Origin of the sequence: Erythrobacter sp. (assembly GCF_024305245.1) — a bacterium.
Classification (GTDB): domain Bacteria; phylum Pseudomonadota; class Alphaproteobacteria; order Sphingomonadales; family Sphingomonadaceae; genus Erythrobacter.
This window is the reverse complement of the sequence record NZ_JAMWYX010000002.1, coordinates 320264-401499: the sequence shown is the minus strand read 5'-3', so window position 1 is coordinate 401499 and position 81236 is coordinate 320264. Positions and strand designations below refer to the sequence as shown.

Genomic DNA, 81236 nt, shown 5'->3' with positions numbered 1-81236 from the left:
CTGGCGGAGGGGGGGGCGGCGGGGGTGGCGGAGGCGGCGGCGGTGCAGGCGTCGCGCAGGCAGCGAGCAGCGTCGCACCGGCGGCAACCGCCGTGATCACAAGGCCGAAGGGCGTGCGGCGCACACGCTCGTTCTGGCGCGCGGCGGATGCGGACGTCGATAAATGCTGCGGGGCCACGCTCATGGGTGCTTCAACCTCTCCTGCTGTTTCTGGCTGGACGATGATGCCCGGCTTCGCCTTGCTCCAGCCTGAAGCCGGAGGGATAGACGGGACGGTTAACAAAGCAAATGCCCGGAGCCTATGGAAAGGCCCCGGGCATTCGATATTTCAACACCTGAATCAGGCGAACCGTGTGACGGCTCTCCGATTACTCGCGGTTGCCGAGGAAGGTGAGCAGGAACTGGAACATGTTGATGAAATCCAGATACAGGCTCAACGCGCCCAGAACCACGGCCTTGCCTGCGAATTCGGTGCCGCGCAGATACTGGTATTCGGCCTTCAGACGCTGCGTATCATAGGCGGTCAGACCGGCGAAGATGAGCACGCCGATGAAGCTGATCGCATAATGGAACGCGGGCGACTGCAGGAACAGGTTCAGCACCATCGCGACGATCAGGCCGATCACGCCCATGATCAGGAAGCTGCCCATGCCGGACAGATCCTTCTTGGTGGTGTAGCCCCACAGCGACAGCCCCGCGAACGCCGCAGCGGTTGCAAAGAACGTCGTGGCGATCGAACCACCGGTGTAAACCAGGAACACCGACGACAGCGACAGACCCATCAGCGTGGCAAAGCCCCAGAACATCAGCTGCAGGGTGCCGGTGCTGAAGCGGTTGGCGCCGAAGCTCATCGCGAACACGATGGCGAGCGGCGACAGCGCCACGATCCAGCGCAGGATACCGCCGGTGAAGATCGCTTCCGCCGTACCGCTGGTGAACGCCAGTAGCGCGACGATGCCGGTCAGCAGCACGCCCGAAGACATGTAATTGTAAATCGAGAGCATGTGCTTGCGCAGACCCTCGTCATAACCGGCGACATCGCCACCGGCACGCGGCACCGAGCCGAAGCGCTGCGCATTGCGCGAAGTGTCATTCCAGTCAGCCATTGCGAAAACCCTTGATCCTTCAGTGAAGCGCGAAAGGCCGCGCTCTCCATGTTGGCGAATATCGGTGTTTCGCCCGCGCTTTTCAAGCGAAACCGGATTGCAAAGCGCGCAATTCGTTCAGCTTAACACCGGTTAATCTTACGCACCCTGCGAGAGTTCGGCGCCTTTATCGCGGGTGGCCCGCAGGGTCGCCACCAGCAACCGGTGCAGAGCCTGGTCTTTATCGAGCACATTCAAACCTTCGCGGGTCATCCCGCCCGGGCTCGCAACGCGGTCCGCCAGCGCGCCGGGGCCGGTATCCGATGCCGCTGCCAGCGATGATGCCCCGTCGACGGTTGCGAGCGCCAGCTGCTCTGCCGAGGCGCGGTCCAGACCCAATTCCTCGGCCGCTCCGGCCAGCGCATCAATGAAGCGGTAAACGAAGCCCGGCCCGGATCCGGCGAGCGCAGTGACCAGATCGAACCGGCTTTCATCGTCGAGCCAGATCGCGGTTCCCAGCTTGTCGTAAAGCGCCAGACAATCATCGCGCGCGCCCTCGTCCAACCCGGATTCGAGCAGGATGACGGGCGACTTGTTGATGCGCGCGGCAAGGTTGGGCATCACCCGCACATGGCCCTTGGCAGCGGGGAATACTTCGGCCAGCTGCGCGCAGGTGATCCCGGCCAGCAGCGAGCACACGGTCACGTCCCCGCCGGTAAGTTCCTGAAGACCGGGAGCCAGCTGGCGCAATTGCTGCGGCTTGAAGCCGAGCATCACTGCATCATGCGCGCCCGCCGCCGCAGCATCGGCCGCCTCGCGGTAGAGCGCCACACCTTCCGGAGCCTCCGGCAGCGCGGGATCGAGGATGGCAAAACGCGCCGGATCGACGCCTGCGGCCAACCACCCGGCGAGCATTGCCCCGCCCATATTGCCGCAACCGATGATGAGAAGCTGATTGATCATGAAATATTCCGTCCGGACTGAGCCTGTCGAAGCCCCGTCCTTCCTCGCGACCTGTGAAATTGGCGCAAAACATGGCCGCGATGGGATCGGGCCGGACGGGTGAGCGAATGTTGCCCTTAGCCTTTCAGGCCTCGCCCGCCGCGTCAACCATCGCTGCTTCCAGCGCGGCGCGCGGGCTCTTGTCGCCCCATAGCACGAACTGGAATGCGGGGTAGAAACGGTCGCACTCGTCGATCGCACATTCGACCAGCGCCTGCGCCATATCGAGCGTGAGCCGCCCGTCTTCGCTCAGCAATGCACCGTGACGATAGAGCAGCACGTCGCCGCTCGACCAGATATCGAAATGCCCCAGCCACATCTGTTCGTTGACGAGGCACAGCAGTTCATAGGCAGACGCGCGCTTGTCCTCGGTCACGCGGATATCGGGCAGGCACAGGAATTGCAGCACGCGGTCTTCGGCGCGCCAGATCGCGCGCAGCTGGTAATTGGCCCAGCTGCCCTGCACTTCGCCGCTCATCTCGTCGTCGGACACAAGCTCGCACGGCCAGCCGCGCGCTTCGAACAGCGCCGCCAGCATCTCCACCGGTGCCGCATCGTCCTGTTCGGAATAGTCCATCGAACGCGCCCTCATCGGGGGGTGAACCGGCAAAAGGGCCGGTTGGCGAGTGAAAGGTGCTGTGCTGCAATCATCGACGAACGAATGGACGTGCGAGGGGCGGCTTGGCAATGCGCGGCGTCGGGGCAGTTGGGGAGAACCTGCCTAGCTTGTTCAAAGCCTGTGCAAAGATTGTGGGGGAGAGCCGGAAAAAATCATTTAACCAGCTGTATTTCCTCGCCTTCAGGGCTGACATACAGGAAGGTTTCGAGCCCCTTCGCCTTAAGCTCGCGCACCAGTGCCTGCCCCTTATCGCGATTGTCGAGCGGTCCGGCGAGCAGGCGGTGCGCCTCGCCCCACGGGGTGGTGTGCGGCTTCAGCTTTGCCAGCAGATCACCGCCGCTGCGCGACAGGCGGCGCCAGTCATAACCGAGTGCGCCCGCATTCTTGCCGGTGGCAACCTGCACCCACACGCGGCTGGGATGCACCGGCTTGGGTGGCTCCTTGGGCTTGGGCGGCGGGGGCGGCGCTTCCCGCCGGATGGCGATCCGCGTGAGATCAACCGCGCCTGCGCCGACGCGCGCATCGGGCAAGGCATCGCCGCCGAAATCGGCAAAAGCGTCGGCGACTCGCGCGGGCTGCGGTGCGGGTTGCGCCGCGATCGGGGCGGACGGCGGAGGCGTTGCACCCGCCGTGACTGTCGCCACGACCGGCAGCGGCGCAGGCGCAGGCGCAGGAGAGGTTCCGGTTGCCGCAGCCGCAGCAGGTGTCACAGGCGCTACTGCCACAGACGTCGCGGGTGCTTGCGCGCGGGCGCCGAGCGGCGGTCCGGCCGGCTCCAGCCTGCTATCGACCTTCGATTCGACCGCAAAGCGCGCCAGCCGCGGATCCTCTCGGCCGATATCCGCAGCCCGCGGGAATATCCCGAGATTGGCCGCAGCGGCCTGCTGCGCCGGAGTAAGACGCGGCATGTAGGCAAGGTACGGCACGATCCGGCTGGACAGATCACGCGGCATCACCTGCTCCGCAATGGCTGTCGCACGATCCTGATCGCCGAGAATGGCGAGGCCGAAAGCGCGGGCGCGAAAGGCAGCCGTATCGCGTTTGTCGAGCAGAGGGCGCAGCGCCGCTTCGAAGCGGGCACGGTTGCCGGTGATGGCATGGCTCACCGCAAGGCGGCGACGGGCTTCGTCATTGCCGGGGTCAAGCTCGACCGCGCGGGTGTAGGCGGCCTGCGCGGACTGCTGGTCGCCCACAAGATCATAGGCCAGCGCCTGATCGCTCAGAACTTCGCGCATGGGAACGCCCGCCGCACGCGCGCGATCGAATTGCGGAATGGCCTCGCCCGGGCGACCCGAGACCAGATAAACCGACCCCAGTCCGAGCGCGACGCGCGGATGATTTGGGTCGATCTCCGCCGCACGGCCATAAAAGCCGACGGCCGCATCGACATCGCCGATGCCTAGCGCTGCAGTTCCCGCCTCCACCAGCGCATCGAGATCGCGGGGCGCTTTCGCAAGCGCAACGAGCGCGCGGTTGAGGCGCTGCACTTCCTCGCTCGGCAGCGGTTGCACAACCTCGCGCGAGACGACCTCCTGCGCGAGTGCGGCAACCGGCAACGCGCCGAGACAAGCTGCGGCACCCAGCGATAATCGAAGAGCATGAAAACGGTTCGTCACGCGGCGAGACCTAGCGTGATTGGGGTACTTTGCCAGCGAGCCGGGGGCGCGCGCGCGGCGAACGGCACCGCACGCGCGCCGGATGGCCTTATTGATTGCGATTGCGATCTAGGAAGCGCGGAATGCTCAGCGCGGGGCCATCCTCGCCATCATCCTCGTCCTCTTCATCGCGGCCAGTGCTGCGCGACAGGTTGGCCATGCGTTCGAACAGCGTGCTGCCGCCGGACGAACCGCCGCCGCTGCTGCTGCTGCTGCTGCTGTCGCCGTCGCCAGCAGCGCCGCCCAGCAGCGCGCGCCTGCGACCACCGCCAAGCCGCGCGGTCACCGGAAGATCATCGGCTGCGAGACGATCGGCACTTGAGAGCAGATCGTCCTGCGCAGATTCACCCTGCGGCTCTTGCTCCTCGGTATATTCGGCATAATCGCCGGTCAGGTCGAGCAGCGTGTCCTCTTCGCCTTCATCATCCCCGGCCATTGCCGTCTCCGGATCGGCTTCATCATCGTCGCTACGCAACCCGGCGAGCGGATCGACGATGCCGTCGACATCGTCGCCATCGTCGCCCATGTCGTCTCCTGCCTGCATGCCGGTAAGATCGAACGGCGCCGAACCGTCGGATTCCTCCTCGGCTGCGGGCTCTTCGGATGTCATGTCAGGCGGGGTAAGCGTGAAGCCGGCACTGGCCAGCGACGCAATCGGCGCAGGCGTTTCGGCCTCTTCCTCGGGCAGTTCGGTCAGCCCTTCATCTTCGGACAGTTCGAGCACCGGACGCTTGGGCGCGCGCGATGCGCCGAGCGAAACCGACGGCGAACGCTCGACATGGCCAGCGGCGCTCTGTTCGATCCCGGTGGCGACCACCGAAACGCGGATTTTCCCGTCGAGGTCGGGGTTGAAGGCGCTGCCCCAGATAATGTTGGCGTCTTCGTCCACCAGTTCGCGGATGTGGTTGGCGGCCTCGTCGACCTCGAGCAGGCGCATGTCCTCGCCGCCGATAATCGAGATGATGACGCCCTTGGCCCCGGCCATGCTGACTCCGTCGAGCAGCGGGTTGGCGATCGCCTGTTCGGCCGCCTGCAATGCGCGGTTCTCGCCCTCGCCCTCGCCGGTGCCCATCATCGCCTTGCCCATCTCGCTCATGACTGAGCGCACGTCGGCGAAGTCGAGATTGATCAGGCCCGGCATCACCATCAGATCGGTGATCGAGCGCACGCCCTGCTGCAGCACTTCGTCGGCAAGCTGGAACGCTTCCTTGAAGGTCGTTTCGGCCTTGGCGATCAGGAACAGGTTCTGGTTGGGAATGACGATCAGCGTATCGACGTGCTTCTGCAGCTCGTCGATCCCGGCCTCGGCAGCGCGCATCCGGCGCGTGCCTTCGAACAGGAACGGCTTGGTGACGACACCCACGGTCAGCACGCCCATGCGGCGCGCGGCTTCGGCGATAACGGGCGCGGCACCGGTGCCGGTGCCCCCGCCCATGCCTGCCGCGATGAAGCACATATTGACGCCTTCGAGCGCCTGTTCGACATCGGCCACGGTTTCTTCCGCTGCGGCCTTGCCCACTTCGGGCCGTGCGCCTGCGCCAAGGCCGCCGGTGATATCCGGCCCCAGCTGGATGCGCTTTTCGGCCGGCGAGGTGCTCAGCGCCTGCGCATCGGTGTTGGCGACGATGAACTCGACGCCCTCGATCTCGGCTGCGATCATGTTGGCGATGGCGTTGCCGCCCGCCCCGCCGATGCCGATCACGGTGATGCGCGGGCGCAGGTCGTCCGTTGCGGCAGGTCCGATATTGATGCTCATCAGCTTGTCCTCCAAAGCGGGAGTAGCGGAATTTTCATTCTCGTCCCGCCAACTTATCACCTCTGTGACATAATAATCGGTCACTTTTGATAGGTGGCGCGCCCTTATCCACAGGGCTCGCCCTCATCAGAAATTCTCCTTGAGCGCCCGCATCAGCCGCATGACCGGATCGAGCCACCCGTTTTGGCGCACCGTGCCGCGATATGCCGCAGCACGCCCGCCACCCACAGCGCGGATATCGACCGGGTCTTCCGCGGCATAAAGGCACAATCCGGCAAGCGTCGCAAAGCCCGGCGCATGGTGCGCTTCGGGCATGCCGACAAGCTGGGGCGGCCGTCCCAATCGCACCGGCTGACCGAGCGCGCCCTGCATGAAATCGGCCATACCGGCCAGTTCCGCCCCGCCGCCGGTGAGCACGACCTGCCCTGCCCGGCTGCCCGCAAATCCCATTTCCTTCAACGCCTTGCCGACATCCCCGGTCAGCACCGCAAGCTGCTGGGTGACGACCGAGATCAGCTCGGCGCGCACGATCCGGTTCTTGTCGTCGGCCCCGCGCGCGAGTGGCCCAGCAGCTGCGCCATCGGGTGCATCATTGGGCCCGTTGACCGGGATCAGTTCGCGATGATCGGCCGGGCTGGCGATTGCCGAACCTGCCACGCATTTTAACCGTTCGGCCTGCGAGCGGCGAATGCCGAACGCACTCGCGATAGCATCGGTGATGTCGGCCGATCCGATCGGCAGCGCCTTCAACCCAAGCAACATTCCGCCTGCGAACACTGCCACATTGGTGACATCCGCGCCGATTTCGACCAGCGCCACGCCCAGTTCGCGTTCTTCAAGGCTGAGGCAGGCATGGCCCGCTGCCAGCGGCGCGGCGACCACGCCTTCGACCATCAGGTGCGCATTCTGCACCGCTTCGGTCAGGTTCCGCACCGGCGCGCCGTCAGCCAGCATCACGTGAATATCGACGCCCAGCCGCTCGGCGTGCAGCCCGCGCGGATTGGCGATCCCGTGCGCGCCGTCGAGCGTATAATGCGCCGGCTGCGCATGCAGCACGGTGCGCCCGTCGGGCTGGATCATGTCTTGAGCGTGGACCAGCAGCTGCTCGACATCCTCGTCCTCGATCCGCCGTCCGCCGATCTCGATATCGACCGATACGACATTGCTGGCGAGCCCTGCCCCGGCGCAGGCGATCCACACGCTGCGCACCTGAATACCGGCGCTTTTCTCGGCACGTTCCACCGCATCGCGGATGGCGTGGCTGGCCGCCGCCATATCGGTGACATAGCCGCGTTTGATCCCGGCGCTGGCTCTGTGACCGGAGCCCATGACTTGCAATCCGCCGTTCTCGGTCTCGCCCATGACCATCGCCGAGATGCGGAACGACCCGATATTGACCGCCGCAAAGGTGCGGGCAAGGCGGCGTTGAGCGGTCGCGCGCGAGGCCATTACAGCGATCCTCCCGCAGCGGCGGCGACTTTGGGCCCCGCGCTCTCGCCGTCCGGCAGGCGCATGTAGAGGCGCGGCGGCGAACGCATGTCGAAGGACAGAACCTTGCCGCCGATCAGCCGGTTCTGCCCATCCAGACGGGCGAACCTGACCAGCGCGCCTGCTGCCTCCACCTCACCTTCGGGCAGGGCGAGCAATTGCCCGGTGCCGAAGGTCAGGTTCCAGCGCCGATTGCCGACCCATTCGGCCGCCTCGACCTGCGGCGCGAGTGCAGGCGCGGCTGCGAGCAATTGTTCGAGTTGTGCCGCCTGTTGGCCGGCACCCGGCCCCGCCAGCCGCAACATCCCCTTTGCCGTGCCGGGGGCGACCGTCTCCAGCTCGACCCCGCCCGCATCGATCAGCACCAGCCGATCGGGCTTTTCCAGTACCGCATGAGGCGTGCGCTCGACGATGTCGATCGCCAGCGTGTGAGGCAGCTGAACCGAAACCCGCGCATCCCTGACCCACGGCAGTTCGCCGATGAGCCGGTCGCGAACTGCCTGCGGCTCGATCTCCGGCATCGGACGGCCCAGCTGGTCGGAAATGAGCGCATAGACCTCGCCCTCGTCCATCCGGTTGGCGCCGGTCACGCGAAAGCCCCGGACCGCAAAGCCTGCGTCCGACGCCATCACCGCGACCTGGCGCTGCGCCAGCGCTGGCACGCCTGCAAGGTTGGCGATGATGATCCCGATCCCCACTACGCCGCCGATGATGATGGCGAGCCAGATACGGCTCCATTGTTCCTCGGTGAACGGGAGCAGCCCCATCAGCCAATCGATGAAGCCGCTGGCCTTGCCTTGCGCCTTGCGAGCGGTGACGGCGCGGCTCTGCGCCTTGGCAGCGCGGCGCACGCCGGTGGAGGCGTTACGCCGGATCTGTTGCGCCATGCTGCCCTCCCTTCTGCTTCTTGCCGTGCACCCGCAGCGCCTCGGCCACCAGCATTTCGACCAGATCGGCATAAGGAATACCGCAATGCGCCGCCTGCTCGGGCACGAGGCTGAGCGGGGTCATGCCCGGCTGGGTGTTGGTTTCCAGCACGAACAAGCCGTCCTCGCCCGCTTCGTCATCCCAGCGGAAATCGGTGCGGCTGGTGCCGTGGCAACCGAGCACCTGATGCGCCTTGACTGCATAGTGTTCGCACAAAGCGGTGATTTCCGGCGGGAGATCGGCGGGGAAGATGTGTTGGGTGCGGCCTTCGGTGTATTTGTGCTCGTAATCGTAAAAACCGTTCGCGATCACCAGTTCGGTCACGCCCAACGCGCGCGGGCCGTCGGAACCGTCGATCACGGCGGCAGTCAGTTCGCGGCCCTTGATGAAGGGTTCGGCGAGCAGTTCGGCAAATTCCTGCCACGGGCCTTTGGCATCGGACGAGATCGGGTTGCCGACATTGCTGCCTTCGGTGACAATGGCGACGCCCACGGACGATCCTTCATTGACGGGCTTCAGCACATAGGGGCGCGGCAGCGGGTCGCGTTCATACAGTTCCTCGCGCGTCACGATCCGCCCGCCGGGCATGGGGATGCCGTGGGGCACCAGCGCCTGCTTGGTCAGCTGTTTGTCTATCGCGATCACTGAGGTGGCCAAGCCTGAATGCGTGTAGGCCAGCCCCATCAGGTCGAGCATCCCCTGCACCGTCCCATCCTCACCCGGCACGCCGTGGAGCGCGTTGAACACGACATCGGGCTTGGCCTCCGCCAGCCGCAGAGCGACATCGCGCCCCATGTCGATCCGGGTGACGCGGTGGCCCTTGCTTTCCAGTGCATCCGCCACGCCTGTGCCGCTCGACAATGATACGGCGCGCTCGCTGGCCCAGCCGCCCATCAGGACAGCGACGTGGAGTTTGGGGAGGTTCATGAAGAATTCCGTTCCGCTTTCATCACGGCCGTCCCACCCGCTGGATTTCCCATTCGAGACTGACGCCCGAATGCGTATAGACTTTCTCGCGCACCAGTTCGCCCAGCCCTTCGATGTCGGCGCTGGTGGCATTGCCGGTATTGATCAGGAAATTGGTGTGCTTGTCGCTGACCTGTGCACCGCCCAGCGTGAGCCCCCGGCATCCGGCCTCGTCGACCAACTGCCACGCCTTGTGTCCGTCCGGATTCTTGAAGGTCGAACCGCCGGTCTTGGTGCGCAGCGGCTGGCTGGCTTCGCGCGCGGCGGCGATGCGGTCCATTTCGGCGCCGATTTCCGCCGGATCGCCCGAGTGGCCGCGAAACCGCGCGGAGACGACGATCGCGCCGTCAGGCAGGGCGGAGTGGCGGTAGGAATATTCGAGTTCGGCCGCGTTCAGCGTAATGAAGCTGCCATCGTGCAGGATCACTGCGCAACTGAGCAGCACATCGGCCACCTCGCGCCCATAGGCGCCGCCGTTCATGCGCACGAAACCGCCGACCGTGCCGGGAATACCGCGCAAAAACTCCAGCCCGGCGATGCCTGCATCGCGCGCGGTCGAGGCGACCAGAATGCCGCTCGCCCCGCCGCCGCAGGTCAGTTCGTTGTCGCCGGTGATCTCGACCCCGGCAAATGCCTTGCCCAGCCGCACCACCACGCCCGGCACGCCGCCATCTCGCACGATCATATTGGAGCCGAGGCCCAGCGCCATCACCGGGATTTCGCCGTCGAGCCGCTCGAGAAAGTGCCTGAGATCGTCCAGATCGGCCGGCTCGAACAGCCAATCGGCAGGCCCGCCGGTCTTGAACCAGGTATAGGGCGCGAGCGGCGCCTTGCAGGTGAGCTTGCCGCGAAGCCCTTCGAGGGGGATCGGCGCGGTCACGCCGCCCTCGACCGCGCAGGTCGGTGCCGCGCCGTGATCATATTCGTAACCGTCACCGGGTTGCACCATGCCCCTCATGCCCCGCGCTGCCCGGCAATCGCTTGCCCCAGCCCCGCAGCCCAGCGGGTGATATCGCCCGCGCCGAGGCACACCACCATGTCGCCTGCCGCCAACTCGCCCGCCAAAACTTCGGCCAGTTCGTCCGGCCCGGCGATCTCGCGCGCAGCACGGTGCCCACGCGCTCTCATGCCTGCGACCAGCGCCATGTGATCGACGCCCGCCAGCGGCTCCTCGCCCGCAGCATAGACCGGCGCGACATAGGCGATGTCGGCATCGTCGAAGCAGGATTGAAACGCGTCCATCAGGTCACTGAGGCGCGAATAGCGATGCGGCTGGGCGACGGCGATGACGCGGCCGTCGGTGCCTGCCACAGCCTCGCGCGCGGCGGACAGAACGGCGCGGATTTCGACCGGGTGATGGGCGTAATCGTCGATAATGGTCGCCGCGCCGCCGCCCACGGCGACGCTGCCGACCTTGGTAAACCGCCGCCGCACGCCGCCGAAACGGGCAAAGCCGGTGCGGATCACATCATCCGAACAGCCCATCTCCACTGCCACGGCAATTGCGGCGAGCGCGTTCTGAACATTGTGGCGACCCGGCATCGGCAGGTGCACGCCTTCGATCCGGCGATCCTCGGCACCGCGCTGGCGCACGATCACATCGAAGGTGTTGCCGCCGTCGAGACTGCGCACGTTGACCCCGCAAATATCGGCCTGCAGCGAGAAACCGTAAGTCACCACCTTGCGATCGCGCACTTCGCCGATCACCGCCTGCACCACCGGATGATCGACACACAATACCGCCGCGCCATAGAACGGAACATTGTGGATGAACTCCACGAACGCCCGCTTCACTCCGTCGAAATCGCCGTAGTGATCGAGATGCTCGGGGTCGATATTGGTGACCACCGCAATGGTGCCATCCAGCCGCAGGAAACTGCCGTCGCTCTCGTCGGCTTCGACCACCATCCAGTCCGAGTCGCCCAGCCGCGCGTTCGAGCCGTATTGTTCGATGATCCCGCCATTGATGACAGTCGGGTCGATCCCGCCCGCGTCTAGCAACGTCGCGATCATGCTGGTGGTGGTGGTCTTGCCGTGCGTTCCGGCCACCGCGACGGTGGATTTGAGCCGCATCAGTTCGGCCAGCATTTCGGCACGGCGGACCACGGGGATGCGGGCTTCCAGCGCGGCGGCGACTTCGGGATTGGTGCGGCGCACCGCAGTGGAGGTGACGACCACCGCGGCACCCTCCACATTCTCGCGCTCGTGGCCGATATGCACGGTGATCCCGCGCGCGCGCAGACGCTCGACGCTCGGGCTTTCGGCGATATCGCTGCCCTGCACGGTGTAGCCGAGATTGCGCATCACCTCGGCAATTCCGGACATGCCGATCCCGCCGATGCCGACGAAATGGATCGTGCCGATATCGGTGCCGACGCCCTTCATCTGTCTGCCCGATCTTTGGCGGCCTTGCGGGTCGATGGCTGCGGACGGGCGGCTGTCTGTGCCGCGCGCGGGGATGCCTCGCCGACGCGGATCACGTCCATCAGATCGATCCCGCTCATGCTTTCGACCAGATCGGCCAGATCCTTTGCCGCTTCGGGCCGGCCGCAGTTGAACGCGCCATGGGCCGCGTTGCCGAGGCTGCCGGGGTTCATCGCCATCGCCTGAATCTGCTTGGCCAGTTCTTTGGGCTGGAATGCGTCCTGACGGATCATCCGCGCCCCGCCCGCCTTCACCATCTCGCGGGTATTGGCCGCCTGATGATCGTCGGTCGCGATCGGCAGCGGCACAAGGATCGCCGGACGGCCCACCGCAGTCAGTTCCGCAATCGTCGAAGCGCCCGCACGGCCGATGAACAGGTGCGTGTCGGCCAGCCGTTCGTGCATATCCACGAAATAGGTGCCGAGTTCGGCGGGAATATCATGCTCGGCATAGCGCTTGCGCACCGCGTCGAGGTCTTCGGCGCGGCATTGCTGGGTCACCTGCAACCGCTGACGCAGTGCAGGCGGGAGCATGGCGAGCCCATCGGGCACCACTTCGGAAAGCACCCGCGCGCCCTGGCTGCCGCCGGTCACCAGCACGCGCAGCAGGCCCTCTTCGGTGAAAGCCGGAAAATCCGATGCGCGCAGGGCCAGCACATCTTCGCGCACCGGATTGCCGGTGAGGTGCACCTTGGGCGCGTGTTCGGGCTTCAGCCGGTCGACCTTGGCGTACGAGGTCGCGATGGCATCGACCTTTCCGGCCAGCAGCCGGTTGACCCGGCCCAGCACGGCGTTCTGTTCGTGAATGACACTGGGCAGGCCCGCCGACCTTGCAGCCAGCAGCGCGGGCAGAGCGGGATAGCCGCCAAAGCCGACGATAGCAGACGGCTCGAACGCCTCGAACAGCCGCAGCGCCATGCGCCGCCCTTCGAGCACCGCGGCAATGCCCTTGGGCCAGCCGAGCGGGTTCTTGCCGAACCGCCCGGCGGGCAGGACATGGGCGGTGAGATAATCGGGCTTGCCGGGGATGCCAGCCCCGCGCTCGTCGGTTATCAGCGCGACGTGATGGCCGCGCTCATGCAATTCCGCCGCCAGCGCAAAGGCCGGGATCAGGTGTCCACCGGTGCCGCCTGCGGCCAGCACGTAATGGCGTGAGGCTCCGGTTCTGGTCTCGCTGGTCATGCGCCGGTATCCTTGCGTTCGAGCAACTCGCGCAATCCGCCCGCCTCGCGTGCGAGGAAGGGATTGCGCCGCGTGATCGCCAGCAATAGCCCAAGCGTGAAGCACACCGCCAGTGTCGATGATCCGCCATAGGAAATCAGCGGCAAGGTCATCCCCTTGGACGGGAACAGTTTGAGGTTCACGAGGATGTTGATGAACGCCTGACCGCCGAACTGGGTAATCAGGCCGACGCCCGCCAGCAGTGCGAACAGATTATCCTCGCCCACCATCCGCATCAGCGCGCGGATCACCACCGCGCCATAGATCAGCACGATCAGCGCGCAGGCCAGCAGCCCGAATTCCTCGCCGATCACCGAAAAGATATAATCGGTGTGCGCTTCGGGCAGGTTCATCTTGCGGATGCCGAGCCACAGCCCGCTGCCCGTCCATCCGCCCGCCGTGAGCGTGCGCTGCGCCAGATCGACCTGATCGAAAGCGGTGCCGCCGCCCAGAAAGCTGTCGATACGGTGCCGCGCGTTGTCGTAGAACAGATAGGCCAGCGTCAGCGCGCCGATCCCGCCGCCGATCAGCACCGCGATGCGCTGCCACGCCACGCCGGCCAGCAGCACCATCACCAGCCAGATCCCGCCGAACAGGATGGCATCGCCAAGGTTCGGCTGCAGCATCAGCAACACTGCGACCAGCCCCATCAGGCCGGTAACGAAAACGATCACCGGCAGACTGGAATCGCGCAGTCGCCAGCTCAATATCCAGGCGCAGATAATCGCGAAGCCGGGCTTGAGGAATTCGGACGGCTGCAGCGACGTGCCGACATTGATCCAGCGCCGTGCGCCGTTCTTCTCCTCGCCGATGATCGGCACCACGAACAACAGCGCCAGCATGATCGCGCCGACCAGAATGCCGAGCCTGCGCGCCTGTTCGCGCGACAGGAACGACAGGCCCACCATCAGCGCCAAGCCCATCAGCTGGAACACAAGGTGCCGTTTGAAGAACATGAATTCATCCAGCGTGACCTTCGCGGTTGACAGCTGGTCTGCACTGGCGGGCGAGGCGGCAGCGACCGCGATCATGCCGATCGCCATCAGCAGCACGATCAGTCCGAGCATGACCCGGTCGACCTCGCGCCACCACACCCGCAGATTGTCACGCCAGCGGCGCTGCACAGTGGCAGGCGGAAGATAGCTGCCCGCGCTGCTTGCAGAGGGTGACGGAGCGGAATGCCAGGCCGACGTCATGGCAGGATGCTCCGCCCGTCGGGGCCGGTGTCGCAGCCGGTCATCGCGCCGACCATCTGGCGAAAATGGGTGCCGCGTTTCTCGTAGTCGCGGAACTGGTCGTAACTGGCGCAGGCGGGGGAAAGCAGCACCACATCGCCGGTGCGCGCTGCGGCAACCGCGCGGCGCACGGCTTCGCTGATGAGCTCGCAGCGTTCGACCTGCACGGCCCCCACCAGCAGATCGGCGAACATCGGGCCAGCCTCACCCACGGTATAGGCAGCGGCGACATTGCCCAAATGGTCGGCGCAGGCGCCCAGCCCGTCTTCCTTGGGCAAGCCGCCGCAGATCCAGTGAATACGCGGCGCGCCGTTGTTGATTGCCGGATCAGGCGGAAAAGCCGCCAGCGCCGGGGCGGCAGAGGCGGCGTTGGTCGCCTTGCTGTCGTTGATATAGGTCACGCCCTTGGCATCGCATACGCGTTCCATCCGGTGCGGCAGGCCGGGATAGGTGGCAAGCCCCTGCGCGATTTGTTCTTCCGACAGGCCGAACTGGCGGCAGATGGCAACCGCAATGGCGGCGTTCTGGGCATTGTGCGGCCCGGCAAGCGCGGGCGAGCGACCGTCGGCCAGCCCGGCGGCGGCGAGATCGGCGGTCTTCACCCGCACCAGCGGCTTGCCTTGGGCAGAGATCCGGTCGGCGATGGCCTGCGTCGGCGCGTCCTCGTCGCAGATCAGCGCGGTGCCGCTCGCCTGCATCTGGAACAACCGCTCTTTCGAGGCGGCATAGGTCTCGAAATCGGCGTAGCGATCCAGATGATCCGGGGTGATGTTGGTCAGCGCGGCAATATCGCAATCGAGCGTGAAGGTCAGGTCGACCTGAAAGCTCGATAACTCCAGCACGTAGACGCCGCCTTCCGGCAACGGCTCCTGCGCCAGGATCGGATCGCCGATATTGCCGCCCATCACGCTTGGCACACCGGCCTGCGTCAGGATGTGGTGGACCAGCGCGGTGGTGGTCGATTTGCCGTTGGTGCCGGTGATACCGACCACGCGGTGCGGCGGCAGGTCGGCGCGGGCGCAGGCGAACAGTTCAATATCCCCGATCACCGGCAGGCCGTAATGCCATGTATGCGGGCCGATGGGGTGGGTGTTGAGCGGCACGCCGGGCGACACGACCACGCCGGAAAATCCGGACAGATCGAGCTCCAGCGGATCGATCAACCGGCAGCGCCCTTCGAACGGTGCGCGCGCGACATCCTGCCTGTCCCATGCGATCACCTCGGCCCCACTTGCCAGCAGCGCCTCTGCCGCGGCCGCGCCGGAACGCGCCAGCCCCAGCACCGCGTAACCCTTACCGGCGAAGACGGAGGATGTGATCACGCCGCCCGCCCCTACCGCAGTTTCAGCGTCGACAGGCCGATCAGCGCCAGCACGATGGCGATGATCCAGAACCGGATCACGACCTTGCTCTCGCTCCAGCCCAATTGTTCGAAGTGATGGTGAATGGGCGCCATCTTGAACACCCGCCGGCCGGTGCGTTTGAACCAGAACACCTGCACGATCACCGATACCGCTTCGAGCACGAACAGCCCGCCGACGATCGCCAGCACCACTTCGTGATGGCTCGCAACCGCAATCGCGCCGAGTGCGCCGCCCAATGCCAGCGAGCCGGTATCGCCCATAAACACCGCAGCAGGCGGCGCGTTGAACCACAGGAAGGCGAGGCCCGCCCCCATGATCGCACCGCAGAAAATCGCCAACTCCCCCGCGCCGGGCACATGCGGAATACCAAGGTACGCGCTGAAATCAGCCCGCCCGACCAGATAGGCGATGATCGCGAAGGTGCCGGTGGCGATGATCACCGGCATGATCGCGAGGCCATCCAGCCCATCCGTCAGGTTCACCGCATTGCCCGCGCCGACGATCACGAAGGCGGCGAACACGTAATAGGCCGGGCCCAGCGGAATGCTCACACCCGTCAGAAAGGGAAGGTAGAGATTGGTGTTGATCTGGCTGACAATCAGCCACGCCGCCACGCCCGCCACGACGAATTCCAGCGCCAGCCGCACCCGTCCCGGCACGCCCGCATGGCTGTTCTTCGCGACCTTGTCGTAATCGTCGAGGAAACCGATGATCCCGAAGCCGATGGTCACGGCAAGGCAGGCCCACACGAAGGGATTGGAAAGGTCCATCCACAACAGCAGCGATGCTGTCAGCGCGGTCAGGATCATCAGCCCGCCCATGGTCGGCGTGCCGCGCTTGGCCAGATGGGTTTGCGGCCCGTCCTCGCGGATCGGCTGGCCCTTGCCCTGTCGCACGCGCAGCAGATTGATGAACCGCGGCCCGATCAGCAGCCCGATCAGCAATGCAGTCATCAGCGTCGCACCCGCACGGAAGGTCTGGTAGCGAACCAGATTCAAGGCTCCCTCGAAACCCAGCCATTCGGCAAGCAGATAGAGCATTCAGTCGTTCCTCGGCGCCCTTTGCATCGGGCCTGCGCCTCCCGCTGCGGTCCCGGCAGGGGCGTTTTCGGTAAAATGTGACACCAGCCTGCCCAGACCGACCGAATTCGAGCCCTTGACCAGCACCGCATCGCCCGGAGCAAGACCGAATTGCGCAAGCGCCGTGATGGCTTCGGCAGGTGTCCCGCAATGCGCGAAGGCGATGGGCTTGCCAAGCGGATCGCTGCCAGCTTTCCCCAGTTCCTCGGCGAGCGGAGTCATCTCTTCGCCCACCAAAATTGCATGGGCGACCCCTGCATCGGCGATTGGTTCGACCAGCTGGCGGTGAAAAGCGTCGGAAAAGTCGCCCAGCTCCTTCATGCTACCCAGCACCGCAAGGCGGCGGGTTGAGACTGTTTCCTTGAGCGCCTTGAGCGTCGCCCGCATCGATGCGGGGTTCGCGTTGTAACTTTCGTCGATCAGCAGCGCTTCTCCGCCCGGCACCGCGATAGTGTGGCGTGCGCCCCGGCCCTTCATGCCGCCGACCTCGGCCAGTGCGAGACCCGCGCTGGCGAGATCGCCGCCCGCCGCGCGCACGGCCGCCATCACGCCCAGCGAATTGACGATCCAGTGTTCGCCCGGCTCGGCAATGGTGTAGCAAATCCGCCGGTCGCCGAGATCAGCCGTCACCAGCGTGCCGCCACCAGCTGCAGGAATCGCGTCGAGCAGCCGGACATCGGCGTTCGCGCTGCGCCCGAAGGTGACGATCTCCGCCCCGCTCGCCTTGGCACGAGCGATCAGCCGATTGGCCCATTCGCTGTCTGCGGGAATGACTGCGGTGCCGCCGGGAACCAATCCGGTGAAGATCTGCGCCTTCTCGTCCGCAATCGCCTCGAGGCTGCCGAGGTTCTCGATATGCGCGGGCGCAATCGTCGTGATCAGCGCGACATGCGGGCGGACATGGGCGGCGAGCGGCGCGATTTCGCCCGCGTGATTCATCCCCATCTCGAACACCCCGAACTTCGCCCGCGCAGGCAGGCGCGCAAGGCTCAGCGGCACGCCGACATGGTTGTTGTAGCTGCGGACCGAACGATGCGCCGCGCCGCGACTGGCGCGGTCGAGGCAGGCGAAGATCGCCTCCTTCACCCCGGTCTTGCCGACCGAGCCGGTGATGCCGATGCAGACTGCGTGTGAGCGCTCACGCGCCGCACGCGCCAGATCGTGGAGCGCCTGCGTGGTATCGGCTACCAGCACGTGCGGATAGTCAACCGGACGATCGACGATTGCGGCAACCGCCCCTTTTACAAAGGCTTGGGCCACGAACTTGTGACCATCCATCGCCTCGCCCTTGAGCGCCACGAAGACATCGCCGGGCTTCACATCGCGCGAGTCCATTTCGACGTCTGCGGCCAGAAAATCATGGCTGGCAACGCCGCCCGTCGCGGCGGCAATCTCGGCCGAAGTCCACAAGGCCTGGCGCAACGCATCCCGCGGCATGACCGGCCACGCGCGCAGACGCGGGTGAGTGATCGGTTTCGGCACGTTCATGAATTCACGCTCCCCGCCCCGGCGCATTGGCGCGCGACGTCGACATCATCGAAAGCTTCGATCCGCATAGTCTCTCCTGCGCCGAAAATCTGTCCCTGTTCGTGCCCCTTACCGGCAATCAGCACGATATCCTTCGCGCCCGCTTCGGCGATGGCAGCGGCTATGGCTGCACGCCGGTCGCCGATTTCCTGCGCCGCTCCGCCCGCTCCGGCGAGAATTGCCGCGCGAATGCTCGCCGGGTCTTCGCTGCGGGGGTTATCGTCAGTAACGATGACCAGATCCGCCGCGCGCGCCGCAACCGCGCCCATCTCCGCGCGCTTGCCGGTGTCGCGGTCACCGCCCGCGCCGAACACCGCGATCAATTTTCCGCCCTCTGCCACGTGCGGGCGCAGTGCGGCAATCGCCGCCTCCAGCGCATCGGGGGTGTGGGCATAATCGACATAGGCGGGCGCGCCTGCGGCATTGAGCGCCGCACGCTCCAGCCGTCCGCGTACCGGTTGGAGCCGGGTAAGCGCATCGAATACCGCGCCTGCATCCGTCCCTGTCGACAGCGCCAGCCCGGCTGCCACCAGCGCATTGGCGGCCTGATAGGCGCCGATCAAAGGCAGGTTCACTGTGCGGGTCTGCCCGTCGTGTTCGACGGTCAGCGTCTGGCCGAGTTGGCCCGGCACACGCTCGATCAGGCGCAGAAAGGTGCCGCGTTCGCCCACGGTACGCACATCGAGCCCGCGCGCGGAAGCTTCGGCAATGGCGCGGGCCGTCCACTCGGAAGCCTCGCCCCCGTCCCAGATCACCGCCGGGCTACCGGGTTCGACCACTTCGGTGAACAGCCGCATCTTGGCGGCGAAATAAGCCTCCATCGTGCCGTGATAGTCGAGGTGGTCGCGGCTGAAATTGGTGAACGCGCTCGCGGCGACCGTCAGCCCCTCATTGCGATACTGCGACAGGCCGTGGCTCGATGCCTCATAGGCGACATGCGTCACGCCTTCACGCGCGAGGCCTGCCATGTTGGCGAGGAAGGTGACGATATCGGGGGTGGTCAGCCCGGTGGACACGGAGCCATCTGGCGTGGTGACGCCCAGCGTGCCGATGCTTGCCGCGCGCTCGCCCGCCATGCGCCAGATCTGGCGAGCCATTTCGGCGGTCGAGGTCTTGCCGTTGGTTCCAGTGACGGCGACGATGGTCCGCGGCACCGGGGCGAAGAACCCCGCCGCTGCTTGCGCGAATGCCTTGCGCGGGTTGGCGTCGGCGATGTGGAGCGCACCTTCGACCTTGGCCTCGGGCCGTGCGACAATCGCTATTGCGCCCGCGCTGATCGCAGCGGGGATGAAATTCTCGCCGTCGAACGTCGCGCCCTGAAACGCGCCGAATACCGTGCCCGGCGCGACCTTGCGGTGATCGATTGCAAAGCCGGTGACGCCGACATCGGATGCGCCGTCGCTGGCGAGCCCTGCGCGCTCCAGCAGATCGGCCAGACGCATCAGTGCTTGTCCACCAGATAGCGCAGATCGGAAATATCGACATCGCGGCGTTCGTCGGGCTGCACGCCCAGCATCGGGCCGATGCGCGGCACCAGCCGCCCCACCACCGGCGCGGAGGTGAAGGCCGCGGTACGCTGGAAGCTGCTGGCGACCGTGCCCTTCGGCTCGTCCACCACGATGACCACGACATAGCGCGGCGCATCGAGCGGGAAGGCAGCGGCGAAGGAGGAAATCAGCGAGGTCTTGGCATAGCCGCCGCCCGATGCCTTCTCCGCCGATCCGGTCTTGCCGCCGATCCGGTAACCCGGCGCATCGGCGCTGCGCCCGGTGCCGTAGAGCGAGATCATCCGCAGCATCTGCCGCATCCGCGATGAGGTTGATTCCTTGAACACCCGACGCCCGCGCGGGATATCCGCCGGATCAAGCTTCATCAGCGTCGAAGGCCGCCAGATCCCGCCATTCACCATCGCTGCATAGGCGGATGCCAGATGCAGCGGCGTGACCGCAAGGCCGTGACCATAGCTCACCGTCATGTTGGTGATACGGCTCCACTTGCCGCCGGGCCAGATCGGCTTGCCCCGCGCGGGCAGTTCGATGAACGGGCGGCTGTCCATACCCAGATCAATCATGGCGCGGCGCAGACGTTCCGGGCCGAGTTCGTCGGCCACCCGCGCAGTGACGGTGTTGGACGAATAGACCAGCGCCTGCGGCACGTTGAGCGTCGCGCCCTTGGGCTTCAGATCCTTGATCGTGCGCCGCCCGACCTGCACCGGCTCGGCGTTCCACGCCCGCCCCAGATCGCGCACCACGCCCGCATCCATCGCGGCGGCAACGCTCAGCGGCTTGAAGGTCGATCCGAGCTCGTAAACCCCGTTGGTGACGCGGTTGAATACGTTCTTGGCGCCGCTCGCACCGGCCACGTTGGGGTCGAATTCGGGCAGGGACGCCATCGCCATCACCTCGCCGCTATCGACATCGAGCACGATGCCCGCAGCGCCAATGGCGTTGGTTTCCAGCATCCCGCGCCGCAATTCATCCTCCAGCGCGCCCTGCACGCGGACGTCGATCGACAGCGCCACCGGGGTGCCGCGCAGGTCAGGATCGGTCAGATGCTCCTCCAGCACCTGCTCCATCCCCACTTTGCCGCCCTGCTCCTCGACCACATAGCCGAGCACATGCGCCGCCAGCGTGCCCTGCGGATAGTGACGATCGGTTTCGCGCGGGATTTCCAGCGCGATTTCGCCCAGCGCGAAAACCTTGTTGGCCTCTTCGGGCAGAATGCGGCGGCGCAGATAGCCCGACCGGCCCGAGGCGAGGCGTTCGGCCATGCGCGCTTCATTGATATCGGGGAAAATCGCCTTCAACTGGCGCGCGACTTCCTCCGGCGATCGCACCAGCGGCGACCCCTTGTCGCCCATCGCGGAAGGATCGAACCACAGCGCATAGGCGGGAAAGGCGCGCGCGAGCGGCACGCCATTGCGGTCGGTGATCTCGCCGCGCGGGGGCAGCAGCGCATCTTCGAGGCTGGTACGTTCGGGCGCCTGCCCGGCCAGCGCCAGCGATGCGATCCGCACCAGCGCGATCAGGGCAATCAGCACAAAACCGAGCGCCACCCACAGCACCCGGAACCGCGCGGTCCACAGCAGTTGTGCGCGCAGGTTGACGCGCTGGATCCGGCCTGCCGGGATGGAGGGGACTGCCGCCGGGGCAGCCATCACGCTCATTCTCCGATTCCCTTTGCGCTCATGCTTGCGGCGCGCTGCTGCGATGCGCTGAGCGTCTGCGCTTGCGCGGCGCGGATCGGGGAGGCATCGATCAGGAAGTCGCCGAAGGCTTCGGTAAAGACCTGCCCGGCATCCTTCTCGCTCGCCGCCGAAGCTAGTGTCACCGGCGCGCCCGACAAAGGCGAGCGCATCGGTTCGGCATCGGCAGACGCGATATCGCCATCAGCGGTCACATCGCTGCGCGCCAGACGGATCGGCGACGGCGCATCGGGGCCGCGCCGCTGGCCGAGGCTCGCCAACTGGCGTTCGCCATCGAGAAACTGGTCGGCGCGCGGCGCGCCATAACCGAACTCGACCGCGTTCCACACGGCGAGCTGCCGCTGGCTGGCGCGCGTTTCGAACTCGGTTTCGAGCAGCAGGTTTTCGCGTTCGAGCGACAATATCTGGCGTTCTGCCAGCAGCACTTCGCTCTTCACCGCATGCACCTTGAAGCTGAGGATCACGACGAGGGCGAAGCATATCGCCAACACCGCCACCCAACCCAGGGATCGCGCCTGAGTGCCGGTCATCATCATGCTGCGATGCTCCTTGCCGGGGCGCCGGTGCGGATCGCATGGCGCAAGGTGGATGAACGGGCGCGCGGGTTGCGCTGGATTTCCGCATCGCCGGGACGAATGCCCTTGGAGACGCGAAGGAAGGTCGGCGCGGGGCCGGGAATCTCGCCGGGCAGATGGCGCGAAATGGCGCGGCCCGCGCCGCTCGCTTCGCGCAGGAAGTGCTTGACGATCCGGTCTTCGAGGCTGTGGAAACTCACCACCGCCAGCACCCCGCCTTCGCCCAGCAGCGCCTCGGCGGCGGCAAGCCCGGCTTCCAGCTCGCCCAGCTCGTCGTTCACGTGGATTCGCACCGCCTGAAACGTGCGAGTGGCGGGATCTTTCTTGTCGTGCGGCTTGTGGCCCAATGCGCGGCGCACCACGCGGGCGAGTTCGCCGGTGGTCGTCAACGGGCGCGCGGCGACGATGGCGCGTGCGACCCGGCGCGACTGGCGTTCCTCGCCATAGCGATAGATCACGTTGGCGATCGCTTCTTCGTCAGCGGTGTTGAGGAAATCGGCGGCACTTTCGCCCGCCTGGCTCATCCGCATGTCGAGCGGACCGTCATGCATGAAGGCAAAGCCGCGGTCGCCTTGGTCGAGCTGCATCGAGGACACGCCGATATCCATCACCACTGCATCGACCTGTGTGATGCCGAGCGCGGCCAGTTCGGCCTTCATCGCGGAGAACCGTGCCGGGTGGAGCGCAAGGCGGCCTTCATATTGCGCCACCATTTCCTGACCTGCGGCGATTGCATCGGGGTCGCGGTCGAAGGCGTGGACGCTCGCGCCCGCCTCCAGCAGGGCAGCGGTGTAGCCGCCCGCACCGAAGGTCGCATCGATAATGGTCATGCCCGGACGCGGAGCGATGGCCGCAACCACTTCATCCAGCAGCACGGGGATATGGGGTGCATCAACCATCACGCAGCCCCCTTCTTCGCGGCCGCGACCAGCTTTGCACAGCTAGCCTGCGCGCTCTTCCAGCCTGTATCCATCCGGCCGAGTTCTTCGGGGTTCCAGACGAAGAAGAAATCGCCCGCGCCCTGAAAATACAGCCCCTCGCCCACCTTGCCGAGATCGCGCAGGTGTTCGGGCATGACGAACCGCCCGCTGTCGTCGAACGGCAGCTGTTCGAAGCCGAACAATTGCTGGGCGCGCACTTCGCGGTCGAAATCATGGCTGCCGAGGCGGATTGCGCGCTCTTCTTCATTGTCGAGTTGGGCGTGCAGTTTGGCGATGCGCGACAGGCCGAAGCCGACGAGGCAATCGAAACGGTCATGGGCGGCGAGGCACAGGATGCGGTTGCCTTCGGAGCTTTCCTTCACCGCTTTACGGAACGCGGGCGGCAGGACAAAGCGGCCCTTATCGCCGGCGGGCGAAAAGGCTTGGCCACTATATCCTCCAAAAGCCGACACCCGACGCGATCCCCTCTTACCCCGTTGTGGCCTGCCCCGTTAAGGGAACCGGCCGTAATCCAGACACGCCCTCCCCGTCGCCGCGAGCAGGCAAGCGGCGGCACCGCGCCGACCCCACCAGCCGAACGCGTTGCAAACAGGCATGTTTGATGGACCGTGGTAATATCTGGGAAGCAGGCGGGATGAAAGGGATTTTTACGGGAAATCACGGGAAAACTAGTTATCACGCTGATTTTATTCCCTTCCTCTTGTCCAACAGCCCACTGCTCAGTGGATACTTGCCGAACGGCATCGCGCGAATCCGGCCCTGATCCACCCGTTTTCCGCGATTTTCCGTAGTGTTTCCCGCCCGAGTCCCCCGCCGAGTCCCGGCTGTCCCGCGATTTCCCCGATCGCCCCTATTCGAAGGCGGCGGCCAGCAATCCGGCGAGGGTTTGTCCGTTCTCGCCCGCCAGTTCGGGATGTTCGAACAGCGCGGCATCGGCGATCAGAGTGACCCTGCCCTTGCCCACCCGGCACGCCGCCGCCGCGCCTTCTGCTGCCAGCGTGCAATCGGCTGCGGCGGGATCGGTCACAGCGATACGGCCCGGCAGCGCCAGCGGCAGTGCGGCTCCGCCGAGCGACGCATCGGCCACCGCCAGCGCCTGCCGCTCGTCAAAGCTGACCGCCAGCCCCCAGCGTTCGACCACCGGCGGGATCAGCGCGGTTTCGACCGGGCGGCGCGGATCGCCCAGCGGCAAGTCGTAATCCCCGGTCGTTGCCGGATCGAGCACCAGCAACAGGCTTCCCCCGCCCCGCACCCATGCGTCGAGCGCGACATTATCGCCGGGCGAAAGCCCGCGCGGCTGGATCACCGCCAACCGGTCAAGATCCGCCAGCGGGTCGGTTTCGGGCGTGTCGGGGGATAGCGCGGGAATGGGGGTCAGCGTGTCGAGCGGCACCGGCCGATAGCGTGTCTCGATCGCGCGGCGCTGCCACGGCGGGGCGGCCCGATCAGCGGCAATGTCAGCGATATCGGCATCCGCCGGCCAGTAGAGCGGCAGACTGCTCATCAGCCCCAGCGGCGGACGCGCATCACTGGCAGGTTCCGGGCTGGCCGGTTCCAGATTGGCAGGTTCCGTCGGGGCGGCGCTGCAGGCGGCCAGCGCCAGCACTGCGCCGACCAGCGAGGCGATGGTTCTATTGCGGATCTGGCGCATTATCCGGCGCAGGGGCTGGCGGCGGCAAGTCGAGCGGGATCGCCGGCGTGGGGCTCGGCTCGACCGCGATGTCCGGCACAACACCGGCATCGGCCAGCGGATTGGCGCGCGACGGTTCAGGCGTCGGCTCGGTGGTGGGCGCGGCTTCGGGGACGGCGGCTTGCTCGGTAAAATCGGCCTGACTGCCGATGATGCTGGCTAGACCGACCAGCAGCAGCATGGCGGCGATGCCGAACACCCCGATCTGCAATCGCTGGATCGCTTCCTGACGATTTACGCTGGCCGGAGTGGCAGGCTCTGGCTCGGCCACCGGATCGAGCGCGCCCGAGGGCTGATTGCGCCCGGCCGGGAAAAGACTGCGCTGGGTCATGCTACGCAGCCTAGCCAGCAGCGGCGCGCGTGTCACGCCTCGTCTCCGGGCCGCGGTTCGAGCCAGTCGAACACCGGCAGTTCCTTGGCGGCGAGCCATTCGGCGTTGTAAAGCGTCGAAAGATAGCGGAAGCCGGTGTCGCACAGGATCGTGACGACCTGCGGATTGTCGCGCCCCTCGGCCACCAGTTCGCGGCCCAGTTCCACCGCGCCCGCGACATTGATGCCTGACGAGAGACCAAGGCACAGACCTTCTTCCTTCAGCAAGCGCGCCACCCACATCAGTCCTTCTTCGTCGCCGATGCGGTATTGCGTGTCGATCGGTGCACCTTCGAGGTTGGCGGTGATGCGTCCCTGCCCGATCCCCTCGGCGACCGAGGAGCCTTCGGCCTTCAACTCGCCGTGGGCGTAGTAATTATACAGCGCCGCGCCGTGCGGATCGGTCAGCGCGATGCGGATGTTCTCGTCCATTGCTTTCAGGCCAAGGCCCACCCCGGCAATCGTTCCGCCGGTGCCCGCCGCGCAGGTGAAGCCATCGACGCGCCCGCCCAGTTGCTCCCAGATTTCGGGCGCAGTGCCTTCGATATGGGCGCGGCGGTTGGCGATGTTGTCGAACTGGTTGGCCCAGACCGCGCCGGGGGTTTCCTCGGCCAGACGGCGCGAGGTGTGGACGAAATGGCCGGGGTTGGCGAACTTGGTCGGCGGTACCAGCACCAGCTGCGCGCCCAGCGCCCGCAACGTGTCCATCTTTTCCTTGGACTGGTTGTCGGGCATGACGATGATCGTCTTGTACCCCTTGGCATTGGCGACCAGCGCGACCCCGATCCCGGTGTTGCCTGCCGTCCCTTCGACCACGGTGCCGCCCGGCAGCAGCTCCCCGCGTGCCTCGGCATCGCGGATGATCCACAGCGCGGCGCGGTCTTTGACTGAGGAGCCGGGGTTGGCGAATTCGCACTTGCCGTAGATGTCGCAGCCCGCCGCTTCGCTGGGGCCAGCGAGCCGGACAATCGGGGTATTGCCGATCAGTGCGAGTGTATCGGCAAAAGGCTTGGTGATGTTCATGGCAAGGGAATTAGGCGCTCATGCGGCAGGCTGCAACGCTCAAGTCCCGGCGTCACGAAGCCAGCGCGAGCAGAACCTCGACTTCGCTGCCCTCGGCGATCCGTTCCGCCTTGCGCACCGCTGCCTTCAGCGGCAGCAGCCAGCCGCCTGCCTGTTTCGAGGGAAACAGCGATGTGCGCCATGTCGTGTCGCCGATCGTCGCCTCGACATAGACCGATCCCCACGCTGCTGCGTTGGTGGCATGGGCGCGGATCGCCTGAGCCGTCGCTCCGTCGATGGTCAGGAAATACCAGCTGCCCTTGGCCGGAGCGCCAGCGCTGCCCTGCCACAGCCAAACCGGCCCGCGCACAGGCCACGGCCCCGCAGAGCCGCTCGGCATATGCCCCAATTCGTCGCGCAGAAAACGGGCCAGGTCATCGTGCACCGGCCTGTTTCCCGCGCCGGACGATCAATCTTCCGGAGCGATGGTGATGTGGAGCCCGTCGAGCGCGGCGGTCAGCGGAACCTGACACGACAGGCGCGAAGTGGGTTCACGATGATCGGAGGATTCGAGCAGATCGTCCTCGTCCTCGCTCATTTTCGGCAGCTTGTCGACAAAGGCCGGATCGACATGCACGTGACACGTCGCGCACGAACAGCACCCGCCGCACAGCGCCAGCAGTTCGTCGAACCCGTTGTCGCGGATCGCTTCCATCACGGTCAGGCCTTCATCGACGCTGATCTCGCTGGTTTCGCCTTCGCGATTGGTGACGACCAGTCTGGGCATGGGCTACGTGTCCTTTTCGGCTATTGGGCGCAATCGGATGCGCTGGGAGAGTGCAACCGCGGCTGCTAAGGCACTCTGCGGATCAAGGCAAGTTAAGGAAAGTGACAGTGGGGCTGACGGCGGAAAAATTGCGTGAAGACCTCGATGCGCTGGCGCTGCGCGAACCGCAGTTGGCCAGCGCGCTGGACCGCGTCGGCTATCCCGATGCGCGGATTCGTGCGCCCGGTTTCGAAACGCTGCTGCGCACCATTGTCGGCCAGCAGGTCTCGGTCGCTTCGGCGGCATCGGTGTGGACCAAGCTGGAGGCGGAACTCGGCCCGGATTTTGCCCCCGCTGACTTGCTGGCGCGCGATTATGATGCCCTGCGCGCCTGCGGATTATCGCGCCAGAAACAGGGCTATGCGCGATCCCTGTGCGAATTGATGATCGCAGGCGAACTCGATTTCGACAATCTGCCCGCCGATGACGAGGAAGCGATTGCCCTGCTCACCCTGATCAAGGGCATCGGGCGCTGGTCGGCAGAGATTTACCTGCTGTTCGCTGAAGGCCGCCCCGATATCTGGCCCGCCGGAGACCTCGCCGTGCAGGAAGGCGTCAAACGCCTGCTCGATCTCGAAGAACGTCCGGCTGAAAAAACCACCCGCAAGCTGGCCGAGCCGTGGTCGCCGCAGCGCGGGGCGATGGCGATCTTCACGTGGCATTTTTACGCCAATCCGGCGCTTTGATCCGACAGGCTGCTTGCACCCGCCCCGCCGGTGTCTTATCTGCATAACACAGAAAAAGACATGCACCGGAGAGGAGAGACTCCATGCCCCGTCCCACACGTTTCGCCCGCCTGCTGGCCTGCGGCGCTGCTGCCGCTGCGCTGATGCTGCCGGGCCTGACCTTCGCCGAACCTTCCCCTGCCATCACCGCCGGAGCCGCAATGACCACGCAAGCCCAATCCGCCCCCCTGATCCCGCGCGATGCACTGTTCGGAAATCCCACCCGCGCGGCAGGCCAGATCAGCCCGGACGGTCAATGGTTGAGCTGGCTCGCCCCCAAGGACGGCGTGCTCAACATCTGGGTCGCGCCTGCCGACAACCCCGATGCCGCCCGCGCCATGACCAACGCAACCGACCGCCCGATCCGCCAGCATTTCTGGTCGCCGGATTCGCGCGCGGTAATGTACATTCAGGACAAGGGCGGGGACGAGAATTTCCTGCTCTACCGCGTCGATGTGACCAGCGGCGCGGAAACGACCGTGACCCCGTTCGAAAACACCCGCGTGCAGCTGGTCGGCGGCTCGACCACGATCAAGGACAAACTGCTGCTGGGCCTCAACAACCGCGATCCGCAGTGGCACGATGTCTACCTGCTCGACATCACCACCGGCGAGTTGGAACTGGTGCTGGAAAACAACGCCTATGCCGGGTTCATGGCCGATGACAGTCTGACGCTGCGCATGGCGATGCAGCAGAACGAAGCGGGTGGCACCGACTATTTCCGCGTGACCGACAACGCAGTCGAGGAAACCCCGTTTGAAACCACGGCAATGGAAGATTCGCTCAGCACCGCGCCCGCCGGTTACACCACCGATGGCACGACGCTCTACTGGCTCGACAGCCGTAATCGCAACACCGCCGCGCTGTATGCGCAGGACACCGCAACCGGTGAACGGCGGCTGATTGCCGAGAACGACAAGGCCGATATCGGCAGCACCCTGCGCGATCCCGTCACCGGCGAGGTCGAGGCCTATGCGGTCAATTACCTGACCACCGAGTGGACCGCGACCGATCCCGAAACCCGCGCCTCGCTCGATTGGCTGGATCAGCGGCTCGACGGCGATTTCGGCGTCAACAGCCGCACCGATGACGACAGCGTTTGGATCGTCTGGAACGACCCGCTGACAAAGCCGGTTGCGACCTACATCTATGATCGCGCGGCGAGCACGCTGACCCCGTTCTATGTCTCGCGCCCCGAACTTGAAGGGATGCCGCTGCAAGTGATGCATCCGGTCGAAATCGCCAGCCGCGATGGTCTGATCCTGCCGTCCTACCTCACTCTGCCGCCCGGCAGCGATGCGGACGGCAACGGCAAGCCGGACAAGCCCGTGCCGATGGTGCTGCTGGTGCATGGCGGGCCGTGGGCGCGCGACGGGTATGGCTTCAACTCCGCCCACCAGCTGCTCGCCAATCGCGGCTACGCGGTGCTGAGCGTCAATTTCCGCGGGTCGACCGGATTCGGGAAGGACTTCATCAATGCCGGTAACAAGCAGTGGGGTCTGAAGATGCATGACGACCTGATCGACGCGACCCAGTGGGCGATCGATCAGGGCATCGCGCAGGCCGACAAGGTCGCCATCATGGGCGGATCATACGGCGGCTATGCGACGCTGGCGGGCCTCACCTTCACGCCCGAAGCCTTCGCCTGCGGGGTGGACATCGTCGGCCCTTCGAACCTTGAAACCCTGCTGTCGACGATCCCGCCCTACTGGGCTCCGCTGGTCAAGACGTTCCACGAACGCATGGGCAACCCGAACACAGAGGAAGGCCTTGCGCTGCTGCGCGCCGCCAGCCCGCTATACAAGGCGGACAAGATCGTGAAGCCGCTGCTGATCGCGCAAGGCGCCAATGATCCGCGCGTGAAGCAGGCCGAAAGCGACCAGATCGTGAATGCGATGAAATCGGCCGGGGTTCCGGTGACCTACGTCCTTTACCCTGACGAAGGCCACGGTTTCGCCCGTCCCGAAAACAGCATCGCCTTCTACGCCATCGCCGAAAATTTCCTCGCCGAATGCATCGGCGGCCGGGCCGAACCGCTTGGGGACGCGCTGGAGCCTTCGAGCGCCGAAATCGTCGAGGGCGAAGACCACGTGAAGGGGCTGACAGCGGCGCTGGGCGGTTAGTGCAGGCCGCCGCGCATTCTGCCTGCTGACAAGCGCCGCATCCGCCCCTAAGCAGGTTGCAAATAGCAATCGAGAGGGGATCACATGACAGAACGGCGCAGCATCTTCATCACCGGCGGCGCGTCCGGCATCGGGCGCGCGGTCGCCCGCCATTTCGGGGAGCGCGGCTGGTTTGTCGGGATCGCCGATGTCAACGAAGCCGGGATGCAGGACACGCTCGGCCTGATCGAAGGCGGGTTCAAATATTCGCACCGGCTCGACGTGCGCGACCGCGCGGCGTGGGACGAGGCGCTGGCGGCGTTCCACACCGCCGCCGGATCGCGGATCGATGCGGTGATCAACAATGCCGGGATCGGCACCGGCGGATCGCTGCACGAGCTTGACCCCGAAGAGATCGACCGCTGCCTCGACATCAATCTGAAGGGCGTGCTGTACGGCGCGCAGGCGGCCTACCCCTATCTCAAGGCGAGCGCGCCGGGATCGGCATTGATCAACATCGCCAGCGCCGCCGGGATCGCCGGGTCCGCCGGCATGAGCGTCTATTGCGCCACCAAATTCGGGGTGCGCGCCGTGTCGGAAAGCCTCGATGCCGAATGGGCGGGCGACAAGATCACCGTCGCATCAGTGTGTCCGAGCTTCATCGAAACCCCGCTGCTCGACGGCACCGGCAACCGCAAATCGAACGAACAGATTCGCGACCGGGTGCGCGCCGCCGGGCTGGAAATCACGCCGGTCGAGGAAGTCGCCAAAGCGGTGTGGGATGCGGTTCACGGCGACAAGCTGGATTATTTCGTCGGCAAAACCTCGAAATCGATGGCCTTCGCCAAGCGCTGGATGCCCGGCAAGGTGCGCAAGCAACTGCGCGGGAGCCAGGGGCCGCTGGGGCGGTAGGCATTTTTTGTCCGCACGCCCTCCGGCGTGGGAAATCCTCGCTCATGCGGCCTGACGGCCGCGTCGCTGCGGGCGGCCGGTCGGCCTTGCGGCCCTTCGGGCCGTTGGTGCATTCCTAAGCCTACTCAATTCCATCAATCGCCCGCGCCAGTTTGGCATCGCGCTGCGACAGTCCGCCGCTTGCGCCTGCATCATGCGTGGTCAGCGTGATCTCGACCTTGGCATAGACGTTGAACCATTCGGGGTGGTGATCCTGCGCCTCGGCCAGCAGGGCAACGCGGTTCATGAAGCCCCAGGCTTCAGAGAAATCCTTGAACTGGAACGTGCGGGTGATCGCCTTGCCTGCGCGCGCCAGTTCCCACGCCGGGTGATCGGCGAGCAATTGCTTGATTTCATCGGCGTCGAGTTCGGGGACGGACATGACGGGCACTCCTTGATCGTGGTCGCTTGTTTGCGCTGACCCTTTTCCCTAACGCTGCAGCCCAATGCAAGCCTTGTCCCCCGCCCTGTCAGCGCATGATCTGGCCTGCCGCCGGGGCGACCGGCTGCTATTCCGTCGGCTGACGTTTACACTGGAAGCGGGCGCCGCGTGCCATGTGACGGGGGCGAACGGCGCGGGCAAGACCACGCTGATCCGGGCGCTGGCGGGCTTCACCACACCATACGCGGGCGAAGTGAGGCACACAGGCGCGCTGGCCTTGCTCGATGAACGTCCGGGCCTCGATCCCGACCTGCCGCTGGGCCGGGCGCTGGCCTTCTGGTTCGGTCTGGACGGCGCTGCCGGAGGGCAGGCGATCATGGCGCGGCTAAGGCTGGAGGCGCTGGCCGAAGTGCCGGTGCGCTACCTTTCGACCGGGCAGAAGAAACGCGCCGCACTCGCCCGGATGCTGGGTCAGGCTGCGCCGGTGTGGTTGCTCGACGAGCCGCTGTCCGGCCTCGACACCGCATCGCAGGCGCTGGTCAGCGAACTCGTGCAGGAGCATTGCGCGGACGGCGGGATCGCCCTGATCGCCTCGCACCAACCGCTTGATGTGCCGGATATGACCGCGTTCGCGATCGAGGACTTCGCGCCTTCGGAGGCCGAGGCATGATCGCCGCCCTGCTCCGCCGCGATCTGGCGCAGTTCTTCCCCTTCACCGGCAGCGGAGCCGCGCTGCCCGTCGTGTTCTTCGTCGCGGTCGCCATGCTGTTCCCCTTCGCGGTCGGGCCGGATGCCAACCTGATGGCCCGCACAGGCGGCGGCGTGGTGTGGATCGCGGCGCTGCTCGCGGCGATCCTTCCGCTGGAAAAGCTGGTGGCGCGCGACATCGAACTGGGTTTCTTCGACCAGTTGAAGCTGCGCGGCATGGCGGAGGAGGCGATGATGGCGGTGCGCCTGATCGCCCACTGGCTCAGCTTCGGTCCGCCGCTGGTGCTGGCGACGTTCCCGGCCGCCGCGCTGCTCAAGATCGAGGGTGAGACGTTCCAGATCCTGCTGCTGGGCCTGATCTCAGGCACGCCGGGGCTGGCGGCAATCGGGTTGATCATCGCCGCGCTCACCGCCAGCTTGCGCGCAGGCGCGGCGCTTTCGGGCCTGCTGCTAATCCCGCTCGCCCTGCCAATCCTGATTTTCGGTGCCGGCGCGCTCGCCCGTCAGGATCCCGTCAGCCTCGGCTTCGTTGCAGCCATAAGCCTCGCGCTGGTGGCACTCGCTCCGTTTGCCGCCGGAGCCGCAATCCGGGCGGCAAGGGAGAATTAGTGAGAGCGCCAGAAAGCCACGTCAGAGCCAACACATTGATGGGCAATATCGCGCTGGGGCTGCTGGGCTTCACCTTGTTTGCCTTTGCGCTGAAGGCGGTCGCTCACCCTGAAGTGCAGGCCCGCTACACGCCGCTCGTGGTGTTCCATGCAGTGAGCATGATCGCATGGCTGGGCCTGCTCGCGAGCCAGAGCATCCTCGCCGCGCGGTTCAAACTGGCCGCGCACCGGGCCACGGGCCGCGCCTCAATCGCGCTGGTGGCCGCGATATTGGTGAGCGGATCGGTGATATCATGGCGCATCGGGCAGGAACTCGGCCGTCCGGAGGTGACGGTGGTGAATCTGGCCGCCTTCGTGACCTTCATCCCGCTCTATTTCGCCGCCCTGCACTTCGCCCGCAGCCGCGACATCGCCGCGCACCGGCAGGCCATGCTTATCGCGACGCTGGCGCTGATGACCCCCGCCTATGCCCGCGTGGTGCAGGTGCTGGGCCTGCCCGATCCGGTCGCCATCGCGGTGCAGCCGCCGATCACGATTGCAATTGCCTGCGCGTATGATTGGGTGCTGCATGGGCGCGTGACGCGGCCGGTGCTGGCGATGCTGGGGTTTTCGGTCGCGGTGGTGCTGGTGATGGTCGGGGTGCTGGCGGTGTGGTTTTTGTGAGGAGGGTGCGATGCGCTTAGTGGCATTTATGGGAGTCGCAGCGCTCGCCTCATGCAGCGCCCCTGACAGCGAAGCCCTACCCTCGACGGAGGATGAAAGAACTGCCCTCTCCGCCCGGAATGGGTCCGAAGGCGAGCCTGTTCAAATCGGGGTTGAGGAACGCCAAGCTCTCGCCGTGAGAATCGAAAGGGCGGTCTCGCAGGCTCTGCCCGAGATCATGGTGGGCGAATATACGCGGTATTACACTGAAAGCTCAGACGGTCGCATTCGGGCTCTCTATTTTCACCAATACCGGTGCAGCGAGGCTGAGGCCACCTGCGCGGAAGCCAAGACAATTTGGACCAGCCCTGACAAGATACCGAAGCCTGTTATTGATGGGGGCTGTGTGGTCGTCCACGCGGAATATGATCTCGCCCATGACAAACTAATCGCTGCTTGGTGCAATGGTCAGGCTTGAGGCAGTAACCTCAATCCATCTTCGTCATTGCGAGCCGCAGGCGAAGCAATCCATGGCCTAAGCTCGCAACCAAACGCAGCGGCAGTCCATGGATTGCCGCGTCGCCTCCGGCTCCTCGCAATGACGAGGATTACATGTAAGGCGGGCAATCCCGCCCAGTCGGGCTCTTGGTGAAAATCTCGTTGCCCGTTTCGGTGATCGCAATCGAATGTTCGAACTGCGCGCTCAGCGACTTGTCGCGTGTCACCGCAGTCCAGCCGTCGCCCAGCACCTTCGCCCAGGGCTTGCCGAGGTTGATCATCGGTTCGATGGTGAAGAACATCCCCGGCTTCAATTCCGGCCCGGTTCCGGCCTTGGCGGCATGGACCACTTCGGGGGCGTCGTGGAACAAACGGCCCAGGCCATGCCCGCAAAACTCGCGCACCACGCCGTAGCGGAACTGGTTTGCATGCGCCTCGATCGCCGCGCCGATATTGCCCAGCCGCGCACCGGGCTGCGCGGCGGCGATGCCGAGCATCAGACATTCGTAAGTCACTTCTACCAGCTTGCGCGCCTTCAACGGCGGCTCGCCTGCAAAGAACATCCGCGACGTATCGCCGTGCCAGCCATCGACCAGCGGGGTCACGTCAATGTTGAGGATGTCCCCCTCCTTCAACGCCTTGTCGCCCGGAATACCGTGGCAGATCACATGGTTGATCGAGATGCAGGAGCTGTGCGCATAGCCGCGATAGCCCAGTGTCGCAGGCACCGCGCCGGCATCCAGCATCATCCCACGGATCGCATCGTCCAATGCGCCGGTTGTCACCCCCGGCTTCACCATGTCGGCGCAGGCATCGAGGATTTCGGCCGCCAGCCGCCCTGCCTTGCGCATCGCTTCAAAGCCTTCGGGACCATGCAGTTTGATGGTGCCGTCGCGGTAGACGGTCTCAGCGCCGTCAACGAGTTGGTATTCGTGCATCCCCGCCACATAGCGACGATGCGGGCAGATTGCTACTTTTCGCGGGCCATCGGGCGCTCTGCCGGGCGAATCTTTGTGGTGACAAGCCTGCCTTGGCGATTATGGAACGCGCATGACCAAGCCAAATGCCCTGATCCAGCCCGACCGCGGAGCTGACGCGATTGCCATCCACCTCGTCAACAAGGATGGCTTTCCCGACTTCGCCAAAACCCTTTCCGCAGGCCAGCGCGCCAGTCTTGCCGCGCAGAAATTCGAAGGTGGCGGTTATCAGGTCGGGATCGTGCCCGACGGAGATGCATGGTTCGCAGTGGGCGGGGTCGCCGATCCCGAAAGCCTGTCGAGTTGGTGCCTTGCCAAACTGGCCGAAGACCTGCCCGAAGGCACCTATCGGCTCGCCAATGCGGAACCCGGCCCCGCGATGTTCGGGTGGATCACCGGGCAGTACCGCTTCAACCGCTACCGCAGCGAGGACAACTCCGGCGGGAGGGGGGCGCAGGGGCCGCGCGTGCTACTGACCACGCAGGTCGGCCCGATCGACGCTGCCATCGCCGAGGCTGAGGCGGAATTGCTGGTACGCGATCTGGTCAATACGCCTGCCGAAGATATGGGCCCAGCCGCACTGGAGGCCGAATGCGAAAAGCTGGCCAAGGAGCACAAGGCCGAACTCACTGTCGTGCGCGGCGATGCGCTGGAGCAGGGCTATCCGATGGTGCACGCGGTCGGCCGCGCCGCCGCCCGCCACCATGCGCCGCGGCTGATGCATCTGACCTGGGGCGATCCGGCGCATCCGGTGCTGGCGGTGGTCGGCAAGGGCGTGTGCTTCGACAGCGGCGGGCTGGACATGAAGCCGTCATCGGGAATGCGGCTGATGAAGAAGGACATGGGCGGCGCGGCGCACGCGCTGGCGCTGGCGGGCCTGATCATGGGCGCGCGGCTGAAGGTGCGGCTGCACCTGCTGATCCCGGCGGTCGAAAACGCGGTGTCGGGCGCGTCTTTCCGCCCCGGCGATGTGCTTTCCAGCCGCAAGGGGCTGACCATCGAGATTCACAACACCGATGCCGAAGGTCGGCTGATCCTGGGCGATGCGCTGACCCGCGCGAGCGAGGAGGAGCCCGATCTGATCGTCGATTTCGCGACGCTGACGGGCGCAGCGCGGGTGGCGCTCGGCCCCGATCTGCCCGCGATGATGGCGCGATCCGACGACACGGCCGAGGAGTTTCTGGCAGCGGGCAAGGCGCATGATGATGCCCCGTGGCGACTGCCCCTGCCCGAGGCTTACCGCGAATACCTGTCATCCGACATTGCGGACATGGTCAATGCTTCGTCCAATCCCTACGCCGGGGCGAGCGTGGCGGGGCTGTTCCTCGACCGGTTCGTGGGCGAGGAGATCGACTGGGTGCACTTCGATACCTTCGCCTGGAACCCGTCGCCGCGCCCTGGCCGGTCGCGCGGCGGACGCGGGCTGGGCCTGCGCGCTTCGTGGCACGCGATCCGCGCCCGCTACGCAGGGTGATGGAGCGCGTGATGGCGGCCTGCTTGCTCCGCTGGCCACTTGCGGCTAACGGGCCTCCCACGTCAGCGCAGGCGATAGCGCGGCACCACAGACACAGGTCAACGGAACGCAGATGAGCGGCGCGGCGCGCGATGATACGGAATATGCAGTGCCAGAGGGCGTGCTGGGTCTAAAAGGCCCGGTCGAAAAGCCTGCGCCCGGCACGCTGCCGCTGCGCGGGGATCTGGCGCATATCGCGCTCGCCGGAACGCATCTCGCGGCGCATTACGTGATCCCGCATGTGCGCGTGGTGGGAACCAACGGCGCCGGCCTGCGACTGACCCCGCATGGCGATAGCGAGGTGTTCGTGCAGCTTGCCCCCGGCAGCCGGTTCGAACTGCTCGATCTGGCGGGCGAATGGGTGTGGGGAAGCCCCGGCCCGGCTGGCCCGAGTGGTTGGTGCCACGCCGCCGAACTGGTTCCGGTGGGCGCATAAGCCGTGGCGACCCGTCTGTTCATCGACGGTGCGGCAGGCACCACCGGCCTCGAAATCCGCGAGCGGTTGCAAGGGCGCGATGAGTTCGATCTGATCGTGCTGGACGATGCGCAGCGCAAGGACGAGGTCGCGCGCCGCGATGCCTTGCACGCCGCCGATATCGCGATCTTGTGCCTGCCGGACGACGCGGCGAAGGACGCAGTTAAGCTGGCGGAAGGCTCCGAAACCCGCATCATCGATGCCTCCAGCGCGCACCGGGTGGCCGAGGGTTGGACCTACGGCTTTCCCGAACTGATCGGGCGCGACACAATCGCCAATGCTCAATTTGTGAGCAATCCGGGGTGTTACCCCACCGGCTTCCTCGCGCTGGTCGCGCCACCGGTTCGTGCCGGGTTGCTGCCCGCCGACTGGCCCTATACCGTCAACGCGGTGAGCGGCTACTCGGGCGGCGGGAACGCGTTGATCGCGCGGTTCGAGGCCGAAGGCGCGCCTGCATTCCGCGCCTATGGCTATGACATGGCGCACAAGCACCGCCCCGAAATGAAAGCCTACGCGGGTCTGGAACACGGGGTGATCTTCGCGCCCGCTGTCGTCCCGGCCTATCGCGGGATGGTGGTCGAGGTACCGCTCCATCTCGGTGCAATGGCAGGCGAGCCGACCGCCGACCGGTTGCGCGATGCGCTGGGTGAATTCTACGCCGGGTCCGGGGTTGTTTCTGTCTGCGCGGACACCGGCACTTCGGAAATTCTGCTGGAATCCAGCGCGCCGCCATCCGATTCGATGAGCTTGCATGTGTTCGGCAATCCGGGCGGCTGGCACGCGCGCCTGGTCGCGGTGCTCGACAACCTCGGCAAGGGGGCATCGGGCGCGGCGATCCAGAACCTCAACATCATGTGCGGGCTGCCCGAGACGACCGGTTTGCGGCTCTGATCGAGCGCGCCTGCTTAAAATTTAGGCAATGTGCGTCCATACGATGTGCACCATTGCGCAGCGCACCATAATCTTGCTACCCGCTTCCCCAAGGCGAAAGACATGGCTTGTCCGGATTCCTCCTGCGGCAAGGATTGTTCAACCCGGTAACGGCTGCGCTTGGCACGATTCTTGTTAGGAATCGGTCAGGAATCCGGCCAGGTACGGATGGGGACGACGTGAAAAAGATCGAAGCGATCATCAAACCCTTCAAGCTCGACGAAGTGAAGGAGGCGCTGCACGAAATCGGCGTGTCCGGTATCACCGTGACCGAAGCGAAGGGATTCGGCCGCCAGAAAGGCCATACCGAACTCTATCGCGGCGCCGAATATGTCGTCGATTTCCTGCCCAAGGTGAAGCTGGAGGTGGTCGTCACCGACGATCAGACTACCCGCGTGGTCGAGGCGATCGCCGCCGCCGCGCAGACCGGCCGGATCGGTGACGGCAAGATCTTCGTCACTGCGATCGAAAGCGCGCTGCGCATCCGCACCGGCGAGACCAACGACGACGCGATCTGATTTTTTCACCCTCTCCTGCCAGCCCGATGGGGCGGGCCGGCCCAAATCATACCCGAAAGGCACTACAAAAATGTCGAAAGCAAAAGACGTCCTCAAGCAGATCAAGGACGAGGAAATCGAATGGGTCGACCTGCGCTTCACCGATCCCAAGGGCAAGTGGCAGCACCTCACCATGGTCGCCAGCATCATGGGCGAAGATGAGTTGGAAGACGGCCTGATGTTCGACGGTTCGTCGATCGCCGGCTGGAAGGTCATCAACGAATCCGACATGATCCTGAAGCCCGATCTCAGCGAAACCTGGATCGACCCGTTCAGCGCATCGCCGATGATGATCATCAACTGCGACATCGTCGAGCCTTCGACCGGCGACTGGTATTCGCGCGACCCGCGCACCACCGCCAAGCGCGCCGAAGCCTATCTCAAGTCGACCGGCATCGGTGACACCGTCTATGTCGGCCCCGAAGCCGAGTTCTTCATGTTCGACGATGTGCGCTTCGAAGACGGCTATGCCGGATCGGGCTTCGCGATCGACGATATCGAACTGCCGGGCAACACCAGCAAGGAATACCCCGGCGGCAACATGGGCCACCGCCCTCGCGCCAAAAGCGGTTACTTCCCCGTTGCGCCAGTCGACAGCGCCGTCGACATTCGCGGCGAAATGGTCACCACCATGCTCGAAATGGGCCTGCCCTGCGACAAGCATCACCACGAAGTCGCCGCCGCCCAGCACGAATTGGGCCTGACCTTCGGCACGCTGGTGCAGACCGCCGACCGGATGCAGATCTACAAGTATGTCGTGCACCAGGTCGCCCATGCTTACGGCAAGACCGCGACCTTCATGCCCAAGCCGATCAAGGACGATAACGGATCGGGGATGCACACCCACATCTCGATCTGGAAAGAAGGCAAGCCGATGTTTGCCGGCAACGAATATGCCGGTCTGTCGGAAGCCTGCCTCTATTTCATCGGCGGCGTGATCAAGCATGCCAAGGCGCTGAACGCCTTCACCAACCCGACCACCAACAGCTACAAGCGGCTGGTGCCGGGCTTCGAAGCGCCGGTGCTGCTGGCCTATTCGGCGCGCAACCGTTCGGCATCGTGCCGCATTCCCTACGGCGCGGGCGACAAGGCCAAGCGGGTCGAGTTTCGCTTCCCCGATGCGATGGCCAACCCCTACCTCGCCTATTCGGCGCTGCTGATGGCGGGCCTCGACGGGATCGAGAACAAGATCCATCCGGGCGAGGCGATGGACAAGAACCTGTACGATCTGCCCCCGGCCGAACTGGCCGAAGTGCCGACCGTGTGCGGTTCCTTGCGCGAAGCGCTCGATTCGCTCGCTGCCGATCACGAATTCCTGATCAAGGGCGACGTGTTCACCAAGGACCAGATCGAGGCCTATTGCGAACTGAAGTGGGAAGAGGTGATCCGCACCGAAACCACGCCCTGCCCGGTCGAATACGACATGTATTATAGCATGTGATCGCTCGCCGTCCCGGTTGTCCGGGCCAGGCTGGCTGACATTGAGGGGCCGCTCGGGAAACCGGGCGGCCTTTTTCCTAACCTCGATCCTTCAATCGGGCAGCCCTTGCCGCTAAGGCTGTCCGCGAAATCGCTCTTGCGGGGAAATGATGACGATGACCGATGCAATCCTGCTGGTGGCCGGGGGCCTTGTTCTGCTGGCGCTCGGCGGCGAATTGCTGGTGCGCGGCGCGGTCGGCATGGCATCGCGGCTGGGCATTTCGCCGCTGCTGGCGGGGCTCACCATCGTCGGTTTCGGCACCTCGATGCCCGAACTCGCCACCAGCATCCAGGCGGCGCTGGGCGGATCGCCGGGTATCGCGCTGGGCAATGTGGTCGGGTCGAACATCGCCAACAGCCTGCTGATCCTCGGTATTTCCGCGATCATCATGCCGATTGCGGTCAATCCGGCATCATTCAAGCGGGATTCGATCGCCATGGCGGTGGCAACCCTGCTGGCGACTGGTGCGGTGATGCTCGGCATCATCGGGGTGCTGCCGGGTATCGTGCTGGTGGCCGCGCTGGCGGGCTATGTGTGGTGGGCCTACAAGTCGGAAAGCGCCTCCCACGATGCCGAAGCCCATCGCCACGAGGCCGAGGCCGAAGATCGCCCGGTGCCGCCCGATACCGGCCCTGTCGTGCTGGGCGGCATGATCATAGCCGGGCTGGCGGCTGCGATCTTCGGTGCCGGGCTGCTGGTCGACGGAGCGACCGTGCTGGCCAGCGCCGCCGGGGTTTCGGAAAGCGTGATCGGTCTCACCGTAGTCGCCATCGGCACCAGCCTGCCTGAACTGATCGCCTGCGTCATTGCCGTGATCCGCAAGCATGGCGATGTGGCGCTGGGCAATGTGGTGGGTTCGAACATCTACAATATTTGCGGTATTCTGGGTCTGACCGCGATCATCCAGCCGATCGAAGTGCCGGCCGAGATCGCCCGTTTCGATATCTGGGTGCTGGTGGCCGTCACCGCGCTGCTGATCGTGCAACTGCGCAGCGGCTGGCGATTGTCGCGTCTCGAAGGGGCGCTGCTGGTGGTGCTTTACGCCGGTTACACGGTGTTCCTCGCGCTGCGATGATGCAGGCAGGCCACGGGGCCGAAGCGTCTGCAACAGCCTGCCTCATTCCGATTGTGTCGGGAACTGAACGCGTTAAGCTTTGGCCATCCGATCGTGTTCGCATGATCAGACACAAAAAAAGAGGTCGCTATGAACATCACCGAAACCCGGCGCCGCAGCCTGCGGGCCGGCTCCGCTGTGCTTGCTCTCGCCGCTGCCGCCACCGCAACCCCGGCGCTCGCCATCGTTCCCAATGAAGACAACACGTCCGAAGACATCGTCGACAATGACGATGTTTTTCGCGGTGTCGGCATGATCGTCACGAATGTGCCCGGTGAGGGCGGCATCGGCATCTGCACCGGCACGCTGATCAACCCGCGCACTGTTTTGTTCGCAGCGCACTGCGTGAACGACGTTCCCGACACCGCCTATGACGGCGAGCAAATCCGCGCCGTCGTGTCGTTCAATGTCGATGCGTTCGACGGTGTGGTCGACTGGTTCGCCAACAACCGCACCAACACGGCGCTTTCGGCGTTCAACATCAACCGCATTTTCTACGATCAGCGCTCGCTGCAGAACCCGCAGGCGGGCGGCTTCATCGAGGCGGATATCGCACTCGCCAGTCTCGATACCCCTGCCGCCGGCATTCCCACATGGGCGCTATTGTTCAGCACCCTGCCCGCGCCCGAGGCGATCGATCCGGTGCGCGGCACCGATTATCAGGTGGACATCGTCGGTTACGGCGGCACCGGCAACGCCTTCGAGGGCGCGGTCGAGGGGATCGATTTCCGCCGCCGCGCGGCCGAGAACCTGCTCGGCGGGTTCTATTCGCTCGACGATCAGGACAATTTCCTGTTCGGCCCGGCGGGGGATTCCCTGCCGCAGAACCTCTATGTGCTGGACTTCGATTCGCAGGACCGCGTGCCGGGCGCCGACATCAACATTGCGCGCGACGATGCCTTGTCGAACGAGGGCACGACTGCGGGCGGGGATTCGGGCGGACCGCTGATTCTTGGCGCGGCCAACAACACCATTTCGTCCGAAGACCTCGTGATCGGGGTACTTTCGGGCGGCTCGCGCTTGCTCGGCCCGTTCAGCGCGATCGGTTCGACCAGCTTCTATCAGCCGCTGTCGCTGTATTGGCAGTATATCGCGGAGACCAATCCCTATCGCTATGTCGGTGCGGTCGCCGGTGACGGCAATTGGGAGGATCCGGATCACTGGGTGACGCAGCTCGACCCGATGTACCGCGTGATTGATGCCGATGGTCAGGTGGTCAACGGCCTGCCGACCACCCCCGAACTCGCTCTCAACGGCCGCGACGGGGATTTCGGGCAGATCTGCGTCGAGCTTGACCCCACCAATGTGTGCACCGACACCGCGACCGGCGAGGTATTCGACAGCACGTCCACGCCGACCCCGGCAGCTTCGGGCAACATCACCAATGCCGACAGCCTGACCCCCACCTTGCCCGCTCCCACGCTGGCGAACGGCCTGCCGGGTGCGACCGGGTTCGTGCCCGACAATATCGATCCCGTCATCAGCGCCGATGCCGCAGTGAACGTCGATCCGCGCTATTTCGACGTGACCCTCGGCGAAGCCGGCATGACGACGCTGGGCAGCGACATCACCATCGACCGGCTGACCATGCGCGGCAGCGCGGGCCTGACCATCGGGGCGACGGGCGATCTTACCTCGCTGATCGACATCAGCCAGTTCGGCGGCAGCGCGACCGTGAACGGCGCGCTGACTTCGGCGGGCGATTACACGCTGTTTGCCGGAATGCTCGGCGGCACCGGAACCATCGCTGCGCCCTTCGTCACCAGCGTTGCGGGCGCGATTTCGCCTGGCACGATGGGCACCACCGGCACGCTGACGATCGACGGCAATCTGGTGATGGCTTCGGGCAGTTCGTTCCTGGTGGACATCGCCTCCAGCGGCGCATCAGACAGCCTAGCCGTCACCGGACTCGCCAATGTCGGCGGCCGCGTGCTGCTCGGCGGCGGGCTGCTGTCGCAGGTCAACGGGCAGAGCCGCCAATACACCATCCTCACTGCGGACGGCGGGGTATCGGGAAGCTTCGATCCGGTCACGATCTCGGCGATCCTCAGCCAATCCTTCACCTATCAGGAAACCGCGGTGCTGATGGCCATCGAGGCAGCGAGTTACCGGACGGTGATCGATCAGAACGATCCGGTCCAGTCGGCCTATGCCCAATTGTTCGACCAGAACCGCCCGAACGCGGCGGTAGCGGGTCTCTACGCGCTCGACTTTGCAGAAACCGACACCATCCGCGCCACCTTCCGCAATCTTGCGCCGGTGAATGAACAGGCGGTGCGTTCGATGGCGGGGCAGACCATCAACCTGCTGCAGAATGTCAACGATGCGCGGATGCGCGAAGCCGATCGCAGCAAGGCCGGCGGCAAGATCGCGGTGACCGGTTCGCCGCTCGATGTGGTGCAGGCGGGCCTCTCGCCCTTCGGCCAGCCGGTCGGCGCGGGGGCGATGGCGTTGCAGAGCGGCGAAACCGAACTGCGCGACGCCAACCTGCCCGAAAGCATGTCGATCTTTCTGGCTGGCGGCCTTGTTACCGGCGAGGTCGATTCGCTGCCCGGCTTCCGCGCCGATACCGATGTTTCGGGGCTGTATGTCTCGGGCGGGGTCGAGTTCTATCCGGGCGCAAACACCATGCTGGGCCTTGCCGGGTACTTCAACTCGCTCGAAGCCGACGCACCGCTCGGTCAGCAGGTCGACAGCGAGACCTACGCCGCCTCGCTCTACATGCGCCACAAGTTCACCGATGGCCCGGTGGTCGATGGCCAACTGGCGATGGGCAGCATGGGCTTCGATACACGGCGGCGGGTGGATGTCCTCGGCACCCCGCAGGACCTCACCTCATCGTCGGACGATCTGCTGGTATCGGGCGCGGCCGGCCTGTCGTACGACCTCGACACGGGGATCGGCACAGTCTCGCCGGGGATCGAAGCGCGCTATGCTAGCGTCGATCTCGGTCTGGTGCGCGAGGATGGGGGCATCGCCGCGCTGGCGGTGGAGCGTGAAAAGTTCACCAGCACGCAGGCGCGGTTCGGCTTCGACTACGAAAAGCAAGGCGAGGCCGTGCAGATCAACGCCAATGCGCAGATGGTGTGGGAGTTCGAGGACGGGCCGCAGCTGCTGGCGGCAAACTTCGCGCAAGGGGTAGGCCCGAATGCGAACTTCGTACTGGACGGGGCCGACCACACATGGGTCGAACTGGGCGTGTCGGCCAATTTCGGTAATGGTCCGCTGCAACTGGGAGCGGGTTTCGACACCACCATCGGCCGCGACAGTGCCAATGCCCGCGTGTGGCGCGCATCGGCAACCTATCGCTTCTGATCGGACGCGGCGACACAGCAAGGGGGCGTCTGCGGTGTGCAGGCACCCCCTTTGCGTGTGGTAGCTGGCGTGGTCAGCGGATGGTCAACATCCCGCGCCGCCCGGCGGCGATGAAGCTCGCCAACAGCACCAGCACATAGAACGAGGTCAGCAGATCGAGCGGCTGCGGCGCGGCAGCAAAGCCGAGATGCGCCAGCAGCGCCCACATGCCGACCACCACCAGCACCAGCCCGTATGTGATCGCTCCAGCTTCCAGATTGATCGCCAGCATCAGCTCGTCGCAGTATCGGTAGGTCAGATAGGACAGCGCCGTGCCGGTCAGCAACCCGCCCGCCCCCACGATCAGCGCGACCCCTTGGGGTATCGGCCCATCGGGTGCAGCCAACGCCAGCACGACCAACGCCACGCCCCACAGCGCCATGGCCCCGCTCGACGTGACAAGCACGCGTTTCTGTTCCTGCAGTTCGTCGGCATCCTCGACATTCAGGAACCGCGCGCCCAGCCGGGGATTGCTCGTGCCGACCAGCATCCCGCCCGCGATCACGCAGTACAACATGCCGACCGTAGCCGCGATCATGGCCGAGGCGTTCAGCCCGCCGACCGCGTCACTATCGATAAAGCGCATCAAGCCGAAAACGGCCACGAAACCCGCCACAGCGCCGACCGACGCGGGGATCACCACCTTGCGCAGCCAGGGGAATTCGCGGGGAGATTGATCGTCGGTTGTCATGCTTCAGGCTCCCAGTGATCGATGAATAATTCCGGCACAGACACGCCGAACAACCGCGCCATGCGCAGCGCCAGCGGCAGCGAGGGATCATACTTGTCGGTTTCCACCGCATTGATGGTCTGCCGCGAAACGCCGAGCCGCCGGGCAAGTTCGCCCTGACTCCAGCCGTGGCTTTCACGGAAATGTTTGAGGCGGTTTTCCAAATTCGTGCCCTGCAGTTCCGGTTTAGGTTCGCTGTATCCGTTCGTCCGGCCGGGCCTCTGCGCCCGGTGGACGGCGATTCGAACCTGACTGTAGCGGGACAAGAGCTTCTGCACATTTGACAAGAGTAATTGGAGCACTCGAAGCGGCTTGAATAGGGTCTCAGGAGCGCCTTAGCCGGCCGCGCGGGACAGCTGGGGCACGAATGCAATGTCCGCTGCCTCCGATGCCAACCAGTCCCTGAAGGCGGCTGCATTGACGGTGTCAGTCCTCATCGCAGCCAACACCAGCCCCCGACGGCTGAAGAGCCTTTCCGATCCACCGTGCGCCGCGCTGATCCGGCTCGTACCCACAAGCCCCCGCCTTCCTGCCACCGCAGTGTCCTCTGGCAATATCTCCCGCGAGAACCGAGCCGCGGAATTGCTCAGCAGAGCTCGATTGGGGCTCAAGCCGAGCGCAGCGACGATCTCCTTGTTCGAGTACCAGTCGTCTCCCCGCTTCAGCAGGATCACGATCGGGTTTGATTCAGGCGTTGGCCACAGGCTGCGGTCGTAGATGTCATTCCCCCTACGATCCGAGCCCACGGCTCCCTCCGTCGCCTCAATCATCGTCGTTCTCGTCAATAAGCACCGCTGAGATTGCCGACCCATGGATCAGGACTCCTCGCTCATTTGCGGTGGTCCCCGTCAGAAGGTTGGGATCATGGTCATGCACGAAGGCGTGGGCGAGCTTGATCTTTCCCGTGGCGGTGCACACGGTCACCGCCCTGTTCTCACCGAGCAAGGTCACAATTTCGGCAACGAGCGTCTCATAAGTGTTGGTCATCAGCTTCTCCTTCATGGCCCCGAGATTATCAGCTCCCGTGCCGGAGTCACCTTCCCGCTGACCTGATAGTTGAGGGAAACCTCCTCCATATCGAAGCCGGCGAATAGCTCGCGCACTTCCGGGCGGTCGTTGATCGACAATATAAAGCGCCCCTGAAGACCGCCTAAGAGGTCTCTCAGACGCTCAAAATCATCCGGTGAGAAGATGTCCTTCCCATAGTCGTCCGTATGCCCCCAGTAGGGCGGGTCGCAATAGAACAGCGTCCCAGGCCGGCTGTCGTACCGCTCGATGCAGGTGCCGAAGTCGAGACACTCAATCAGCACGTCCTCGAGCCGCTCGTGAACCGCCTCGAGCATCGGCTCCAGCTTGCTGAGGCTCCAGCGCGGCCGTGAGAAGTCGATGCCGAACGTGCGCGCCATCCCACCGAAGCCGGTCTTCTGCAGGTAGAGGAATCGTGCTGCCCGCTCGAGGTCGGTCAGCTGGTCGGCCGGAGTGGCGCGCAGCCGCTCGAAATCGGCGCGGCTGTAGAGCTGGAACTTCAGCACATCGAGCATCTGCTGGTAGTGCCGCTGCAGGATCCGGAAGAGGGTAACGACATCGCGATTCACGTCGTTGATCACCTCCAGCTTCGGCCGCGCCGATCGGCGGAAGAAGACGCCTCCCATGCCCACGAAGGGCTCGACATAGCGGGTGTGGGGAGTGGCGGTGATCCGCTCGCCGATCCGGCGGGCGAGGATGCGCTTACCGCCGAGCCATGGGGCTACCGGCTAGACAGGGCGAACTGGCGTCAATTCTTCTTTCATGGTTCTGCACCTAACGCTGCTCCGCCGCTTGCGGCCGGGGGAGCCGACGGGCCGGTCATGACGGCCCAAGGTGCGAGAGCCCCCTCTCGCGGTTCGGGGCGCGTCCAACGCCCCGGCCACCCCCGTTTTCACAAGGGCGGGAATTCTTATCGCGGCCGAACGGGGACGCGCACGCTCCGATCGTCGAGCAATCCACTGCTCGACGTAATACGGCAGGTGATTATGTAGTCTTGCCCGACCTCGCCGCCCTGAATGCGCCAGGACACAATGCCGCCAGCGTCGGCCACCTGATCGATCGTGACACCCTCGATGTCCGCGAACACTTCCCGCGCAGTGATTGTATCACCCTCCTGCAGCCAGCCCGACCAGTCCATGCCGTGCAGCTCGATACTGTCGGGATCCTTGATCGGGGCGGTGAAGGTGAAGGGCGTGCCGGCATCGGTGCGGGTCACGGTGAAGATCGGATCTGGCGCGATGGTTACTGCGCCCTCCGTTTCGAAAAGCGGCGGGTCGAAAAGCTCAGGATCGAACAGCATCAGCTATCCCTTCAAATGCAAGGCCATGATCAGGCCGAATTGCAGGACGTTGAGAAACAGGCTCAGGGCGCAAAGATCGCATTGGTGCTTGGCGCGGGAGAGGATCAGCCGGGCGAGATTGCTCACAGCATCAACTCCACCAACACGAACTTACCGTTCCTGAACCGCCAGTAGAGAACGCGCTTGGCATCCTTGAAATGCTCTGCTGCCCCGGCTCTCCACTGCTCCACCGTTAACGGGAATCCGAGCCAGCCCTGCAAGAACAGGCAGTCACCTTCCACCGTGACGACGATCAGCCGAGAATATTCAGGCCCGTCGCCATCGCACACCCGCACCAGCTGCGAGTTGGGGGGCAAGGGTGATGGGACGAATCGCATTAGGCCAGCGGATTAAGCGCAAAGCTGACCAGCGCGCCGAACGCGCCGGGGGAGACGTTGAGAGTAGACACCCCGGTTGAGTCGCGAGTCAACGCCGCGCCGTAATGTCCAGAACCAGCCCGCTGGAAACCACGCAGAGTGCAGCCCGCACCGGGAGACGGGTCGGAGGCGTTGGAGTTTCCGATAAACTGCGCGAAGATCAGGCCGCCCACTGGCAGGGTTTGTGATGGAGTCGAATGCGCCGAAGCACTTCCCCAACCCTTGGCCTCGGTCGAGGCAGGTGTGGCCTGAACTCCAGCCACTACGCTCGTCGAGTATACCAAGTTGCTTATGGTGCCCGTTGTCCAAGTGAACACCAAGTCGACCGTGGTTTCGATGGCCGACTCGAAGCCGAACGTCGCAAAGTGGTTCCCCGTCGATGCAGTGTGCAGCAGCGTGGCCGCGTTACCTGCGATGGTCAAAGCAATCCCGGCTCTGGGAGTGCCACTTCCGGCAAGCATCGAAATGATGTTCAGCCCCGGCTTGAGAACCACGCCTGTGACTGTGTCGGTGGCGAAACCACTCGATGCCTTGAAGTTGGTCTGGGAATGAGCAGCCGAGATAACAGTCGAGCGAGTCACAACTGCGTGCTGGAATGTTCGAGGTGCTACCACCGACTGGTTACTGAGTCGAATGGACACCTCGACTTCGTAGTTACCGGCGACTGGGCCAGTTCCGTTACCGGCCCAGCGAAGCACCTGATTCGGCCAAGTCCCGGCAACCTCGAACTCGGCTGCATTGGCCCCACCCGTGATGACGGCGAAACCGTATTTGCTCGCGTCGAACAGACCTGAGTGCGAGAGTGGAATCGAAATCTGCTCGCCGGGGAAGGAGCCTTGAGCCACCTGCGTATTCCAAGTTGGAGTCGCTTGGCCACTAAACGCCATCACAGCCTTAGCAGCGCCCCAAATGTTGTTCTCGGCAAGCGTGGGATGCAGGTTTTCAGGGTCGGCAGTCGGCCAAACTGGATGCTCCACGAACACATACGGAGTCTCAGCCGCAATCTCTTCGTAGGCCGCGCGGTAATCAGGGCCGCCACCCAAACCGCCCTTGGCAGGCCCGGAGAGGATGATTGGGGTAGTAGGCCCTACACCGTTAAAGTTGGCGCGGACGTGCGCAACGAGGTCGACCATCCAAGCTTTGACAACGCTCTTTGGCTGGTTGTCGTTTGACCCCAAAGAGATTCCGACCGCGCCGACGATAGGTGCGACTCCATCGAATGTCTCAAACCGACTCATCGCGAGGTTGTGCGAGGCCGTGCGGGCGGCAAGTATACTCCCGGTGTCGACGTTCCAGCCCACCTGAAGCGACGAGCCGCCAGTAGCAAGCGGAATGACTCCGACTTTGCCGCCAGCCAGAGCCTGATAGTCAATCAGCATACGCTCGTTGGGTGAGATTCGACCGACCCCATCGGCACCATCAGGATGCCAGATCGGCCCTGCGGATTCGACAATTTGCTCGAACGGGAATCCGACCCCAGCGAAGTTGTTATTTACGAACTGCGCAGCGTTGGTTGGGAGCGGATTGGTTCCCAGCACACGGTTGGCATCAAGATTCTCGGTGCCTCTCGACGGCACGAGGCTGTCACCGAGTTCTGAGAAGACGACGCGCGCCAGCGATGGGCGCGTCCATGAGAACCCCGTACCCTTGAGCGCCAGCACCTCGCCAGATGCGGCTTTGATACGGAGGGCCGCGCGCAGGTTCAGCTTAGGCATCGGTCAGCACCAGCAATTCGAGCGCGCCGGGTGTGGCAGCGTTGAACAGAGCTTCATCGGTGAACGTGGTGATCGTTACGCTTTGGCCATCAGCACCGTCTGCACCGGGCGCTCCATCTGCGCCATCCGCACCGGGTTCGCCCTGGATGCCCTGTATGCCCTGTATGCCTTGTGCCCCGTCCGCACCATCAGCACCCGGCTCCCCCTGCGGCCCTTGCTCGCCTACAAGAGAGGCCAGCCAAGCAGCCTCATTCCCGACAAAGCCCGCCGCAACCGCAACCTCGTATGCCGACAAGCCATCGGCACCGTCTGCTCCATCTGCGCCCGGTGTGCCGCTTGCCCCGAGGACAGCGATTGCCTGCGCCGTCCGCTGCGGGGTCATGAGCTTGTCGGTCGCCGTACCCGCTTCAGCCTCGGCCTGCGTAGCGACGGGCACATCGTGATCCGCGTTGTATGCCGACCGCGCCAGCAGTCCGGTGCCGGGAGCGGGTGGATTATGGCGAATTGACACCATGGTCGTTTCCTTTCGAAGTGGGTCAGATGGCCGGGCTCGAGGCGGCCGCTTCCTTGCGAAGCGCGTCCTCGTCGAGGCCGGTGTCGATGAAGAATTCGTCGACCTGCCGGACAGTCAGGTGCTTGGCGAAACGAGTGGCAATCGCCTCATCCGCCTGCACCGCCTTGATCACCGCCTGCTTGTCGAGTTCGGTCTTGGTCCGCAGAAAGTCCTTCGCGCGGGACCAGCGCATGCCCTTCAGCCAGCTGACAACCGCATCGGCCTTCACGCCGCGCACCAGCTTGACCGCCGCCGGGGTAAGGCGGATGCCGATCTTCGCGCCGCCGACCTCGGCCGAGCGCTTGCCCTTGGCGAGCTCGTCTTTCCCGCCGGCTTCCCACCAGGCCTTCACGCCAGCGAACAGATCGGCGGCCTGCGCCTCCAGCTGCCGCAGCCGGTTGTCGCGCTGCGCCTTGATCCGGTCGATCGCATCCTCGGCCGCGAGCTTCTCGAGCGCCTGGTCCCGATCGAGCTGGACGTATTCGCAGATCATCAGCGCCGCCTCAGCGGCGTCTGATGGGGCGATAATGCTGGTCTTCTTGCGTCTTGCCATAATGTCTCTCCTGCTCAGCTCGCGGCGACGGATCAGGGGCAGACTTCGCCTTCAGGGCATTCGTTCTCGATCGGCACGAGCGTCGGCTCGGGGCGCGGTTCGCTGGCAGGCTCGCAGGCCGAGAGGGCAACGAGGGCGGCGATTACGATCAGGTTCTTCATGGTCTTATCCTTCCAGAAAAGTTTGGGATGCTACTTGTGCGCCGCCCGCCGTTCCGGGCGAGCGAACCTCGGTCATCCGGAATTCGAAGACGCGCTTCGATCCGGTCGTGTTGACGAATGTGCCGCTGGCGAAGTCTGAGCCAGGCTCACTGGCGCTGATGAACGAACCGGGCCCGTCGAATGCGGTTGTCCACGTTCCGACGCCAAGTTCCCGCCGTTCGATGCGGCAAGTGATCGTCCCGCTGTTGCCGCCAGCCAATCGGGCGAGCTGAGCGTTGAGGAAGACGCCTGAGCCGTTTTCGAGCGCCTTGGTGATGATCTGCTGGAAACCGACAGTCTGCACCGACGCACCAGCGGCAGGCGGCGCGGGGACATAGAGGACATTGACGGGGTGTTCGGTTTCGATGCCGTCTGTGTGGATGTATTTGATGACGTATGCGCCAGAGATGCTGATGTTGGCGATCGTCGCCAAGCCGGTGCTGGCATTGATGCCGACCGTCCCTGTTCCGACATTCTGGGAAACTTCATCCCAAGTCCCACCTGTCAGCGTTTCCAAGGCTCGCTTGGCAACATGGGTCACGGTGCGGTTGCCGTTGCCGACACTGCCGGCCTCGCCCTGCTTGATCTCAATGACCGGGAATTGCGGGACGATGCTGCGCTGCGCCGTGGCGGTCACGTCTGCGTTTGGGTCAGCCCTGCCGGGGACGTAAGGTGGGACCACCGTCTGTCCCTGCGCGACCTTCGACAACATCGGCTCGGTGAAGAAGATGTAGGGGTCGGTTCCGCCGGTTCCGAGCAGGCGAATCATGGGGATGGCCCAGCGCGAATTGGCAGGGGCAGAATTTTGAAAGACAGAGAGACGTGTGAAGTTGGCTGGGTCGCCATTGGCAGCACCGAGCGGGGTGCCGTTGCCGACAACTGGAGCGCCGATAAGCGACCCGGCACCATCGAAGATCAGGATATAAAGCTGGAATGTGCAGCGGTGCTCTGCCGCAAGGACGCTGGCAATGAGCCTGTCCCCTGGCGCGACAGGCATGGCGAACAGCGGGGCATTGGCGAGGCTGCCACCGCCCCAAAGAGCATCGGGCGAAAGGTCGGCTGAAACGCCAATGGCAACCGTGCCGGGTATGCGCGCCCAGATGACGTTGCGTTGACCGAACCATGTAGGGAGGTTGACTCCCCATTCGCTCTCGAAACCGCCGCCACGCCACCGCCACCCGAACTTGCCCCGTGTGAACTCGCTGTTGACGACTGCGTTCGCGCCGATGGGAACCTGCCGGTTATCGACCACGATGTTGCTGGTACCGATGCCGGAAAGCACACCGCTACCATCGATGGTGATGTCCCCGGTGGGGTCGTACACAAGCGACATGCCGTAGATGCGGGGCTGTGTGCCGCCATCGGTGCCAAGAATATCGAAGCCCGGCGCTGCATCTGCCAAGGCGGTCGGCAGTGTAAGGTAAGTGTCGATTTCAGCCCAATCGAGGCCCTGCCCTCTCAAGACGGTGCCCGCTGGGGTGGAAACTATTCCTCCGGCACTAGAACGAAAAACGAAGCGAGTTCCGTCACCTGTGAAGCCGGTGGTCTTGATCCAGTAGCGCAGGCGATAACGACCTGCCCGCAGAATCGGATATCGGGCCCGACGCGCGAGGCCCAACGTTCGGCCTGCGCGCGCCGGTTGATCGAGCGTTTATCACCGGGCAGGCCGGGCAGGCCGAGATCCTCCAGTTCCGACGCGGTGAACCATGCGGCGTCTTCCATCGGGATCAGGTCTTGGGCGCTGGTGGCCATTATTCGTTGCCTTCCCGGATTTGCGGCGCATCGTTCTTGAGGGTCTTCATCTCGTCCTGCGCAGCCCGGATCAGCTGCTGCAGGTGGCCGAGGCGGGCGGTCTTCACTTCCTCGCCGACCAGCAGCGCGGCGCCGAGCTTGCGCATGATCGGATCGAGCAGATCCTGCCGATCGGTCACCACCAGCAGCGCAAACAGGCGTGATGCGGGAACCTTGTGTTCGGTGCGCGCAGGACTGGAATAGGCATCGAGCATCGAGCGGCTGACAGTGTCGTCGAGCAGCACGCTCATCTCGGCCGCGATCACTTCGCGCGGGCGGCCGTCGCTGGCCAGCACGGTGCCGACGAGCGCATTAATTTGCCGCTCGAGCCCCGCTAGCTCCGCCACACCCTTGGAAGGCGCGGGAGCCGCGAAGTCGAAGCCGAGCTGACCGGGATGGGCCTTAGCCTTGGGCATTGGCCTCCCCGTTGCTGTCATATTCAGCGTCACGATCACGGCGCAGCAGGTTGGCGTGATGATCGCGCGGCAGGATGGTGATGACGCGGTTCTCTTGCAGAACAGCGCGCTGGCCGCCCGAGAGCCGGACGTATCGCGCGCCCAGCTGGATCGCGATGCGGACAGCCGGGCAATCGAGCGCGCGCCAGATCGCTGCAGGCGGTACGTCAGCGACGCGCTCGCGATAGCGACTGATGGCATGGCGAGTGATGTAGAGGTCGCTCACTCTGGCCAACCCCAGCGGATCACGACGCCCTCAAATTCGAGCCAGCGAGCACCCGGCTCAGCGTGGGCTTTCAGCCAGAAAGCACCCATCCGGCGACGGGCAAAGCCTGAGGCAAGCGTCGCGAACCCATCGCGCTCGGCAAACCGTTCGATACCAACGTCGCTGAGGGTGATATGCCCCACCGTCATGCTGGTGATCAGCTGCTCGGCCTGCGCGTCGATGGCAATTGTTATCGGATGGACACCGATGCAGACGGGGTCCGGCTCAATGAGTTTGCGGCACTGCTTGGTGCGCATTGCAGTATAGAGCTGGATCGCCTCGCCCTCACGCGCATGGCGACGGCGTTCGGCGCGAACCGTCTGCCTTTTGGTGCGCGCCACGATCGGCTCGATAAATTGAGGGGCGAATGAATAGGCGACCATCGCTCAGTCCCTCACCATCCATGGCGCATCCCAGCGCTTGAAGTCGCCCGGGTGATCCTCGGCGCGCAGGCTCAGCGGCGGCAGGGCCGATTGCATCCGACCGCGCTGCGCGATCTTCGCGCGGTGCTTCTCGCGCGCTTCGACGGCCTTCATCCGCGCTTCGGCCTCGATCGGCGTGACGCCGAGCTCGAGCGCGAGCTCGAACACCTTGCGGTGGTGGCGGCAGTACTCGGCATGGCTGGCAAAACGCGGCATCAGCGGTGTCCTCCTGCTTTGCGAAGGCGCGCGAGGAGCCGCTGCGAGCCACGCTTGATCAGCGCCTCGCGGTGGCGATCATGCGCCGGGTTGTCGTCGTAGGTTGAGATGATCGCCGCCGCCCGGGCGGTCGAAATATCGAGATCGCAGGCGATATCGCTCGCCGAATAGCCAAGCTCAAAGCGGCTCATTACCGCCTGCTCTCCGGGGGTAAGGCGGGACATCAGCGGTGCCCTCCCGCAGCGAGGACGAGATTACCCAGGCGAGCCGTCTGCTCGCGCAGATCATTCTCCCGCTTCGCGTCCTGCCGAAGATTGACGGCGAACCGGTGGACGATGTTCTGCACGGTCGAGCGCCGGAAACCCGTCGCTCGAACGATCTGGTCTACGCTTTCGCCGCCATCGTGCCGATCGAGCACCGCGCGTTCAATGGGATAAAGCGCCATCAGACCGGCACTCCGATCCGCACAAAGTGCAGCGGCTCGCCATCGGGCGCGCGCGGGACTGGAAGGTGCGTCAGAACACGGATTGAACGTTCGCGGCCCGGCAGCCGGCACAGGTGCCCACCCTTTTCAAGCTCAACGATGAGGCGCGCGACCGAATGCTTGCTTCGCACGCCGATGCCAGCACCGATCTCGCGATAGCTGGGGCCATAGCCCTTGGCTTTGAGATAGCCGGTGATGAACCGCAGGGCATCCTGCTGGCGGGCGGGAATCGTGATCATTGCGCCAACTCCCACAGGATCAGCGCCCACCAGATCACGCCCGGTGCGATGATGATCGTCATGGCCAGCGCCAGCAGGATTTGAACGAAGTCGAGGCGCTCCATTACAGCGTCCCCCAGACATATCGCGCGCTGGCGGACAGAGCGCGGCCGGTTCCGATCAGGATGGCCCACCCAGCAGCTGCTGAAAGCAACCAGATGCAAAGCTTCTTACGCGCTGACATTGAGCGCCTCCTCGAGTGAAAGGATTTCGGAATTGCGGTGGAGCGGTGGCAGCCAGATGGTTCGCGTCTGGCCAGGCGCGGTCGGGCGCTTCACGTCCCACACGATCCAGCAGTAATCGGTCATCCCGCCGCTGAATGCGCGGTTGCCCATCGCCGCGATCATGTCGCCCGGCGGCATCGAGGGCCGCTGGCACAGGTGCAGCACCGCCTGCGGCGGGTGATCGGTGAACAGCTGGTACCGCGCCTGACTGGCGAGCCACTTGCTCGGCATCAGGATGCACACCCGGCGCGACGAGAGGGTCAGCGCATGTCGCGCAAACGCCTCTGCGATGCCCTTTACATAGCTGTAAGGCGGGTTGAAGATGATGCTGCAGGGCGCTGGCGCTACAGTCGTCTCGAGGAAATCGCCGGGCTGGAAAATCATCGGCGAGCCCGAGCCGAAATTGGCATAGGCGACGTTCTCGACGAGGTCGGAGCCATAGGTGACCAGACCGCGATCGTGCGCCGCAAGCAGCGTGTTGCCCATGCCGCAGCATGGATCCCAGACTGCAAGGCCTTCCTCGCGTTCGAGCTCGAGATTGCCCAGCGCAAGCGCCAATTGGTCCGCGCACCAGAACTCGTCGACATACCAGTCGAGCGGGTGGCGCTTCGAATGCTTGCCTGATGAGATTTCACCGCGCATCGTCGAGGCCCTCCTCGGTCGGATCTGCGGTAAGCTCGAAGAGCGCCAGTACATTTGAAACATGACCGGCGACCGCTGGTTGCTTCCCAGCCCTAAGGAGCGCAGCCTCTATTTCGTCCGCAGTCACAAGAGAGAGAGCGTCAACGATCAAGTCGCTCCAGATGATATCGAAGCGCAGCGGTTCGCGAACTATCGGACGCAGCGCATCGCGATAATTTACATGCACCTGCGCGAGGCCCGTAACGTCAGTGATCCTGCGCCGGTCAGGCATCTCCCAACTCCTCGTTCAGGAGGTCTCGCATGCGGCGCTTTGCATCGGGCGTTCCAAGCGCGCGGACGATTTCCGGCAAGTGCTGCTTGATCTGGCTGGGAGACAGACGCCCCATATTGCCGACCACGGCGTTGATGTACTTCTGGTGCGCCACCGGGGTCGCCAGCGGCTTGAAGCCGTCCACGCCCGCCGCAATCTTGGCATCCTCGACGCCGATCTCGGGATCGGCCAGCAGTGCCTCAATCACGCGGCGGCGTACGCCCTCATCCTTAAGCTCTGCTAGGTCTTTGAGCTGTTTGCCGTTGTTACCTGCTACCGGATGTTTCGCCAGCGCCTCAGCAAGGTCGGGAAACGGCTCAATGACGAGACGGGAAAGCGCCAAATCTCGATGTATTGTGCGCCGCGACATATCGAGTGCTTCGCCGACCGATTCTTCCCATCCATATGCTTGTGCCATCGTGGCACAAGCATCCTCGGTCTCGTCCCTAAGTACCGACTCAGCCGTCTCTTCGAGGTGCCTCACACGGTCCCAACGGGCCTTCGCGCCGCGCTGATACTGGTCAAGATTTCCGTGCGCGCGGGCGATCCGCTCTTGCGCTGCTGTCACCAACGCAGCGGTGAACTTGGCGCGTTCGATCAACCCAAGCGGGCGACGGTGCCTATTTTCGGACGCCTCCAGATCCGCGAGGTCTTCGGGCTTACCCTTCACCTCGAGCCCGAAGACCGTAATACCCTCATACGTGGCACCCATCAGACGGTGCATGCCGGTGACGAGCCGCCAAGGCTTTTTGCCCTCGGCGACGCAGGCCTCGACCGTCTTGCTCGGCAGATTGCGTGCCACCTTGATCGGATCGCGCTGGCCATCGACCGCCATCAGGCGACCGAGCGCCGCGGCTTTGTCCTCATGCAGGAAACCGATCCGCTCGGGGATCGAGATATCGTTCGGCGAAAGCTCCAGCAGCTGCGAGCTGGCGAGCAGCGGGGCAGCGTTCATTTCGCACCCCCACATAGACGATGCGCGCCCTCATCCGGCGCGGTAGCCTCCTGATCGCCAACACAGGAGAACAGCCCATGCCGAATTCCGACATCAATGCGATCGAGCAGCTGCGCGACCAGCTTTACGCCTTGCAGCAGCTCGTCCTCGCGCAGTGCGTCGCGCTCGGCAGCGCTGATCGCACAGCGCTCAAAGCCACACTCATCATAGCTGACGGGCAGGCCGAGGCCCTTCTTGCGCAGGGGCGCCCGATCGCCGGACAGCGGCTCGCGCTGCTGATTCAGGAGGTCGAGAAGTGCCTCGACTGATACGCGAGTGCGCGATGTGGCTGCGCGCAGCGCGATGCGGCGCAGCACCAGAGGGATCACGCCGCGATCGGCAAAGCCGACATCCTGCAGGCCCTCAGCAAGAATGGCGCTCATGCCGCCACCGCCTTGCCGCGGCGCGAAAGCCGCTTGGTGTCCTCGGCATCGATCTTGTCGAGCTCGCGATAAAGCGCCCCGATCGAATGCAGGTTCGCGCCCGGCGGTTCCGGGTTCCGATCGGTCTTCTTCCAGTTGTGGAAGGTGACTGGATGTATCCCGGCGCGGCGGCAGAGCTCCGCAATCGAGATGCGCGAGGCTTTCGCCCGTTTCGCGATGTCCTGAATGACTGTTTGCTGATCCATGGGTTAGCATTATTAGTTATAATGCCATTCTGCAATATCAATAATGCAATTTAGATTGCTAACCGGAGAGCGCTATCGCTGCTCCATGGACGGGCTTGAAAATGATGCAGCGCTCATCCGCGCGTTGGTCCGGTATTCGGCCAAAACCCCCGCTGAGGTGGCGCGGGCAGCCAAGTTGGCAGCGTCAACCATTAATCGGCATTTCAATGGTACGGCTCAGACCCGCCTCAGCCAGAGCACGCTCGAGAAACTGCAGGCGGCCTATCCCAGTTTTTCTGGCTGGCCGAAGCTTGGCGCCAACGAGACTCGCCTTACTTTCAACCATCCTGATCATATGATGCCGCCACGCACCTCCGACACCGACACCGTCGAGCTTGAACAGATCGACCTTCGCTATGGCATGGGAGGGACTTTCGCGGACGGGCCGGTCGAGGTCGAGCGTCGGCCATTCTCGCGCGAATGGCTGCGCTCGATCACCAGCACCGCACCCAGGCACCTGTTTTGGGCCATCGGCGACGGCGACAGCATGGAACCGACTATTCGAAGCGGAGAGGTGATCCTGATCGACCGCTCGCAAGACACGCCGCGCATGGATGACGGGATCTGGGCCGTCACGCATGGCGAGATCGGCATGATAAAGCGACTGCGCCACAGGCCGGATGGCACAGTCGAGCTTCACAGCGACAATCACCTGGTCCGACCCCAGACAGCTGTCGATGGCGAGCTCCATGTGATAGGCCGCGTCATCGCAGTCGTGAGGAGGCTCTGAAATGGCAGGCAAGGCAGGAATGATCGCGGCCGGCATAGCGGGTGCCCTGGCGATCGGCACCGGTGGCTACTTCGCCAACGAATGGCGCGTCTGCAGCAACCTTAAGCAGGACTACCGCGCCTTCGCCATTGGCCTGCTTGCAGACCAGCATATTTCGACTGCCGCCAGCTCCTCGGAATTGCGGCAAATGATGCAGCAGAAAGCGGATGTCGAGGTCGATCAAGCGGGCCGCACTCTCTACGAGCTTAGCAATCGATGCGGCCCATCAGCCGCAGCTCAAGCGCACGCCGACGCGCAAGCAATGGTGCTTGGCATCAGAGGCTCCTAATCACGAAAAACTTGCCCACTTCAATCTGATCACGTTGCCCGTCACCGGCGGATCGTTCAGCACCTAAACGCAAGGATTTCTGCGCATCACATGGCGAGCAGCCCCCTTCCAGACTATCGTTATCTGAAATGTCCCAGTTCTGTCCCGGTTCACAAGCCTTTCAAAGGCCACTGAGGCGGCCTTAAGATGCTTCTTATACACCCACAAATGGCGGATTTCCGCGCCTGAGAAGCTCTAAGGGGCTGACTTCATCAGAATGGCCCACTCCAGCCGGTCTTGGCAGATCATCGTCTAAATCAACCATGACTCTAGACACAGAACGAAAACGCCAATTTTTAGAGGCCTTCTCCGCAACCCCGCAGAAAACCGCCACTTCCCACTCGCGGAAGCCCGGGAAATCCCGCATAATCCCGCTCGGCGACACTCCAGAAACTCTTGTCACCTAACACTGACAAGAGTTCTTTACTGTAAAGAGCTCTTGTCAGTCAAGAGCTCTTTACAGGAACGGTGCGAAACCACTTTCCTGTTTTCCTACTCGGCCCGGTTGTGCCTAATCCCTGCGCCTCGTTTGCCTGTGTCTTCCGTTTCGAGGTGTCTGCCATGTCCAATCGATCCTCCGCTGCCCTGCTTGCCTTCATCAACCGGCTGATCGCGAAGCCGAACCCTGCCGAGCACCGCGCCGCCGACAACCGCATCGAAGCGGCCACTGCGGCGGCGGCTTTTCCTGTTCAGGACAGTGTCTCATGTGTCTCCTACACGCCCGCTCCGCGCGCGGTCAGCGAAGCGGGAATTGCGCTGATCAAGCGGTTCGAAGGCTGCGCGCGGCTGCGGCCCGATGGGCTGGTGGAGGCCTATCCCGATCCCGGCACCGGGGCCGAGCCGTGGACGAGCGGCTGGGGCGCAACCGGGCGCGATCATGTCCAAGGCGGACGGATCGGCCCCGGCACGGTGTGGACGCAAGGGGCCTGCGATGCGCGGCTGGCGGATGATCTGGTGCGCTATGCCGCCGATGTTGTCCGCGCGCTCGGCGATGCGCCGACCACCCAGCCGCAATTCGATGCGCTGGTGAGCTTCCACTACAACACCGGCGCAATCGCCCGCGCGACATTGACCGCCAAGCACCGCGCCGGAGATACCGAAGGCGCCGCGCGCGAATTCGCCCGCTGGAACCGCGCCGGAGGCCGCGTGCTGAAAGGTCTGGTGCGCCGCCGCGCGGCGGAAGCGGAGATGTATTGTTCTTGACACGCACGCGATCCGGTTTGCCAAATCCTCGCGCCTGCGGCGCTGCGGCGCGCGGTCGCGCTTGCAGCGGCAGACCCGCCGCTTGCCTCACATACCGGCAGACTCGGAGCTTCGCAGCCGCCTAATAATCCCGGCTGACTTCGACGAGAACGCTGTCGCGCCCGATGGTCGATACCGTGCCCAGCAGCGCCAGCCAGCTGGTTATGCGGTATTCGACTTGGGTTGCGCTGTAGCCCTGCCCGTCGGTCACCAGTTCGACATAGATGCGGCGGGTGATGTTCTTGCCCAGCGCGATCCCGGTGCCGCGCCCGATCAGCGGGTCCGCGCCCACGATCCGCAGCTGGTCCAGCCCGATCGACCGGCGCAGTTCGCCGATCGGATCCAGCCCGCCTCCGCCGCCGCGCAGGGATGCCAGCGCCGCCGCCAATTGCAGCGCGTCGGTCGCCGAAAGCGAAGTGACCGATCCGCCGAACAGCAACTGGGCGAGGATCTCCTCCTCTGGCAGATTGGGGTCGGACGAGAACGCGATCGAAGGTGACTGCGCGTTGCCGGTGATCGCGATATCGACATTGATGCCGCTGCGCGCGGTTTCGGCAAGGATATCGAGCCGCGGGTCGATCGGTTCGTTCTCGTCGAACTGGATGCGCCCGCGGGTGAGTTCGAACCGGGTACCGGCAAAGGTGTAATCGCCGCGCACCAGCCGCGCGGTGCCGCCGATGCGGGGATCGTCGACTGTGCCGCGAAGGGCGATGTCGATGCCCCATTCGCTTTCCAGCCCCATCCCTTCGACCGCGACGCGGCTGGGGGCGGAGGCATTGACGAGGTAACGCCATGCGGCATCGCGGCCCGACACCTGCTCGCGCGCACTGCCGTTCTCGCCGTTGATCTCGCGGGTCGCGATCTGCGGCAGGGCGAAGTCCTCGGCGGCGACGCCGAGTGCCCAGCGCGCGCGGTCGATTCTCACCCGCCCGGCAATGGTGCCGCCGAGGCCGTCGGACACGATGCGCAAGGGGCCGGTGATGGTTGCCTGCAGGCCATTGGCATCGAGCAACCGCGCATTCGTGACTGCAGCGCGCAGATCGATGCCGGGTCCGCGTGCGGCGCTCATCCCGGAAAGGTCGATGGTGCCGCTGCCGGTGACTGTGCCGCCGCCAGGCGTTACGCCGGTAAAGCGGGCCAGTTCCAGCCGCGACCCGGCGAAGCGTCCGCGGCCAGTGACGTTGGTGATGCGGGTGCCGGTCAGCCCGCTGGAGACCGTCAGATCGTCGGTCGCCAGCGTGCCGTCGATACGTGGGTTGGCCAAGGAGCCGGTGGCGCGCGCGGCGACTGTGATCGGTCCGGTGAGATCGAATGCTTCGACCGCGGCCAGCCGCCACAGGCTCTCGGCCGCGCCCTCGTACATCAGCCTGCCGCGAAGGCGGCCGTTGAGGAGCCGGTCGGCGAGGCCTTGTCCGGGCGGAAGGTTGGTGATGCGCAGCGCAATGTCGCCGATCCGCTCGCCGCTCTCCAGCAGGCGTCCGGCTGCGGTCAGCCGGTCGGCGTTGAGGTCGATCACGCCGAGCACGCCGACGGGCTTGGACGAGAGCACCAGCCCGGCGCGGCTGAAGCGGTCGATCCGCACCCGCGCTCTGGCAGTCGGCGCGGCGCTGCCGACCTGGCGGTAATCGATGATGCCTGAAAGCTGGCCGCCCAGACCGAGTTCGGCGCCCGCGATGTCGAGCAGGCGCAGCGGCATCTCGGCCAGCTTGACCTCGAGCGCGGTCTCCGCGCCGCCGAACGCACCTTCGAGAATGGCATAGCCGCCGCCGAAGCCGATCTGCGTCTGCGCCAGCCGCCAGCCGCCGCCGTCCTGAGCAGTGAGCACGGCGCGGCGCGGCATGGTGATGTCCGCTCCGCCATACTGCCCGCGCGCCACCGCCGCGATCCGTTCGGGCGCGACATCGGCATCGAAGCGGAGCGCGAACCGGTCCGCCCGCCGCCCGGCGATCGCTCCGGTGACATTGCCGCGTCCGTTGAGGATGTCGGCATCGGCGGAGAAGCTGGCGAGGTATAGCCCGCCATAGGCCAGCCCCGCCCCGCTGATATCGGCATCGATGCGGGTGTCACCCTCGGCGATGCGGCCGGTCGCGGCGATGGTGGCGCGGTTGATGCTGATCGGAACGTCGCCGCCGAACGCCGCGTTGCGCGCGGTGATATCGACCGCGAAACCGATAGCATCGCCGCTCTGCGGGCGGAAGGACAGCGTCCCGTCCAACCCGCCGCCCGCCAGTGCGAGGTCGCCCGAAATCCCCGCGTCGCCCAGCACCAGCCCGCCGGTGACGTTGGTACGATAGACCTCCAGCTCCCTGATCGCGATCCGGGTCGGCCCGGTCTCCGGCAGAATGATGCCGAGCGTGCCTTCGAACGGGCCGAGCAGCGAACCACCCGCAACGTCGACTGCGAAGCCCTCGTCACTCGGGGCGAGCGCGATGCGGACATCCTCCAGCCCGGCAGCCGGATAGGGGCTGGCCAGCACCAGCACCGCGCGCGGGCCATCGTTGGTAAGCTCGGCATCGATGGTGAAGGGGCCGAACCGCTCCTGTTGTCCGCTGCCTGTCAGCGTGGTACGCGCACCTCCGCTGCCGGGCGCGATCTTGCTGTCGAGCCGGGCGGTCAGCCGGGGACTGTCGATCGCGACGTCACGCAGCACCAGCGGCTCGCTTGCCCCCACGCTCAGCGCGCCGTCGAACCGGACCTGCTGCCCTGCCAGTTCGACGATGGTGTCGTTGCTGACTTCGGACAGCACACCGGCAAGATTGGCGCGCAGGCTCCACGGGATCGACGGGCCGAATTTGGCGAGGATCTTGGCGTTGGCGGTCACCTCGCCCGCGCCTTCGACCTCAAGCCCGCGTGCCGTGACCGGGCCGGCCAATGCATAGGCGCCGGCGGGGATATCGCCGCGCAGCGCCAGCGTCGCTTCCAGCCCCGGGAACAGGATGCGCGCCGCATCGGCGGTGAGCCGCTGGCGTTCGAAATCGTAGACCAGCTCGCCGGTCACCCGCCCGTTCACGAGGCGCGGATCGGCTTGGGGAATGCCGGTCGTCACCCGCTCGGCAGTGAGAGCCAGCGGCATAATAAGGTCCGTGCCGTCGAACCGCGCCAGCCCTTCCTGAACGAGGCCGCGTGCCTCGACCCCGCTGGCAACCAGCCGTCCGACCGAGAGGCGGTGATCGATCGCAAGATCGCGGAACCCGCCCGCAAGATCGGCCGCGAGGCGCGCATTCTCCAGCCGCACATCTTCGCCCAGCAACACCGGATCGCGCAGCACCAAACTGGTGCGCGCGCCTTCGACGACATTGCCCGCAAGATCGACCACGCCCCCAGCCCGCAGGTCGAGCGCGGTGGTGACAAGCGCCGTGCGGCCCTCGACCACGCTGTCTTCGAGCGTAAAGCTGGCGGCGAGCGACACCCGCTCGCCGACCGCGCGGGCGATCAGATCGTCACCCGTCAGCGGCGGGCGCACCTGACCCAGCACGCCGTATGTGCCAGCATCATTGCTGATCTGGAACGCCGCGACCGGCGGCGGCGCTTCGGCGCCGGCATCTCCCACGTCCTCGCCGGTAGGCAAGCGCCGGGCGACCGCCGTTCCGCGCCAGCGCTGCCATGTTCCGTCCCCGGCGATGCGCGCGACATAGCCATCCTCGAAACCGGCCAGCCCGGCCAGCACCCCGTCGGCAGGGGCACGGTAATCGGCCTCCAGATCGAACCGGTCGCCGTCCGGTTCGGCATCCAGCAGCAGCGCGATCCGGTCGCGCGCGCCCAGTTGCGCCGTGGCGTCGACCAGCACCCGCCCTTCGCGGATATCAACCTCGGCGAGCGCGTCGACCCGCTCTGCCTCATCTGTCGCAACACCCGGCGCCAGCACCAGATCATCGATCTCCAGCCGGTCGACCCGGATATCGAAATCGGGCAGCAGCGGCGCATCGGGATCGCCGGGCAGCAGTTCGGGCAACCGCATCAAACGTCCGCGCCGCGCGGTTACCTCGCGGATGTCCAGCCCGCTCCACAGCCAGCTGAGCGGCCGCCAGTCGAGTTCGACTTCGGGGATGGTGAGGAACACGCCTTCCGGATCGCTCACCCGCACATCGCGCAGCAATGCCGTGCGGTAGATGTCGCCCTCGATCCGCCCGACACTGAAACGCAGGCCCGATGCCGGGGCCACGTCCGCGATCTGATCGGCGACGAACCGCTTGCCGATGGGTGTGCTGAGGAACCCCGCCACCAGCAGGATCGGCGCGGCAAGCAACGCCAGCGCCCAGCCCAGCCGCTTGGCCCAGCGGCGCTTGCGACGCTCGGGCGCGCTGTCGGTGGCGGCTTCGGGCTCGAGCGGGATCGCGTCAGGCTCGCTCATCAGAACGCCTGACCCAGACTGACATAGACGACCACCGGGCTATCGAACGGGCCGGGATTGAGCGGCGTCGCCACGTCGACGCGGATCGGCCCGAAGCCCGTCTTGTAACGAATGCCGATCCCTGCGCCGTAGCGGATCTCGTCGAAGTCGGGCGTCGATCCGCGGTTGACCGATCCCGCGTCGATGAACGGCACCACCTCCACCGCGCCATCGAACAGCGGCGTTTCGATCCGCGCTTCGAGGGAGAATTCGACCAGCGATGCCCCGCCGGTGGGGTTGCCGGCAATGTCGCGCGGGCCGACGCCCTGGAAGCCGTAGCCGCGCACCGACCCGCCGCCGCCGGAGTACAGCCGCCGCGACGGCGCGATATCGTCAGCCTCCGCACCCTGAATCGTCGCCACCCGCATGCGCCCGGCCAGCACGGTCGAGCCGACTGACTTGTAATAGGCCGCATCCGCTTGCGAACGCAGATAGAAGGTCTCGGTCCCCTGCGATCTCGACACTTCCGGCGCGAGGAACAGCGTGGCGCGGTAGCCGCTGGTGGGATCGAGCAGATCGTCGCTCTCGTCGATCGTGACGCTGCCGAACACGCCGCCGATCAGAAATGCGCGGCGTGCCTGCGACAGCCCCGGCGCGGTGCGCAGCAGGCGGTTGCGTTCATCGGTGTAGAGCAGCTCGCCGCCGATCTGCCAGCTGATCGGCTTCTGGAACAGCAGGTTCGAAACCTTTTCGAAGGTGGCCCGCAGGCCGAAGCCGCGCGAATCCACCGCCAGCGTGGTGATGTCGCTGGCGTAAAGATCGGCGGTCAGCACCTGATCGCGTCCACGGAAATTGTTGCGGCGGACACCGATGCTCGCCAGCGCCTCGCGCGTGCCGAGAATGCCGCGCAGCCGCAGCGCGCCTTCGGGCGGGAACAGGTTGCGGTGTTCCCAGCGTCCCTCGACCTTGAAGCCGTCCTCGGTGCCGTAACCGATCGCGCCGGCAATGGTGCGCACCGGCGCGCGTTCCAGCTCGACGTCGAGCACGACTTCGCCCGGTTCGCCATCGGTCGGCGGCTCGACTTCGCGCGGGGTAACGGCAACGCTGGAGACCAGGCCGGTGGCGAGGACCGCACGGCGCAGATCGGTCTCGAGGCTTTGCTGATAGACATCGCCCGGTTCGAAGCGGGCGATGCGGGCCAGATGGCGGCTGGACAGGAACCGGGGATCGCTGCTGACGACGCCGCCGAATTCATATTTCCCGCCCGGTTCCACCGGCAGCGACAGATCGCCTTCGTCGCGGGCGTGATCGATCAGTAGTTCCGGCTCTTCGACCTCGGCGAACGGATAGCCGGTCTCGCCCAACGCAACGCGCAGCTCGATCTCCGAATCGATGATGCGATCGGCATAAAGCGGGTCGCCCGAATCGATCCCGAAGGCATCGCGAAGACGCCCGGCGTCGGGCTGCGGCAGCTGCGACAGCGCGCCGAGGTCGATCCGCCCGAAGGTATAGCGCGTGCCGGGCAGAAGATCGAACCGCACGCTGGGATCGCGGGCCGCATCGCCATTATCGGCGTCCGCGCCTTCGCCCGATCGCCGCCCGCCGGAAAGCTGGCGGATGACCTCGCCGGAATAATAGCCGTAGGTGCGCAGCATCTCGGACAGCAGCTCTTCGTCCGCACGGGCACGCGCGGCGATTTGCGGGACGGTATCGTCGTCATCGTCAAGCTGGCGCAGGTTCGAAAGTTCGCGGAACCGGGCCACGAATTCGCGCTGCTCGGGGAAGGCTTCCGGTGCTTCGGGCAAGCCGAGCACCATCGTATCGCTGATCCGGACGTCTTCGAGAGCGGGAACGTCGCCCAGCACCGGCGCGGCGATGCTCGCCAGCGCTTCCACTTCGGGATCGGACGACAGCGGCTCGGGCACTTCGATTTCGAAACCGGCGAAGGCATTGTCCAGCGCCGGCTGCAATCCCGGCGGCGGCGGCGGGAGGAATTCCGCTTCCATCTCGGCCAGGCTCGCGTCGGTATCCCCTGTTTCAGGCAGGATTTCGGATGTTTCGCGTGAAACAGGGGCCGGATCGGCCACCCCCTGAACGGCCCAGGCCGCGGGGTCTTCAAGCGCGGCGGGCGGGATCAGTTCGTCGAGCGAGTTCGGAACCGGCGTGAGTTCCATCGGCGGCTGCGCGCGAAGCTCCGGCGAGTCCGCGGGCGCATCCTCTGGCGCCGGATCGCTCTGCTCTGCGGACTGGTCGGGACGCGCGCCAGCGTCGCTATCCTGCGCCGAGGCAGGCTGCGCCGCAAGCGCGATGGCTGCGTGACCGAAGACGGCCGCAATGATCAGACCGTGTTTCAGAAAATCGCGCGGCTCAGCTACCCGGAAACTTGACGGGCTGACCATCCTTGCCTCGAGCGCCGGCCAGCGACGCGTCCTGCGGCTGACGCGGCGCAGTCGCCGTGGCAATCAGCCGGTGCTGTTCATCCGGATCCATCCGCTGCCAGCCTTCGCGCGTCAGCCGCTCCAGCGGGCGATAACGGACCTTGTATTGCATGCGCGGACTGCCTTCGACCCAATATCCGAGATAGACATAGGACAATGCCTCAGCCGCAGCCCGGCGAATATGATCGAGGATAATAAAATTACCCAGCCCCGCACGATGTTCGTGATCGGGTTCGTAGAACGAATAGATCATCGATAACCCGTCACCCTGCCTGTCGGTCAGGCAGGCGCCCACCAGCTTGCCGGGACGTCCGCCGATGCCCGGCTCACGATATTCGGTGACCACACTGTTAACCGGCGTGTGTTCGATCATATCGGCGTAATCGAGTTCATCCATCGCCGCCATGCCGCCATCGGGATGGCGCTGACCGAGATAGCGCGCCAACAGTTCGAATTGCTCGTCCGTCGCCCACGGCCGGCATTCCGAGACGATCAGATCGCTGTTGCGCTTGAGATCGCGCTTCTGGCTGGGCGAAGGGCGGAATTCGTTCGCCACCACCCGCACCGAGACGCAGGCCTGACAATCGAGGCAGGACGGGCGATAGGCCACCGTCTGGCTGCGCCGGAACCCGATGCGTCCCAGCGCCTCGTTCAACTGATCGGAATGCGGGCCCTTGAGTTCGGTGAACACCTTCCGCTCGCTCCGCCCCGGCAGATAGGGACATGGGGCCGGGCTGGTTACGAAAAACCTTGGAAAGCGGATTGGTGCCGTCACGGGTGGGGCTCATTCCTTTGGGCGGGAATCATGAAATGGTAACTTCTTCCGAGGTTATGCCCGCTGGTGCCGCGCCTTTAAAGTCCCTTAACCATGAATCTACGCGAATAATGTCGCTGAATGCACATACCATCGCATGATGAGGCCCCGGAATGGGGCAAATGCAGCGGCGCGTGGCGGCGTTCAGCCGAGCTCGACCATCTGCACCACATAGCCCTTGGCACGCAGCCCTTCGACCAGACGATCGACCTGATCGGCGTCGCGCGCTTCGCATTCGATGTCGGTAATCAGGCCCTTGGCCGGCAGCGTGGTGAAAATCCGCTGGTGATAGATCTCGATGATGTTGACGTTGTGTTCGTCGAACAGCCGCATCACCTTGAACAATGCGCCCGGGCGATCCTGCAAAGTGATCCGCAGCCGCGCCAGCCGCCCCTGCCGGGCAAGATCGCGCAGCAGCACGTTGGCAAGCAGCCGCGTGTCGATGTTCCCGCCGCACAGCACCAGACCGATGGTCTTGCCTGCAAACCGCGCCGGATTGCTCAGCACCGCCGCCAGCCCGGCCGCGCCTGCGCCTTCGACCACGGTCTTTTCGATCTGCAGCAGCAGCGCAACCGCCTTTTCCAGCGCGGGCTCGTCCACCAGCAGGATATCGTCGACCCGCTCGGCGATCACCTGCGCGGTGAAATCGCCCGGCTGCTTCACCGCGATACCTTCCGCCAGCGTGTCCCCGCCGCAATCGTGGCTTTCGCCCTTGATCCGGTCGAACATGCTGGGGAACAGCCCGGCCTGCACGCCGACCACCTCGATCTCCGGATTGAGCGCCTTGGCGACAGTTGCCATGCCGGAAATCAGCCCGCCCCCGCCGATCGGCGTGACGATGCAATCGAGATCGGGCTTCACGTCGAGCATTTCCAGCGCGACCGTGCCCGCCCCCGCCGCGACATCGGGATCATCGAACGGGTGGACAAAGGTAAGGCCGAGCTCGGCTTCAAGCAGGCGCGCGTGGGCATAGGCTTCGTCGAAAGTTTCGCCTTCCAGCACCACTTTGCCGCCGACGCTTTCGGTCTGCATCACCTTCACCGTGGGCGTGGTGCGCGGCATGACGATGGTGACAGGCACGCCCAGACGGGTGCCATGATAGGACAGGCCCTGCGAATGGTTCCCGGCCGAAGCCGCAATCACGCCGCGGGCGCGCTGTTCGTCATTCAGCAGCAACAGCGCATTCAGTGCGCCGCGCTCCTTGTAGGCGGCGGTGAATTGCAGGTTCTCGAACTTCAGCCAGATATCCGCCCCGGTGATTTCCGACAGCGTAATCGAGTGCATCATCGGGGTTTCGACCACCGCGCCTGCAATCCGCACGGCAGCGGCGCGGACGTCTTCGATGGTCAGGTCGGCCGGACAAGCGGCGGCACCTTTGGGGCTGAGCGAGGCAGGTTGAGTGGACATGATGCGGCGGCGATTAGAGGCTTGTTGACGCAAGGGCAATCACCAGCGCGCGGATTTCGTTGGCGCGCACAATTGGCAAGCGCGCAGGAAGGCGATAGGCACCGCAGCCATGAACAAGCAGCCACAGATCGCTTTTATCGGCCTTGGCGTGATGGGCGGCCCGATGGCGGGTCACCTTGCGCGCGCAGGCTATGCTGTCGCCGCCTATAACCGCTCGCCGCAGCGCGCCGGGAAATGGCGCGAGACGTGGGCGGCGGAAGGGCTGACGGTCCGGTTCGCAGACACTCCGGCAGACGCGGCGCAAGGCGCGGACATCGTGTTCACCTGCGTCGGCAATGATGATGATCTTGCGCAGGTCGTGCATGGCGATAGCGGCGTGCTGGGCGCGATGGCGGCGGGCGCGCTGCTGGTCGATCACACCACCACCTCTGCCGACATGGCGCGGCGGCTGGCGCAGGATTGCGCGGCCAGAGGCATCGGTTTCGTCGATGCGCCGGTCAGCGGGGGCGAGGCTGGCGCGGTGAACGGCAAGCTGGCGATCATGTGCGGCGGCACCGCCAGCGATCTCGCCCGGGTCGAGCCGGTGATGCAATCTTATGCCAAGGCGATCGTCCATGTCGGCCCGGCGGGCGCAGGCCAGAGCGCCAAGATGGCCAACCAGATGTGCATCGCGGGCGTGCTCGCGGGCCTGTCCGAAGCGGTGCGGCTGGCCGAAGCCGCCGGGCTGGATCTCGCCAAGACCTACGAGGCTATCTCCGGCGGCGCGGCGCAAAGCTGGCAGATGGATAATCGCTGGCAGACGATGACGGCGGGCGAGTTCGATTTCGGCTTCGCGATCGACTGGATGCGCAAGGACCTGGGCTATGCGCTGGACGAAGCGCGCCGTCTGGGCCTTGGTGCCCCGGTGACTGCACTGGTCGATCAATTCTATGCCGATGTTCAGGCAGCGGGCGGCGGGCGCAAGGATACCAGCGCACTGATTACCCGCCTGCCGCGCCGTGTTCTAAAGGAAGGATGATGATGCTCCGTTTCACGTTTCGGGCGCTGGCCGCCACCTCGCTGCTTGCCCTCACTGCGCCTGCGCTGGCCGATACGCTGGTCGACAATGTCGATGGCGTGACGATTGATGGCGACGGCGACGTGCTGCGCTTCACGGGCATCGTTTTCGATGATGACGGCAAGGTCACGCAGGTGTTCGAACGCGGTGACGAACGCCCGCAGGTCGATTACCGTCTCGACGGCGAAGGCCGGGTGATGATCCCCGGCATGATCGACGCGCATGTCCACGTGGGACAAATCGGCTTTGCCGCGATGACGCTCGATCTGTCGGACACGAACAGCCTTGACGAAGCGCTCCAGAAAATCGCGCAGTTTTCAACTGACAATCCGGGCCGCCCATGGATCCTCGGTCGCGGCTGGAATCAGGAGAAATGGGGGCTTGGCCGTTTCCCCACCGCCGCCGAGTTGGACAAAGTCGTCTCTGACCGCCCCGTCCTGCTCCGCCGGGCTGATGGCCATGCTGCCTGGACCAACAGCCTCGCCATGGAACAGGCAGGCGTCACTGCCGGCGCGAAAGCCCCGGCCGGGGGCCGGATCATCCGCGATGAAGCGGGCAATCTGACCGGGATATTTGTCGATAGCGCCATTGGATTGGTTGGGCAGAGCGTCCCAGACCCGCGCCCATCGGATTACGACAGGGCGCTGGCGCTTGCGCAGGAACAGCTGATCGCCAATGGCATCACCGCCGTCGGCGACATGGCGATGAGCGTCCATGAATGGCATGCCTATCGCCGCGCCGCCGATCTGGGCCAACTGCGCATTCGTGTGATGGCCTATGCCGATAGTCCGGAACTCATGGAACTGATCGGCGGGACCGGCCCGACGCCGTGGCTCTACGATGACCGACTGCGACTGAACGGGATCAAGCTCTATGTCGACGGCGCCCTGGGATCGCGCGGGGCTGCGCTGAAAGAACCCTATGCCGATGAACCGGGCACCAGCGGCCTTGCCCTGACCATGCCTGCACAATTGCGCAACCTGATGAGCCGCGCTGCCATGAGCAATTTCCAGACCGCTGTGCACGCCATCGGCGATGCGGCGAATGCCGATGTGCTCAGCGCGATCGAGGAGCTTTCCGAAACCTACACCGGCGACCGGCGCTGGCGGATCGAACATGCGCAGATCGTCGATCCAGCGGATATTCCGCGCCTCGGCCAGCATGGCATCATCGCTTCGGTGCAGCCGCTGCACCAGACATCCGACCGCACAATGGCCGAAGCGCGGCTGGGGCCGGATCGGCTGGACGGTGCCTATCCGTGGCGCAGCGTCGTGGCTGCGGGAGGGCGGCTCGCCTTCGGTTCGGACGCGCCGGTGGAACCTGCCGATCCCTTCGCCGGGTTCGCCGCTGCGATCAGCCGTACCGATGCCGATGGCCAGCCCTTCGGCGGCTGGTTCCCGCAGGAAACTGTCAGCCGGGAACAGGCGCTCGCAGGGTTCACCTCGGACGCGGCCTTTGCCGGGTTTGCCGAAGGGCGCTTTGGCCGGTTGATCCCCGGTGAGCGGGCGGACTTCCTGCTGGTCGACCGCGACCCACTGCTGTCCTCGCCTGACGATATCCGCCAGACCAAGGTGATCGAGGTTTGGGTCGGCGGGGTGAAGGTGCTCGGCGAGTAATTACTCCGCTGCAGCGCGTTCGGCCTTTTCCTCGATCTCGCGCGCGGCGCGGTCTGCCTCGACCTTGCGTTCCTGCAGCCGCATCAACACCAGCGAGATTTCGAACAGCAGCAGCAGCGGAATTGCGAGGATGACCTGCGAGCCCGGATCGGGCGGTGTGACGATCGCGGCGAGCGCGAAAATCCCGACGATCACATACCGCCGGGCGCCCGCCATCTGCGCGCGGCTGATGATTCCGGCGCGGTGCAGCAGCAGCAGCAGCACCGGCAGCAGGAAGGTCAGCCCGAAGGCCAGAATGAACTGCATCACAAGGCTTAGATATTCGCCCGCGCTGGGCAGTGCCTGCACCTGCAATCCTCCGGCTTCTCCGCCAAAGCCGAGGAACCATGTGAACGCCGTCGGCATGACCACGAAATAGGCTAGCGCGGCCCCGGCACCGAACAGCACCGGTGTCGCCAGCAGGAATGGCAGGAACGCCTTCTTCTCGCGCGCGTACAACCCGGGCGCAACGAACGCCCATAACTGGTTGGCGATCACCGGAAAGCTGACCATGAAACCGGCAAACAGCGCGACCTTCAATTCGACGAAGAACACTTCCGGCAGCTTGGTGAAGATCAATTGCCCCTCGCCATCGGGGAACGCCTGTTTCAACGGCCAGATCAATAGGCCGAGAATGTCGTCAGCAAAATAGAGGCACACGCCGAACCCGACCGCGAGCGCGAGCAGCGCGCGGATGACGCGGGTGCGCAGTTCGATCAGATGGTCGAGCAGCGGCGCGCGGCTCTCGTCGAGGTCGTCAACCTTGAACATTGTCGCTGCCTTTGGGCGGGGTCGCGCTTCCGGTTTCGGCAGGCGCAGGATCGTCCGGTAGCGAATCGACCGGCGGCGGCCCCGTCATCATCGGCGCGCCCGCTTCGGCTTCGGAGGTTTCCGTGGTGAGGGCGGCGGAGCGGCGCATGATCTCCTCGTTCTGCGCCTTCCACTTTTTCTCCATGTCCTCGAGTTCCGCCTCGCGGACCATCGAATCGATGCCGCTGCGGAAATGGGCCGAGACGCGCCGCGCCTTGCCGATCCAGCGCCCGGCAACCCGCATCGCGAGCGGAAAATCCTTCGGCCCGATCACAATGACCGCGACGATAATGATGACCAGCAGTTCTGCAGCGCCGATGTCGAACATGGGGGTGCGGCCGTGGCGCCTCCTTCAGACCTGGATCAGGCGCTGGTGGTGTCGTTCTTTTCGGCCGGCGCGGGCGTTTCGGCCGGGGCAGGCGAACCTGCCGGCGGCTCGATCCGGGCCTTGGGCGCGGGCTCGTCGGTCTCGGTCATGCCCTTCTTGAAGCTGGAAATGCCCTTGCCGAAATCGCCCATCATGTCCGCGATCCGGCCACGGCCAAACAGAACGAGAATGACGAGCGCGATGATGAGAAGCTGCGGCCAACCGATACCCATGGCAAATCTCTCTTACTTGTGTGCCCTACCGATATAGGAGTTCGACAGCGCAGATGCCACCCGCCTTTCAGCGTGCGAAGCGAAAGAACCACATGGTTATGCGCCCTCTTCGTCTTCGTGGGTGTCTTCCTCTTGATTTTCAGGCTCATCCGGATCGAAGCGCATGGCGGTTTCCAGCGCCTCGTCGACCGGATCGAGCAGGCCCGCAGCGCGCAATTCGTCGATGCCGGGCAGATCGCGGCGCGATTCGAGCCCGAAATGATCGAGAAATTCGGGCGTGGTGGCATAAATCACCGGCCGTCCCGGCACCTCGCGGCGGCCCGCCAGCTTAATCCATCCCGCCTCCATCAGCACATCAAGCGTGCCCGCACTGGTCTGCACCCCGCGGATCGATTCGATTTCCGCCCGGCTGACCGGTTCGTGATAGGCGATGATTGCGAGCACTTCCGTGGCAGCGCGGCTCAACCTGCGCACCTGTTCCTTTTCGCGGCGCAGCAGATGCGCCAGATCGGGCGCGGTCTCGAAATGCCAACGCTTGCCGCGCTCGACCAGATGGATGCCGCGCGCGGCATATTGCAACTGCAGCGCGGTCAGAGCGCCGCGAACCTCGCCCGGTTCGATCCCGCCGAGATGGCTCGAAAGCGCCTCCACCGTCATGGGCTCGTCTGCAGCGAACAGCGTCGCCTCGACCGCCCGTTCGAGCGTGCCGGGCTCCGCCCGCCCGCTCTCGGCCCCCGTCATGAGGCCGCGCCCTCCTTCAACCGGCGGATGCGCAAGGGAGCGAACGCGCTTTCCTGATCGAGTTCGGCCCGGCCCCGCCGCGCCAGTTCCAGCGCCGCGACAAAACTGGATGCCAGCGCCGAACGCTTGAGTTCGGGGGATGCATGGGGCGGCAGGAAATCACGGATTTCCATCCATTCGAGCGTCACGCCGAGCATTGCCGAAACCCGCTCCAGCGCGCTGTCCAGTGTCATCACCGGGCGGTTCGCGACGTGGTAGATGCGCGGGGCCGTGCGCGCCTTCACCTGCCCATAGGCCTGGATCAGCGCGAACATGTCGCTGCGCCAAACGGTCTTGCGGTCGGTGCGCAGGCCCTCAGGCGCGCCGCGCAGGAACACATCGCGCCCGGTCCGGTCACGCCCCATCAACCGCGCCGCCGCCTCGCGCATTGCGCCAAGGCGTTGCAGCCGCAATTGCAGGCGCAGCGCCAGTTCCTCGGGCGAAGGGTCTTCCTGTTCTTCCTTGGGCAGCAGCAGCGCCGATTTGAGATAGGCGAGCCAGGCTGCCATCACGAGGTAATCGGCGGCCAGTTCCAGCCGCATCTCGCCTGCGCGCTCGATATAGGTCAGGTACTGATCGACCAGCGCGAGGATGGAAATCTGGCGCAGATCGACCTTTTGCCGCCGCGCGAGATCGAGCAGCAGGTCGAGCGGGCCTTCCCAGCCATCGAGTTCGAGATAGAGTGCGCTCGTATCCGGTTTGGCCGGATCGGGGGGCGGGAACATGAAGGGCTGATCTGCCCCTTGCAGGCCCGCGCTCATGCGGCGGTTCCGGTCAGCGCCAGCAGCGCATCGCGCGTGGCGAGGAGTTCGGCCTGTTCAGGTGCCATGGCGGGGTCGATACGCGTGCCCGCCAGCGCCCGGTCGAGCCGCGCGGCAGTGACCTCGGACATTGTCGGCACAACGTTGCAGATGCCCTGCATGTCGGCCATTTTTCCCCAGCAATTGAGAATGATGTCGCATCCCGCAGCATGGGCGCGCGCGGCGCGTTCGGGGATGGTGCCGCCCAGCGCCTCCATGTCGATATCGTCGGTCAGCAGCAGGCCATCGAACCCGATCGCGCTGCGGATGATGTCGGCGATGACGGTCGGCGACAAGGTGGCGGGGTTTTCCGCATCCCATGCGGTGAACACCAGATGCCCGGTCATTCCGATCAGCGCGCGGTTCAGCAAGCGAAACGGAGCAAGATCGGCCTCCAGTTCCTCGGCCGAAGCGGTGACGGTGGGAAGCGCCTTGTGCGTGTCGACATCGCTGCGGCCGTGGCCCGGCATATGCTTGATGCAACCGGCAACCCCGCCCGCCGCCAATCCGTCAAGCACAGCCCGCCCCAGCGCCGCCACCTGCATCGGATCGGCCCCGAACGCGCGGTCGCCGATCACGTCATGCGCGCCGGGCAGCCGCAGATCGAGCGGGGGGTGGTAATCGACTGTGATCCCCATCGCCGAAAGTTCGAGCGCCATCGCTGTCGCATTGGCCCGCGCCGCGGCAATCGCGCTGGCAGGAGCAATGGCGTAAAGCCGGGCGAACGCCTCACCTGCCGGATAATTCGCCCAATGCGGCGGACGCAATCGGGCGACGCGGCCGCCTTCCTGATCGATCGACACCAGCAACCGCTCGCGCCCTTGGATGGAGCGCAGATCGTCGGTCAGTGCGCGCAGTTGCTCGGGATTGTCGCAATTGCGGCCGAACAGGATGTAGCCCGCCGGATCGGCCTCGCGGAAGAACGCGCGTTCCTCCGCGGTCAGTTGCGTGCCGCTCAAGCCGAATATCGCCGGGGTCATGCAAGCAGGTTCGCAGGCCAGCCGCACTCAGGCAAGCTGCGTAACCATTCCGAACGGGGGAAAACGCGGCCGGAAAAGCGCTATTTGACCTGACAATCGAGCCCGTCGGACTTGAGCGCGGAACACAGCGCGTTCGCGGCGGTGCGATCGCCAGCTATCGCCTGCAGACGGTAGACAGTGCCGATATCGACCTTGCCCTCCACCACGCGGTGCTTCACCCCGGATAGCGCGTCGGTGCGCCGCGAAAGGTCGCTCCAGCCCTGCTCGGCGCGCGCGCGGGTGGAATAGGCGGCAAGCTGAACGCCGACCCCTAACATGTCCGCAGCAGGGACGGGCTTGGTCGCGGGGCTGGCAGAGGGAGCCGGCTTGGGCGCAGGCGGCGGAGCTTCGGGTGCAGCCACCACCGCTTCACGCTGGCCGCCTTCGCCCACCACAGGCGCGACATTGCCGGTGCCTGCGAATTCCTTGCCGCCCGGATTTTCGGGCCGCTCCTTGATCGGGCCTTCGGGGGCGGCGATCACGCTGCCGTCCGCCACCGCATCGCTGCCGGCTGCCCGGTTCGATACATACCATACTGCGCCGACCACCACCGCCAGCAGCAGGATCATCAGCGCGGCAAAGCCGAGTATCTGCCCGGTATCGAGCCCGCCTGCGGCCTCGTCATCCTCGTCGGATTCGAGCCATGGGAGGTTGTCGGTATCAGCCAGATCAAGCTCTCCGTCGCCCACGTCCAATTCCTCGTATTCGGCATCGATCATGGCCAAGCCCCGCGCCTTTCCGGCAATTCATCACATGGATTCCACCGCCTCGACGCCGAGCACGCCGAGACCATTGCGGATCACTTGCCCGATTGCCTGCCCAAGGAAAAGCCTAGCCCCCGTCAAGCTCGCATCCTGTTCCACGATGAACCGCTTTTCAACACGGTCATTACCAAGATTCCAGAATGAATGGAGATCGGACGCCAGATCATACAGGAAAAAGGCGATCCGGTGCGGTTCTCGGGCGCGAGCCGCCGCTTCGATTTCGCGCGGGAACTGCGCGGCGCGGCGGATCAGAGCGATTTCCTCGTCCCCCAACTGAGCCAGCCCCGCCGCATCGGGCGCGAACCCGGCCTCGGCCGCCTTGCGCAAGGTCGAGCGGATCCGGGCATGGGCATATTGGACGTAGAACACCGGATTGTCCTTCGACGCTTCGACCACCTTGACGAAATCGAATTCCATCTGCGCTTCGGGCTTGCGGGTCAGCATGGTGAACCGCACCACGTTCTTGCCCACTTCGTCGATCATGTCGGCGATGGTGATGAAATTGCCCGAGCGTTTGGACATCTTGGCCGGTTCGCCGCCGCGCATCAGCTGCACCATCTGCACCAGCTTGACGTCGAACGGGATCGGGCGGCCTTCGCCTTCGGACAGCGCGGCGACGGCGGCCTTGATCCGCTTGACCGTGCCCGCGTGATCCGCGCCCCAGATGTCGATCAACTCGTCAGAGCTTTCCGCCTTCTGCATGTGATAGGCGAGATCGGCGCCGAAATAGGTCCACGCGCCGGAGGATTTCTTGATCGGGCGGTCCTGATCGTCGCCGAATCTGGTCGAGCGGAACAGCGGCAGCTCGATCGGTTCCCAGTCTTCGGGCGGAGCCTTGCCCTTGGGCGCTTCGAGCACGCCGTCATAAACAAGATCGTGCGCGCGCAGCCATGCCTCGGCGGCTTCGGGCTTGCCCGCCGCTTGCAGCTCGGCCTCGGACGCGAAGACATCGTGGTGAATGCCGAGCATCGCGAGATCGGATTTGATGAGCTCCATCATTCGCGCCACGGCCTCTGTGCGGAACGTGGGCAGCCATTCGGCCTCGGGCGCGGATTGGTACTTGTCGCCGAAGGTTTCAGCCAATGCGCTGCCGACGGGCTTGAGGTAATCGCCGGGATAGAGTCCTTCTGGGATTGCGCCAATGTCTTCGCCCAACGCTTCGCGGTAACGCAGGTGCACCGAACGCGCGAGTGTATCGACCTGACCGCCTGCGTCGTTGATGTAATATTCGCGGGTCACGCGGTGCCCGGCCCATTCGAGCAGCGAGGCAAGCGCATCGCCCACCACCGCGCCGCGGCAATGGCCCATGTGCATAGGCCCGGTCGGATTGGCCGAGACATATTCGATATTCACCCGCCGCCCCGCGCCCATCTGCGAGCGGCCATAATCCGCGCCCATTGCGGCGATCGCCTGCAGTTCGGTCAGCCATGCATCGGGCGCGAGGCGCAGGTTGATGAAGCCGGGTCCGGCGATGTCGGCACTGGTGATCGCCGGAAAGGCTGCAAGCTTTGCTGTGACCGCCTCTGCCAGTGCGCGCGGGTTCATGCCCGCGCCCTTGACCAGCACCATCGCCGCGTTGGTCGACAGATCGCCATGCGATGCATCGCGCGGCGGCTCCAGCGTAACGTTGGCAAAGGACGTGCCGGCAGGCAGCACGCCATCTGCCACCAGATCGGTCAGCACGGTTTCGATCAGCGCCGCATAGGCGGCATACAGGGTCTTGGTTTCGGTCATCGGGTTCTCGTGCGGATGGCGCGGAATACCGCGGATGCAAAGAAGCAAGCGGGGTCCCGGGTCAACCCCGGGACGGCGAAGAAGGAAACACCTCAAGCAAACTGGTACAGCAAGATGGCGCATCGCGCTGACCCGGCGCCGAGGGCGTCGCAAGGCCGACCGGCCGCCCGCAGCGACGCGACCTTCAGGTCGCATGAGCGAGCAGGTCGCATGAGCGAGGATTTCGCACACCGGACGGCGTGCCGAAAAACTAACGCCTGACGTTATACGCCAGCTGATCCTCGCTCAGCTGGAAACCGACCAGCATTTCGAAGCGGGTGCGCGCAATCGCGGCTTTTACCTCGGGATCGGCCAGCGGATCGAGGGCGGCATCGACTTCGCCCGCACGTCGTCGGCGGGTGATCTTCTCGCGGATATCGTCCGGCAGCGCGGCATCGGCGCGGTTGATGAACGAGCCGGCCTTGGCGGTGGCCACGGCACGCTCCTGCCCTTCGGCGAAGGTCAGCATGACCTCGCCCACCCGCTTGCTGACCACCGCATTGCCGCCGCGCAGGACAGTCACGAAATAGGGCAAGGTCACAGTGCGGCTGCCGCGCGTGTCGGTGCGCCGGGCATGAACCTCGAACGCCGCTTCGCTGTAAACCTGCGCGGCGGTATCGTTACAGGTCGCCCGCAGATTGGTTATCGCTGCGCTGACATCCAGACTGGCGGTGCTGCGATCGTCTTCCGAACGGAACGTGGTGACATCGCCGGTGTAGTCGGGAATGCCGACTGCCGGGCATATGGTCAGCACCGATGCGATGCCGACCCCCTGATCGAGCACCAGCTCGCCTTCCTTCGAACAGCCAGCCAGCGCTGCCAGGGCAGCAAGAACAGGAATGGCACGGGTGCGAAACATCATTGAAGAGCTGTCCTAGAAAACCGGATCCATCTGCGCCAATGCGCACGCATGCCCTAGCGAGACGCGCCGCAAAGCGCTAGAGGGGGAGACATGAACGCGCCCTTTCCCGCAACCACGACTGTAGCTGGCGACGATTCTGTCGCAGGCCGGCCTCCCCTCAACCTGCTGATCGCTGCGCCGCGCGGCTTTTGTGCCGGGGTCGACCGCGCGATCGAGATCGTCGAAAAGGCGCTCGAACGCTATGGCGCGCCAGTCTATGTCCGGCACGAGATCGTCCACAACAAATATGTCGTCGAAGGGTTGAAGGCCAAAGGCGCGGTGTTTGTCGAGGAGCTGGACGAGGTGCCTGACGATGCGCCGGTGGTGTTCAGCGCGCACGGCGTACCCAAGGCCGTTCCGGCGGAGGCGAAGCGCCGCAAGCTGTTATATGTCGATGCCACCTGCCCGCTGGTGTCGAAGGTTCACCGTCAGGCCGAACGCCAGATCGAGAAAGGCCGCCACATCATCTTCATCGGCCACGAAGGCCATCCCGAGGTGATCGGCACCATGGGTCAGGTCGCGCCCGGTCAGATGACGCTGGTGGAAACGATCGAGGATGTCGACAAGCTGCCGTTCGATACGGACGAGGAACTGGCTTATCTTACGCAGACCACCTTGTCGGTCGATGACACCCGCGAAGTGATCCACGCGCTCGAATGGCGTTATCCCAACATCTCCGGCCCGCGTGCCGAGGACATCTGCTATGCCACGTCGAACCGGCAGGCGGCGGTCAAGGAACTGGCGCAGGATTGCGATCTGGTGCTGGTGATCGGTTCGCCCAATTCGTCCAACGCACTGCGGCTGGTCGAGGTGGCCGAACGGCTGGGCACGCCGTCCAAGCTGATCCAGCGCGCGGACGAGATCGATTTCGCGTGGCTCGAAGGGGTCGAGACGCTGGGCCTGACGGCGGGTGCATCGGCCCCGGAGATCCTCGTCCGCGAAGTGGTGGCGGCGCTGGCCGGGTATCGCCCGATTCACGAGAAGACCATCACCGCTGCGGAAGAAAAGATGGTGTTCAAGCTGCCGCGATTGCTGACCGAGTAACCACAGGCGCGCGGGGGCTCAACGGGCGTGGCTGTTTACACCCATCTCGGGGCGGAGGATCTTGCCCGGCTGATCGCGCATTATGACGTGGGCGAACTGGTATCGGCCAAGGGCATTGCCGAAGGTGTGTCCAATTCCAACTGGATGGTCGAAACGACCGGCGCGGATGGCGCCAAAGGGACTGGCGGCGCACGGTTTATCCTGACCCTTTACGAACGGCGGATCGATTACGCCGATCTGCCCTATTTCCTCGATCTGCTCGATCATCTGGCAAGCAAGGGCTCCCCGGTCCCGCGCACCATGCATGACCGGGGCGGCGCATCCTACCGGATGGTCGAGGGCAAGGCGGCGGCGCTGATCGAATTCCTCCCCGGCGTATCGCCCACCCGCCCCACCCCCGCACAGGCGCGCGCGGTGGGCGAGGTGCTGGCGCGGCTGCATCTGGCAGCGCTCGATTTTCCCCGCACCCGCGCCAACGCAATGGATTTCGCCGCGAGCGCCGCGATCCTTGATGCGTGCGGGGCAGACCGGCTGGCGACCATCGACGCTGCCCTGCCCGCCATGCTGGACGCCGCCCACGCTGCCGCCGCGCTCGATCTATCGGCGCTGCCGCAATCGCAGACACACACCGATCTGTTTCCCGATAATGTGCTGATGCTGGGGGACAAGGTCACCGGCCTGATCGATTTCTACTTCGCCTGCACCGGGCCGATGGCGCTCGATCTGGCGGTCACGCATGCGGCGTGGTGTTTCGACGGCGCAAACGCCTACCTGCCGCAGCTCGGCAGCGCGCTGATCGCAGGCTATGAAAGCGTCAGGCCGCTCGAACCGGAGGAGCGGGCATTGCTGCCTGCGTTGGCGAAGGGCGTGTGCCTGCGGTTCGTCGCCAGCCGCGCGGAAGACTGGCTCGATACGCCCGAAGATGCGCTGGTGACGCGCAAGGACCCGATGCAATTCGTGGAACGCTGGCAGTTTTACGATCGGATCGGTGCCGGGCTGCTTGCCTGATGCACCGCTTCGTCCCTAGAGCATGAGTCATGAAACAGGTCGAAATCTACACTGACGGCGCCTGCAAGGGCAATCCCGGCCCCGGCGGCTGGGGCGCGATTTTGCGCATGGGCGGCCACGAAAAGGAACTTTCGGGCGGAGAGCCGGACACGACCAATAATCGCATGGAACTGATGGCGGCGATCAAGGGGCTGAACGCGCTTATCGAATCGTGCAAGGTCGATCTGTATTCCGACAGCAAATATGTGCTCGACGGAATGAGCAAGTGGATTCACGGCTGGCAGCGCAATGGCTGGGTCAACGCCAGCAAGAAACCGGTGCGCAATGCCGATCTATGGCATGACCTGATCGAGGCCGCACGCCCGCACCATGTCAGTTGGCACTGGGTGCGGGGCCATAATGGCCATCCGGAAAATGAACGCGCCGACGCGCTGGCGAGCGCGGCGGCGGATCGGATCGCGGCGGGGGGAAAAACCCCCCCCCCC

85 protein-coding genes and 2 pseudogenes are annotated in these 81236 nt (G+C 65.0%); 22 read left to right on the top strand and 65 right to left on the bottom strand.

Annotation, left to right across the window (positions count from 1 at the left end):
- The 26 genes and pseudogenes from Q0L48_RS04810 to Q0L48_RS04685 all read right to left on the bottom strand — a co-directional run.
- Nucleotides 1-184: pseudogene (locus Q0L48_RS04810) on the bottom strand (hypothetical protein); the annotation flags it as partial.
- A gap of 184 nt (nucleotides 185-368) precedes the next feature.
- Nucleotides 369-1106 (bottom strand): Bax inhibitor-1/YccA family protein, encoded by a 738-nt coding sequence (locus tag Q0L48_RS04805; protein ID WP_296717890.1) that lies wholly within the window; start codon nucleotides 1104-1106, stop codon nucleotides 369-371.
- A gap of 138 nt (nucleotides 1107-1244) precedes the next feature.
- The gene (locus Q0L48_RS04800) at nucleotides 1245-2048 is read right to left on the bottom strand and encodes a pyrroline-5-carboxylate reductase dimerization domain-containing protein (RefSeq protein WP_296717889.1); all 804 of its coding nucleotides are present in this window, start codon (nucleotides 2046-2048) and stop codon (nucleotides 1245-1247) included.
- A gap of 124 nt (nucleotides 2049-2172) precedes the next feature.
- On the bottom strand, nucleotides 2173-2664 hold the full coding sequence (locus Q0L48_RS04795) for a YbjN domain-containing protein (protein WP_296717886.1): 492 nt from the start codon (nucleotides 2662-2664) through the stop codon (nucleotides 2173-2175).
- Nucleotides 2665-2858: 194 nt separating this feature from the next.
- The gene (locus tag Q0L48_RS04790) at nucleotides 2859-4322 is read right to left on the bottom strand and encodes a tetratricopeptide repeat protein (protein ID WP_296717884.1); all 1464 of its coding nucleotides are present in this window, start codon (nucleotides 4320-4322) and stop codon (nucleotides 2859-2861) included.
- An 88-nt stretch (nucleotides 4323-4410) separates the two neighbouring features.
- Nucleotides 4411-6117: a cell division protein FtsZ gene (gene ftsZ / locus Q0L48_RS04785; RefSeq protein ID WP_296717881.1), complete on the bottom strand. Its 1707-nt coding sequence runs from the start codon at nucleotides 6115-6117 to the stop codon at nucleotides 4411-4413.
- Nucleotides 6118-6243: 126 nt separating this feature from the next.
- Nucleotides 6244-7566, bottom strand: a complete 1323-nt coding sequence (gene ftsA, locus Q0L48_RS04780) for a cell division protein FtsA (protein WP_296717880.1) — start codon at nucleotides 7564-7566, stop codon at nucleotides 6244-6246.
- Nucleotides 7566-8492: a cell division protein FtsQ/DivIB gene (locus tag Q0L48_RS04775; protein ID WP_296717878.1), complete on the bottom strand. Its 927-nt coding sequence runs from the start codon at nucleotides 8490-8492 to the stop codon at nucleotides 7566-7568. The genes ftsA and Q0L48_RS04775 overlap by 1 nt, the downstream gene beginning before the upstream one ends.
- Complete coding sequence (locus Q0L48_RS04770; protein ID WP_296717875.1) at nucleotides 8470-9459, bottom strand: D-alanine--D-alanine ligase; 990 nt, start codon at nucleotides 9457-9459, stop codon at nucleotides 8470-8472. The genes Q0L48_RS04775 and Q0L48_RS04770 overlap by 23 nt, the downstream gene beginning before the upstream one ends.
- 22 nt (nucleotides 9460-9481) lie before the next feature.
- Nucleotides 9482-10447 (bottom strand): UDP-N-acetylmuramate dehydrogenase, encoded by a 966-nt coding sequence (gene murB, locus Q0L48_RS04765; protein WP_296717873.1) that lies wholly within the window; start codon nucleotides 10445-10447, stop codon nucleotides 9482-9484.
- A 5-nt stretch (nucleotides 10448-10452) separates the two neighbouring features.
- Nucleotides 10453-11883, bottom strand: coding sequence for a UDP-N-acetylmuramate--L-alanine ligase (gene murC / locus Q0L48_RS04760; RefSeq protein ID WP_296717871.1), 1431 nt, complete (start codon nucleotides 11881-11883; stop codon nucleotides 10453-10455).
- Nucleotides 11880-13103, bottom strand: coding sequence for an undecaprenyldiphospho-muramoylpentapeptide beta-N-acetylglucosaminyltransferase (gene murG, locus Q0L48_RS04755; protein WP_296717868.1), 1224 nt, complete (start codon nucleotides 13101-13103; stop codon nucleotides 11880-11882). The genes murC and murG overlap by 4 nt, the downstream gene beginning before the upstream one ends.
- Nucleotides 13100-14338 (bottom strand): FtsW/RodA/SpoVE family cell cycle protein, encoded by a 1239-nt coding sequence (locus Q0L48_RS04750; protein WP_296717866.1) that lies wholly within the window; start codon nucleotides 14336-14338, stop codon nucleotides 13100-13102. Before Q0L48_RS04750 ends, murG begins: the two co-directional genes overlap by 4 nt.
- A complete protein-coding gene (gene murD / locus Q0L48_RS04745) occupies nucleotides 14335-15699 on the bottom strand; it encodes a UDP-N-acetylmuramoyl-L-alanine--D-glutamate ligase (RefSeq protein WP_296717864.1) in 1365 nt (454 codons plus the stop codon). The genes Q0L48_RS04750 and murD overlap by 4 nt, the downstream gene beginning before the upstream one ends.
- An 11-nt stretch (nucleotides 15700-15710) precedes the next feature.
- Nucleotides 15711-16781: a phospho-N-acetylmuramoyl-pentapeptide-transferase gene (gene mraY, locus Q0L48_RS04740; protein ID WP_296717862.1), complete on the bottom strand. Its 1071-nt coding sequence runs from the start codon at nucleotides 16779-16781 to the stop codon at nucleotides 15711-15713.
- Entirely contained in the window at nucleotides 16782-18308 is a 1527-nt protein-coding gene (gene murF, locus Q0L48_RS04735; RefSeq protein WP_296717861.1) for a UDP-N-acetylmuramoyl-tripeptide--D-alanyl-D-alanine ligase, read from the bottom strand.
- Nucleotides 18305-19789: a UDP-N-acetylmuramoyl-L-alanyl-D-glutamate--2,6-diaminopimelate ligase gene (locus Q0L48_RS04730; protein ID WP_296717859.1), complete on the bottom strand. Its 1485-nt coding sequence runs from the start codon at nucleotides 19787-19789 to the stop codon at nucleotides 18305-18307. Before Q0L48_RS04730 ends, murF begins: the two co-directional genes overlap by 4 nt.
- Nucleotides 19789-21504 carry a penicillin-binding protein 2 gene (locus Q0L48_RS04725; RefSeq protein WP_296717920.1) on the bottom strand — a complete coding sequence of 572 codons (1716 nt, stop codon included), beginning with the start codon at nucleotides 21502-21504 and terminating at the stop codon, nucleotides 19789-19791. Before Q0L48_RS04725 ends, Q0L48_RS04730 begins: the two co-directional genes overlap by 1 nt.
- 5 nt (nucleotides 21505-21509) lie before the next feature.
- Nucleotides 21510-22088, bottom strand: coding sequence for a hypothetical protein (locus Q0L48_RS04720; protein WP_296717857.1), 579 nt, complete (start codon nucleotides 22086-22088; stop codon nucleotides 21510-21512).
- Nucleotides 22085-23026: a 16S rRNA (cytosine(1402)-N(4))-methyltransferase RsmH gene (rsmH, locus tag Q0L48_RS04715; protein WP_296717855.1), complete on the bottom strand. Its 942-nt coding sequence runs from the start codon at nucleotides 23024-23026 to the stop codon at nucleotides 22085-22087. The genes Q0L48_RS04720 and rsmH overlap by 4 nt, the downstream gene beginning before the upstream one ends.
- A complete protein-coding gene (locus Q0L48_RS04710) occupies nucleotides 23026-23520 on the bottom strand; it encodes a division/cell wall cluster transcriptional repressor MraZ (protein WP_296717853.1) in 495 nt (164 codons plus the stop codon). Before Q0L48_RS04710 ends, rsmH begins: the two co-directional genes overlap by 1 nt.
- Nucleotides 23521-23918: 398 nt before the next feature.
- Nucleotides 23919-24719: a hypothetical protein gene (locus Q0L48_RS04705; RefSeq protein ID WP_296717851.1), complete on the bottom strand. Its 801-nt coding sequence runs from the start codon at nucleotides 24717-24719 to the stop codon at nucleotides 23919-23921.
- The gene (locus Q0L48_RS04700; protein WP_296717850.1) at nucleotides 24700-25089 is read right to left on the bottom strand and encodes a hypothetical protein; all 390 of its coding nucleotides are present in this window, start codon (nucleotides 25087-25089) and stop codon (nucleotides 24700-24702) included. Before Q0L48_RS04700 ends, Q0L48_RS04705 begins: the two co-directional genes overlap by 20 nt.
- A gap of 32 nt (nucleotides 25090-25121) precedes the next feature.
- Nucleotides 25122-26150 (bottom strand): cysteine synthase A, encoded by a 1029-nt coding sequence (locus Q0L48_RS04695; RefSeq protein ID WP_296717847.1) that lies wholly within the window; start codon nucleotides 26148-26150, stop codon nucleotides 25122-25124.
- A gap of 52 nt (nucleotides 26151-26202) precedes the next feature.
- On the bottom strand, nucleotides 26203-26574 hold the full coding sequence (locus Q0L48_RS04690; protein ID WP_296717845.1) for a DUF1905 domain-containing protein: 372 nt from the start codon (nucleotides 26572-26574) through the stop codon (nucleotides 26203-26205).
- 24 nt (nucleotides 26575-26598) lie between these two features.
- Nucleotides 26599-26916: a 2Fe-2S iron-sulfur cluster-binding protein gene (locus Q0L48_RS04685; protein ID WP_296717842.1), complete on the bottom strand. Its 318-nt coding sequence runs from the start codon at nucleotides 26914-26916 to the stop codon at nucleotides 26599-26601.
- 107 nt (nucleotides 26917-27023) lie between these two features.
- On the opposite strand from Q0L48_RS04685, the gene Q0L48_RS04680 reads away from it, so the two are divergent.
- The 3 genes from Q0L48_RS04680 (at nucleotide 27024) to Q0L48_RS04670 (ending at nucleotide 30694) form a co-directional block, all read left to right on the top strand.
- The gene (locus Q0L48_RS04680) at nucleotides 27024-27641 is read left to right on the top strand and encodes a DNA-3-methyladenine glycosylase 2 family protein (RefSeq protein WP_296717840.1); all 618 of its coding nucleotides are present in this window, start codon (nucleotides 27024-27026) and stop codon (nucleotides 27639-27641) included.
- A gap of 83 nt (nucleotides 27642-27724) precedes the next feature.
- Complete coding sequence (locus tag Q0L48_RS04675; protein WP_296717838.1) at nucleotides 27725-29803, top strand: S9 family peptidase; 2079 nt, start codon at nucleotides 27725-27727, stop codon at nucleotides 29801-29803.
- 84 nt (nucleotides 29804-29887) lie between these two features.
- Entirely contained in the window at nucleotides 29888-30694 is an 807-nt protein-coding gene (locus Q0L48_RS04670; RefSeq protein WP_296717836.1) for an SDR family oxidoreductase, read from the top strand.
- Between the two features lie 121 nt (nucleotides 30695-30815).
- Here Q0L48_RS04670 and Q0L48_RS04665 read toward each other — a convergent pair whose 3' ends face one another.
- Nucleotides 30816-31115 (bottom strand): 4a-hydroxytetrahydrobiopterin dehydratase, encoded by a 300-nt coding sequence (locus Q0L48_RS04665; RefSeq protein ID WP_296717834.1) that lies wholly within the window; start codon nucleotides 31113-31115, stop codon nucleotides 30816-30818.
- A 64-nt stretch (nucleotides 31116-31179) separates the two neighbouring features.
- Here Q0L48_RS04665 and ccmA point away from each other — a divergent pair, with 64 nt between their 5' ends.
- From ccmA to Q0L48_RS04650, 3 genes are read left to right on the top strand one after another with little or no spacing between them, the layout of a single operon-like run.
- A complete protein-coding gene (gene ccmA / locus Q0L48_RS04660; protein ID WP_296717831.1) occupies nucleotides 31180-31785 on the top strand; it encodes a heme ABC exporter ATP-binding protein CcmA in 606 nt (201 codons plus the stop codon).
- Complete coding sequence (locus tag Q0L48_RS04655; RefSeq protein ID WP_296717828.1) at nucleotides 31782-32432, top strand: heme exporter protein CcmB; 651 nt, start codon at nucleotides 31782-31784, stop codon at nucleotides 32430-32432. Before ccmA ends, Q0L48_RS04655 begins: the two co-directional genes overlap by 4 nt.
- Nucleotides 32432-33094: a hypothetical protein gene (locus tag Q0L48_RS04650; RefSeq protein ID WP_296717827.1), complete on the top strand. Its 663-nt coding sequence runs from the start codon at nucleotides 32432-32434 to the stop codon at nucleotides 33092-33094. The genes Q0L48_RS04655 and Q0L48_RS04650 overlap by 1 nt, the downstream gene beginning before the upstream one ends.
- A gap of 587 nt (nucleotides 33095-33681) precedes the next feature.
- On the opposite strand, the gene map is transcribed toward Q0L48_RS04650, so the two are convergent.
- A complete protein-coding gene (gene map, locus Q0L48_RS04645; protein WP_296717824.1) occupies nucleotides 33682-34509 on the bottom strand; it encodes a type I methionyl aminopeptidase in 828 nt (275 codons plus the stop codon).
- Nucleotides 34510-34621: 112 nt separating this feature from the next.
- Between map and Q0L48_RS04640 the strand changes: the two genes are divergently transcribed.
- The 7 genes from Q0L48_RS04640 (at nucleotide 34622) to Q0L48_RS04610 (ending at nucleotide 43932) form a co-directional block, all read left to right on the top strand.
- Nucleotides 34622-36022, top strand: coding sequence for a M17 family metallopeptidase (locus tag Q0L48_RS04640; RefSeq protein WP_296717822.1), 1401 nt, complete (start codon nucleotides 34622-34624; stop codon nucleotides 36020-36022).
- A 112-nt stretch (nucleotides 36023-36134) separates the two neighbouring features.
- Nucleotides 36135-36497 carry a hypothetical protein gene (locus tag Q0L48_RS04635; protein ID WP_296717821.1) on the top strand — a complete coding sequence of 121 codons (363 nt, stop codon included), beginning with the start codon at nucleotides 36135-36137 and terminating at the stop codon, nucleotides 36495-36497.
- Between the two features lie 3 nt (nucleotides 36498-36500).
- A complete protein-coding gene (gene argC, locus Q0L48_RS04630) occupies nucleotides 36501-37427 on the top strand; it encodes an N-acetyl-gamma-glutamyl-phosphate reductase (RefSeq protein WP_296717818.1) in 927 nt (308 codons plus the stop codon).
- A 218-nt stretch (nucleotides 37428-37645) separates the two neighbouring features.
- The gene (locus Q0L48_RS04625) at nucleotides 37646-37984 is read left to right on the top strand and encodes a P-II family nitrogen regulator (RefSeq protein WP_296717813.1); all 339 of its coding nucleotides are present in this window, start codon (nucleotides 37646-37648) and stop codon (nucleotides 37982-37984) included.
- A 70-nt stretch (nucleotides 37985-38054) separates the two neighbouring features.
- A complete protein-coding gene (glnA, locus tag Q0L48_RS04620; RefSeq protein ID WP_296717811.1) occupies nucleotides 38055-39464 on the top strand; it encodes a type I glutamate--ammonia ligase in 1410 nt (469 codons plus the stop codon).
- A gap of 154 nt (nucleotides 39465-39618) precedes the next feature.
- A complete protein-coding gene (locus Q0L48_RS04615; RefSeq protein ID WP_296717808.1) occupies nucleotides 39619-40578 on the top strand; it encodes a calcium/sodium antiporter in 960 nt (319 codons plus the stop codon).
- Between the two features lie 129 nt (nucleotides 40579-40707).
- A complete protein-coding gene (locus Q0L48_RS04610; RefSeq protein WP_296717806.1) occupies nucleotides 40708-43932 on the top strand; it encodes an autotransporter domain-containing protein in 3225 nt (1074 codons plus the stop codon).
- 73 nt (nucleotides 43933-44005) lie between these two features.
- Here Q0L48_RS04610 and Q0L48_RS04605 read toward each other — a convergent pair whose 3' ends face one another.
- From Q0L48_RS04605 to Q0L48_RS04580, 6 genes and pseudogenes are all read right to left on the bottom strand, one after another.
- Complete coding sequence (locus tag Q0L48_RS04605) at nucleotides 44006-44662, bottom strand: hypothetical protein (protein ID WP_296717804.1); 657 nt, start codon at nucleotides 44660-44662, stop codon at nucleotides 44006-44008.
- Nucleotides 44659-44865 (bottom strand): helix-turn-helix transcriptional regulator, encoded by a 207-nt coding sequence (locus Q0L48_RS04600; protein ID WP_296717802.1) that lies wholly within the window; start codon nucleotides 44863-44865, stop codon nucleotides 44659-44661. The genes Q0L48_RS04605 and Q0L48_RS04600 overlap by 4 nt, the downstream gene beginning before the upstream one ends.
- 171 nt (nucleotides 44866-45036) lie before the next feature.
- A complete protein-coding gene (locus Q0L48_RS04595) occupies nucleotides 45037-45471 on the bottom strand; it encodes a hypothetical protein (protein WP_296717799.1) in 435 nt (144 codons plus the stop codon).
- Nucleotides 45464-45688 carry a hypothetical protein gene (locus Q0L48_RS04590; RefSeq protein ID WP_296717796.1) on the bottom strand — a complete coding sequence of 75 codons (225 nt, stop codon included), beginning with the start codon at nucleotides 45686-45688 and terminating at the stop codon, nucleotides 45464-45466. The genes Q0L48_RS04595 and Q0L48_RS04590 overlap by 8 nt, the downstream gene beginning before the upstream one ends.
- Before the next feature lie 11 nt (nucleotides 45689-45699).
- Nucleotides 45700-46431: pseudogene (locus Q0L48_RS04585) on the bottom strand (DNA adenine methylase); the annotation flags it as partial.
- 206 nt (nucleotides 46432-46637) lie between these two features.
- A complete protein-coding gene (locus tag Q0L48_RS04580; RefSeq protein WP_296717795.1) occupies nucleotides 46638-47027 on the bottom strand; it encodes a hypothetical protein in 390 nt (129 codons plus the stop codon).
- Nucleotides 47028-47042: 15 nt separating this feature from the next.
- Here Q0L48_RS04580 and Q0L48_RS04575 point away from each other — a divergent pair, with 15 nt between their 5' ends.
- Nucleotides 47043-47201, top strand: a complete 159-nt coding sequence (locus tag Q0L48_RS04575; RefSeq protein ID WP_296717792.1) for a hypothetical protein — start codon at nucleotides 47043-47045, stop codon at nucleotides 47199-47201.
- A 202-nt stretch (nucleotides 47202-47403) separates the two neighbouring features.
- Here Q0L48_RS04575 and Q0L48_RS04570 read toward each other — a convergent pair whose 3' ends face one another.
- The 18 genes from Q0L48_RS04570 to Q0L48_RS04485 form a co-directional block, all read right to left on the bottom strand.
- Nucleotides 47404-49158, bottom strand: a complete 1755-nt coding sequence (locus Q0L48_RS04570; RefSeq protein ID WP_296717790.1) for a hypothetical protein — start codon at nucleotides 49156-49158, stop codon at nucleotides 47404-47406.
- Nucleotides 49151-49672, bottom strand: a complete 522-nt coding sequence (locus tag Q0L48_RS04565) for a hypothetical protein (protein WP_296717789.1) — start codon at nucleotides 49670-49672, stop codon at nucleotides 49151-49153. The genes Q0L48_RS04570 and Q0L48_RS04565 overlap by 8 nt, the downstream gene beginning before the upstream one ends.
- A gap of 22 nt (nucleotides 49673-49694) precedes the next feature.
- Nucleotides 49695-50264 carry a host-nuclease inhibitor Gam family protein gene (locus Q0L48_RS04560; RefSeq protein ID WP_296717788.1) on the bottom strand — a complete coding sequence of 190 codons (570 nt, stop codon included), beginning with the start codon at nucleotides 50262-50264 and terminating at the stop codon, nucleotides 49695-49697.
- Nucleotides 50265-50296: 32 nt separating this feature from the next.
- The gene (locus Q0L48_RS04555; RefSeq protein WP_296717785.1) at nucleotides 50297-50425 is read right to left on the bottom strand and encodes a hypothetical protein; all 129 of its coding nucleotides are present in this window, start codon (nucleotides 50423-50425) and stop codon (nucleotides 50297-50299) included.
- A gap of 4 nt (nucleotides 50426-50429) precedes the next feature.
- Complete coding sequence (locus Q0L48_RS04550; RefSeq protein WP_296717783.1) at nucleotides 50430-51926, bottom strand: hypothetical protein; 1497 nt, start codon at nucleotides 51924-51926, stop codon at nucleotides 50430-50432.
- A gap of 23 nt (nucleotides 51927-51949) precedes the next feature.
- A complete protein-coding gene (locus Q0L48_RS04545; protein ID WP_296717781.1) occupies nucleotides 51950-52216 on the bottom strand; it encodes a hypothetical protein in 267 nt (88 codons plus the stop codon).
- Nucleotides 52216-52671, bottom strand: coding sequence for a hypothetical protein (locus Q0L48_RS04540; RefSeq protein WP_296717780.1), 456 nt, complete (start codon nucleotides 52669-52671; stop codon nucleotides 52216-52218). The genes Q0L48_RS04545 and Q0L48_RS04540 overlap by 1 nt, the downstream gene beginning before the upstream one ends.
- Entirely contained in the window at nucleotides 52658-52936 is a 279-nt protein-coding gene (locus tag Q0L48_RS04535; RefSeq protein WP_296717778.1) for a hypothetical protein, read from the bottom strand. The genes Q0L48_RS04540 and Q0L48_RS04535 overlap by 14 nt, the downstream gene beginning before the upstream one ends.
- Nucleotides 52933-53358 carry a hypothetical protein gene (locus tag Q0L48_RS04530; RefSeq protein WP_296717776.1) on the bottom strand — a complete coding sequence of 142 codons (426 nt, stop codon included), beginning with the start codon at nucleotides 53356-53358 and terminating at the stop codon, nucleotides 52933-52935. The genes Q0L48_RS04535 and Q0L48_RS04530 overlap by 4 nt, the downstream gene beginning before the upstream one ends.
- A gap of 3 nt (nucleotides 53359-53361) precedes the next feature.
- Nucleotides 53362-53613, bottom strand: a complete 252-nt coding sequence (locus Q0L48_RS04525) for a hypothetical protein (RefSeq protein WP_296717773.1) — start codon at nucleotides 53611-53613, stop codon at nucleotides 53362-53364.
- Nucleotides 53613-53837 carry a hypothetical protein gene (locus Q0L48_RS04520; RefSeq protein WP_296717771.1) on the bottom strand — a complete coding sequence of 75 codons (225 nt, stop codon included), beginning with the start codon at nucleotides 53835-53837 and terminating at the stop codon, nucleotides 53613-53615. The genes Q0L48_RS04525 and Q0L48_RS04520 overlap by 1 nt, the downstream gene beginning before the upstream one ends.
- Nucleotides 53837-54058 carry a hypothetical protein gene (locus Q0L48_RS04515; RefSeq protein ID WP_296717769.1) on the bottom strand — a complete coding sequence of 74 codons (222 nt, stop codon included), beginning with the start codon at nucleotides 54056-54058 and terminating at the stop codon, nucleotides 53837-53839. Before Q0L48_RS04515 ends, Q0L48_RS04520 begins: the two co-directional genes overlap by 1 nt.
- Nucleotides 54058-54336 carry a hypothetical protein gene (locus tag Q0L48_RS04510; RefSeq protein ID WP_296717766.1) on the bottom strand — a complete coding sequence of 93 codons (279 nt, stop codon included), beginning with the start codon at nucleotides 54334-54336 and terminating at the stop codon, nucleotides 54058-54060. The genes Q0L48_RS04515 and Q0L48_RS04510 overlap by 1 nt, the downstream gene beginning before the upstream one ends.
- Before the next feature lie 209 nt (nucleotides 54337-54545).
- Nucleotides 54546-55241, bottom strand: coding sequence for a hypothetical protein (locus Q0L48_RS04505; RefSeq protein WP_296717765.1), 696 nt, complete (start codon nucleotides 55239-55241; stop codon nucleotides 54546-54548).
- A complete protein-coding gene (locus tag Q0L48_RS04500; protein ID WP_296717763.1) occupies nucleotides 55231-55512 on the bottom strand; it encodes a hypothetical protein in 282 nt (93 codons plus the stop codon). Before Q0L48_RS04500 ends, Q0L48_RS04505 begins: the two co-directional genes overlap by 11 nt.
- Nucleotides 55505-56506 carry a hypothetical protein gene (locus Q0L48_RS04495; RefSeq protein WP_296717760.1) on the bottom strand — a complete coding sequence of 334 codons (1002 nt, stop codon included), beginning with the start codon at nucleotides 56504-56506 and terminating at the stop codon, nucleotides 55505-55507. Before Q0L48_RS04495 ends, Q0L48_RS04500 begins: the two co-directional genes overlap by 8 nt.
- Nucleotides 56503-56928 carry a hypothetical protein gene (locus Q0L48_RS04490; RefSeq protein WP_296717759.1) on the bottom strand — a complete coding sequence of 142 codons (426 nt, stop codon included), beginning with the start codon at nucleotides 56926-56928 and terminating at the stop codon, nucleotides 56503-56505. The genes Q0L48_RS04495 and Q0L48_RS04490 overlap by 4 nt, the downstream gene beginning before the upstream one ends.
- The gene (locus tag Q0L48_RS04485; RefSeq protein WP_296717756.1) at nucleotides 56925-57173 is read right to left on the bottom strand and encodes a transposase; all 249 of its coding nucleotides are present in this window, start codon (nucleotides 57171-57173) and stop codon (nucleotides 56925-56927) included. The genes Q0L48_RS04490 and Q0L48_RS04485 overlap by 4 nt, the downstream gene beginning before the upstream one ends.
- 85 nt (nucleotides 57174-57258) lie before the next feature.
- Between Q0L48_RS04485 and Q0L48_RS04480 the strand changes: the two genes are divergently transcribed.
- From Q0L48_RS04480 to Q0L48_RS04470, 3 genes are all read left to right on the top strand, one after another.
- Nucleotides 57259-57942 carry a S24 family peptidase gene (locus Q0L48_RS04480; protein ID WP_296717753.1) on the top strand — a complete coding sequence of 228 codons (684 nt, stop codon included), beginning with the start codon at nucleotides 57259-57261 and terminating at the stop codon, nucleotides 57940-57942.
- A 1-nt stretch (nucleotide 57943) separates the two neighbouring features.
- Nucleotides 57944-58270: a hypothetical protein gene (locus Q0L48_RS04475; RefSeq protein WP_296717751.1), complete on the top strand. Its 327-nt coding sequence runs from the start codon at nucleotides 57944-57946 to the stop codon at nucleotides 58268-58270.
- Nucleotides 58271-58870: 600 nt separating this feature from the next.
- Nucleotides 58871-59512, top strand: a complete 642-nt coding sequence (locus Q0L48_RS04470; RefSeq protein ID WP_296717748.1) for a lysozyme — start codon at nucleotides 58871-58873, stop codon at nucleotides 59510-59512.
- A 121-nt stretch (nucleotides 59513-59633) separates the two neighbouring features.
- Here Q0L48_RS04470 and Q0L48_RS04465 read toward each other — a convergent pair whose 3' ends face one another.
- The 4 genes from Q0L48_RS04465 to Q0L48_RS04450 all read right to left on the bottom strand — a co-directional run bounded on the left by Q0L48_RS04465 (nucleotide 59634) and on the right by Q0L48_RS04450 (nucleotide 68540).
- Entirely contained in the window at nucleotides 59634-63902 is a 4269-nt protein-coding gene (locus Q0L48_RS04465; RefSeq protein WP_296717746.1) for a translocation/assembly module TamB domain-containing protein, read from the bottom strand.
- Nucleotides 63902-66280, bottom strand: a complete 2379-nt coding sequence (locus Q0L48_RS04460; protein WP_296717744.1) for an autotransporter assembly complex family protein — start codon at nucleotides 66278-66280, stop codon at nucleotides 63902-63904. Before Q0L48_RS04460 ends, Q0L48_RS04465 begins: the two co-directional genes overlap by 1 nt.
- Nucleotides 66249-67094 carry an arginyltransferase gene (locus Q0L48_RS04455; RefSeq protein ID WP_296717741.1) on the bottom strand — a complete coding sequence of 282 codons (846 nt, stop codon included), beginning with the start codon at nucleotides 67092-67094 and terminating at the stop codon, nucleotides 66249-66251. The genes Q0L48_RS04460 and Q0L48_RS04455 overlap by 32 nt, the downstream gene beginning before the upstream one ends.
- Nucleotides 67095-67277: 183 nt before the next feature.
- Nucleotides 67278-68540 (bottom strand): threonine ammonia-lyase, encoded by a 1263-nt coding sequence (locus Q0L48_RS04450; protein WP_296717738.1) that lies wholly within the window; start codon nucleotides 68538-68540, stop codon nucleotides 67278-67280.
- A gap of 109 nt (nucleotides 68541-68649) precedes the next feature.
- Between Q0L48_RS04450 and Q0L48_RS04445 the strand changes: the two genes are divergently transcribed.
- A complete protein-coding gene (locus tag Q0L48_RS04445; protein WP_296717734.1) occupies nucleotides 68650-69558 on the top strand; it encodes an NAD(P)-dependent oxidoreductase in 909 nt (302 codons plus the stop codon).
- Nucleotides 69558-71213 (top strand): amidohydrolase, encoded by a 1656-nt coding sequence (locus Q0L48_RS04440; protein WP_296717731.1) that lies wholly within the window; start codon nucleotides 69558-69560, stop codon nucleotides 71211-71213. Before Q0L48_RS04445 ends, Q0L48_RS04440 begins: the two co-directional genes overlap by 1 nt.
- On the opposite strand, the gene tatC is transcribed toward Q0L48_RS04440, so the two are convergent.
- The 9 genes from tatC to Q0L48_RS04395 form a co-directional block, all read right to left on the bottom strand.
- Nucleotides 71214-72023 (bottom strand): twin-arginine translocase subunit TatC, encoded by an 810-nt coding sequence (gene tatC, locus Q0L48_RS04435; RefSeq protein ID WP_296717728.1) that lies wholly within the window; start codon nucleotides 72021-72023, stop codon nucleotides 71214-71216.
- Nucleotides 72010-72390 carry a Sec-independent protein translocase protein TatB gene (gene tatB, locus Q0L48_RS04430; RefSeq protein WP_296717726.1) on the bottom strand — a complete coding sequence of 127 codons (381 nt, stop codon included), beginning with the start codon at nucleotides 72388-72390 and terminating at the stop codon, nucleotides 72010-72012. Before tatB ends, tatC begins: the two co-directional genes overlap by 14 nt.
- Before the next feature lie 35 nt (nucleotides 72391-72425).
- The gene (tatA, locus tag Q0L48_RS04425) at nucleotides 72426-72662 is read right to left on the bottom strand and encodes a twin-arginine translocase TatA/TatE family subunit (protein ID WP_296717724.1); all 237 of its coding nucleotides are present in this window, start codon (nucleotides 72660-72662) and stop codon (nucleotides 72426-72428) included.
- 96 nt (nucleotides 72663-72758) lie between these two features.
- Nucleotides 72759-73403 (bottom strand): SMC-Scp complex subunit ScpB, encoded by a 645-nt coding sequence (scpB, locus tag Q0L48_RS04420; RefSeq protein ID WP_296717721.1) that lies wholly within the window; start codon nucleotides 73401-73403, stop codon nucleotides 72759-72761.
- On the bottom strand, nucleotides 73400-74167 hold the full coding sequence (locus Q0L48_RS04415) for a ScpA family protein (protein ID WP_296717919.1): 768 nt from the start codon (nucleotides 74165-74167) through the stop codon (nucleotides 73400-73402). The genes scpB and Q0L48_RS04415 overlap by 4 nt, the downstream gene beginning before the upstream one ends.
- 32 nt (nucleotides 74168-74199) lie before the next feature.
- On the bottom strand, nucleotides 74200-75222 hold the full coding sequence (nagZ, locus tag Q0L48_RS04410; protein ID WP_296717719.1) for a beta-N-acetylhexosaminidase: 1023 nt from the start codon (nucleotides 75220-75222) through the stop codon (nucleotides 74200-74202).
- An 80-nt stretch (nucleotides 75223-75302) separates the two neighbouring features.
- The gene (locus Q0L48_RS04405) at nucleotides 75303-75980 is read right to left on the bottom strand and encodes an SPOR domain-containing protein (protein ID WP_296717918.1); all 678 of its coding nucleotides are present in this window, start codon (nucleotides 75978-75980) and stop codon (nucleotides 75303-75305) included.
- A 30-nt stretch (nucleotides 75981-76010) separates the two neighbouring features.
- The gene (argS, locus tag Q0L48_RS04400; protein ID WP_296717716.1) at nucleotides 76011-77759 is read right to left on the bottom strand and encodes an arginine--tRNA ligase; all 1749 of its coding nucleotides are present in this window, start codon (nucleotides 77757-77759) and stop codon (nucleotides 76011-76013) included.
- Between the two features lie 250 nt (nucleotides 77760-78009).
- Nucleotides 78010-78660, bottom strand: a complete 651-nt coding sequence (locus tag Q0L48_RS04395) for a hypothetical protein (protein WP_296717713.1) — start codon at nucleotides 78658-78660, stop codon at nucleotides 78010-78012.
- A gap of 90 nt (nucleotides 78661-78750) precedes the next feature.
- Here Q0L48_RS04395 and ispH point away from each other — a divergent pair, with 90 nt between their 5' ends.
- From ispH to rnhA, 3 genes are all read left to right on the top strand, one after another.
- Complete coding sequence (gene ispH, locus Q0L48_RS04390) at nucleotides 78751-79743, top strand: 4-hydroxy-3-methylbut-2-enyl diphosphate reductase (protein WP_296717710.1); 993 nt, start codon at nucleotides 78751-78753, stop codon at nucleotides 79741-79743.
- A 27-nt stretch (nucleotides 79744-79770) separates the two neighbouring features.
- Nucleotides 79771-80751 (top strand): homoserine kinase, encoded by a 981-nt coding sequence (locus tag Q0L48_RS04385; protein WP_296717707.1) that lies wholly within the window; start codon nucleotides 79771-79773, stop codon nucleotides 80749-80751.
- A 29-nt stretch (nucleotides 80752-80780) separates the two neighbouring features.
- On the top strand, nucleotides 80781-81236 hold a 456-nt coding region (gene rnhA, locus Q0L48_RS04380), incomplete at its 3' end, for a ribonuclease HI (RefSeq protein WP_296717704.1).

Coding starts and splice junctions, on each gene's coding strand:
- Q0L48_RS04440 (WP_296717731.1), top strand. CDS start 69,558: ATGATGCTCCGTTTCACGTTTCGGGCGCTGGCCGCCACCTCGCTGCTT.
- Q0L48_RS04505 (WP_296717765.1), bottom strand. CDS start 55,241: ATGCGCGGTGAAATCTCATCAGGCAAGCATTCGAAGCGCCACCCGCTC.
- tatC (WP_296717728.1), bottom strand. CDS start 72,023: ATGTTCAAGGTTGACGACCTCGACGAGAGCCGCGCGCCGCTGCTCGAC.
- Q0L48_RS04395 (WP_296717713.1), bottom strand. CDS start 78,660: ATGATGTTTCGCACCCGTGCCATTCCTGTTCTTGCTGCCCTGGCAGCG.
- Q0L48_RS04590 (WP_296717796.1), bottom strand. CDS start 45,688: ATGACCAACACTTATGAGACGCTCGTTGCCGAAATTGTGACCTTGCTC.
- Q0L48_RS04545 (WP_296717781.1), bottom strand. CDS start 52,216: ATGGCCACCAGCGCCCAAGACCTGATCCCGATGGAAGACGCCGCATGG.
- Q0L48_RS04415 (WP_296717919.1), bottom strand. CDS start 74,167: ATGTTCCCGCCCCCCGATCCGGCCAAACCGGATACGAGCGCACTCTAT.
- Q0L48_RS04470 (WP_296717748.1), top strand. CDS start 58,871: ATGTCCAATCGATCCTCCGCTGCCCTGCTTGCCTTCATCAACCGGCTG.
- Q0L48_RS04405 (WP_296717918.1), bottom strand. CDS start 75,980: ATGATCGATGCCGAATACGAGGAATTGGACGTGGGCGACGGAGAGCTT.
- murG (WP_296717868.1), bottom strand. CDS start 13,103: ATGACCAGCGAGACCAGAACCGGAGCCTCACGCCATTACGTGCTGGCC.
- Q0L48_RS04640 (WP_296717822.1), top strand. CDS start 34,622: ATGACCAAGCCAAATGCCCTGATCCAGCCCGACCGCGGAGCTGACGCG.
- ispH (WP_296717710.1), top strand. CDS start 78,751: ATGAACGCGCCCTTTCCCGCAACCACGACTGTAGCTGGCGACGATTCT.
- Q0L48_RS04520 (WP_296717771.1), bottom strand. CDS start 53,837: ATGTCCCGCCTTACCCCCGGAGAGCAGGCGGTAATGAGCCGCTTTGAG.
- tatA (WP_296717724.1), bottom strand. CDS start 72,662: ATGGGTATCGGTTGGCCGCAGCTTCTCATCATCGCGCTCGTCATTCTC.
- murF (WP_296717861.1), bottom strand. CDS start 18,308: ATGAACGTGCCGAAACCGATCACTCACCCGCGTCTGCGCGCGTGGCCG.
- scpB (WP_296717721.1), bottom strand. CDS start 73,403: ATGACGGGGGCCGAGAGCGGGCGGGCGGAGCCCGGCACGCTCGAACGG.
- Q0L48_RS04730 (WP_296717859.1), bottom strand. CDS start 19,789: ATGCGTCTGGCCGATCTGCTGGAGCGCGCAGGGCTCGCCAGCGACGGC.
- Q0L48_RS04460 (WP_296717744.1), bottom strand. CDS start 66,280: ATGGTCAGCCCGTCAAGTTTCCGGGTAGCTGAGCCGCGCGATTTTCTG.
- argS (WP_296717716.1), bottom strand. CDS start 77,759: ATGACCGAAACCAAGACCCTGTATGCCGCCTATGCGGCGCTGATCGAA.
- Q0L48_RS04720 (WP_296717857.1), bottom strand. CDS start 22,088: ATGATGATGACCGGCACTCAGGCGCGATCCCTGGGTTGGGTGGCGGTG.
- Q0L48_RS04725 (WP_296717920.1), bottom strand. CDS start 21,504: ATGGCTGCCCCGGCGGCAGTCCCCTCCATCCCGGCAGGCCGGATCCAG.
- rsmH (WP_296717855.1), bottom strand. CDS start 23,026: ATGGTTGATGCACCCCATATCCCCGTGCTGCTGGATGAAGTGGTTGCG.
- Q0L48_RS04570 (WP_296717790.1), bottom strand. CDS start 49,158: ATGCCTAAGCTGAACCTGCGCGCGGCCCTCCGTATCAAAGCCGCATCT.
- Q0L48_RS04750 (WP_296717866.1), bottom strand. CDS start 14,338: ATGACGTCGGCCTGGCATTCCGCTCCGTCACCCTCTGCAAGCAGCGCG.
- Q0L48_RS04445 (WP_296717734.1), top strand. CDS start 68,650: ATGAACAAGCAGCCACAGATCGCTTTTATCGGCCTTGGCGTGATGGGC.
- Q0L48_RS04475 (WP_296717751.1), top strand. CDS start 57,944: ATGGCAGGCAAGGCAGGAATGATCGCGGCCGGCATAGCGGGTGCCCTG.
- Q0L48_RS04580 (WP_296717795.1), bottom strand. CDS start 47,027: ATGCTGTTCGATCCTGAGCTTTTCGACCCGCCGCTTTTCGAAACGGAG.
- Q0L48_RS04670 (WP_296717836.1), top strand. CDS start 29,888: ATGACAGAACGGCGCAGCATCTTCATCACCGGCGGCGCGTCCGGCATC.
- Q0L48_RS04540 (WP_296717780.1), bottom strand. CDS start 52,671: ATGCCCAAGGCTAAGGCCCATCCCGGTCAGCTCGGCTTCGACTTCGCG.
- Q0L48_RS04655 (WP_296717828.1), top strand. CDS start 31,782: ATGATCGCCGCCCTGCTCCGCCGCGATCTGGCGCAGTTCTTCCCCTTC.
- murC (WP_296717871.1), bottom strand. CDS start 11,883: ATGAAGGGCGTCGGCACCGATATCGGCACGATCCATTTCGTCGGCATC.
- Q0L48_RS04490 (WP_296717759.1), bottom strand. CDS start 56,928: ATGAGCGCCATTCTTGCTGAGGGCCTGCAGGATGTCGGCTTTGCCGAT.
- Q0L48_RS04555 (WP_296717785.1), bottom strand. CDS start 50,425: ATGAAGAACCTGATCGTAATCGCCGCCCTCGTTGCCCTCTCGGCCTGC.
- Q0L48_RS04805 (WP_296717890.1), bottom strand. CDS start 1,106: ATGGCTGACTGGAATGACACTTCGCGCAATGCGCAGCGCTTCGGCTCG.
- Q0L48_RS04450 (WP_296717738.1), bottom strand. CDS start 68,540: ATGTCCACTCAACCTGCCTCGCTCAGCCCCAAAGGTGCCGCCGCTTGT.
- Q0L48_RS04610 (WP_296717806.1), top strand. CDS start 40,708: ATGAACATCACCGAAACCCGGCGCCGCAGCCTGCGGGCCGGCTCCGCT.
- mraY (WP_296717862.1), bottom strand. CDS start 16,781: ATGCTCTATCTGCTTGCCGAATGGCTGGGTTTCGAGGGAGCCTTGAAT.
- Q0L48_RS04685 (WP_296717842.1), bottom strand. CDS start 26,916: ATGCCCAGACTGGTCGTCACCAATCGCGAAGGCGAAACCAGCGAGATC.
- Q0L48_RS04465 (WP_296717746.1), bottom strand. CDS start 63,902: ATGAGCGAGCCTGACGCGATCCCGCTCGAGCCCGAAGCCGCCACCGAC.
- ftsA (WP_296717880.1), bottom strand. CDS start 7,566: ATGGCCTCGCGCGCGACCGCTCAACGCCGCCTTGCCCGCACCTTTGCG.
- Q0L48_RS04485 (WP_296717756.1), bottom strand. CDS start 57,173: ATGGATCAGCAAACAGTCATTCAGGACATCGCGAAACGGGCGAAAGCC.
- Q0L48_RS04605 (WP_296717804.1), bottom strand. CDS start 44,662: ATGACAACCGACGATCAATCTCCCCGCGAATTCCCCTGGCTGCGCAAG.
- Q0L48_RS04795 (WP_296717886.1), bottom strand. CDS start 2,664: ATGGACTATTCCGAACAGGACGATGCGGCACCGGTGGAGATGCTGGCG.
- Q0L48_RS04515 (WP_296717769.1), bottom strand. CDS start 54,058: ATGGCGCTTTATCCCATTGAACGCGCGGTGCTCGATCGGCACGATGGC.
- Q0L48_RS04500 (WP_296717763.1), bottom strand. CDS start 55,512: ATGCCTGACCGGCGCAGGATCACTGACGTTACGGGCCTCGCGCAGGTG.
- Q0L48_RS04695 (WP_296717847.1), bottom strand. CDS start 26,150: ATGAACATCACCAAGCCTTTTGCCGATACACTCGCACTGATCGGCAAT.
- glnA (WP_296717811.1), top strand. CDS start 38,055: ATGTCGAAAGCAAAAGACGTCCTCAAGCAGATCAAGGACGAGGAAATC.
- Q0L48_RS04770 (WP_296717875.1), bottom strand. CDS start 9,459: ATGAACCTCCCCAAACTCCACGTCGCTGTCCTGATGGGCGGCTGGGCC.
- nagZ (WP_296717719.1), bottom strand. CDS start 75,222: ATGACCCCGGCGATATTCGGCTTGAGCGGCACGCAACTGACCGCGGAG.
- Q0L48_RS04595 (WP_296717799.1), bottom strand. CDS start 45,471: ATGATTGAGGCGACGGAGGGAGCCGTGGGCTCGGATCGTAGGGGGAAT.
- Q0L48_RS04705 (WP_296717851.1), bottom strand. CDS start 24,719: ATGCGCCAGATCCGCAATAGAACCATCGCCTCGCTGGTCGGCGCAGTG.
- Q0L48_RS04775 (WP_296717878.1), bottom strand. CDS start 8,492: ATGGCGCAACAGATCCGGCGTAACGCCTCCACCGGCGTGCGCCGCGCT.
- Q0L48_RS04665 (WP_296717834.1), bottom strand. CDS start 31,115: ATGTCCGTCCCCGAACTCGACGCCGATGAAATCAAGCAATTGCTCGCC.
- Q0L48_RS04495 (WP_296717760.1), bottom strand. CDS start 56,506: ATGAACGCTGCCCCGCTGCTCGCCAGCTCGCAGCTGCTGGAGCTTTCG.
- murB (WP_296717873.1), bottom strand. CDS start 10,447: ATGGTGCAACCCGGTGACGGTTACGAATATGATCACGGCGCGGCACCG.
- Q0L48_RS04700 (WP_296717850.1), bottom strand. CDS start 25,089: ATGACCCAGCGCAGTCTTTTCCCGGCCGGGCGCAATCAGCCCTCGGGC.
- ccmA (WP_296717831.1), top strand. CDS start 31,180: ATGCAAGCCTTGTCCCCCGCCCTGTCAGCGCATGATCTGGCCTGCCGC.
- Q0L48_RS04510 (WP_296717766.1), bottom strand. CDS start 54,336: ATGATCACGATTCCCGCCCGCCAGCAGGATGCCCTGCGGTTCATCACC.
- tatB (WP_296717726.1), bottom strand. CDS start 72,390: ATGTTCGACATCGGCGCTGCAGAACTGCTGGTCATCATTATCGTCGCG.
- Q0L48_RS04525 (WP_296717773.1), bottom strand. CDS start 53,613: ATGCCGCGTTTTGCCAGCCATGCCGAGTACTGCCGCCACCACCGCAAG.
- Q0L48_RS04635 (WP_296717821.1), top strand. CDS start 36,135: ATGAGCGGCGCGGCGCGCGATGATACGGAATATGCAGTGCCAGAGGGC.
- ftsZ (WP_296717881.1), bottom strand. CDS start 6,117: ATGAGCATCAATATCGGACCTGCCGCAACGGACGACCTGCGCCCGCGC.
- Q0L48_RS04480 (WP_296717753.1), top strand. CDS start 57,259: ATGGACGGGCTTGAAAATGATGCAGCGCTCATCCGCGCGTTGGTCCGG.
- Q0L48_RS04800 (WP_296717889.1), bottom strand. CDS start 2,048: ATGATCAATCAGCTTCTCATCATCGGTTGCGGCAATATGGGCGGGGCA.
- Q0L48_RS04530 (WP_296717776.1), bottom strand. CDS start 53,358: ATGGTCGCCTATTCATTCGCCCCTCAATTTATCGAGCCGATCGTGGCG.
- Q0L48_RS04565 (WP_296717789.1), bottom strand. CDS start 49,672: ATGGTGTCAATTCGCCATAATCCACCCGCTCCCGGCACCGGACTGCTG.
- map (WP_296717824.1), bottom strand. CDS start 34,509: ATGCACGAATACCAACTCGTTGACGGCGCTGAGACCGTCTACCGCGAC.
- Q0L48_RS04675 (WP_296717838.1), top strand. CDS start 27,725: ATGCCCCGTCCCACACGTTTCGCCCGCCTGCTGGCCTGCGGCGCTGCT.
- Q0L48_RS04615 (WP_296717808.1), top strand. CDS start 39,619: ATGACCGATGCAATCCTGCTGGTGGCCGGGGGCCTTGTTCTGCTGGCG.
- Q0L48_RS04575 (WP_296717792.1), top strand. CDS start 47,043: ATGCAAGGCCATGATCAGGCCGAATTGCAGGACGTTGAGAAACAGGCT.
- Q0L48_RS04560 (WP_296717788.1), bottom strand. CDS start 50,264: ATGGCAAGACGCAAGAAGACCAGCATTATCGCCCCATCAGACGCCGCT.